Source organism: Pseudomonas sp. Larv2_ips, from assembly GCF_963879675.1.
Lineage (GTDB): Bacteria > Pseudomonadota > Gammaproteobacteria > Pseudomonadales > Pseudomonadaceae > Aquipseudomonas.
On sequence record NZ_CAWOAW010000013.1, the window covers coordinates 170,156 to 285,498 of the forward strand.

Consider the following 115,343-nt stretch of genomic DNA (forward strand, 5'->3'; position numbering starts at 1 on the left):
TCACCGGCGTGTTGACCGCCGACGAACAGCAAGTGCTGGCGCGCCTTCTGAAGTACGGCCCAAGCGTTCCCGTTCAAGAGCCTGACGGCCGCTTGTTCCTGGTTCTGCCGCGGTTCGGCACCATCTCGCCCTGGTCGAGCAAGGCCAGTGATATCGCCCGCAACTGTGGCCTGGAAAAAATCCAGCGCCTGGAGCGCGGTATCGCTTTCTATGTTGCCGGCCAGTTCAGCGATGCCGAAGCCGAGCTGATCGCCAGCAGCCTGCACGACCGCATGACGCAGATCATCGTCAGCCAGCTGGAACAGGCTGCCGGCCTGTTCAGCCACGCCGAACCCAAGCCGCTGACTGCGATTGACGTGCTCGGCGGTGGCCGCGCCGCCCTCGAGAAGGCCAACACCGAACTGGGCCTGGCCCTGGCCGAAGACGAGATCGACTACCTGGTCAACGCCTTCAACGGCTTGAAGCGCAACCCGCACGACATCGAGCTGATGATGTTTGCGCAGGCCAACTCCGAGCATTGCCGTCACAAGATCTTCAACGCCAGTTGGGACATCGACGGCCAAAGCCAGGAAAAAAGCCTGTTCGGCATGATCAAGAACACCTACGTGATGCACAGCGAAGGCGTTCTGTCGGCTTATAAGGACAACGCCTCGGTGATCGTCGGCTCGGTGGCCGGCCGTTTCTTCCCGGACCCTGAGACCCGCCAGTACGGCGCGGTGCAGGAGCCGGTGCACATCCTGATGAAGGTTGAGACCCACAACCACCCGACCGCAATTGCCCCGTTCCCGGGCGCAGCTACGGGTTCGGGCGGCGAAATCCGCGACGAAGGCGCCACCGGCCGTGGCGCCAAGCCAAAGGCGGGCCTGACCGGTTTCACCGTGTCCAACCTGCAGATCCCAGGTTTTGAACAGCCGTGGGAAGTGCCGTATGGCAAGCCTGAGCGCATCGTGACCGCGCTGGACATCATGATCGAAGGCCCGCTGGGCGGCGCCGCGTTCAACAACGAATTCGGGCGTCCGGCCCTGACCGGTTACTTCCGTACCTTTGAACAGTCCATCACCACCCCGCGTGGCGATGAAGTGCGCGGCTACCACAAGCCAATCATGTTGGCCGGCGGCATGGGCAACATCCGTGAAGAACACGTCAAGAAAGGCGAGATTCTGGTCGGCTCCAAGCTGATCGTACTCGGCGGCCCGGCCATGTTGATCGGCCTGGGCGGCGGCGCTGCTTCCTCCATGGCCACCGGCACCAGCTCGGCCGACCTGGATTTTGCTTCCGTACAGCGCGAAAACCCAGAGATGGAACGCCGCTGCCAGGAAGTCATCGACCGTTGCTGGCAGCTGGGTGACAAGAACCCGATCAGCTTCATCCACGACGTCGGCGCCGGCGGTTTGTCCAACGCCTTCCCGGAACTGGTCAACGATGGCGAGCGTGGCGGTCGTTTCGAACTGCGCAACATTCCAAACGACGAGCCGGGCATGGCCCCGCACGAAATCTGGAGTAACGAATCCCAGGAACGCTACGTACTGGCCGTCGGCCCTGAAGACTTCGCGCGCTTCCAGGCCATCTGCGAGCGTGAGCGTTGCCCGTTTGCCGTGGTCGGCGAAGCCACTGCCGAGCCGCAACTGACGGTCACCGACAGCCACTTCGGCAACAGCCCGGTCGACATGCCGCTGGAAGTGCTGCTGGGCAAAGCCCCGCGCATGCACCGTTCGGCGGTGCGTGAAGCCGAGCTGGGCGACGACTTCGACCCAAGCACTCTCGAACTGGCCGACAGCATCGAACGCGTGCTGCACCACCCGGCCGTGGCGAGCAAAAGCTTCCTGATCACCATCGGCGACCGCACCATCACCGGCCTCGTGGCCCGTGACCAAATGGTTGGCCCATGGCAAGTGCCGGTGGCCGACGTTGCCGTCACCGCCACCAGCTTCGACGTCTACACCGGTGAAGCCATGGCCATGGGCGAGCGCACGCCGTTGGCCCTGCTGGACGGCCCGGCGTCGGGCCGCATGGCCATTGGTGAAACCCTCACCAACATCGCCGCCTCCCGCATCGGCAAGCTGTCCGACATCAAACTCTCGGCCAACTGGATGTCCGCTGCCGGTCACCCAGGTGAAGACGCGCGCCTGTACGACACCGTCAAGGCTGTCGGCATGGAGCTGTGCCCTGAGCTGGGCATCACCATTCCGGTGGGCAAGGACTCGATGTCCATGGCCACCCGTTGGAACGAAGACGGCACCGACAAGAGCGTGACCTCGCCGCTGTCGTTGATCGTTACCGGTTTTGCACCGGTGACCGACATCCGCCAGACCCTGACCCCGCAACTGCGCATGGACAAGGGCACCACCGATCTGATCCTGATCGACCTGGGCCGTGGCCAGAACCGCATGGGCGCCTCGATCCTCGCGCAAACCCACGGCAAGCTCGGCAAGCACGCGCCGGATGTGGATGACGCCGAAGACCTGAAAGCCTTCTTCGCCGTGATCCAGGGCTTGAACGCCGACGGCCACCTGCTGGCTTACCACGACCGTTCCGACGGCGGCTTGCTGACCAGCGTTGTAGAAATGGCCTTCGCCGGTCACTGCGGCCTGAACATCGTGCTCGACAGCGTTGCCGAGGATGCGTCCGAAATCAACGGCATCCTGTTCAACGAAGAGTTGGGCGCCGTGATCCAGGTTCGCCAGGACGCCACGCCAGACGTGCTTGCACAATTCAGCGCCGCCGGCCTGGACGACTGCGTGGCAGTGATCGGTCAGCCGATCAACAACGGTGAGGTCAACATCTCCTTCAATGGCGACACTGTGTTTGCCGGCCAACGCCGTCTGCTGCAACGCCAGTGGGCCGAGACCAGCTACCAGATCCAACGCCTGCGTGACAACGCCGACTGCGCCGAGCAGGAATTCGACGTGATCCTGGAAGAAGACAACCCGGGCTTGAGCACCAAGCTCAGCTTCGACGTCAACCAGGACATCGCCGCGCCTTACATCAAAAAAGGCATTCGCCCACAAGTTGCGGTACTGCGTGAGCAGGGCGTCAACGGCCAGGTGGAAATGGCGGCTGCGTTCGACCGCGCCGGCTTCAATGCGATCGACGTGCACATGAGCGACATCCTCGCCGGTCGCGTTGACCTCAACGCGTTCAAAGGCCTCGTCGCCTGTGGCGGTTTCTCCTACGGCGACGTGCTGGGTGCCGGTGAAGGCTGGGCCAAGTCGGCCCTGTTCAACAGCCGTGCGCGTGATGCGTTCCAAGGCTTCTTCGAGCGCAACGACAGCTTCACCCTGGGTGTGTGCAACGGTTGCCAGATGATGTCCAACCTCAGCGAACTGATCCCGGGCAGCGAGTTCTGGCCGCACTTTGTGCGTAACCGTTCCGAGCAGTTCGAAGCCCGTGTGGCCATGGTGCAGGTGCAGGAATCCAACTCGATCTTCCTGCAAGGCATGGCCGGCTCGCGCATGCCAATCGCCATCGCCCACGGCGAAGGCCATGCCGAGTTCGAAAGCGAAGAAGCCCTGCTCGAAGCCGACCTGTCCGGCTGCGTGGCCATGCGCTTCGTCGATAACCACGGCAAGGTCACCGAAAGCTACCCGGCCAACCCGAACGGCTCGCCGCGCGGGATCACCGGCCTGACCAGCCGCGACGGTCGCGTGACCATCATGATGCCGCACCCGGAGCGTGTATTCCGCGCCGTGCAGAACTCGTGGCGCCCGGAAGAGTGGAACGAAGACGGCGCCTGGATGCGCATGTTCCGCAACGCCCGCGTGTGGGTGAACTAAGGCGGTGTACAAGCTCGCTTTCTTTGTGCCCGCAAGCCATGTGGAGACGGTGAAAACCGCCGTCTTCGCTGCTGGCGGCGGGCGCATAGGCAACTACGACAGCTGCGCCTGGCAAGTGCTGGGCCAGGGCCAATTCCGCGCGTTGGACGGCAGTCAGCCGTTTATCGGGCAGGTGGGCCAGGTTGAAGTGGTTGAAGAATGGAAGGTTGAGCTGGTGGTGGCGGATGAATTGATCGTGGCTGTAGTGGCTGCGCTCAAACTGAGTCACCCGTATGAGACACCGGCGTATGAGGTCTGGCAGCTGGCGGATTTTTGATGCGCTGGCTGTGAAAACAAGAAACCCGCTGGGCCAGTTTGGTCAGCGGGTTTTTTGTTGGCTGTGATGGCCTCTTCGCGAGCAAGCCCGCTCCCACATTTGACCGCATTGCCACGTCGGGCACCGATCAAACTGTGGGAGCGGGCTTGCTCGCGAAGGCGTCGGGACAGGCACCTCAGACCTTTCCCACATGCCTTTCAGGTTGTCCCTCGGAACTGGCCTCACTAATCTTCTCGGGTCGCTGCCAATGTGGCGACCAGGACTGCAAGCCTGAATTTCACCAGGAGCCTATTACGTCTGGAGCTTTATGATGATCAGCGAAAACTTGCGGTCTGGTTCAACCGTGTTTCAATCCGAATCCCAGCAGGTTGGTGATTCGCCCACCGATCAAATCTTCACCGTACTCCCCAACCTGAACAGCGAAACCCTCCTGGCCAATGCCTCCCAAGACCTGGCATCCGTGCAAGCACTGGCGGGCAATCTGGCGTTTGACATCGACGGCCCGCAGCGTGATGCGGTGCTGGGAATTCATCGGATGCTGGAGGGTATCCAGTTGATGGTGGATCGGGTGTTGGATTTAGTTGAGGTGCCTGAACCGAAGTAATCGGGCGCCTGTCGGGCCCAATCGCGGGCAAGCCCGCTCCCACATTTTTGAGCTGTGAATACAGTCAAATGTGGGAGCCGGGCTTGCCCGCGATGAGGCCAGAACAGCCGCTACAGCGCTAGACCCTGGCGCCGACCTCACGGCCACTGACCAACCGCTCCAGCGCCTCACTCAACCCTGAGGCCTTGTCACCAATCAACAAGTGCCAAACACCGCTATCCAACTGGCTCACGCCCTGGCAACCGAGCGCCGTCAGATCAGTCTCGGACAACACCGAATCATCCCCCAATTCCACCCGCAACCGGGTCATCGCCACGGCGTCCAGCTGGCGTACATTTTCGCGGCCACCCAAGGCCTTCAGCCATTTCTCGGCCTCCTGCACATTCACCGCAACCGGCTTATCCACAGGTGCAGCCGCCACGGGCGCATTGGCAACAAACGATGGCATGGCCAAGCGAATCTCGTCAGCGATGCTGTCGGCCATCGGCCCGACCACCACCTGCAAACTCCCGCCATTGCCCGGCCGAACCACGGCCATGGCGCCAAGTGCTTTCAAATCGGCGTCCACTGCTTTGTTGCGATCCACCATGTCCAACCGCAGGCGGGTGGTGCAGGCGCCGACACTCAGCAAATTCGCCGCACCGCCCAGCGCACGGATGTAGGCGCCGGCCCGTTGGTTATCACTCATCGCTTCGGCCTGCACCACCTGGATGTCTTCACGCCCCGGCGTCTTCAGGTTGAAGCGGCGAATGCAGTAGTTGAACACGCTGTAGTAGATCACCGCGTACGCCAGGCCGACCGGGAACACCAGCCAGCCGTTGGTGGACTTGCCCCAGCCCAGCACCATGTCGATAAACCCACCGGAGAAGGTAAAGCCGAGGTGGATATTCAGCATGTTGGTCACGGCCATCGACAGGCCGGTGAGTACCGCGTGAATCAGGTACAAAAACGGCGCGAGGAACATGAACGCGAACTCAATCGGCTCAGTCACGCCGGTCAAGAACGAGGTCAGCGCCATCGACAGGAAAATCCCGCCCATCACCTTGCGGCGCTCCGGCAGGGCGTTGCGGTACATCGCCAGGCACGCGGCGGGCAGGCCGAACAGCATCACCGGGAACATGCCGGTCATGAACTGGCCACCTTTGGGGTCGCCGGCAAAGTAGCGGGTCAGGTCGCCCGTGACGACGGCGCCGGTGGTCGGGTCGGTGAAGGTGCCGAACACGAACCACGCCATGTTGTTGAGGATATGGTGCAGGCCGGTGACGATCAGCAGGCGGTTGAACACGCCGAACACGAAGGCGCCAAAGCTGCCGCTTTCCATCAGCAGCACACCGAAACTGTTGATGCCGTGCTGGATCGGCGGCCAGATCAGGCCAAAGATCACGCCCAGGGCCACTGCCGAAAAGCCGGTGACAATCGGCACAAAACGTCGCCCGCCAAAGAAGGCCAGGTATTCGGGCAACTTGATGTCCTTGAAGCGGTTGTACAGCCCGCCCGCCATCAAGCCGCTGGCGATACCGGCGAGCATGCCCATGTTGATGGTGGTGTCCATCACCTTGAGCGTGGAAACCATCACCAGGTAACCAATCGCACCGGCCAGGCCCGCCGTGCCGTTATTGTCGCGGGCAAACCCCACAGCGATACCGATGGCGAAGATCAGCGCGAGGTTGGCGAAGATCGCCTGCCCGGCGTCGTGCATCACGGCGATGTTGAGCAGGTCGGTGTCGCCCAGGCGCAGCAAGAGGCCGGCGATCGGCAGGATCGCGATCGGCAGCATCAGCGCGCGGCCCAGGCGTTGTAAGCCTTCGATAAAATGTTGGTACATGGCGTGTCTCCCTTTTTCTTGTTGTTGTCAGCTCAGCGGCCAGTGGTGTTGGCAGGCTTGGCGAACCGCCTTGGCGCTGCTCAGGTCGAGCAGGCCAAGGCTCAGTTGCCGGCAGTGAGCCGCGTCCAGGTGACGGACGCGGTCCTTGATTTCTCCGATCTGTGGCGGGCTCACCGACAGCTCGCTGACGCCCAGGCCGACCAGCACTGGCGTGGCCAGCGGATCGGACGCGAGGGCACCGCAAACGCCGACCCAACGCCCATGCTTGGCGGCGCCCGCGCAGGTTTGCGCGATCAGGCGCAGCAGCGCCGGGTGCAAGGCATCGACCCGCGCGGCAAGGCCGGCGTGGTCGCGGTCCATGGCCAGGGTGTACTGGGACAGGTCATTGGTGCCGATGGAGAGGAAGTCGGCGTGCTGGGCCAACTGCTCGGCCATCAACGCGGCGGCGGGTACTTCGATCATCACGCCCAGCTCCGGGCGCTGAGTCAGCCCCAACTCGGCACACAACTCGTCCAGGCGCTGGCGGATCTGCAGCAGTTCATCCACTTCGCTGACCATCGGCAGCAGAATGCGGCACCGTGCCAGGGGGCTGACTTGCAGCAGCGCGCGCAGTTGCTGGTCGAGCAGTTCGGGCCGCACCTGGGCCATGCGGATACCGCGCAGGCCCAACACCGGGTTGGCCTCCACGGGCAGCGGCAGGTAGTCGAGCTGCTTGTCGCCGCCCACGTCGATGGTGCGGATGATCACCGACTTGTCGCCCATGGCATCCAGCACGGCTTGGTAGGCTTGGCGCTGCTCTTGTTCATCCGGCGCGGTGCGGCGATCGACGAAGAGGAATTCGGTGCGCAGCAGGCCGACGCCATCGGCGCCGTTTTCAAACGCCACGTGGGCCTCGGCGCTGGAGGCGACGTTGGCGGCCACTTCAATACACACGCCATCGCGGGTGTGCGCCGGTTCTTGTGCTTGTGTCTGTTGCTGCTGGCGGCGCAGTTTTTGCGCGTCGCGAATCTGGTGCACTTCAGCGTGACGCGCCTCGCTGGGCGTCAGTTCCAGGCGCCCATTGACCGCGTCGAGCACCACGCGTTGGCCTTGGGGCACATCAAGCACTGCTGCGCCCAGCGCCACCACGCAGGGCAAGCCTTTGCCGCGAGCCAAAATGGCCACGTGGGACGTAGCACCGCCTTCGGCCATGCAGATGCCGGCCGCGTGTTGCGCACTCAGTTGCAGCAGGTCGGACGGCGTCAGCTCGTGGGCGCTGACAATCGCCCCGGCAGGCAATTCGAAATGCCAGGTTTCGCCCAGCAGTGAACGCAGCACGCGTTGCTGCAAGTCGCGCAGGTCGTTGGCGCGCTCGGCGAACAGCGGTTTGCCCAACGCCAGCAACACCGCGCATTGCGCCTGGATTGCATCGCGCCAGGCGTGGGTGGCGGCGCTGCCTTGTTCGATGGCCGCGGTGGCCGCGTCCAGCAGGGCCGGGTCTTCCAGCAGGGCGAGGTGGGCGGCGAAGATCTCTTCTTCTTCGACGTTTTTGCGTTGGCGGGCGTGGTCCAGGGTCGTGCGGATCTCGCCACGCACTTGCTCAAGGGCCGTGTCCAAACGTTGCAGTTGTTCATCGGCCGAGTGATTGCCGGTGTCGGCCGGCAGTTCTATACCGGTGAGACGCAACAGCGGCCCGCAGACCAGGCCGGGTGCCGCGCACACGCCTTGCAACACACCGGCTTCGGTGTTCGCCTTGCGTGGGGCGACCGCCACGGGCGCGTGGTGTTCTTCGCTGACCGCCACCGACAGCGCCGCCACCAACGCCTGCAACGCCGCCTCGCAATCCTTGCCGCGGCAAGTGACGCGCACTTCGTCGCCTTCACCGATCCCCAGCCCCATCAAGCCAATCAGGCTGTCGCACGGCGCTGACTTGCCCGCGAAGTGCAAGTGCGCGTGGCTGCTGAAACCCTGTGCGGTTTTGCGGATCAATGCGGCAGGGCGCGCATGCAAACCGCCCCGGTGTGTAATGCGCACGCAGGCGCGGACTTCGGTGACCGAGTTATCCACAACCGCCTGCTGGGTGGTCGCTGAGCGCGTGACGATGTGCAGCAACGGCTCACCGACCTGGGTGATTTTTCCTGCCACCGGCCGCAGCTCAAAACGCTCGCCATTGGTCAGGATAATCAGGCTGACCAGGCTTTTGCACTGGCGCGCAATGCGGTCCAGATCAAACTGCACCAGCGCCTGGCCCTTGTTCACCCGTGCGCCTTCCTTGACCAGCAGCGCAAACCCTTCGCCATTGAGTTCCACCGTGTCGATGCCCACGTGCATCAGCACCTCGGCGCCGTTTTCGGCACGAATCGTCAGGGCATGCCCGGTGCGCGCGACATGGATGATCACCCCGTCACAGGGTGCGTGCAGGCAATCGTTCAGCGGGTCGATGGCGATACCGTCACCCATGGCACCACTGGCGAACACTTCGTCGGGCACCTCGCCCAGGGCGAGCACCGGGCCACTGAGTGGGGCGCTGAGGGTCAATTCATTATTGTTGTTGGACATGGGCACGGTACTCATCAGGAAAACACGACAATCGACTCAGTGAGTGCGGGTAACTTTGCTCAGGTGACGCGGCTGGTCGGGGTCCATGCCCCGGGCTTGCGCCAGGCCGGCGGCCATTACGTAGAAGCTTTGAATCGCCAGGATCGGGTCCAGGCTTGGGTGTTCGGCGCGGCTCAGGGTCAGGTCGCGCTCGGCGATATCGTCTGGCGCGGCCAGCAGCACGCGCGCGCCGCGCTGACGCATGTCGGCGGCCAGGCTCAGCAGCCCGGCCTGCTCGGCGCCACGTGGGGCGAATACCAGCAGTGGGTAGTTTTCGTCGATCAAGGCCATCGGCCCGTGGCGGACTTCAGCGCTGCTGAAGGCTTCGGCCTGGATCGCCGAGGTTTCCTTGAGCTTGAGCGCAGCTTCCTGGGCGATGGCAAAACCGGCGCCACGGCCGATCACCATCAATTGCTGGCAGCCACGCAGGGCCTCGATGGCGCTGCTCCAATCCTGTTTGGCCGCTGCACGCAGTTCATCGGGCAGCGCGCGGCAGGCTTGCAGCAAGGCGGCTTCCTGGTTCCAGTGGCCAATCAACTGCGCGCTGGCGCTGAGGGTGGCGATGAAGCTTTTGGTCGCGGCCACGCTGTGTTCCGGCCCGGCGCACAGCGGCAGGTGGAATTCGCAGGCGGCTTCCAGTGGCGAGTCTTCAGCGTTGACCAGCGAAATGCTCAGGGCACCGCGTTTGCGCAGCAGGCGCAGGCTGTTGACCAGGTCCGGGCTTTGCCCCGACTGCGAGAAACCGAATGCCACCTGACCGCTGACTTTCAATGGCGCCTGCAACAGGGTCACCACTGACATCGGCAGCGACGCCACCGGAATGCCCACATGCTGCATGGCCAGGTAGGCGAAGTAGCTCGCGGCGTGGTCCGAGCTGCCACGAGCAATGGTCATCGCCACTTGCGGCGGCTGGCGGCGCAGGCGACCGGCGATTTCCTCCAGCAGCGGGTCCAGGCGCTGCAGTTGCGCGGCCACGGCATCACAGGAGGCCAGGGCCTCTTCAAGCATTTTTGAAGTCAATGGTTTCTCCTTCGACCATTACGTCGGTGAGGTGCAGGGAGCGGTCCAGGCGTACGCAGTCGGCGAAGCTGCCGGGTTGCAGGCGGCCGCGTTCTTCCAGGCCCAGGTAATCCGCAGGAAATTGCGACAGGCGTTGTGAGGCTTCGCTGATGGGCAGGCCGATTTTCACCAGGTTGCGCAGCGCCTGGTCCATGGTCAGCGTGCTGCCGGCCAGGGTGCCGTCGGCCAGGCGCACGCCGCCCAGGCATTTGGTCACGGTGTGGCTGCCCAGCTTGTATTCGCCGTCGGGCATGCCGGCGGCGGCGGTGGAATCGGTGACGCAGTACAGGCACGGGATCGAGCGCAGGGCCACGCGCATGGCGCCGGGGTGTACGTGCAGCAGGTCGGGGATCAACTCGGCGTACTTGGCGTGGGCCAGGGCGGCGCCGACGATGCCCGGCTCGCGGTGGTGCAGCGGGCTCATGGCGTTGTACAAATGCGTGAAGCTGGTAGCGCCGGCGGCGAGGGCGGCGACGCCTTCTTCATAACTGCCCAATGTGTGGCCGATCTGCATGCGCACGCCGCGTTGGCTGAGGGCGCGGATCAGGCCGTCATGCCCGGCGATTTCCGGGGCGATGGTGATCACCCGGATCGGCGCCAGGCGCAGGTAGGCTTCCACTTCGGCCATCAGCGCGGTGTGGGCGAAGTTGGGTTGCGCGCCGAGTTTGCCCGGATTGATATAGGGGCCTTCCAGGTGCACCCCGAGTACGCGGGCGCTGCCGGTCGGGCGCTGCTCGCAGAAGCTGCCAAGCTCGCCGAGCACGCGGGAGATCTCGTTCACCGGCGCCGTCATGGTGGTGGCCAGCAGCGACGTCGTGCCAAAACGCACGTGGGTGCGGGTGATGGTCGCGAAGGCGTCTGCGCCTTCCATGATGTCTTTGCCGCCACCGCCGTGCACATGCAGGTCGATGAAACCCGGCAGCAAGTAGGGCAGGTCGTTGTCAGCCGGGTCGCACGGCGTGCCTTGGACGGCGACCACTTTGCCGTGTTCGTGCACCAGGCGGCCGCGAATCCAGCCGCTGGGCGTGAGGATGTTGTCTTCGGACATGGGCAGTTCTCTAAATGCGCAGTTCAGCGGAATAGTCATGGCGGCGCAGCTCTGCGACGAAGTCGTAGTAGTCGTTGCGGCAGTAGGTGTCGGTGATTTCAATCGGCGTGTTGTCGGCGGTGTAGCCGACCCGCGTCATCAGCAGCATGGCGGTGCCGGGGGCAATGCCCACCAGCTTGGCGAACTCATCCGAGGCGTTGATCGCCTGGATATGCTGCAAGGCGCGCACGATGGGCTTGCCGATGCTTTCCAGGTACTCGTACAGCGAATTGCCGATGGCCTGCGGATGCGGCAGCACCGAGGCGGGCATGGCGGTCATTTCAATTGCCATCACCGTGTCGTCGGCTTTACGCAGGCGTTTGAGGCGCGCGACTTTGTCGGTCGGCGACAGGCCCAGGCGGATCAGTTCTTCGTGGGTCGGCGGGGTGATGTCGCGTTCCAGCCACTGCGAAGTGGGTACAAAACCTTTCAGGCGCAGCATTTCGCTGAAGCCCGACAGGCGTGACAGCGGTTGTTCCAGACGCGGCGTGATAAAGGTGCCGGAGCCCTGGCTGCGACGGATCAGGCCTTGGGCAAACAACACTTCCAAGGCCTTGCGCGCGGTCACCCGCGAGATGCTCAGTTGCTCGCTGAGGGCGCGTTCCGACGGCAAGGCCTGCTCGGATTTCCACTGGCCGGCATGGATCGCCGCTTCAAGGTTACGGGCCAGTTGCAGGTACAGCGGCGTGGATTGTTTCTCGTCGGGGCGCAGCGTCTGGATGGGATTCATCTGTGAAGTTTCCGATGCGGTTATTGGAGTGTTGTCGCCCGGTAATGGCCGGAAATTAATACCACTTAAATACCATGTCAATGCAGTCAAAACGGTGCAGAACCCGGTTTCAGGGCGCTTTAAGGGTGCGTGGTATCAAGTGGTATTAGAGAGGTCTTTATCGCGCGCAGAACTGTGCAGCCCGGCGCGGTGAACTGGTATTCACCGGCAGGCGCTGCCAGGGGCAGGAATTATTTTCAGATTATTTTACGAACGGTACGAAATTACGGCCGAATCTCGATCATGGTGCCGTCTTTGACCAGGTTCCAGACTTCGCGCATGTCGACATTGCGCATGCCGATACAGCCATCGGTCCAGTCGAGGGTGTGGAACCATTGCTCCGGGTATTCTTCGGTGTCGGGCGTGCCGTGGATCATGATCATGCTGCCCGGTCTCACGCCTTCGCGGCGCGCGCGGGCAGAGTCGCTGATGTTCGGGTAGGAGATGTGCAGGGCCAGGTTGTAGCGGTCGCTGGTCTTGCGCCAGTCGATCCAGTAAAAACCTTCCGGCGTGCGGCGGTCACCCTCGAACTGCTTGGTGCCCTTGGGGTTTTTGCCCAGCGAGATACGGTAGGTTTTGAGCGGTTTGCCGTCGTTGATCAGTTGCAACTGGTGCGCGGACTTGAGCACCAGGATTTTCTCGACAGGTTTGCCGCCGAGGATTTCCACCGTGGAGGCCGAGGACAGGGTAGCGAACGACAGGCAGATGAAAGCGAGCAACCAACGCATTGAAACGGTTTCCCTTGTTAGACGGTGCTGCCTGAAGGTGTTATTTGGCCGGCCGCGTCATCGGCGGCACCGACTCGCTGCGTACCGGGAACCGTTGTTGCCGGCGGTCAGCGAAGAAGCATTCTAAGGTACGCCCGACCGTGCGGAAAGCCAGCTCTGACCAAGGGATATCGGCTTCATCGAACAGTTTCACCTCAAGGCTTTCGGGGCCTGCGGCAAAGTCCAGGTCGACCAGTTCGGCACGGTAGAAAATATGCACCTGGCTGATGTGCGGCACGTCGATCAGGGTGTAGATGCTCATGTTGCGCACGCGGGCGCAGGCTTCTTCCAGGGTTTCGCGCATGGCGGCCTGTTCCACGGTCTCGCCGTTTTCCATAAAGCCTGCGGGCAAGGTCCAGTAACCCAGGCGCGGCTCGATAGCGCGACGGCACAGCAGCACTTGATCGCCCCACACTGGCACGGTGCCGGCGACGATATTGGGGTTCTGGTAGTGAATGGTCGAGCAGTGATCACACACATAGCGCAGGCGTGTGTCGCCTTCGGGAATGCGCTGGGTAACCGGTTTACCGCACTGGCTGCAGAAGTTCATGCTGGGGTTCCTGGAGAGTGGGCCTATCTTGGCTTGGCGGGCAGGGCCCTGCAAGTTGTCGTTTCGCGACATGTGCCGGGTTTTGGGGTTGGGCACCCGCCCGCTTTGGTGCATGATGCAAGGTAGCCAACAGACCGAGATGACTCATGCTGGACGAGCTACTTCGCCGGGTAAGCAATCACACCCCTCACACACTGGAAACTGACGGGCGTTTCCCCGAGGCCGCCGTGTTGGTGCCGATTACCCGCAGTGACGAACCCGAGCTGATCCTGACCCTGCGCGCCAGCGGCCTGTCGACCCACGGCGGCGAAGTGGCGTTTCCGGGCGGGCGGCGTGACCCCGAAGACCCGGACCTGATCTTTACCGCGCTGCGCGAAGCCGAGGAAGAAATCGGCCTGCCGCCCGGCCTGGTGGAAGTCATCGGCCCGTTGAGCCCACTGATTTCCCTGCACGGTATCCGCGTGACGCCGTATGTCGGGGTTATTCCCGATTACGTTGAATACCTGGCCAATGATGCCGAGATCGCCGCCGTATTCAGCGTGCCTCTGGAGTTCTTCCGCCAGGACCCGCGCGAGCATACCCACCGTATCGATTATCAGGGCCGCAGTTGGTATGTGCCCAGCTATCGGTTTGGCGAATATAAAATCTGGGGGCTGACGGCAATCATGATTGTCGAGCTGATCAACCTGCTCTATGACGACGCGCAGATCAGCCTGCACCAGCCACCCAAGAGTTTCATCAATACCTGAGCCATCGCTTGAATGGCACCGCCGTGAGGACACACCATGAAATACCGCCTGGGCGACGCCCGCGTCGAGACTCATCCGCAAAGCTGGGTGGCGCCCAATGCCACGCTGGTCGGCAAGGTCAAGCTGGAGGAGGGCGCCAATGTGTGGTTCAACGCGGTGTTGCGTGGCGACAACGAACTGATCCTGATCGGCAAGAACAGCAACGTGCAGGACGGCAGCGTGATGCACACCGACATGGGCTACCCGCTGACCCTGGGCACCGGCGTGACCATCGGCCATAACGCCATGCTGCATGGCTGCACCGTCGGCGATTACAGCCTGATTGGCATCAACGCGGTGATCCTCAACGGCGCCAAAATCGGCAAGCATTGCATCATTGGCGCCAATTCGCTGATCGGCGAAGGCAAGGAAATTCCCGATGGCTCGCTGGTAATGGGCTCGCCGGGCAAAGTGGTGCGCGAGTTGACCGAAGCGCAGAAGCGCATGCTCGAAGCCAGCGCCGCGCACTATGTGCATAACGCGCAGCGCTATGCGCGGGACTTGGTTGAGCAGGAAGAATGAACCCGATTGAACGCCCTGTTGCCTCACCCTGCGTGAGCATTTGCGCGCTGGATGACGATGATATTTGCACAGGCTGCCAGCGCAACGTGGATGAGATTACGCGCTGGAGCCGCATGGACAATGCCGAACGCCGGGTGGTGTTGGGGTTGTGCCACGAGCGTGCGAAGGCGAGTGGGTTGGTGTGGATGATGCCGGGAAAATCCGGCGCCTGAGCCATCGCTATCGCAGGCAAGCCAGCTCCCACAATTGCTATGTGAATACTTTCAAAAATGTGGGAGCTGGCTTGCCTGCGATGAGGCCCTGCCAGACGACATCCCTGTAATTGTGTACCCTGTGCGGCATTACCCACAGGTCCATCTCCATGCTCTTCCTGATCGCCTACATCAGCAGCGTCGTGCTGATCAACTTCGCCTTTTCCACCGCTCCGCATCTGGACGTCATCTGGTCCGCCTGGGGCGGCCTGGTGTTTATCCTGCGCGACATGGTGCAAACCCGCTTCGGCCATGGCGCGATACTCGCCATGCTGGCGGCGCTGGTGCTGTCGTATATCACTTCCGACCCGTCCATCGCCCTGGCCAGCGCCACGGCATTTGCGGTGTCCGAATGCATTGACTGGCTGGTGTTCAGCATCACCAAGCGTCCACTGCACGATCGCCTGTGGATAAGTTCGGCGCTGAGTATTCCCCTCGATACCTTTATCTTCTTCGGCCTGATCGGCGCGCTGACGCCAGCGGTGGCGGGTACGGCGTTGGTGTCGAAATTCGCCGGAGTCACGGTGGTGTGGCTGATCATGGCCTGGCGCCTGCGCAAACGCGCCGTCGCCAACTGAGGCCAATTCTTGCAGTTCATGTAAAATGCCGGCCTTTCTCCCCATGATCCGCTTCCCTGAGGACCTGAGATGACCCGAATCGGAACTCCATTGTCGCCAACCGCGACCCGCGTTTTGCTGTGTGGCTGCGGTGAGCTGGGCAAGGAAGTGGTAATCGAACTGCAACGCCTGGGCGTTGAAGTGATTGCCGTGGATCGTTACGCCAACGCGCCGGCCATGCAGGTTGCGCACCGTAGCCACGTGATCAACATGCTCGACGGCGCCGCCCTGCGTGCCGTGATCGAAGCCGAGAAGCCGCACTTTATCGTGCCGGAAATCGAAGCCATCGCCACCGCCACGCTGGTAGAGCTTGAAGCCGAAGGCTTCACCGTGATTCCGACCGCGCGTGCCACCTCGCTGACCATGAACCGCGAAGGCATCCGTCGCCTGGCCGCCGAAGAGCTGGACCTGCCGACGTCGCCGTACCACTTTGCCGACACCTTCGAGGACTACAGCAAGGCCGTCCAGGACCTGGGCTTCCCGTGTGTGGTCAAGCCGGTGATGAGTTCTTCGGGCAAGGGCCAGAGCCTGCTGCGCAGCGCCGATGACGTGCGCAAAGCCTGGGATTACGCTCAGGAAGGCGGGCGTGCCGGTAAAGGCCGCGTGATCATCGAAGGCTTTATCGACTTCGATTACGAAATCACCCTGCTGACTGTGCGCCACATTGGCGGCACCACCTTCTGCGCGCCGGTCGGCCACCGTCAGGAGAAAGGCGACTACCAGGAATCCTGGCAGCCGCAAGCGATGAGCCCGATTGCCCTGGCAGAATCCGAGCGCGTCGCCAAAGCCGTGACCGAGGCGCTGGGTGGCCGTGGTCTGTTTGGCGTGGAATTGTTCATCAAGGGCGATCAAGTGTGGTTCAGCGAAGTGTCGCCGCGCCCGCATGACACCGGCTTGGTGACCTTGATTTCTCAGGACCTGTCGCAGTTCGCGCTGCACGCGCGTGCGATCCTGGGCCTGCCGATTCCGTTGATCCGCCAGTTCGGGCCTTCGGCCTCGGCGGTGATTCTGGTAGAAGGGCAGTCGACCCAGACCGCGTTCGCCAACCTCGGCGCGGCCTTGAGCGAGCCGGACACGGCGTTGCGTCTGTTTGGCAAGCCAGAAGTCAATGGTCAGCGCCGGATGGGTGTGGCGTTGGCGCGGGATGAGTCGATTGAGGCGGCGCGGGCCAAGGCGACTCGTGCTTCGAAGGCTGTTGTTGTAGAGCTGTAAAACCGCGTCGCGCCCATCGCAGGCAAGCCAGCGCCCACATTTGATTGGGTTCACATATTTTGAATTGTGAATGCCTTCAAATGTGGGAGCGGGCTTGCTCGCGAAAGCGGTCTATCAGACGACCTTGTTCAAATCATTATCCCGCGTCTCTTTCAAGCACAGCACAGCAATCAAGCTGAGCAACGCTGCCGCTGACACATACCCGCCCACATAACTCAGCCCGCCCATCGCCACCAGCTTGGTCGCGAAAAATGGTGCGGCCGACGCCCCGACAATCCCGCCCAGGTTATACGCCGCCGATGCGCCGGTGTAACGCACGCGGGTCGGGAACAGTTCCGGCAGCATCGCGCCCATTGGGGCGAAGGTCACGCCCATCAGAAACAATTCCAGTGCCAGGAACAGAGCGACGGCCCAAGTCGAGCCGTGGGTGAGCAGCGGCTCCATGGTGAAACCCGACAGAATCGCAAGAAGGGCGCCGACGATCAGCACCGGCTTGCGCCCGTACCGGTCGCTGGCCAAGGCCGCCAGCGGCGTAGCCAGGCCCATGAACAACACCGCGAAGCAGAGCAGGCCCAGGAACGTCTCGCGGCTGTAGCCCAGTGTTGAAACGCCGTAACTCAGCGAGAACGCGGTGGTGATGTAGAACAACGCATAGCACACCACCATCGATGCCGCGCCCAGCAGGACCGGCAGCCAATGCTGGCTGAACAACTCCACCAACGGCACTTTCACCGGCGCTTCTTTGGCGACGGCGTTGGCGAACACCGGGGTTTCATGCAGTTTGAGGCGTGCATACAGGCCAACCATCACCAGCGCTGCGCTGAGAATGAACGGGATGCGCCAGCCCCAACTGCGGAACTGCTCGTCGTTCAGGCTCATGGCCAGGATCAGGAACAAACCGTTGGCCGCCAGAAAGCCAATCGAAGGGCCCAATTGCGGGAACATGCCAAACCAGGCGCGCTTGCCCTTGGGGGCGTTCTCGGTGGCCAGCAATGCTGCGCCGCCCCATTCGCCGCCAAGCCCCAGGCCCTGGCCGAAGCGCAGCACACACAACAGGATCGGGGCCCACGCGCCAATGCTGTCGTAACCCGGCAGCAAACCGATCAGCGTGGTGCACACGCCCATCAGCAGCAACGACGCCACCAGGGTTGATTTGCGCCCGATACGGTCACCGAAGTGGCCGAACAGCGCCGAACCTAGCGGGCGAGCGATGAAGGCGATGCCAAAGGTCAGGAACGACGCCAGCATCTGCGCGGTGCCGGAAGTCTGCGGGAAGAACACCGGGCCGATCACCAGCGCAGCGGCCGTGGCGTAGATGTAAAAGTCGTAGAACTCGATGGCGGTGCCGACGATGCTCGCGGTGGCGACCCGTGCGGTCGAGTTGAGCGGGGCAGCGGTTGCAGCCTCGTTATAGGTGGTGCTCATTGAGGTATCCCTGACGGTCATTGCGCGTTTGGACGCGGATTATTATTGGTCAAACACCCATGGATCAGGGGTGTAAGCGGGGCGGCTCGGGATGGGAGCAAACACCGGTCAGACACGGTAACGCAGTGCCTGGACGCGCTGAGTGCGGGTAGCACGCGGTCGGGCGGGGCTCTGGTAAGCCGCACCGATTATAGGAAGGGGTTTGAACATACAACAAGAGGCTCAGTCACGATCTATCAAACGCTGCAAATCAACTGTGGGAGCGGGCTTGCTCGCGAAAGCGGTGGGTCAGTTAAAGATGGGCTGACTGATCCACCGCTTTCGCGAGCAAGCCCGCTCCCACATTGGAGTGCGCAGTGCCGAAAAGCTAGGCGGCGACAGGCACGCGGCTGGTGTGCCAGATCAGTACCTTGCTCACGCGGTTGTCCTCGGTCTCGAGGATTTCCAGGCGATAGCGGCCGATCTTCAGGCACACCGCGCAATCCGGAATGGTCTCCAGCGCTTCGGTCACCAGGCCGTTGAGGGTCTTGGGGCCGTCGCTGGGCAGGTGCCAGCCCAGGCTTTTATTCAGCTCGCGGATCGAAGCGGCGCCGTCGATGATGTAGCGGCCGTCGGGCTGCGCTTCGATATGCGGGTTGTCCGTTGCCTGATCACTTTCGAATTCGCCGACGATTTCTTCGAGGATATCTTCCAGGGTGACGATGCCCAGCACTTCGCCGTATTCGTCCACCACCATGCCCAGGCGTCGCTGCTGCTTGTGGAAGTTCAGCAATTGCAGTTGCAGGGGCGTGCTTTCGGGGACGAAATAGGGCTCGTGGCAGGCGGCGAGCAAGGCTTCTTTGGTCAGGCTGGCGTCGGGCAGCAGGTGTTGGATCTGCCGGGTATTGAGCACCGCTTCGACCTGATTGATGTCACTGTGGAACACCGGCAAACGGGTGCGCTGCGAGGTGCGCAGTTGCTCGATGATTTCCTCGACCGAGTCATCCAGGTTGATACCGTCCACTTCGCTGCGCGGCACCAGGATGTCGTTGACCGTGATGTTGTCCAACGCGTGAATGCCGGGCATGCCGGGCGTACGATTGTCGTCGGCCTCGGGCTCGGGTTCATCGTCGTGATCGGGCAATGGTTCGTCGCTCTTTTTCACCACGCCGGATTTGCGAGCGAACGGGCGCAGCAATAACAGGCTGATGCCATTGAGCAGCCAGGCCAGGGGGTAAAGGATTTTCAGCGGCACACCCAGCAGCGTATTGCCAAAGCCCAGTACGGCTTGCGGGTGGCGAACCGCCAGGGCGCGCGGCAGGTAGTCGGCGAGCACCAGCAGGATCGCGCAAGAGATCAGCCAGCCGAGCCACGGGCCGTTCTGCGCCCAGGCGTAGATTGCCAGCAGCGTGCAGAGAATCACCACGGCCGCGCGACACAGGCTGTTGCACAGAATCAGGCTGTTACGCGGGAAGTTCAGGCGGGCGGCAGCCTTGTCACCCTGGCGTGTACCGGGGCGCAGCGCCAGCACGTGTTGTTGTGCGGCTTCGATGGCGGTAAACAGCGCCGCCCATAACACCAGCAAGGCGATTACCGCGAGCATCGGCCCAAGGGGCAAGTTGTCCATGATCGCTGCCCGTCAGATATGCAGGATGTATTCGCGAACCAGCTTGCTGCCGAAATAGGCCAGCATCAGCAGGCAGAAACCGGCCAGGGTCCAGCGGATCGCCTTGTGCCCACGCCAGCCGAGGCGGTTGCGCCCCCACAGCAGCACGCTGAACACCACCCAGGCCAGGCACGCCAGCAGGGTTTTGTGCACCAGGTGTTGGGCGAACAGGTTTTCGACGAACAGCCAGCCGGAAATCAGCGACAGCGACAACAGCGTCCAGCCGGCCCACAGGAAGCCGAACAGCAGGCTTTCCATGGTTTGCAGCGGCGGGAAGTTCTTGATCAGCCCGGACGGGTGCTTGTTTTTAAGCTGGTGGTCCTGCAGCAGCAGGAGCAACGCCTGGAACACCGCAATCGTGAACATGCCGTAAGCCAGGATCGACAGCAGGATGTGGGCGAGAATGCCCGGCTCCTCGTCGATCACTTGCACGGTGCCGGTCGGGGTGAATTGCGCCAGCAGCACCGTCAGCATTCCCAGCGGGAATAGCAGCACCAGCAGGTTTTCCACAGGAATGCGGTAACAGGCCAGCAGCGTCAGGGCGATGACGGCCGCGGCGATCAGACTGGCGGCACTGAAAAAGTCCAGGCCCAGGCCGACCGGCGTCATCAAGTGAGTGAACAGGCTCGCGGCGTGGGCGAGCAGGGCGACGACGCCCAGGCCTACCAGCAGACGTTTATCCGCTTTTGTGCCTTGGGCCAGACGAGTGCCCTGATAGAGAGTCGCAGCGGCGTACAAAATGGCGGCGGCGAGGCTGGGTAGCAAACTGGGTGACAAGGGGACCATAAATCCTGATAGACAAGCCCGAAAGGCGCTGAGTTTGGCACACACCAACGCTGCACGAAAGACTCCCGGGCCAGACAGCGGGTGTGCACAGGCGCAGTCTTCGCTATAATCCGCGACCTGCCCACGCCGCAGGCTCGCCGAGCGCTGTTTTTAACAGCGATTTACCACAGCCTGGGCCGCCATTACCTCGGTCTACAAAGCATTTCGATGAATAGGGCCTGAAAGGATCGCGCATGTTTGAAAACTTGACTGACCGTCTCTCGCAGACGCTGCGCCACGTAACCGGCAAGGCCAAGCTGACCGAGGACAATATTAAAGACACCCTGCGTGAAGTACGCATGGCGTTGCTGGAAGCCGACGTGGCCTTGCCGGTGGTGAAGGACTTCGTCAACTCGGTCAAGGAGCGCGCGGTCGGCACCGAAGTGTCCCGCAGCCTGACCCCGGGCCAGGCCTTTGTGAAGATCGTGCAGGCCGAACTCGAAAGCCTGATGGGCGCGGCCAACGAAGACTTGAACCTCAGCGCCGTGCCACCGGCCGTCGTGCTGATGGCCGGTCTGCAAGGTGCGGGTAAGACCACCACCGCCGGCAAGCTGGCGCGCTTCCTTAAAGAGCGCAAGAAGAAGTCGGTAATGGTGGTGTCGGCCGACGTGTACCGTCCGGCGGCCATCAAGCAGCTGGAAATGCTCGCAGGCGAAGTGGGCGTGACCTTCTTCCCGTCCGACCTGAGCCAGAAGCCGGTCGACATTGCCAACGCGGCTATTAAAGAAGCCAAGCTCAAATTCATCGACGTGGTCATCGTCGATACCGCCGGTCGCCTGCACATCGATGAAGAGATGATGGGCGAGATCAAGGCGCTGCATGCCGCGATCAATCCTGTCGAGACGCTGTTCGTGGTCGACGCCATGACCGGCCAGGATGCGGCCAACACCGCCAAGGCCTTTGGTGATGCGCTGCCGTTAACCGGCGTGATCCTGACCAAGGTCGACGGTGATGCCCGTGGCGGTGCTGCGCTGTCGGTACGTGCAATCACCGGCAAGCCGATCAAGTTCATCGGTATGGGCGAGAAGAGCGACGCGCTCGAGCCGTTCCACCCTGAGCGTATCGCTTCGCGTATCCTCGGCATGGGCGACGTGCTCAGCCTGATCGAGCAGGCCGAAGCCACGCTCGACAAGGACAAGGCCGATAAGCTGGCCAAGAAGCTGAAGAAGGGCAAGGGCTTCGACCTCGAAGACTTCCGTGACCAGCTGCAACAAATGAAGAACATGGGCGGCCTCGGCGGCCTGATGGACAAACTGCCGAACATCGGCGGTGTGAACCTGGCGCAAATGGGCAATGCCCAAGGCGCGGCAGAGAAGCAGTTCAAGCAGATGGAAGCCATCATCAACTCCATGACCCCGGCCGAGCGCCGCGACCCTGAGCTGATCAGCGGTTCGCGCAAGCGTCGGATCGCCATGGGCTCCGGCACCCAGGTGCAGGACATCGGTCGCTTGATCAAGCAGCACAAGCAGATGCAGAAGATGATGAAGAAGTTCTCCGCAAAAGGCGGAATGGCCAAGATGATGCGCGGCATGGGCGGTATGTTGCCCGGCGGCGGCATGCCAAAAATGTAAAGAATTCGAGCGGAAGTTCACTTCTGCTCCGACCCACAGGGATGTGGGATCTCCAGCAAACCCGCGGTTAGCGGGAGCTGACTCGCCGTTTTAACCGACGGCTCTATAGCAGATCTGAGTGGCACGCTGATAGGCGCCAGAAAAAGACATTTGCAAAAGTCCGGATATTCCTTAGAATATGCGGCCTTTCGGGCACCTATGCCCGCTGTGCATTTAGATTTGCAGCACCGACTACAGGAACGATGTTCACATGCTAACAATCCGTCTTGCCCTTGGCGGCTCCAAAAAGCGCCCGTTTTACCACTTGACCGTAACCGACAGCCGCAACCCGCGCGACGGTTCGCACAAGGAACAGGTTGGTTTCTTCAACCCTGTTGCTCGTGGTCAAGAAGTTCGTCTGTCCGTGAACCAAGAGCGCGTAGCCTACTGGCTGAGCGTGGGTGCACAGCCATCCGAGCGCGTTGCAAAACTGTTGAAGGACTCGGCTAAGGCCGCAGCCTGAGCAATATGAACGCGACGCCAGCTGTTGCTGATGATTTGATCGTTATCGGCAAGATTTACTCTGTTCATGGCGTTCGCGGCGAAGTGAAGGTGTATTCCTTTACTGATCCGACTGAAAACCTGTTGCAGTACAAAACCTGGACGCTCAAGCGCGAAGGTAGTGTGAAACAGGTCGAGCTGGTCAGTGGACGCGGGAGCGATAAGTTCCTGGTCGCAAAGCTCAAGGGTCTTGATGATCGTGAAGAAGCTCGTCTTCTGGCCGGTTACGAGATCTGCGTGCCGCGCAACCTGTTCCCTGAATTGACCGACGGCGAGTACTACTGGTACCAGCTGGAAGGTCTGAAGGTTATTGATCAACTCGGGCAATTGCTCGGGAAAATCGACCATCTTCTGGAAACCGGCGCCAATGATGTAATGGTGGTCAAGCCTTGCGCTGGCAGCCTGGATGATCGCGAACGCCTGTTGCCGTATACCGAGCAATGCGTGTTGGCCGTCGACCTGGCAGCGGGCGAGATGAAGGTGGAATGGGACGCGGACTTCTAAGCGTGGCTAATTTGCGCATTGAAGTGATCAGTTTGTTTCCCGAGATGTTCTCCGCCATCAGCGAGTACGGCATCACCAGTCGGGCGGTGAAACAGGGGCTGTTGCAGCTTACCTGTTGGAACCCGCGAGACTACACGACAGATCGACATCACACTGTGGATGATCGCCCATTTGGCGGTGGTCCGGGCATGGTGATGAAGATCAAGCCCCTGGAAGACGCGTTGGTTGAGGCCAAGGCCGCCGCCGGGGAGAAGGCGAAGGTAATTTACCTGTCCCCTCAAGGCCGTCAGCTGAAACAGGCTGCGGTACGCGAACTGGCGAATGAGGAAGCACTGATCCTGATTGCCGGTCGCTATGAAGGCATTGACGAGCGGTTTATTGAAGCTCATGTCGATGAAGAGTGGTCGATTGGGGACTATGTCCTGTCTGGCGGCGAGCTGCCGGCGATGGTCCTGATAGATGCGGTTACACGACTGCTGCCTGGAGCTTTAGGGCATGCGGACTCCGCGGAGGAAGATTCCTTCACGGATGGTTTGCTGGATTGCCCGCACTACACCCGACCGGAGGTGTATGCGGATCAGCGTGTTCCCGACGTATTGCTAAGTGGCAATCACGCACACATCCGGCGTTGGCGTTTACAGCAGTCCCTTGGTCGGACCTATGAACGACGCGCCGATCTTCTGGAAAGCCGCTCGCTTTCTGGAGAAGAGAAGAAGCTGCTCGAGGAATACATCCTCGCGCGGGACGATAGTTAACAACGTATCGATGGTAGGTCCATTGACTTACCTTAGGAGCACAGCATGACTAACAAAATCATCCTTGCACTCGAAGCAGAGCAGATGACCAAAGAGATCCCTACCTTTGCCCCGGGCGACACTATTGTCGTTCAGGTGAAAGTGAAGGAAGGCGACCGTTCGCGTCTGCAAGCATTCGAAGGCGTGGTAATCGCCAAGCGTAACCGTGGTGTGAACAGTGCTTTCACTGTTCGTAAAATCTCCAACGGTGTTGGCGTAGAGCGTACTTTCCAGACCTACAGCCCGCAAATCGACAGCATGGCCGTTAAGCGTCGCGGTGACGTACGTAAAGCCAAGCTGTACTACCTGCGTGACCTGTCCGGTAAAGCAGCTCGCATCAAGGAAAAACTGGCTTAAGTCCAGCCTCCCGATGCAGAAAAAAGCAGCCTACGGGCTGCTTTTTTGTGCCTGAAATTTGTCCCTTGCCTGCCGGTACTTGCCCATGACCACCCGCCTCGAAGAAATCCAGCGCCGCACCGACCTGTCCGTGACCCACGTGACCAAGGCTGTGTTTCCGCCGACTACCAACCACCACAACACCCTGTTCGGCGGCACCGCCTTGGCCTGGATGGACGAAGTGTCGTTCATTACGGCCACGCGTTTTTGCCGCTTGCCGCTGGTGACGGTCTCCACCGACCGCATTGATTTCAATCACGCGATTCCGGCCGGTTCTATCGTTGAACTGATCGGCCATGTCATCAAGGTGGGCAACACCAGCCTCAAGGTCGAAGTCGAAGTGTTCGTCGAGAGCATGAGCGCCGATGGTCGCGAAAAGGCGATCCAAGGCGTGTTCAGCTTTGTCGCGATCGATGCCGACAAGCGTCCGGTGCCGGTGCTGCCAGGGTTTGTTGACTGATCCTGAACCGAGTCGCGGCCATCGCAGGCAAGCCAGCTTCCACATTCGATCGGTGTTGATGCCTGCTATCAGGCAAAACACAAAACCCATGTGGGAGCTGGCTTGCCTGCGATAGGATCTACCAGACACTCCAGTCATCAGCCTGAGCCCCTATGCCCGCCATTGACCACCCTCTGATCGACCGCTTTCTCGACGCCTTGTGGCTGGAAAAAGGCCTGTCGGACAACACCCGCCAGGCCTATCGCAGTGACCTCGCCTTGTTCAATGGTTGGCTGCAGGAAAAAAACCTCGAACTGATCAATGCCGGTCGCGAGCTGATCCTCGATCACCTGGCCTGGCGTCTTGAGCAGAACTACAAGCCGCGCTCCACTGCGCGATTTCTCTCCGGCGTGCGTGGCTTTTATCGCTACCTGCTGCGGGAAAAGCTCATCGCCACCGACCCGACGCTGCAAATCGACATGCCACAACTGGGCCGGCCATTGCCCAAATCCTTGTCGGAAGCCGACGTGGATGCCTTGCTCGCCGCGCCCGACCTCAGCGAAGCCATTGGCCAGCGCGATCGCGCCATGCTCGAAGTGCTCTACGCCTGCGGCCTGCGCGTGACCGAACTGATCAGCCTGACCCTTGAGCAGGTCAACCTGCGCCAGGGCGTGCTGCGGGTGATGGGCAAGGGCAGCAAGGAGCGCTTGGTGCCGATGGGCGAAGAAGCAATCGTGTGGGTCGAGCGCTACGTGCGTGATGCCCGCATCGAGTTGCTCGGTGGGCGGCCCAGCGATGTGCTGTTTCCCAGCCTGCGCGGCGAGCAGATGACCCGCCAGACCTTCTGGCACCGTATCAAGCACCAGGCCAAGGTGGCCGGGATCGGCAAGGCGCTGTCGCCGCACACGTTGCGCCATGCGTTCGCTACCCACTTGCTCAACCACGGTGCGGACCTGCGCGTGGTGCAAATGCTGCTGGGGCACAGTGACTTATCCACAACCCAGATCTATACGCATGTCGCGCGGGCACGCTTGCAGGATATGCACGCCAAGCACCACCCGCGCGGATGAAATTCCACCCGAAACGGCCCAATTTGCCCGCCGCAGTCTGCCCTCCGGCCCAACTGTGGTAGGCTTTGCCGGTTAGCAAAGGGGACGGTCAGACTTTTGTTTGCCTTGAGTGTATGACCCCGTATTTTCAGATCGGTGTTCCACACCCGTCCCTGCATCTGCCTTCAGGAGTTCCCATGCGCTTGACCCAGATTATTGCCGCCGCAGCGATTGCGTTGGTTTCCACTTTTGTTGTCGCCGACGACGCCGCCGAGCAAACGATTCGCAAGAGCCTGGCCAACCTGCAGCTCGACACGCCGATCGAAAGCATCAGCGCCAGCCCGATGGCCGGCCTGTATGAAGTCAAGCTCAAAGGCAGCCGCGTGCTGTACGCCAGTGCCGATGGCCAGTACATCGTTCAGGGCTACCTGTTCCAGTTGAAAGATGGCAAGCCGGTCAACCTGACCGAGAAGGCCGAGCGCCTGGGCGTGTCCAAGCTGATCAACGGCATCCCAGTGGCTGAAACCGTGGTGTACCCGGCCATCGGCGAGACCAAGACCCACATCACCGTGTTCACCGACACCACCTGCCCGTACTGCCACAAGCTGCACGCCGAAGTGCCTGCGCTGAACAAGCTCGGTGTGGAAGTGCGCTACGTAGCGTTCCCGCGCCAGGGCCTGGGCTCGCCGGGTGACGAGCAGTTGCAGGCGGTATGGTGCTCGACCGACAAGAAAGCCGCGATGGACAAAATGGTCGATGGCAAGGAAATCAAGGCGGCCAAATGCGCCAACCCGGTTTCCAAGCAGTTTGCCTTGGGTCAGTCGATTGGCGTGAACGGTACACCGGCCATCGTTTTGGCTGACGGCCAAGTCATTCCGGGCTACCAGCCGGCGCCACAAGTTGCCAAACTGGCATTGGGTGCGAGTAAGCAGTAATCGTCGAGCCTTTGGCGATCATGCTCCGCCGAACAGTCGGCGGGGCATTAATTGAGAGCCGCAGTTGTGCGGCTGTTTTCCACGGCCGACCTTGAGTCGGCCGTTTCATGGGGAGTTCTTCAGTGAAACCGGTCAAAGTAGGCATCTGTGGGTTAGGGACCGTCGGTGGCGGCACCTTCAACGTACTTCAGCGTAATGCTGAAGAAATTTCCCGCCGTGCAGGGCGTGGGATTGAAGTGGCACAAATTGCCACGCGTACGCCAAAGCCTCAGTTCCAAACGACCGGTATTGCGATTACCAACGATGTCTTCGCCGTGGCGACCAACCCTGAAATCGATATCGTCATCGAGCTGGTTGGTGGCTACACCGTGGCCCGCGAGCTGGTGCTCAAGGCCATTGAGAACGGTAAACACGTGGTCACCGCCAACAAGGCGCTGATTGCCGTGCATGGCAACGAGATCTTCGCCAAGGCGCGCGAGAAGGGCGTGATCGTGGCGTTCGAAGCGGCCGTGGCCGGTGGCATTCCGGTGATCAAGGCGATCCGTGAAGGCCTGTCCGCCAACCGCATCAACTGGGTGGCCGGGATCATCAACGGCACCGGTAACTTCATCCTCACCGAAATGCGCGAAAAGGGCCGTACCTTCGAAGACGTGCTGGCCGAAGCCCAGGCCCTGGGTTACGCCGAAGCCGACCCGACTTTCGACGTGGAAGGCATCGACGCCGCGCACAAGCTGACCATCCTGGCGTCCATCGCCTTTGGCGTCCCGCTGCAGTTCGACAAGGCCTACACCGAAGGCATCACCAAGCTGACCACTGCCGACGTGAATTACGCCGAAGCCTTGGGCTACCGCATCAAGCACTTGGGCGTAGCGCGCAGCACCCCGGCCGGTATCGAGCTGCGTGTACACCCGACGCTGATCCCGGCCGATCGTCTGATCGCCAACGTCAATGGCGTGATGAACGCGGTGATGGTCAACGGCGACGCGGCAGGTTCGACCCTGTTCTACGGCGCCGGCGCCGGCATGGAGCCGACCGCTTCGTCGGTGATCGCCGACCTGGTTGACGTGGTTCGCGCCATGACCAGCGACCCGGAGAACCGCGTGCCGCACCTGGCGTTCCAGCCGGACTCGCTGTCGGCCCACCCGATCCTGCCGATCGAAGCCTGCGAAAGCGCCTACTACCTGCGTATCCAGGCCCAGGATCATCCGGGCGTGTTGGCCCAGGTGGCGAGCATCCTGTCGGAGCGCGGCATCAACATCGAGTCGATCATGCAGAAGGAAGTCGAGGAGCAAAACGGCCAGGTGCCGATGATCCTGCTGACCCACCGCGTGCTCGAGCAGCACATGAACGATGCCATCCGGGCTCTCGAAGCTCTTCAGGGCGTGGTTGGGCCGGTCGTTCGTATTCGCGTCGAACATCTAAATTAATTCAGCTGCAAGCGCCAAGCTGCAAGCTGCAAGTAAAAGCAGATCCGCTGTTACTTGCAGCTTGTCACTTGAGGCTTGAAGCCCAAACCGAAGGTTTGCCCCTATGCGTTACATCAGCACCCGCGGCCAGGCACCGGCCCTGAATTTCGAAGACGTTTTGCTGGCAGGCCTTGCCACGGACGGCGGCCTGTATGTGCCGGAAAACCTGCCACGCTTTACCCAGGAAGAAATCGCTTCGTGGGCCGGCCTGCCGTACCACGAGCTGGCCTTCCGCGTGATGCGCCCGTTCGTGACCGGCAGCATTCCGGATGCAGACTTCAAGAAGATCCTGGAAGAAACCTACGGCGTGTTTTCCCACAGCGCCATCGCGCCATTGCGTCAGCTCAATGGCAACGAATGGGTACTTGAGCTGTTCCACGGCCCGACCCTGGCGTTCAAGGACTTCGCCCTGCAGCTGCTCGGTCGCTTGCTCGATTACGTGTTGGAAAAACGCGGCGAGCGCGTGGTGATCATTGGCGCGACCTCCGGTGATACCGGTTCGGCGGCCATCGAAGGCTGCAAGCACTGTGAAAACGTCGACATCTTCATCCTGCACCCGCACAAGCGCGTGTCGGAAGTGCAGCGTCGCCAGATGACCACCATTTTTGGTGAGAACATCCACAACATCGCCATTGAAGGCAACTTCGATGACTGCCAGGAAATGGTCAAGAACAGCTTCGCCGACCAGAGCTTCCTCAAGGGCACGCGCCTGGTCGCCGTGAACTCGATCAACTGGGCGCGGATCATGGCCCAGATCGTTTACTACTTCCACGCAGCCCTGCAGCTGGGCGGCCCGGCGCGTTCGGTATCGTTCTCGGTGCCGACCGGCAACTTCGGCGACATTTTCGCCGGTTACCTGGCGCGCAACATGGGCCTGCCGATCAACCAGTTGATCGTCGCCACCAACCGCAACGACATCCTGCACCGCTTCATGAGCGGCAACCAGTACGTCAAGGAAACCCTGCACGCGACGCTGTCGCCGTCGATGGACATCATGGTGTCGTCGAACTTCGAACGCCTGCTCTTCGACATGCACGGTCGCAATGGCGCCGCCCTGGCCGAGCTGATGAGCAGCTTCAAGAGCGGTGGCGGTTTCAGCGTCGACCAAGAGCGCTGGACCGAAACGCGCAAGCTGTTCGACTCCCTGGCGGTGGACGATGCACAGACCTGCGAAACCATCGCTGAAGTCTATGCCCAGACCGGCGAACTGCTGGACCCGCACACCGCTATCGGTGTGAAGGCTGCGCGCGAATGCCGTCGCAGCCTGGATATTCCGATGGTCATTCTGGGTACGGCTCACCCGGTCAAATTCCCGGAAGCGGTGGAGAAGGCGGGCGTAGGCAAGGCGCTGGAATTGCCCGAGCACTTGGCTGACCTGTTCGAGCGCGAAGAGCGTTGCACGGTGCTGGCCAATGACTTGAAGACTGTGCAGGCGTTTGTCAGCCAGCACGGGAACCGTGGCAAGCCGTTGTAAGGCGAACCGCGTAGGCAAAACGCCGCTTTCCCTTCCTCGGGTCAGCGGCGTTTTTTGTTTAAGGCAGGCCTGTTTGCTACGAGCGCTTACGCGAGCAGCTGCTGCGCAGGGGCTACGACGGTGCCCAATACCGTAAACATGGCCATGACGACACCCATTGGGTACCAGGCATTCTCTCGGGTGATCTTGTGAGCTTGCGCACTGCATGTGCGTTGTTCGGCATCGATGCGTAAGCAGGAATGTGCGCGCGTTTTTTGCCTGTCATGTTTCAAGTGCATGCTGGTTCACGTCACTCCCTGACGGCCCCATAAAGACGATAAAGCGAACTTTCCTACGTCATAACCAGTCACTTAGGATAGATGCAGCTCCCGTTGAAACGATTGTTCCCGAACTATTGAGTGGTGATCGAGATGGAAAGTATCAGCCTATTGCTCGAAGAAGCACTGAGCCCTTATCAGGTGACATTGACCACCGCTGGTGTGCAGGACGAATGCCTGGTGACCGTGAAGAACCCGGCCGGCGCCATCGTTGTCGAGCGTGAAGTTGACCGCGCGCAATTGACTGATAAACGCGTGTTGGTGGATGTGGTGGATTGCTTGCTGCGCGATCTGAAAATCGCCGAAGGGCGTCTGGAGCCGTCCGTCATCGCGGCCTTGCGCAGCGCTGCCCAGACCCGCAATGGCGCCCTTGCATGAAGAATTGTTTAACTAGGGAAACTTCCTACAGCATGGCCGGTCAGATTTTGTAACAGCAAGAGCAAACATTGTGCTCCGGTGTTTGTGGCTTGTTGTACTGGTCTTTGTAGGCCACGTTTAACCCCGAAGTGTCTCCCCACTCTTCGGGGTTTCTTTTTGCCTGCGATTTGTCCTGTGATCACTCAGGGTTCGGTGAATCCTGGAAAAAACCAGGGTTGTCGCGCAAGTATTGTTCTCGCGTGACCGGGTCCAGCCACGATGTGTAGGACTGCTGTAACTGCTCCTGCGGGATGTCGCGTAATACCTGGTCGATACGTGCCATGGCCAGGCGGCCTTGAGGCGTATCCGAGCAACCGATATGCGTACGCTGATAAGGCGCTGAGCCCTTGATGGGATAAAACACCAGGTCTCGTGCGGCGATGCCTTGTTGCGTGGCGTGATAGCGGATTTCCGGCCAGTAGCCCAGCACCGCTTCCAGCCGCCCAAGGCGTTGCATTTGCAGCAGGCTGCCAAGGGCGTCATTGCCGTAATGGAGCGCCAGAATGTGGGGATCGACGCCTTTTAGCTGTTCGTCGATGACGGGGCCGTAACTGCGTTCGGCGGTGGCGCCGATGCGTGCTTTGTGGGCGTCGAGGAAGGCTTGCAGGTCAAAGTGTTCGTCGACGATAAAGGACGTCATTGCCGCTTGCTGGTTTCGCCTTATGGCTACGCCGTTGCTCGCCACCGCAAATGCCTGGGCAGAGAACACGATGTACTTCGCGCGTTCCGGCGTCCACAGCAGCGACGGGTCGCAGGTCAGGGAGGCGGCGCGCAGCATCTGGATGCCGCGGGCGCGATTGACGTGCATCACGGTGTGCCGGTATTGCGGCAGACGCTCGCTGAGCACGGGCAGCAATTGATCCAATGCCCCTTGGCCTTTCTGTGGGCCCTCGAAGATGGTCAGCGGCGGCAGGTCGCGCAGCAACCAGATCATCGTGTCCTCGGCACGCACGGCGAGCGGCCATACGCCGAACATCGCGCCGATGAAGCACAAGGGAATGGACCAGCGTCTACACGGGCCAGCCATCAGATCGCGCCGCCCTCGCGCAAGCGGGTGATGGCCGCCGTGTCGTAGCCCAATTGGTTAAGTACCTCGCCGTTGTGCTCGCCCAGCTGCGGCCCGACCCATTCACAACTGCCGGGCGTGTCCGACAGCTTGGGCACGATCCCCGGCATCTTGAAGTCCTTGCCGCCCGGCAACTGAGCCTTGAGGAACATTTCCCGCGCCAGAAACTGCGGGTCACCGAGCATGTCCTCGGCGCTGTAGATGCGGCTGGCGGGCACTTGGGCCTGGTTGAGTTGCTCGACCACCTGGTCCAGTGGCAGCGAATTGACCCAGCGGTCGATCACGCCATACAGCTCGTCACGGCGGCTGTCGCGCCCATCATTGCTCGCCAATGTCGGATCGTTGGCCAGGTCCTCACGCCCAATGGCCGACATGAAGCGCTTGAAGATCGCGTCGCCATTGGCTCCAATCTGCACATGCTTGCCATCGGCGCTGGTATGGATCGAAGACGGCGTGATGCCGGGCATGATGTTGCCGGTACGTTCACGGATAAACCCGAACACATCAAACTCCGGAATCATGCTCTCCATCATCGCGAAGATAGCCTCATACAGCGCCACGTCCACCACCTGGCCAAGCCCGCCGTTGACTTCGCGATGACGCAACGCCATCAGCGCACCAATCACCGCCCACAAGGCGGCTATCGAATCGCCGATGGAAATTCCGGTGCGTACCGGCGGGCGATCTTCGAAACCGGTGATATAGCGCAAACCGCCCATGGATTCGCCCACCGCGCCGAACCCTGGCTGGTCCTTCATTGGGCCGGTCTGGCCAAAACCTGAAAGACGCACCATCACCAGCTTGGGGTTCAGGGCATGCAGGGTTTCCCAGCTCAAGCCGAGTTTTTCCAGTACGCCGGGGCGAAAGTTTTCGATCAGGATGTCGGCGTCTGCCAGCAACTGTTTGAGAATCGCCAGGCCATCCGGGTGCTTGAGATTGAGCGTCAGCGACTTCTTGTTACGCGCCTGCACAAACCACCACAGCGACGTGCCCTCATACAGCTTGCGCCATTTACGCAGCGGGTCGCCGCCATCAGGAGACTCGACCTTGATCACCTCGGCCCCGAATTCGGCACAGATACGTGACGCAAACGGTCCGGCGATCAGGGTGCCCAGTTCGATGACTTTCAGGCCGGCAAGCGGTTTGGCATTAAACGACATGAGGATCCTTAGCAAGCGCGGGACGGTGGTGTGATGCCTTTTAACATAGGCGAGCGGCCCAGGGATAAGGATGATGCAGCGCAGTATTCGTTGATTGACCTCACCATCGGTTAGACTGGCCGCCTTTCCCTGTCTCTAGAAGCCCGTTCATGGCCCAGCCGTCCACGACCTACAAATTCGAACTCAACCTCACCGACCTCGATCGCTCGGTGTATGAGAGCGTCAAACAGACCATCGCCCGCCATCCATCGGAAACCGAAGAGCGCATGACCGTGCGCCTGCTGGCCTACGCCCTCTGGTACAACGAGCAACTGGCGTTCGGTCGTGGCCTTTCAGATGTCGACGAACCAGCCTTGTGGGAAAAAAGCCTGGATGATCGGGTGCTGCACTGGATCGAAGTCGGCCAGCCTGACGCCGACCGCCTGACCTGGTGTTCGCGACGTACCGAGCGCACCAGTTTGCTCGCCTATGGCAGCTTGCGCGTGTGGGAAGGCAAAGTGGTGCCGGTAGCCAACAACCTGAAGAACGTGCACATCGCTGCCGTGCCGCAGGAAGTCCTCGAGACCCTGGCCAAGGACATGCCGCGCGTGATCAAGTGGGACGTGATGATCAGTGAAGGCACGATTTTTGTGACCGACGACCGTGGCCAACATGAAGTGCAATTGCAATGGCTGGTCGGCGAACGCGGCTGAAATTCTGGGAGCCGGGTTGTGTGGGCGCTGGCTTGCCTGCGATGCAGACACTTCGGTCTTTCAGCGATACCGAGGTGATGCATTCGCGAGCAAGCCCGCTCCCACGGGAGCCGGCTCCTACAGTTGATCCATGTTGCATTCAGCATTGTTGTTTAACCGTTGTACTAGAAGAGAAGTTTCCGTTACCCCATGCGTATCGATCCTCGCCCGTTGCCCGCTGTCCTGCCGTTTCTCGGTGAATTGCCACCGCTGTTGACCCGTCTTTACGCCGCACGCGGGGTGCAGTCCGAAGCTGAGCTGGACAAAAGCCTGGCGCGGTTGATTCCCTACCAGCAGCTCAAGGGCATCGACGCGGCGGTGGACCTGCTGGTGACGGCCTTGGAGCAGCGCCAGCGCATCCTCATCGTGGGTGACTTCGACGCCGATGGCGCCACTGCCAGCACGGTAGGCACTCTGGGCCTGCGTCTGCTCGGTGCGGCCCATGTCGACTACCTGGTGCCCAACCGCTTCGAATACGGCTATGGCCTGACGCCGGAAATCGTTGCGGTGGCGCTGCAGCGCGAACCGCAGTTGCTGATCACCGTGGACAACGGCATTTCCAGTGTCGAAGGCGTGGCGGCGGCCAAGGCGGCAGGGTTGAAGGTGTTGGTCACCGACCACCACTTGCCGGGTGATGAGTTGCCGGCAGCAGATGCCATCGTTAATCCGAACCAGCCCGGTTGTGAATTTCCCAGCAAGGCGCTGGCTGGCGTAGGCGTGATCTTTTATGTGCTGATGGCCTTGCGCGCGCGACTGCGCAGCCTGGGTTGGTACGCCAACAAGCCCCAGCCGAACATCGGCGAGTTGCTCGACCTGGTCGCCTTGGGCAGCGTCGCCGACGTGGTGCCTCTGGACGCCAACAATCGCATCCTGGTGCACCAGGGCCTGGAGCGTATTCGCGCCGGTCGCGCGCGGCCGGGCATCAAGGCGATTCTTGAAGTCGCCAAGCGCGACCACGCGCGCATCACCTCCACCGACCTCGGTTTTATCCTCGGGCCGCGTTTGAACGCCGCCGGGCGCCTGGACGATATGAGCCTGGGCATCGAATGCCTGCTCACCACTGACTTCGCCGCCGCGCGGGAAATGGCAGCGCAGCTGGACGGGATGAACCAGGACCGCAAATCCATCGAGCAGGGCATGCAGCGCGAAGCGCTCGCCCAGCTCAAGGACTTGCCGGTGGAATCGATGCCCTATGGTTTGTGCCTGTTCGACCCGGAATGGCACCAGGGCGTGATCGGCATTCTGGCGTCGCGAATGAAAGAGCGGTATTTCCGCCCGACCATCGCTTTCGCCGATGCCGGTGACGGCCTGCTCAAGGGCTCAGGGCGCTCTGTGCAGGGTTTTCACATCCGTGACGCGCTGGCGGTCGTCGCAAGCCAGCATCCCAGCCTGATCACCAAATACGGCGGCCACGCAATGGCGGCCGGTCTGACCTTGCCAGAGGCGAATTTCCCGCTGTTTGCCGAGGCCTTCGACGCTGAAGTCCGTCGGCAACTGCGAGAAGAAGACCTGACGGGCCGGTTGCTGTCGGATGGCACGCTGGCGGTGGAAGAGTTTCACCTGGAACTGGCGCGCGCATTACGGCATGCCGGGCCGTGGGGGCAGCACTTTCCCGAGCCGTTGTTCCACGGTGTGTTTCAGTTGGTCGAGCAGCGCGTGGTCGGTGAGCGGCACCTCAAAGTGGTGCTCAAGAGCGAATGCGGGTCGGTGAAGCTCGATGGCATTGCGTTTGGTGTGGACCGTGAGGTCTGGCCTAATCCGACGGTGCGTTGGGTCGAGTTGGCCTACAAGCTGGACGTGAACGAGTTTCGTGGGAATGAGACTGTGCAGTTGATGATTGCGCACATCGAACCGCGCTGAATCTAAACAACTGCAAAAACACATATGGGAGGGGGCTTGCCCCCGATAGCGGTACTTCAGTCAGCGTATCTGTAGCTGACCCACCGCCATCGGGGGCAAGCCCCCTCCCACATTTCAAGCCATGCAATACCCGAAATTACTCGGCTTTGTCCTTGGCCTGATGCTTGACGATGATATCCACCAGGCGCTGTGCCAGCGCTGGGTAGTTCTCGTCAAAGTGATGCCCGCCTGGCAGCTTCACGGCTTCGCCAACAGCGGTCTTGTCGGTGCAGCCACTCTCGTCGACTTCTTCGGCGCCGTAGATGCACACCACTTTGTCAGCCGGCAACTTGGCCATTTCCGGGCCGGTGGCGGCTTCTTTACCGGCGTTGCCCAACCAACCTTCCACTTCGATCTCAAAGCTGCCGGTGCGTGCAAATGCCAGCAGGATGATTGCGTCGACGCGCTGCTGTTCGTTTTCAGGCATGCGGTTGTAGATCGCCGGCAGTACGTCGGCGCCGAATGAATAACCGGTCAGCACGAAGCGTTTGGTGCCCCATTTCTGCCGGTAGTGCTGCATCAATTCGGTGAGGTCCTTGGCGCTTTGTTCAGGCGTTTTGTGCTGCCAGTAGTAGCGCAGGGTGTCGATGCCCACGACCGGGTAACCGATCTTGGCCATTTCACCGGCGACGTCACGGTCCAGGTCACGCCAGCCGCCATCACCGGAGAGGAACAGGGTGACGGTGTCCTTGGCTTGGCCGGCCGGTACTTCAACTACCGGAATCGCCAGGCCGCCGTTGTCCGAACCCACCAGCTGCTTGCGCAGTTCGTTGTTCAGCACTTGCGGGTAGTGGATGTCGTAGTCGCTGATGCTGGTAGTCGCGCGCGGGGTATCGCGTACGAAACTGGCACTTTCGTCGTCAGGGTTATCGTTCCACGCCACCAGCCAATTGCCATGGGCAGAGGTCTTCGGCAGTGGGTTCTTGCAACCTTCCTGCACCAGGGCGAAGCCGACGGAGATGGCGTTGGCCTTGTCGTCGTTCTGTGTGGCCAGCCAGCGCCAGGCGAGTGCTGCGCCAGGGCCGATGCCGCTGACCAGCGTTGCCGGGCCTTTGAGCTGTGCCAGGGCGCTTTGCAGCGCTTGTTCCTGCAGCTTGCAGTCATCCTTTGGCAGGATCACTTGAACGATTTGCGCAGAGCCGCCCTGGCTCAGAGCAATCAGTTGGCTATCGCTCAGGGTCTCATCGGCCATTACGGCCACGGCCACACGGGCTTTTGCCGAGCCGTTAGGCGTCACACGGGTCATCACCGAACCGTCGGCCTGGGGCAATTGTTCCAGGGTCGGTTGCGGGGCAGGGCGGTTCCAGTACCAGAAGCCACCCGCCGCGATCAGCGCGAGCAGCACTACAAAGGCCAATACATACCGCCAGGAGCGTCGAATCATCAGCGTTTCACCAATCCAGTCAAGCCGCCCGCAATCAGGGCGGCGGTATCGGCCAGTGCCACCAGCGGATCAAGTCCTGCGGGCACGGCCATATAACGGGGTTCCCAGTCAGGCTGGAACTTGTCTTTAAAGCGGCGCAAACCTTGGAAGTTATACAGTTGCTCGCCACGTCGGAACACCATCGAGCCCAGGCGTTGGGTCAGCGGTGCGCCACGGCGTGGTTGCAGGCCCGACAACGGCACCATGCCGAGGCTGAAGCGGGCGTAGTCGTGGTTCTTATAATGTTGAATCAGGCCAACCATCATGAATTCCATGGTCAGCTTCGGCGCGTCCGGGTGCGCACGCATCAGGTCGAGACTGGCCAGGTCATGGTTGTAAGTCTCGAGCAGGTTGGCGAAGGCCACCGGGCGCCCTTCGAAGCGAATGATCGCGATACGAAAGTGCTTGAGGTAGTCGTCGCTGAAACGGCCCAGGGAGAAGCCCTTTTCCCGCACGTTCTTGCCGGTCAGCCAGGCATCGGAGATGACCTTGAGTTCTTCCATCGGCGCCTGGCCCGGTTCGAAGATCTCCAGGGACAGGCCGTCCCGGGTGCCACGGTTCCAGGTGTAGCGCAGGTCCTTCATCTCTTTGCCCTTGGCTTCCAAGTCAAAGCGTTTCAGGTCGACCCGGGCTTCTTCGCCCAGCTTGATCGCGGTCAGGCCGATGTCCATGTAGTACGGCAGGTTCTCGGCGCGGACCTGATAAAACACCGGGCGCGCGTGATGGATGTCGCACAGGTCACGGAACTGCCAGATCATCTCGGCGCGCGGCTGGGTCGGGCCGATCGGGTCATACAAGGCCACCAGGCTGCGCCCGCGGCGGGCATACATCAGGAAGGCTTCATCGTTGGGGTGGAACAGCAGCGCCTTGTCGCCGGTCAGCGCCAGGCCACCGTCGGGCTGTGAGGAGGCCATCAGGATCTTGGTGGCGCGTTCCAGTTCGTCCGGGGTTGGCAGATGAATCACCGGGCGCGCGGTGCGCAGCAGCCAGGTCAGCGAGACGATCACCAACAGCACCGCTGCACCCAGCAGCGAGCGCAGGCCGCGTGGGGCGTTGGCGTCCAGGGTGAACTGCCACCACAGCTGGTGGCTGTACGGCACGTCTTGATAGGCAAACAGCAGCAACCAGATCGAGGCGCCCAACACACAGACGCTGGCCACCAAATACAGCGGCGAGAACGGCAGTTCGGTCAGGCGGCTGGCGCGGTAGAACGAGCGCCGGAAGATCGCCAGCAGCACGGCGGTCATGATCATCAGGCTGGCTTCTTCCCAATCGAAGCCTTTAAGCAGTGAGAGCAGGGCGCCGGTGAGCAGCAACACCATGGTCAGCATCCAGGCGGCCGACAAACGCCGACGCAAGCCCTGGGCCAGCAACAGGCACAGCACGCCGATCAAGCTGGCACCGAAGTGCGAGGCGTCAATCAGGCGGTGGGGAATCAGGAAGCCGATGTTTTCCAGGCGTGAGTCGATTTCCGGCGTTGCGCCGGAAAACAGCAGGACCACGCCTGACAAAAAAACCAGTACGGCCAACACCGGCGCGGCCAGGCCGGAGGCGACCCGCAGGCTTTGCTGGGTCTGGAACAGGCGCTGGGCTTCGTTGACCAGCAGGAACACGCAGGCGATCAGCAGCGGCAGCACCACATAAATCATGCGGTAGAGCAGCAGGGCAGCAGCCAGTGGCGCGGCGCCAAGCTTGTCGGCGAATGCCGCGAGCAGAATCGCCTCGAACACGCCAACACCGCCTGGCACGTGGCTGAGTACACCGGCGGCCAGGGCCAGCAGGTACACCAGCAGGAAGGGGCCGAACGGCGGCGCTTCCGGCAGCAGCATATAAAGGACGGTGGCGGCAGCGGCAACGTCCAGCGCGGTGATGATCAGTTGCAGGAACGTCAGGCGCCGGCCCGGCAGGCGCAGGGTACGACGCCCCGCCTTGACCAGCAGGTTGTCCGAATAAGGTTGCTCCGGCAGGCGACGGCGGTAAATGCCGATGCACAGCGCGGCGGACAGCAGCAGCACTGCACCGGCAATACCGCCGAGCACGCCTTGCGACAGGTGCAGGTAGGTCGAAGCCGCCGGCAGGTTGCTCAGTGTGGCCAGTGCTGCCAGTGGCGGCAGCGCCGTACCAAGGGCCAGGCTGGCGAACACGGTCATGTGCGCCACTTCCGAAGCCCCGATACCGTGGCGTGCGTATAAACGGTAGCGCACGGACCCGCCGGAGAGCATCGACAAGCCAATGGCGTTGCCGATGGCAAAGGCGGTGAAGCCGCCCAGCGCCAGGGTCTTGGCCGGCAGTTTTACGCCGGCATAGCGTGCGCCGGAGAATTCATAACCCAGCAGAATGATGAAACCGGCGACGGCCGCCGCGAACGCACCCAGCAGGGCGGGTCTGGGCACTTCCAGAATCGAGTCGTGGAGCGCATACAGGTCCAGTTCCAGCAGTAAGTGTCGGCAGGCGATCAGGGCGATTGCGAACAGCAACAGAGTAACGGCCAGCCCGATCGGCTGACGGTATTTGCTCAACAGATCCAGCCAACGCAAGCGGGTGGGTGTGATCGGTTGTGTCGCTGTGACGGTGTCTTGTGGTTCAGACGAGTTGGCGCGCATCAATCACCTCGTGGATTGTGCGCGACAGGATGGAGGTATCCAGCCAAGTTACCAATCCCTATGGACAAAATAATTACAAATATTAACGCGTATCGCCGGGTGCGGCGACTGCGGCCATTGGTCGTAGAGGGTAATGCTTGAGCATTCAGCATAGCTTGCAATGAGATGGACTCTACAAACCGTGTACGGTTTCATGAAAGATGCCATGCCATTGTTTCAGAAGAACTTTTTCGCCAGATACAAAAAAGGCCACTCTTTCGAGTAGCCTTTTTTGATGTTTGGTTGCGGGAGCCGGATTTGAACCGACGACCTTCGGGTTATGAGCCCGACGAGCTACCAGACTGCTCCATCCCGCGTCTGTGTGTCGGCATTCTACAGAGGAACGCGAGTGTGTCAACCCGTGAATAGAAGAAAAGCGCTTGTGGTTCAATCGGTTAGCTCTCCAAGGCAACCCGTGGAAGGGCGCGGGGCCAGTGTGGCCGAGGGTTTCAGCTCTATCGGCAGGCGAATTTCGATTGAGAAAATAAATTCATCAGTGAAATTTCCTACCGCTGAAGCGGAAGATTCAAACTACTGGTGCTATATACAGGGGTGAGTGCGATACTGGCCACCCGTTGGATTACACCCTCTGTTTATATGACGCAACGCAAAATCATCCACGTCGACTGTGATTGCTTCTACGCCGCCATCGAGATGCGCGACGATCCGAGCCTGGCACAAAAGCCCCTCGCGGTTGGCGGCTCGGCGGACAGAAGGGGGGTGATCGCCACCTGTAATTATGAGGCGCGGGCTTATGGGGTGCGTTCGGCCATGTCTTCCCGCCACGCCTTGAAACTGTGCCCGGACCTGACCATCGTCAAGCCGCGCATGGATGCCTATAAGGAAGCGTCGAAGGAAATCCAGACGATCTTTCGCGATTACACCGACCTGATCGAGCCACTGTCGCTGGACGAAGCCTACCTGGACGTCTCTGACAGCCCGCACTTTGGCGGCAGTGCCACGCGCATCGCTCAAGACATTCGCCGCCGAGTCTCCAACCAGCTGCACATCACCGTGTCCGCCGGCGTTGCGCCGAACAAATTTCTGGCCAAGATCGCCAGCGACTGGAAAAAACCCAACGGCCTGTTTGTGATCACCCCGGATCAGATCGAAGACTTCGTCTCCCAGTTGCCGGTGAACAAGTTGCACGGCGTTGGCAAGGTGACCGCCGATAAGCTGGCGCGCCTGGGGATTGCAGACTGTCTGCAATTGCGTGAGTGGAACAAGCTGGCGCTGGTGCGTGAATTCGGCAGTTTTGGCGAGCGTCTGTGGAGTCTGGCTCGTGGGATTGATGACCGCGTGGTGCAGAACGACAGCCGTCGGCAATCCATCAGTGTGGAAAATACCTACGACGTGGACTTGCCGGATCTCTCAAGTTGCTTGGCGAAACTGCCCGAGCTGATGGAAACCCTGGCCGGACGCATGGCGCGCATCGACAGCAGCTATCGCGCGGGCAAGCCGTTCGTCAAAGTGAAGTTTCACGACTTTACTCAAACCACCTTGGAGCAGGCAGGGGCGGGGCGTGATCTGGAGAGTTATCAACAGCTGTTGACCCAGGCGTTCAATCGCGGCGGCAAACCGGTGCGGTTATTGGGGATCGGGGTGCGGTTGCTGGATCTGAGCAGCGGGAACGAACAGCTGCAGTTCCCCTGGTAGAAGCCGGAAGCCAAATGCGGGAGCGGGCTTGCTCGCGAAGGCGCCGTGTCAGTGGATACATTCATCACTGATACGCCGCTTTCGCGAGCAAGCCCGCGCGCACATTTAGCTCTTTACCTGTCTTGAGGTCCTAGCGTGCCCCAGGGTCCGCCACCAACCGTCCCGCATCCTTGGTCAGCGCCTGCACAAACTCCTGCTGCAACTCGGGATCGTTGCGGGTCAGTTCGATCAGGCTTTGTTCCAGCTCACTGGCTTCTTCCTCAAGGCCCAACTCCGACAGGCGCTTGACCCGGTGCACCCACTGGTTGACTTCGTCGTCTTCGAGGTCGTCGTAGATCAGGCCATGGGCTTCCAGCAACTTGCCGCGCAGGGTATTGCTGATCGCCAGGGTGGAGTCCGAGTGCACGTCGTCCTGGCCATCTTCCACGCTGATCTTCAAGGTGGTGACGCGGTTCAGGTCCTGCTCGGCAAACGGGCTGTCCAACAGGTTCAGGCGCAGTACGCCGTCGCGGTCGGTGGTCAGCTCGTGGGTCTGCTTGCCGGCGGTGACCTGTACCGGACGCTCGCTCCAGGGCAGGCTCGAATACTCCGTGCGCTTGTCACGCTGGACTTCATCGATACCGGCCAGGTTCTGTTGCGCACGGCCGTGGGATTGCACGTTCATGAACGGGTTGATGCCGTCCACGCCGTAGCTCAGCCAGTCGCGCGTCATGCTGGTCGGCAGGTTGCCGAGGGCGAAGATGTTCGCCACGTTGGCCCCCGCTCCGGCCACCAGGGCGACCGCGCCCAAGGGCATCTCGTAGAGTTTGCGCCAGGGCTGGTAGGGGGTGTAGCGATCGTAACGGCGGGTGACTTCGAATTCGGTGACCTCAAAGGTCTTTTGCTCGTGAATGCGAACCCGGCGTTGCGGCAGTTCCAGCACTTTGGGTTCACCTACATCGATCTGCAGGCTGTGGTCGAGCAATTTGCGCTCGACCCGCTCCTCGTGCTCACTGCGTTGCGACATCTGGTTGGCGCAGCCGCTGACCAGCAGGGCGCCGCACAAGGCGGCGCCCCCCAGGGCTCTGGTGTTTCGCTTGAACATGACTTCTCTTGATCTGGTTTTCAGCGACGAATACGCGCCTGAAGGAAAGACAGCACGTCAGCCACCGGCAACGGTTGGGCTTCGGCTTCGGTCCGGCTCTTGTATTCCAGATTGCCATCGGCCAGGCCGCGGTCACTGACCACGATTCGGTGCGGGATGCCAATCAGTTCCATGTCAGCAAACTTGATGCCGGGGCTGGTTTTCTTGTCGCGGTCATCCAGCAACACTTCAAAACCGGCGGCCGTCAGTTCGGCATACAGTTTGTCGGTGGCTTCGCGTACTTGCTCGGTTTCGTAGCGCAGCGGCACCAGAGCGACCTGAAACGGCGCCAGGGCGTCACTCCAGATGATGCCTTTCTCGTCGTTGTTCTGTTCGATGGCCGCTGCCACCACACGGGAAACACCAATGCCGTAGCAGCCCATGTCGAGGGTGATCGGCTTGCCGTTCTCGCCCAGTACTTCGCACTTCATCGCCTTGCTGTACTTGTTGCCCAGCTGGAAGATGTGCCCGACTTCGATGCCGCGTTTGATTTCCAGGGTGCCCTTGCCATCCGGGCTTGGGTCGCCGGCAACAACGTTACGCAGGTCGGCCACGGTTGGAACTGGCAGGTCACGCTCCCAGTTCACGCCGAAGTAGTGCTTGTCGTCGATGTTCGCGCCAATGCCGAAGTCGCTCATCAGCTCGACCGAACGGTCGATGATGATCGGCAGCGGCAGGTTCAGCGGGCCGAGCGAACCGGCACCGGCGCCAATTGCGTCGCGCAGTTCTGCGTCTGTGGCCATGACCAGCGGGCTGGCCACGCCAGGTTGCTGGGCAGCCTTGATTTCGTTGAGTTCGTGGTCGCCACGGATGACCAGGGCGATCAGCTTGCCTTCTTCTTCGGCGCGCACGATCAGGGTCTTGATGGTCTTTTCAATCGGCAGATTGAATTTTTCCACCAGCGCCGCGATGGTCTTGGTCTCTGGGGTGTCCACCAGGCGCAGCTCTTCGCTTGGCGCCGGGCGGGACGTTTCCCGTGGCACGGCTTCGGCTTTCTCGATGTTCGCCGCGTAGTCGGAACCGTTGCTGAAGACGATATCGTCTTCACCGGACTCGGCCAGCACGTGGAACTCGTGGGAGCCGGCGCCGCCGATGGAGCCGTTGTCCGCTTCAACCGGGCGGAATTTCAGGCCCAGGCGCGTGAACACATTGCAGTAAGCCTGGTGCATGCGGTCGTAGGTGACCTGCAAGGAGGCCTGGTCAGCGTGGAAGGAGTAGGCGTCCTTCATGATGAATTCGCGGCCGCGCATCAAACCGAAGCGTGGGCGGATTTCGTCACGGAATTTGGTCTGGATCTGATACAGGTTCAGCGGCAGCTGCTTGTAGCTGCTCAGCTCATTGCGCATCAGGTCGGTGATCACTTCTTCATGGGTCGGGCCGGCGCAGAAGTCGCGGCCATGACGGTCCTTGAAGCGCAGCAACTCAGGGCCATACTCTTCCCAGCGCCCGGATTCCTGCCACAACTCAGCCGGTTGCGTGCTCGGCATCAACACTTCAAGAGAGCCGGCGGCGTTCATTTCTTCGCGAACGATGGCTTCGACCTTGCGCATCACCTTCAAGCCCATGGGCAGCCAGGTGTACAGGCCGGAGGCCAGTTTGCGGATCATGCCGGCGCGCAGCATCAGCTGATGGCTGATCACAACCGCGTCGGAAGGCGTTTCTTTCTGTGTGGCGAGCAAATATTGACTGGTACGCATGGTAGGCCGTTGTCGGTTGCTTGGACTTGAAATGACTTGGGATTGTACGGGCGCAAACTGCTGGAGTACAGGTATCAGAATGCAGAGGCGGTGTGGGAGCGGGCTTGCTCCCACATTGACAGAGGTGTGTCAGTCTTCGGTGGGCGGGCTCAACCGAATCCGTCGATTTTCCTGAAACCAGTGCAGGGCAATCAGGAACAGCGTCGGTACGCCCAGCAGGCAGGTGATCAGGAAGAAGTTGTGATAGCCGAACTTCTCCACCATCACCCCTGAATAGCCGCCAATCAGGCGCGGCAGCAACAGCATGATCGAGCTGAGCAACGCGTATTGGGTAGCGGAGAACTTGAGGTTGGTCAGGCTCGACAGGTAGGCGACAAACGCCGAGGTGGCAAGGCCGGAGCTGAAGTTGTCCAGCGAAATGGTGAAGATCAGCATCTGCAGGTCGGGGCCCATGTCCGCCAGCATCACGAACAACAGGTTGGTGCCGGCCGAGGCCACGCCGCCGATAAACAGGATCGGCAGGATCCCGAAGCGCACGATCAGCAAGCCGCCCATGCCGGCGCCAAGCAGGGTCATGATCAGGCCGAAAATCTTGCTCACTCCGGCAATCTGGTCCTTGGTGAAGCCCTGGTCGATGTAGAACACGTTGGCCATCACGCCCATCACCGTGTCCGACATGCGATAGGTGGCGATCAGCCCGAGCAGCAGCAAGGCCTGCCAGCGGTAGCGCAGGATAAAGTCGTTGACCGGCGTCAGTACCGGCGCCAGGCCGCGTCGGCCCATGGCCGACAGGCACAGCGTGGTCAGGATGATATAGAGGATGGCGCGCAGGAAGGCGCGGTCCTCCATCAACAGTTCCCACAGGCTGACGCCGTGGAACAGGACGCTGGCGAAATCGGTGTTGTAGAGCTGGGTGAACATCGCCGGGACGGACACCAGCAACACGATCAGTACAAACACCGAGACCAGCTGATGCACGAAGCTGTAGCGGCCGGCCTGCAACTGCGTGCGCAGTGGCACATTGGGTTCGCGCATGAACAGGGTGGTCAGCAGCGCCGGAATCATCAGCAGGCCGAACAGCACGTAAGTGCCGGTCCACGCCGAGTGCTTATAGTTGAAACCGGTCGAGCCGAAGCCTTCGGCAAAGAACAGTGCGCCGGCGGTGGCCAGCAGGGCGGCGATGCGATAACCGGACATGTAGCTGGCAGCGAGGGCGGCCTGGCGGCTGTCGTCGGCGATTTCCAGGCGATAGGCGTCTACCGCGATGTCTTGGGTGGCCGAGGCGAAGGCGACGATCACAGCAATAGCAATCAGCCACGACAAGTGCTTTTGCGGGTCGCAAAAGCCCATGCCGATCAACCCGAGGATCACCAGCGTCTGGGCCAGCACCAGCCAGGAGCGACGTCGTCCGAGTTTACCGAGCAGCGGCAAACGCCATTGGTCGAGCAGCGGTGACCAGACCCATTTGAAGGCATAGGCCAAGCCGATCAGGCTCGCATAACCGATGGTCTCGCGGGCCACACCGGCCTCGCGCAACCACACTGAAAGCGTCGAGAACACCAACATGTAAGGCAAGCCGGCGGCGAAACCGAGCAACAACAGCACTAACGTCGAGGGGCTGGCATAGGCGGCGAGCGCGGCGCGCCAGGTTTTACGGGGCATGGGCTGGAGTCTGCCTCAGATTTGCGGAAACAAAGCGCGCACTCTAACCGCTGTGCTCTACCGGGCGCCAGCCATGACGCTGAATATCAACGCGATTGTTCAGGATACTGACACCTTCGCTGCGTAAACGCGCACGTTGCTCGTCACCTGAGGCACTGCCCACTGGCAGACTTATCCGACCACCGGCGCCCAGCACCCGGTGCCAGGGCAGCCGGCTGTCCCCCGGCAACTGGCTCAGCGTGCGCCCGACCCAGCGGGCCGCCCGGCCCAGCCCGGCCAGCTGCGCCAATTCGCCGTAACTCACCACGCAGCCTTCGGGCACCTGCGCCAACGTCAGGTACAACGCCGTACGGCGCATTTCTGCCGGGCTTTGGGGGGGATCGGCGGGTTCAATCACTGTGGGCATCGTCAGGGTCTTTGTAAGAAACGTCTGTAATCATGGTGTTGAGAATTGAACTCAATATAAATACTTGAGTCAGTCCTAGCTATCTAACACGATAACGCCCCTTTTTCGCCAACCCTGAGCCCCGAATACGCTTATGTTGTCCAGAACCTTGCTGTGCCTCGCTGTTATCAGCGCCTCCACGCCCCTGCTCGCCGACACCGTGTGGTTAAAGAACGGTGACCGCCTGACCGGCAAGATCAAAGTCTTCGACGGTGGCAAGTTGCTGATTCAGACCAGCTACGCAGGGGCCATCCCGGTGGATTGGAAGCAGGTGAAAACCCTGGAAAGTGACCAGGAGTTGCTGGTCAAGCAGGACGCGTACAGCGGTGAGAAGGCCAAATCCCTGAAAGCTGCGGATGACGGCAAGGTGGTGCTGGCCAATGGCGAGGCGCCCAAAACCGTGGAGCTGGCCAGCATCCAGCAAATCCTCAAGCCCAAGCCGGTCATCGAAGACCTGGTGTGGAAGGGCAACGTCGACCTGGCGCTGGACTACAAGCGCGCCGACAAAGACACCAATGATTACGATGTGGACTTCAAGACCACGGCCCGTCACGGCCAGTGGCGCCATACCGCACAGGGCGAATACAACCGCGAGTTCCAGGATGACGTCACCACCACCGACAACTGGGCGCTGGAATATGACCTGGACCGTTTCATCACCGAGCATTGGTTCTGGCAAGGGCGCCTGACCTACAAGCGCGACAAGGTGGAAGACTTGTCCCGCCAGCGCACGGTCGGTACCGGCCCTGGCTACCAGTTCTGGGACGATGAGCTGGGCGCGTTCTCCCTCGGTTCGCTGGTGAACCGCACCGATTACGAATATGCCGACGGCGGCAAATCCAATTTCTACTCGCTGGCCATGAAGTGGAACTACAACCGCTACCTGGTGGGCAAGACTGTGGAATTCTTCACCAACGGCGAAGTGGGCAAGCCGCTCGCCGGGCCGTCCGATTACTCCCTCGATGCGGAAATGGGCCTGCGTTACAAGGTCACCGAATGGGCGTCCCTCAACCTCAAGGCTGAACGCGACATCATCAGTGGCGAATCGCAAAGCAGCTTGAGCAAGACCCGTTACACCGCAGGGTTCGGCGTGGCCTGGTAAGTGCACTCTGGCAACCTGCGCGGATATTGATTACCTTGTGTTGAGATCCATTCCCATATGCTGTGGGCGGCGGAATACCCGAGGAGTCATACGTTGAGCGCGCACGTTGCCAAGAACGCCCGAGAGCTGTTGCTCAAGGAATACCGTGGGGCTCTCTCCACATTGTCCAAAGCCATGCCCGGGTTTCCCTTCGGCTCGGTCGTGCCGTATTGCCTCGACGAGCAGGGCCGCCCGCTGATCCTGATCAGCCGTATCGCCCAGCACACCCATAACCTGCAGAAAGACCCCAAGTGTTCGCTGCTGGTGGGTGAGCGCGGGGCCGATGACGTGCAGGCAGTGGGGCGCCTGACCTACCTGGCTGAAGCCGAGAAACTCGAAGATGCCACTGCCATTGAAGCGGCTGCCGAGCGTTATTACCGTTACTTCCCCGATTCGGCCAACTACCACAAGGCCCACGATTTCGACTTCTGGGTACTCAAGCCGGTGCGTCACCGCTATATAGGCGGGTTTGGCGCGATTCACTGGGTCGACCACCTGACACTGGCCAACCCATTTGCAGGCAAGGCCGAGCGCAGCATGGTCGAGCACATGAACGCCGACCACACCAAGGCCATCGCCCATTACGTCGCGCTGACCGGCTTGCCGACCTTTGAACCTGCGCAATTGGCCGGCGTCGACAGCGAAGGCATGCACCTGCGCATTGGCCAGTCGCTGCATTGGTTGCCGTTCGCGACGCCTTGCAACACTCCGACACAAGTACGCGAAGCCCTGGTTTCATTGGCCCACGCTGAGGTTTGGCCGAAAAAAGAGCCTGCCAACGCTTGAATTCACGAAATGGCGACGTCATCTAAGGTGGACTGGCAAGGCATTCTTGCGTTGAGGAACCATTTGATGCGCCCTTTTTTATTGCTCTTTCTGCTGTTCCCGGTGCTGGAGCTGTTCGTATTCGTTCAAGTCAGCAGTGCGATCGGGTTTTTCCCGGCCCTGTTATTGATCATTCTCGGCTCGATGCTCGGCGTTCTGGTGCTGCGCGTCGCCGGCTTGGCCACAGCGTTGCGTGCGCGTGAAAGCCTGAACCGCGGCGAGCTGCCCGCGCAAACCATGCTGGAAGGCCTGATGATGGCCCTGGCCGGTGGCCTGTTGATCCTGCCGGGTTTCATCAGCGATGTGGTCGGCCTGGTCATGTTGCTGCCGGTCACTCGCAAGCTGCTGGCTGGCAAGATGCGTCAGCGCGCCGAAGAAGCGGCGATTCGCCAGCGTGCGTTCGCCGATGACCTGCAACCCCGTGGTGGCCCGGCTCCGCGCCAGCCGTTGGGACGCGAGGGCGATGTGATCGAAGGCGAATTCGAACACCGCGACAGCAAATAACCGCTTTATTGGCACGGCACCTTCGGGTGCCGTGTTGCTTTTGTGCGTCGGCAAACATAAAAAATTTCCGCCGCGGCCCCTTGTAATAAGCTTATGCGCCCTTATGTAACGGTCACCGCAAGGTTTCTGGTGGCGACACCAGACAGACTTCCGCGTCTTGCTTGGCGAGGCGCGACCGGCACAGCCGGAATACAACCCGCCGGTACCGATACCGGCCGATGAAAAACACAATTAGGAGAGATCGACAATGAGCAAGCTTCGTCCTCTGCACGACCGCGTCGTTATCCGTCGCAGCGAAGAAGAAAAGAAAACCGCTGGCGGTATCGTTCTGCCAGGTTCGGCTGCTGAAAAAGCCAACCACGGTGTGATCGTCGCTGCAGGCCCAGGCAAGACTCTGGAAAACGGTGAAGTGCGTGCGCTGGCCGTTAAAGTCGGTGACAAGGTTGTTTTCGGCCCTTACTCCGGCAGCAACACTGTGAAAGTTGACGGCGAAGACCTGCTGGTAATGGCTGAGAACGAAATTCTCGCTGTACTGGAAGGCTGATTTTCCCGCTCATTTTTCCGTTACTCCAAAGAATTTAAGGAATATCGATCATGGCTGCTAAAGAAGTTAAATTCGGCGATTCCGCCCGTAAAAAAATGCTCACCGGTGTCAACGTCCTGGCTGACGCAGTAAAAGCGACTCTGGGCCCTAAAGGCCGTAACGTGATCATCGAGAAGAGCTTCGGCGCTCCGACCATCACCAAGGACGGCGTTTCGGTAGCAAAAGAAATCGAACTGGAAGACCGTTTCGAGAACATGGGCGCGCAGCTGGTCAAAGACGTTGCCTCCCGTGCCAACGATGACGCAGGCGACGGCACCACCACCGCTACCGTTCTGGCTCAAGCTATCGTCAACGAAGGCTACAAAGCCGTTGCTGCCGGCATGAACCCGATGGACCTCAAGCGCGGCATCGACAAGGCGACCATCGCTGTTGTTGCTGAGCTGAAAAACCTGTCCAAGCCATGCGCTGACACCAAGGCTATCGCTCAGGTCGGTACCATCTCCGCCAACTCCGACAGCTCCATCGGCGACATCATTGCCGAAGCCATGGAAAAAGTCGGTAAAGAAGGCGTGATCACCGTTGAAGAAGGCACTGGCCTGGAAAACGAACTGTCGGTTGTAGAAGGCATGCAGTTCGACCGTGGCTATCTGTCCCCGTACTTCGTCAACAAGCCAGAAACCATGGTTGCCGAGCTGGACAGCCCGCTGATCCTGCTGGTCGACAAAAAGATCTCCAACATCCGCGAAATGCTGCCAGTGCTGGAAGCCGTTGCCAAAGCCGGCCGCCCACTGCTGATCGTTTCCGAAGACGTTGAAGGCGAAGCCCTGGCGACGCTGGTTGTGAACAACATGCGTGGCATCGTTAAAGTCGCAGCCGTCAAGGCTCCAGGCTTCGGCGACCGTCGCAAGGCCATGCTGCAGGACATCGCTGTGCTGACTGGCGGTACCGTTATCTCCGAAGAGATCGGCCTGAGCCTGGAAAGCGCCACCCTGGAAAACCTGGGCAGCGCCAAGCGTGTGACCATCTCCAAGGAAAACACCATCATCGTTGACGGTGCTGGCGTAGACCAGGACATCCAGGCTCGCATCACTCAGATCCGTGCCCAGGTTGCCGAAACTTCCTCGGACTACGACCGTGAAAAACTGCAAGAGCGTCTGGCCAAGCTGTCCGGCGGCGTTGCAGTGATCAAGGTTGGCGCTGGTTCCGAAGTTGAAATGAAAGAGAAGAAAGCCCGCGTTGAAGACGCTCTGCACGCAACTCGTGCAGCCGTTGAAGAAGGCGTGGTACCTGGCGGTGGCGTTGCGCTGATCCGTGCTCTGGAAGCGCTGGTTGACCTCAAAGGCGACAACGCAGACCAGAACGTGGGTATCGCTGTACTGCGTCGTGCCGTTGAAGCTCCACTGCGTCAGATCGCTGCCAACTCCGGCGACGAGCCGAGCGTTGTGGTCAACGAAGTCAAGAACGGCAAAGGTAACTACGGTTACAACGCTGCAACTGGCGTCTACGGCGACATGATCGAAATGGGCATCCTGGACCCTACCAAGGTGACCCGTTCGGCATTGCAGGCAGCGGCCTCCATCGGCGGTCTGATCCTGACCACCGAAGCTGCGATCGCTGATGCACCGAAGAAAGAAGGCTCGGCTGGCGGCGGTATGCCAGACATGGGCGGCATGGGTGGCATGGGCGGCATGATGTAAGCCAGCCTTACCCGGCACCTGAAAAACCCCGCCTGCAGTGATGCAGGCGGGGTTTTTTTATGCGCGGTATTTGCCGCAGGCACGCGGGTCAGCGCGTGCTCACCTGCGGGATGACTTCCTTGGGTGCCTTCCAGCTCAGCAATTGTTGCTTGAAGCCGTAGCTCGCGCCCTGGTAGTAGGCGATTGCGCGCTGGATCAACGGGTCGTCACTGCCCACACGCAACTCCTGGCTCTCACCCAGCGCCTGGTCATGGCGACGCAGGGCCTGGCGCGGGCTGAGGATCGCCAGGTCATTGCCGTCAAACAGCCCAAGGTGCTGGTAGTTGCCGATGACGACGCGTGGGGGCAGCGGATTGTCCTGCAACAGGTTGCGGCCGAAGAAGGTCGACTCGTAGCTCAGGTTGATCAGGCCCAGCAAGGTGGGCGCCAGGTCGATCTGGCTGGCCAGTTGCGCTGTTTCACGCGCTTCGATGAGCTTGGGTGCATAGATGAACAGCGGGATCTGGTAGTTGGCGACAGGCAAGTCCTCTTTGCCTGCGCTGCCGGCGGTGTGGTCGGCGACAAACACAAAGATCGTGTTATCGAACCAGGGTTTCTGGCGTGCCGCATTGAGGAACTCGCCGATGGCGTAGTCGGTGTATTTCACCGCGCCGTCACGGCCATTGCCGGACTTGATATCAATGCGGCCTTCCGGATAGGTGTAGGGGCGATGATTGGAGGTGGTCATCAGTTGCAGCAAGAAGGGTTGCTGTTTGGCGTAATCGGCGTCGGCCAGCTTCAGGGTTTGCCGGTAGAGGTCTTCGTCGGCCATGCCCCACGCGTTTTTGAACGAGATTTCTGATTCGGCCACGCTGCTCTGGTCCACCACCCGGTAACCGTTGCCGCTGAAAAACGCGTTCATATTGTCGAAATAACCGCGCCCGCCGTAGACGAATACGCTGTCGTAGCCGATGGCACCGAGGTGCTGGCCGAGGCTGGCGAAACCGCTTTCACGCCCGATACGTTTGACAATCGATCGGCCTGGCGTGGGGGGAATCGCCAGCGTGATCGCTTCCAGGCCACGGTCCGTACGGGTGCCGGTGGCATAAAAATTACTGAAGTACAGGCTTTGTTTGCGCAAGGCATCCAGATTGGGCGTGAGGTTGCGCCCATCGCCGTTGCTGCCCATGTACTTGGCACTGAAGCTTTCGATGGTCACCAGCACAATATTGGGTTTGCGCAACGTGCCGGGGTTGGTGATTGCCCGGCGTATGTCCAGCGGGTCAGTGCCGACGAAGCGCGCATTGGGCTCACTGAGCTCGGCGCGCAATTGCCTGGCAACCACGTCGTCAGGCAGGCTTTTGTAGAACTGCGTGTAATCGAGCTCGTTGTTTCGGAACGCGGCGAAAAACTGATACGGGCCATTACTGGCCAATTCATTGTTGTACGCGTTACCGCCTTGGGCGCGTGGGCTGTCCTGGCTGATCAATTGCAGGCTGAGCCCGGCGACGATCAATAAGCCCAGCGCATTCAGCAGCCGGCCACGCATGGGCGGCAGCGGCGCGCGCATCGCCGCGTTGAAGGGCTTGCGCAGGGCCAGGCTCAACACAATCGCCAACATCGCCAGCAAGCTGAGCAGCTTGCCGATCGGGTACGACTCCAACAGGTTGTTCAATACTTCATTGGAGTACACCAAGTAATCGACGGCGATAAAGTTGAAACGCACGCCAAACTCATCCCAGAACAGCCACTCCGCAACCGAGGTGAACAGCATCGCGAACAGGCTGACCGTCAGCACGGCCTGCAGGAACCAGCGATGGCCGCGGCGACGCCACAGCGCGGGCGGGCACAGCAGCAAATACAGCCCCAGCGGCAGGGCGGCGTAGGTGAGAAAGCCCAGGTCGTAGAGCAAGCCGACGCCAAACACCGGCAGCAGGTTGCCACCGACTTCGTCCAGGTGCGTGAAGAGCAGCACACTGCGCGTGAGCAGGAAAATAACCAGCCACGTGCCGGTTACGAGCAGCAGAAAGCGCATAGGCGCTGTTTTGAGAAACCCCATGTCTATGTTCCTTATATCGATGGGCGGTGATCTTCGGCCTGACACTGTAGTCAGTTTGTGAAGCTATAGTGAAAAACTTGTTGGTTTATCTTATTGGTTGAAAACCTTTATCGCTAAGGCTCTGAGGTCTATCCCTGAGCCACACTTGGCCTTAAGCTGCGCGAGCCAACACGGCCGTTACCGCGTACGGAGACACTGCCCATGCGAATTTTATTGGTTGAAGACAACCGCGATATTCTGGCCAACCTGGCCGATTACCTGGGGCTAAAGGGCTACACCGTGGACTGTGCGCAGGACGGTTTGTCGGGCCTGCACCTGGCCGCTACCGAGCATTACGACCTGATCGTGCTCGACATCATGCTGCCTGGCATCGATGGCTACACCTTGTGCAAACGCCTGCGTGAAGACGCGCGCCGCGACACGCCGGTGATCATGCTCACCGCCCGTGACCAGTTGGATGACCGGCTGCAGGGCTTCAAGTCCGGCGCCGATGATTACTTGCTCAAGCCGTTCGCGCTGTCGGAGTTGGCCGCCCGCATTGAAGCCGTGCTGCGCCGTGCCCAGGGTGGCGGCCGCCGCGCCCTGCAAGTCGGCGACTTGAGCTACGACCTCGATACCCTGGAAGTCACCCGCGAAGGGCGCCTGCTCAAACTCAACCCTGTGGGCCTGAAGTTGCTTGCGGTGTTGATGCAAAAAAGCCCACATGTGCTGCGTCGCGAAATTCTCGAGGAGGCCTTGTGGGGCGATGACTGCCCCGACAGCGACAGCCTGCGCAGCCACGTCCACCAATTGCGCCAAGTGATCGATAAACCCTTCGCCAAGCCGCTGTTGCAAACCGTGCACGGTGTGGGTTATCGCCTGGCCGAGGGTCGTGATGGAGTTTAAGCAAAGCCTTGCCCAGCGGATCATCATCGCCTTTGCCTTGATGAGTGCGTTGGTGGCGGGGGCGTTCGCCATGGGCATCGTTGCGACTGTCCACCTGGTAGAAGAAAAACTGATTTCGGCAGGCTTGGGCGGCGACTTGCAACGGCTGCTGTTGATGGACAGCGTCGAGGACTGGAGCCACCGGCCAGAGCCCGACCAACTGTTCTATTTCAGTGGCGGGCGTGGTGATTTCGAGCTGCCCAAGGATTTGCGGCACCTGGAACCCGGCTTTCATGAGGTGTTCCGCGAGGCGCTGTCTTACCACGCCATGGTCGAAGTGGTGGATGGCCGTCGGTATGTCCTGCTGCAGGACCAAAGCGATTTCGAGGAACGCGAGCGGGTTCTATTCGCCGTGGTGCTGGTGGGCTTCGTGCTCAGCCTGGCGCTGGCGGTGTTCCTCGGTTGGGTGCTGGCGCGCAAAGTGATGGCGCCGGTGGTGCGGCTCGCTCGGCAGGTGCGTCATCGCGACCAGTTGCTGGGCCTGGCGCCACCGCTGGCACCCGATTATGCGGCGGATGAAGTCGGCGAACTGGCCGTGGCCTTCGATGCCACACTGGGGCGTCTGCGACAGGCGTTATCACGCGAGCAATTGTTCACCAGTGACGTCAGCCATGAATTGCGCACCCCTTTGATGGTGCTGGCCAGTTCCTGCGAACTGCTGCTGGAAAATCCGGCGATCGATCAGCGCGGCCGCAATCAGGTTGAGCGTATCGCGCGTGCCTGCGAAGAAATGCGTGAGCTGGTGCAGACCTTCCTGATGCTGGCCCGTGCCGAACACGATGAAGCGGCCATGTCGCCGCAGGTAACGCTGCCGCAGGTGGCGGACGATTTGCTCGGCATCTGGCGCGAGCCGATCGAGCGCAAGGGCCTGGCGTTGATCTACCAGCCAGGCAACCCTTCGGACGCGCGCTATAACACCACTTTTCTCCACGCCGTTATGGGCAACCTGTTGCGCAATGCCCTGCATTACACCGAACAGGGCTTCATCCGCCTGACCCTCGAACCCAATGGTTTTGTGGTGGAGGACACCGGTGTAGGGATTCCCGAAGACAAGCGTGAGGCGATGTTCGAGCCGTTCGTGCGTGGCAGCGAAAAGCGCGGCGAAGGGCTTGGCCTGGGATTATCGCTGGTGCAGCGTATTTGTGAAAACCAGGGTTGGACGGTCAGTCTCAGCACGATGGAACCCAACGGCTGTCGTTTCCACGTGCAGTTGAGTCAGGTCAATCCCTGACACTCACCCTTGCCGTTATCCTGCCAGACATCACCGTAAATCGGCGAAGATGGCCCCATGCTATTGCTTGTGTCTGTAAAGTCTTGAAATGTATGAGATTGGACAGGACAAGTTTTTCACAACGGGTTGACCTGTTGATCACAGTTCGCTGCATAAGGTTGTAGGCATCAGCTACTGGAGATCCGTTGATGTCTACCCCGATCAAGCTCGATTTTTCTGAAAAGTACGACGATCAGCACGCGCAAAATTATTTGTTCAAGCATCAGGACAATCTGGCTCGCCGGTTGTCCCACAAACGCGACGAGCAATTGGCGCGGGGTGCGCTGGCCATGGCCGGCGAACCTGGCCTGGTGTTGGACCTGCCGTGCGGCGCCGGGCGCTTCTGGCCGCTGTTGGCTGAGAAACCCAACCGTGTGATTATCGGCGCCGATAATTCAGCGTCGATGCTCAAGGTTGCGACCGTTGCTCAGCCAGCGGACGTGGTGAAACGGGTACGACCTTTGCAGACTTCTGCCTTTGATATCGATTTGCCGGATAACTCGGTCGACAGTATTTTCTGCATGCGCTTGATGCACCACATTGGTGATCCGGCGCACAGGATGACAATACTGCGAGAATTTCAGCGGGTTACCCGCGACAGCGTGATTATTTCGCTGTGGGTGGATGGCAATTTCAAGGCCTGGAAACGCAAACGCGCCGAAGTGAAACGTCGCAACAGAGGTGAGCAGGAAGGTTACCAAAACCGGTTTGTGTTACCGGCTGCTACTGTCGAGGCAGAGTTTGAGCAGGCCGGTTTCCGTGTTCAGGAATCCCTGGACTTCATACCGCTCTACGCCATGTGGCGAGTATATGTATTGCGTAAGAGGTAACAGGATGGCAGTTGAGTGCGTAGTAGGCAGTCATGTAGCTCCCGAGGAACGATTCGATTTTTTCTGGCGCCTGCAGGGCGAGTGGGTTGAAGAACCCAATCGCCGACGTGGCGGTGAAAGTGGTGTGCAACGCGTGATGAGCCCCAACGGCCGCTTGCTTTACAGCAAACGCCAGACCGGTCACATCTATCGCAGCTGGCTTCACCCGTTTGGGCGCCCCACCGTACTGCGTGAGCGTGATGCCCTGAGGGGGTTGCGTTCATTGAACGTACGCGTGCCGGAGCTGGTGTTCTGCGAGGCACGTCGCGACCCTGAGCATCAATGGAAAGCGTTGTTGGTGACGGCGTCCCTCGACGGTTTCGACGAAATCGAAAACTGGTACGCCGCCGGTGGTCGTGAGCAATACGGTGAGGCGGTGCATGAGCGCCTGCTCAAGGAATTGGCGGGCACCCTGGCACGTATGCACAAGGGCCGCTGGCAGCATGGCTGCCTGTACATCAAGCACGTGTTCGTACGCGTAACCGGGGAAGGCGATTCGGCCAAAGTAGAAGTGGCGTTGCTGGATTTTGAAAAATGCCGGCAGCGTTTGACCGCTTATCGGGCGGCGTCCCATGACATGCTGCAACTGCGGCGCCATTCGTCGTGGAACGATACCGACTGGAAAAAACTCAGCTACTTTTACGAGACGGCGTTTGGCAGCGCTATCAAGGGTTTAACCAGATGAAGCTAGAAATAGCACGAGGTTTGTTCCTGGTCGGCGCGTTGGGCATTTCAGCCCTGGCGCTGGCTGCCTGGGAGCTGCCTCGGACACAAGTGCTCAGTGCGGTGCAAGGGGGCGGGCAGTGCCCGTTACCGCGCATCGCCAAGGCGAGTGTGGCGGTCAAGCCTGATCATGAGTTGTTGTTGTTCATGTTCGGGATGTCTCAGGGCATGAGGCCGCAGAGCTGAATAAAGCGTTGAATAGATTCAAACCCCCAAAAAAGGGCCTTGCGATGCGAGGCCTTTTTTTTGCCTGTTGATTTGGGCCGCAGCACCTGTCCGTCACCGCAGTCACGCACAGGCGTCGATTTCAAATCACCTGCAGATGGTTATCCCAAAACCCTGACGGCAGCTCCAACGGTTTAGCCACCAACTGCTTCTGGCGACAGTCGTAGAAGCGGCAGCGTCCCTGGCCTGAAGTCACCACAAACCCGTCCGCTACCGCACCCACGCCGGCACAGTCGGGCAAAGGCCCATCCAGATGCAGCTCGCCGCTGTCCATGTTCCAGATAAAAAAGCGATTGCCGCGCGGCGCCGTCAGCGCCACCAGGCGTAACTCACTGTGCACGGCGACGCTGGCGGTGTAATGCCCCATCGCCTGCAGTTGCTCATCCGCCACCGGGAACGCCACAAATGGCTGCCCCGGTCGCTTGATCGCCAGCAACTCGGACCGCTCCTGAGACGGCCCCATGAACTGCTGCCCCGTGAGAATAGTGCCGTCGTCGGCAATCCCCATATGACGCACGCTGTTCATCTGCTGGCCCAGGGTTTCCTTGCTGATCAACCGGCCATCGCGGTGCATCAATACCAGGCTCGGCTCCATCGCATTGAGGTTCATCTCAACCCGGCTTTCCGCCTCGGTACGGATCCCGCCGTTGGCCACCACCAGGGTTTCCCCGTCGGGCATCCACGACACTTGGTGCGGCCCGATACCGTGGGTCGACATCTCGCCGCTGTGCACCAGCCGTTCGCCCTCGAACTTATACACACCCAGCAACCCACGGCCCGGGTCGGACGTGTCGTTCTCGGTGGCATACAACCAGTCGCCGCTCTTGTGAATCACCGCATGCCCATAGAAATGGCGATTGGCATTCGACGTGATGGTCTGCAGCAACGCGCCATCACGCAGGTTGATCAGGTAACTCTCAGTGCCCGGGCGACGGGCGACAAACAGCGCAATTGGCAGCGTCGGGTGGTTGATGATGTCGTGGCAGCGCTGACCGACCTGGGTGGCAAACACCTGCTTGCCGTCCAGGTGATAGCCCACGGCGTAGTGCTTGCCATCGGCATCATCACGCGCCGAGAGCAGCAACGGGCTTTTCAAGCCCTTCTGCTTGAACAGCGTCCAACCGCCCAACGTGAGTGCGCTGAGCAGCACACTGCCCACCGCCAAAGCCTGTCGCCTGAGCATCATCAGTCACCGTCGTTGGCGTTAAAGCCCAGTTGGATGCCCAGCGCTTTGGCCAACTCGCCTTCGTGCAGGCGGTGGACCACGTTGAGGCTGTCATAAATGTCGTTGAGTTGCTGGCGGCCGGCGTCGTCGGCCAACAGTTCGTTGAGCGTGCGCTGATTGCTGGCGAACAGCTTCAAAGACGCGGCGTAGGCGGCATCGATCTTGTCGGCCAACGGCTTCTGCTCTGACGGCAACAAGCCACGCAGGCCTTTGTTGTCGACGCCGGCCCACACGGTCTGGGCCGCAGCCAGGCTGGCTTCCAGGCTTTGCAGGGACGACTGGCTGCGCCACGCATCGGCCTGGAACGGTTGCGGGATGCCCTTGGTCTGGCGACCCATCGGCGTGCCGAGTTTTTTCTTCAGCGTGTCCAGTGCAGTGACTTGCACGCGCAGCAGATCAGCGATGGCTTCGTGGGAATCGGCGTAGCGCTGGTTGGGAAACTTGGTCATCTGCGCGAGCATGCCGTCGGTGCTGTTCCAGCTTGCCAGGATCTCTTCAGCCAAGGCTTTCTGGCGCTCGCCGATGGCGACCAGCAGCGGGCAGTAGCGGGCTTTCTGGGCTTCGTCGGCGACGTCGGTCTTGGCGTCGTAGAGGATGTATTCGTAGGCCGACAGGCCTTGTACCACCACGCTGGACTTGGCCAGGGCCGCGCCATCGATCTGCGGCTGGGCGGTGACCAGTTGTTCGACTTGGCGGCCGACCAGGTTTTTCTTGTCCGGCCAGAACTGCACTTGCCACGAACGGTTGCCCTCGGCCAGCGGGCCGATCAGCAGCGGTTGCAACTCGGCCCAGGCTTTTTGCGCGTGGAGAAAGTCGGCGCGGGCGGTCTCCAGGCTTTCTTTGCCCTGGCAGTAGGCGAGGGCACTGACGGCCAGTTGGCGGTCGGCTTCAACCCAACGGCTGTAGGTCGGCAGGATCACTTGCTTGGCGATAGCCGCCGAGGTCACCGCTTGCGGGTCCTGCGGCGAGCAGGCGCCGAGGGCGAGGGCGGCCAGGCTGGTGAACAACAACTTGGGACGAAACATGTCGAGCTCCCTTCTGTAAGTGCGGCAAAGCTTATAAAGAATTCAGGAACGCCAGCAACGCGGCACGCTGCTCGGCATTAAAGGACAGCACATGCTGCTGCGCCGCTTGTGCTTCACCGCCATGCCACAGCACGGCTTCGAGCAGATTGCGGGCGCGGCCATCATGTAAAAACTGGGTGTGGCCACTGACGGTCTGCGTCAGGCCAATGCCCCACAACGGCGGGGTGCGCCAGTCGCGGCCACCGGCCTTGAACTCGCTGCGGTTGTCGGCCAGGCCTGCGCCCATGTCGTGCAACAGCAGGTCGCTGTAGGGGCGAATCACCTGGTTGGCCAGTTCGGGTTCGGCGGCGCCTGCGGCCGTGGTGAACGTGGGTTTGTGGCAGCCCTGGCAACCGGCCTGGTAGAACAGGTTCTTCCCGGCCAGTATCTGCGGCGTGTTGACGCCACGGCGCACCGGCACGGCGAGGTTGCGGGTGTAGAACAGCACCAGGCGCAGGATGTTATCGCTGACTTCCGGCTCGCCATCGGGGCCATTGCCGTTGGGGGCCTGTTTGCAGGCGACTTGGGCGTCGGTGCAGTCATCAAAGGGTCTCAGGGACGTGGTGAGGCCCATATCACCAGAAAACGCGTGAACATTTTGTTGATTGAGGTTGGGTTGCCCGGCTTTCCAGCCAAAGCGCCCGAGCACGGTTTTTTGCCGGGCGTCATCCCACACCCAATTGGCGCGGCCGACGAGGGCTTCTTTGTCGGCCGTTTTCGGGTCGGTGTTGCGCAACACATCGGCGTCGCTGATGGCTTCGAGCAAGCCCAGGCCGATCATGGGCGGGGCGATGCGCGCCGAGAAAAGTGTATCCGGATGCATCGGGCCGTAGCCGAGCTGGGTGATGTGCAGGTCGGGCTTGCGCAGCTCGACCACGGTGCCGTCCTTGAACGTCACGTTGACCGGTGTGTAATCCACGCGCACCTTGCCTTCCGGCGCCACGCCCGGCACGGCCATGTCCTGCAATTGCCCGCCGTAGACCGGCTCGGGCACTACGCCGAGCTGCTCGATGAGTTTGGCGTAGGGCGCAGGCGCTGTCATCGGCACGGGAATCGACAGGCGCACCAGCATCGACACCGCATTGGGCGCGTCGGGCAGCGGTGGGTGACCCCGGCCGTCCTTGATGTGGCAGTTCTGGCAGGCGTTGGTGTTGAACAACGGGCCCAAGCCGTCGCGCGCGGTGGTGGTGGACGGCGCGATCACCCACGGGCTGCGGAAAAAGCTGTTGCCGACGCTGAAGTCCAGGCGGCGGGTCGGTGCCAGGTTGGCCGAGGGCAGGGAAAAGGCGTTCTGGTCGCGCTTGTTCACCGTCGTCGCGCCGCCGGCTCGCGCTTCACCGGGCTCGGCCTTGGTGAAACGTGGGGCGTCATCGCAGGCTGTCAGGCTCAAGGCCATCAACGCTGCGGACAGGCGAAAAAGCGAACCGAACATCAAGTTTCCTGAAGCGATGGCCAAAATTAGGCCGCAAAGTCTAACAGGGCGGGGCTCAATGAATAAGAGTAATTATCGTTTGGTCGAATCCGATTCATTCCCGCTAGAATGGCCGCACATTTTTCTCTGGAGGTGGCCAATGCAGGCTCTCGACGCTTTGCTCAACCGTGTTTCCGTGCCGCGTTTGCTGGAACCGGCACCGACCCAGGAGCAGCGCGATGTGCTGTTCGCCGCCGCCATGCGTGCACCGGACCACGGCCAGTTGCGCCCATGGCGTTTTCTCACCGTCGAAGGCGCGGCCCGCGAGCAGATGGGCACGCTGCTGGCCGAAGCGGCGCGCCTGCAAGACGCCGACGCCCCGCAAGCCGCCATCGACAAGGCCCAGAATGGCCCGCTGCGCGCGCCGCTGGTGGTGGTGGTGATTGCCCGCCTGCAAGAACACTTCAAGGTGCCAAAGTCCGAGCAACTGCTGGCGGCCGCGTGCGCGGCCCACGGTATTCTGCTGGCGGCTTATGCACAGGGGATCGGCGCGGTGTGGCGCACGGGCGAGCTGTCCTACTCGGCGCACGTGGCCAAGGGCCTGGGGCTGACGGCGGATGAGGAAGTGATTGGCTTCCTTTATCTGGGCACGCCGCAGAACCCGCCGCGCACTGCGCAGAAAGAAGATGTGGCGGCGTTTGTTCAGGCGTGGCCTGGCCTGTAGGCCAACGGTGATCTAAATGTGGGAGCGGGCTTGCTCGCGAATGCGGTGTGACAGTCACTGGATGTATTGACTGATCCATCGCATTCGCGAGCAAGCCCGCTCCCACATTTGCTCCTCATTGGCTTTAGATTCGGTGTTACACCTTGAACTGATCCATCAGCTTCATCTGCTGGCTGGCCAAGGCATTCAGTTGGCTGCTGATGGCCGCCGACTCGGTGGCCTGGCCGGTGAGGGTTTCAGTCACGGTACGAATTGCCGAGACATTGCGATTGACCTCTTCGGCCACGGCGCTCTGCTGCTCGGCGGCGCTGGCGATTTGCAGGTTCATGTCGCTGATGACTGTGACCGCGTCGCTGATCTTGCCCAGCGCTTGCACGGCCTGATGGATCTGCCCGGCATTGCTTTGGGCCTGGTGCTGGCTGGAATGCATGGTGGCCACCACGCCACGGGTGCCGCTCTGGATGCGCTCGATCACCAGGCGAATTTCTTCCACCGAATCCTGTGTGCGTTTGGCCAGGTTGCGCACTTCGTCGGCCACCACCGCAAACCCACGTCCGCTTTCCCCGGCGCGTGCCGCTTCGATGGCGGCGTTGAGGGCCAGCAGGTTGGTCTGCTCGGCAATGCTGCGGATCACTTCCAGCACCGAACCGATCTGCTCGCTGTTCACCGCCAAGGCCTCGACCTCGCTCACTGCCTTGCTGACTTCTTCGGCGAGGGTGGTGATGTCGCGGGTGCTCTGCTCAATGATCGACATGCCCTCGCGCGCCGACTGGTCAGCCCCGCGTGCCGCGCTGGCAGCGTTGGACGCGCTGTTGGCCACGTCGTGGGCGGTGGCGCTCATTTCATTGGACGCCGTGGCAACCTGGTCGATTTCGCGGAACTGCACCTGCATGCCTTCGCTGGTCTGGCGCGCGATGGCTGATGACTGATCAGCCGTGCCGCGTGCTTCGGTGATGCTTTGTTTGATCTGCGCGATGGTCGGTTGCAGCTTGTCGAGAAAGCGGTTGAACCAGTTCGCCAGCTCGCCCAGTTCGTCTTTCTTGGCGTAAGTCAGACGCTGGGTAAGATCGCCTTCGCCACTGGCGATGTTCTTGAGCATCGCGGCCACGGTGTTGATCGGGCGGGTTACGCCGGTGGCGGTCAGCCAGATCAGCACCAGGCCCAGCAATGCGGCGGCGGCACCGACCAGCAAGGCCTTGAGCGTGCCGGCTTGCTGGGCGTTGTCGAGGACGCCTTGCAGTTTCAGGGTGTCCGCCAGCATCACGTTCTTGGGCAGTTTGATCACGATGCCCCAGGACTTGGCGTCGGCAATCGGTTTGACCGGGTACACGGCGCGGATCGTGTCGTCTTGCTCGCGGAGAGTGCGCGTGTCGTTGGCCAGCAATTGCACAATCTCTTTGCCCTCGGCGCCCAGGGTGTCGATCAGGTTTTTGCCGACCCGCGCCGGCTCGCCGCTGTAGGCCGCGATCAAGCCAGTGCTGGAGAGAATTTCCAGGTGCGCGGCGCCGTCGAAGAGTTCTTTTTGTGCTGCGTCGGTCACCGCCTGCAGGGTGTTGAGGGCCAGGTCCACGCCAACCACGCCGATGACCTTGCCGTCGACGATCAACGGCAGCGAGAGGGTGGTCATCAGCACCTGCTTGCCGGCCACGTCGTCGGAGTACGGGTCAAGCAGGCAAACAGTGCGCGTGTCCCGTGGGCAGGTGTACCAAATGTTGTAGGGCGTGCCGCTGAGATTCGGGGTGGTCTTGGTCAGGTCGTCCTCGACCATCACCGTGTTCAGGCCTTCACCGGCGGCGCGGCTCCAGTAGCTGGAAAAGCGACCTTTTTCATTCGAGACGCGGGCCTTGTCGTCGACAAACTCGCTGTCCTTGCCATCCAGGCCATTGGGTTCGAACGACAGCCAGATTCCCAGCACCTTGGTGTTGCGCTCAAAGGCGGTCTTGAGGCTCTGGTTGAGTTCTTCACGCAGTGCACCCGCCTCCAGCCCGCGCTTGGCGGCGGTGGTGCGCAGGCCCTTGATCTGGTCGGCCAGTGCGGTGACCACCACCAGACTTTCGCCAAAGGTTTTCTGCAGCTGTACCGCCTGTTCGCCGGCCTTGGCTTGCAACAGGTTCTGCACACTCTGGGTGAGCATTCGCGAGCTTGAATCGCTGACCAGTCGGTTGTTCTGATCGGCCTCGTAAAGGTTGACGCCGACGACCAGTGCAATCACCCCCAACAGGCAGAGGCCGGACAGCAGCACGATTTTCAAGCGGATAGAGAGGGTGTCGAACATAGGTTCACTCGCGATTGGACTTGTTGACCTGCAAGCAGGGCGAGCCAAGTCCATTCGGCGCTATGTCCGAAACATCGGCGTAACGAGTTGTTTCATGAGAGAAAGACGATGAGCGGTAGGAAAAAGACTACACGCCGCGCCCTACGGGCGCTGCAAGCCGTTCCGGGCGTGACCAGATCCACAGGTTGCCCAGGCTCATGCCGGCGATCGCCAGGTAGATCGGCCAGCCATGATCGAGCATCACCAGCATCAAACCGGCGCACAGCAGCATGCTGACAGTGGCGCTGACTTTGGCACGGCGGGCGATGATCTTGCCGTTGCGCCAATTGAACAGGATCGGCCCGAACAGCCGGTGGTTTTCCAGCCAGGCACTCAGGCGCGGCGAGCTTTTGGTCGCGGCCCAGGCGGCGAGCAGGATGAATTCGGTGGTGGGCAAACCCGGTATAACAATCGCCACCAACCCAATGCCCAGGCTGACGTAGGCCAGCAGGCCGAAGAGGATCTGCGCGATTTTTGAGGTGGATTGGGTTTTGCCGGTCATAGGTTGGGTGATCACAAAAAATCAGTTTGAAATGAGATACAACTGTGGGAGCGGGCTTGCTCGCGAAGGCGGTGGTTCAGTCATGTATATGTCGACTGACACACCGCTTTCGCGAGCAAGCCCGCTCCCACATGTTTAATCGCATTCCAGCAGTCAGGCCAATTCAGGGGCGCTAGCGTACGCCTGTTCCAGCAGCACGGTGAAGCGTACAAACGCGTCGATCGCACCTTTTTCTACCGCCGCTTCTTCTTCAGCGCTGAATGCCAGGCCGTCGAGGGTGCGGGTAAAGCGCTTCCAGCCCTCGGCGCGACCACCGGCCGGCTCGCCGAGGTGACGGGCTCCGAAGGTTTCGCTCAGGCCCAGGCCCACGGCGCGTTTGATCAGAAACGCGGCGCCCAGCTTGGAGCCCTCGGAGACGAACAGCCAGCCCAGGGCTTCGGCCTTGCTCGGGTTCTTAACAGCGCCGGCGACCGGTGCAGGCACTTCGGTGTCCAGGTCGCCGAGGTCCAGCTTGGCGGCTTCGGCGCGGCAGCGTTCAGCCAGGTCAGGGACGATCTTGATCAGCTCAGGGTCGTTGTACAGCGCCACCAGTTCCGATTGGAACAGGTACTGCGCGACCACGAAGCGGGCGAAGTTGGCTTGGGTTTCGAATGGGGCGTGGGCTTTGACCAGCGCATCGAGCTTGGTGTGGGGCTCGTTGGTGATCTGGTTCAGGCGCTGGGAGCGCAGGCTTGGGCGTTCTGCGGTAGGGGAAGCGGTCATCGAAAAAAGTCCTTGAGAAGAGTAGCGCCTGGGTGCCCTAAAGAGAGCTGTTATCAACTAGACGAACAAGAAGACGCGGCACAGTAAAAAATCCTCACCTCGCCGGTGAAATTCCGGCGAGGTGAGGAGACGGTATTTGGGATAAGTGCTGTCAGATGTCCCAGATCAGGTTGATCGCGAAGTTGCGGCCGGGCTGGGTCAGGCGGTCGAGGTTGGCGGGCGCTGTCACGCCGGCTTCGCCGACGCCGTCGTAGCTGCGCACGTCATCCCAGTTCCAGTACTTCTTGTCGGTGAGGTTGTAGAGGCCGCCGTTGATGGTCACATCGTGGGTGACTTTGTAGTAACCGGTCAGGTCGACGATGCCGAAGCCTGGCGTTTTGAACGGCGCACTGGTGCTGCCATCCGGTGCGTGGAAGGTGGTGCTGTCGACGCGGTTCTGTTTCTTCACCAGCGTCCAGCTGACGAGCGCGCCGTATTGCTCTTGCTCGTAGCCCAGGCCGAACACGCCCTTAAGCGGGTTGACGCTGTTGAGCGGCTCGCCGTTGTCGTCGTTGCGGCCGTAGGTGTAACCGACCGAGCCCTGGGTGTAGAGGCCTTGCGGTGCGCCGAACGCGTCGAGGTTCAGGCGGCCCTTGGCTTCAACCCCTTTGATGGTGGCGTGCTTGATGTTGTTGGCTTCGAAGGTTTGTATGTCGCCGCCGGCGACCGAGGCGTCTTCGTCGATAAAGTCGCGGTACTTGTTGTAGAACACCGCGATGTCGAAAGAGCCCTCGTCGAAATGACCGCGAATCCCGGTTTCGATGCCCTTGCTGGTTTCCGGCTTGAGGTTTGGGTTTGGCTCGACGGTGTAGCCCAGGTTGAGGTTTTCAAAGCGACCATAGAGCGCCTTGGCCGATGGCGTGCGGAAGCCCTCGGCGTATTGACCGAACCAGGTGTATTGATCGGTCAGCGCATAGGTCAGGCCGAACTTGGGCGTTACACGGTGCCAGGTTTTTTCTTTGTCGCTGACCGGGTAGGTGCCGGTCGGGTTTACGGTGTTGAGGAATTCCTGGGTCAGCTTGGGTTTGAGCTGGGTGTAGTCATAGCGCACTGCCGGCAGGAAGGTCCATTTGTCCCAGGTGATCTGGTCCTGGGCGAACAGCGAGTAGGTGTTGATGGTCGGGTCCGGGAAGTCGCTGGATTTTTTCACGCTGTCGCTGGCTTGCGGGCTGGGGGCGCCGATGGCCGTGCAACCCGAGCCGACGGCGAGGCAGGAGGCCGAGCCTTCGCGCGAGCCGGTGACTTTCTGCTGTTTGAGTGTGGTGCCATAGGTCACTTGGTGATCGGTTTCACCGATGTTGAAAGCCTTGTCCAGTTGGGCGTCGAAAACCCACTGTTTTTCTTCGTATAGCGTGTCACGGGTGCGTAATACGCGACGACCCGCCTGGTAGATTTCGGCGGTGGTCTGGTCGGTCTTGGCGATCTGGTAGTTCAGGCTGGTCTTGATGCGATCGGCAATCGGCGACTCCAGGGCAACGGTGTTTTCCAGGCCGAAGCGCTCGCGAGTGATGGTGTCGTTGCCCGAGCGGGCACGGTACAAATTCATTCCTCGACCACCGATGAACGGGCCGCCCACGGCGTTTTTCAGGTTAACGTCGCGGTCATCCTTGAACTTCTCGTAGGTCAGGCCCAGACGGTTGTCATCGCCATAGTTCCAGCCCAATTTGGCCAGGATATTGGTGGTGCGCGCGTCTTCCGGGTTGGCGCCAGTGCGGGCCAGGCCGGTGGCGTTGTTGCCGTCGTAGGATTCCATTTCATGGCCATTGCGCTGGCTCAAGTGCAGCAAACCGTCGAAGTCCTGCACGCGGCCGGCAACGGTGCCGGAGGTCAGCCAGCTGTCGTCGGCGGAGCTGTAACCGGTTTTCAAACGGGCGCCGACGTCCTGGCCGGGCTTGATGATGTCGTCCGGGTCGAGGGTGAAGTAGCTCACCGCGCCGCCGATGGCGCTGCTGCCGTACAAGGCCGAGGCCGGGCCACGCAAGATTTCCACGCGCTTGACGATTTCCGGGTCGACGTAGTTGCGGCGCGTCTTGGCGTAGGGGCCGTTGAAGAAGTTGTCCGGCACTTCGACGCCGTCGACTTGAGTGAGGATGCGGTCGCCGTCGATGCCGCGAATGTTGTAGCCCGCGTTGCTGGCGCGGGTGCCTGCGCCACCGACTGACACGTTGGGCTCGTAGCGCACCAGTTCACGGATGGTGTTGACGTTCTGGCGGTCCAGTTCCTGTCGATCATGCACAGTGACCGTGCTGGGCACGCTGGTGACGTCCTGTTCGTTGCGCGTGGCGCTGATGGTCACCTGTTGCAGGTTGAGCACGCTGCCGGCCGCGCGTTTTTCCAGCACGATGTTGTTGGTGCCCAGTTTGCGATAGCTCAGGTTGGTCCCCACCAACAACCGGTCCAGGGCTTTTTCGGGTGACAGCGGGCCGCGTGCGCCAGGGGACGACACACCTTGGCCCAGCTCTGCCGGCAGGCCGACTTGCCAGCCGGTCACGGCGGTAAACGCGTTCAGCGCCGAGACCAATGGCTGCTGCTCGATGCTGAAATTGTAGTTGCCGTGGCTGCGGGCGACCGGCTCGGCGGCAGTGGCGGCCATGACTGGCGCGCTGGCCATCAGAAGGGCAGCGGTCAGCAACGACAGGACGGGCGAAGAAGACCGGCGGTTGAAACGAGAGGACATCGAGAGCGCTCCGGAGTACGAATCTTATAGTTGCGAACCGAATCAAATAGGAATCAGTTGCATTGGCTATAACGAGACGTACCGCCGGTTAACATCGAGTAAAAATAATTCTCATTTAGTTCAGAATGACCAGCGCCGGGTATTCCGAGAGTGTGGCCGAGGTGATGTGGGCCAGCGAGCGCACCACGTCCAGCGGCTGGTCGAGGCGGTAATTGCCGGTGACAGCTGTGCTGGCGAGCTTGTCGTTGGTGTTGACGATCCAGCCCGGGTAATAGCGGCGCAGCTCTGCCAGCACGTCGCTCATCGGGCAGTTTTCAAACACCAGCCGACCCTGGACCCAGGCCAGGTCCTTGCTCACATCCAGCTTGGCGGGCTGGCCAAAGCCTTTGGGGCCGATACGGATACTCTCACCGGCGCGCAGGCGCACGCGGGCGTCGTCGAAGGTGTTGCTCAGGTCGACGTCACCGCGCTGCACCTGCACCTGCGCTTCGCCATTGAGGTAGCGCACGGCGAAGTCGGTGTCGCGCACGCTGGCGCGCACCGGCCCGGCGTCAATCTCCAGGGGCAGGCCACGGTTGGGCGCAACTTCGAAAAACGCCTCGCCTTGGTACAGGCGCGCGATGCGCTGGTGGTCTTTGATGCGGCTGGAAAACGCCGAGTTGGTGTTCAGCAGTACTTTGGAGCCGTCGTCCAACTGCACGCGCTGGCGTTCACCGACCACGGTGAGGTGGTCGGCTTGCAGGCGCACGGGCAGGTTGCTGAAGCTGAACAGGCCGATCAACAGCACGGCGGCGGTGGCCAAGGGTTTCCAATGCGGTTTTACCCGGCGCCAGGCGCTCGGTTTGCGCGGCGCTGCCAGGGCCACGGCGGCGCTGTGTACCGGCGCGCCGCCCCAGGCGGTCCGGGCTTTGTTGAACGCGTGTGCGTGTGCCGGGTCACTGGCCAGCCAGGCATCGAACTGCGCTTGCTGCCCGGGTTGCGGGCACTGCAAGACGATCAGCCAGTCAAGGGCCTGGTCCATAGCAGTGTCTTGCAACACCTCATGAGCCAGCTCATGGGGGCGCAGTTTATTCGGGTCGGTCACGGTGTTCCTCGGGTCTTCGCCACGTTCTATTCATCTTTCCTACAGACTGGATCGCCACATCTGTCGGCTGAAGCTTAAGGCTGATCCAGCCGTTCAGCCACTCCTACACAGATGGCCATGATCAATTTCAGTTCCTTTTGCACGGTGCTCAAGGACACTTGCAACTGATCGGCAATCTCTTGGTAGCTGCAACCGTGCAGGCGGCTGAGGATGAATATCTGCTGTTGCCGAGCGCTCAGCTGGCCGAGGCTGACACTCAGGTGTTCGAGCAATTGCTCGGCCTGGGTCGCGTCTTCGGGCGTGCTGATGGGCGCCGCGACGCTTTGCAGCACGTCCAGCGGGACGTCTTCCTGCAGCGTACGGGCTTGAATGCGGCGCGAACGCAGGTGGTCCAGCGCCAGGTTGCGTGCAGTCTGGTAGACGAAGGGTTCGAGGTGATCGATCGGCCGCTCGCTGAGGGCCCGGGTGACGCGCAGGTAGGTTTCCTGCAACAGGTCCTCGGCGGTGCTGTGGTTGTTCACCATCCGCTGCAAGGTGCGAAGCAGAATCACCCGTTGAGTGATAAAGACTTGGTTGAAGCGGGATTGGCTCACAGTGCTACCAGATCGATTTGCAGTTAATGATAATGCTTATCATCAACGGAAATGGCAAGTGGCTATTGCTGTGGGCCTACCACGGGCTGGTTAGTGCACAAAACTCATGTGGGAGCGGGCTTGCTCGCGAATGCGCAGTGTCAGTCAATGGATCGGGCGACTGATTCACCGCGTTCGCGAGCAAGCCCGCTCCCACACAAGCCCGCTCACACAGAGCGCTTCGTGCCTGTTTACTCGGCGTTGCAGAGCGCCAGGCAGTTATCCAGCATCCGGTTGGAGAAACCCCACTCGTTGTCGTACCAGGCCAGCACTTTGAGCAATTTACCGCTGACCTTGGTGTGATTGGCATCGAAGATCGACGACAGCGGGTTATGGTTGAAGTCACTGGAAACCAGCGGCAGGGAGTTGTAGCCGAGGATTTTCGAGTGCTGGCTGGCTTCTTTGAGCAGCGCGTTGACTTGCTCGGCGGTGGCTTCTTTCTTCAGCTCCACAGTGAGGTCGACCAGCGACACGTTGATCACCGGTACCCGCACCGCCATGCCAGTCAGCTTGCCCGCCAGTTCCGGCAGCACCAGGCCCACCGCTTCAGCGGCGCCGGTCTTGCTTGGGATCATGTTCTGGGTGGCCGAGCGCGCGCGGTACGGGTCGGTGTGGTAGACGTCGGTCAGGTTCTGGTCGTTGGTGTAGGCGTGAATGGTGGTCATCAAGCCGTTTTCGATGCCCAGCTCGCGGTGCAGCACCTGAGCCACAGGCGCCAGGCAGTTGGTGGTGCAGGAAGCGTTGGAGATGATCTGGTGGGATTGGCGCAAGATGTCATGGTTCACCCCGTACACCACCGTGGCGTCTGCGCCTTTGGCGGGGGCCGAGATGATTACCTTGCGCGCGCCGGCGGTAATATGAGCGGCCGCCTTGTCACGGTCGGTGAACAGACCGGTGCATTCGAACACCACGTCGATCTTGTGCGCCGCCCACGGCAACTCGGCGGGGTTGCGAATGGCACTGACGGCAATCCGGTCACCATTGACGGTCAGGCTTTCCTGATCGTGGGCAACCTCTGCTTCGAAAGTACCGTGTACGGTGTCGTATTTGAGCAGGTGGGCATTGATCGAACTGTCGCCCAAATCATTGATGGCGACGATCTGCAAATCCTGGCGGTAGCCTTGGGTATACAGTGCGCGCAGGACATTACGGCCGATACGGCCAAAACCATTGATTGCGATACGAAGAGTCATTGGAAAGTGCCTGTCGTCGATTTGTTGTAAGAATTACAAGATTATTCGCATAAAAATAGAAAACAAGCCTTTTTAGTGGCAATATTTTGTTCAATCTACAACGAGTGACCTGAATCAACTGGTCCGATGATACAAACGACACCCTGCCATCCCATGAGCTGCGGGCGTTTGATCAGCATAGACACTCAGGTCGCCACATCCGTTAGCCTGGAGTTCTACACATGCATCCCCGCGTTATTGAGGTCACCGAACGGCTTATCGCCCGCAGTCGTGCAACCCGCGAGGCTTACCTTGCGCTCATTCGCGGCGCCGCCAGCGACGGCCCGATGCGCGGTAAGCTGCAATGCGCCAACTTCGCCCACGGCGTGGCGGGCTGCGGCACTGAAGATAAAAATAGCCTGCGCATGATGAACGCCGCCAACGTGGCAATTGTTTCCTCATATAACGACATGCTCTCGGCGCACCAGCCGTACGAACATTTCCCTGAACAGATCAAAAAAGCCCTGCGCGAAGTCGGGTCGGTCGGCCAGTTCGCCGGCGGCACGCCTGCCATGTGCGATGGCGTAACCCAAGGCGAACCCGGCATGGAGCTGAGCCTGCTCAGCCGTGAAGTCATTGCCATGTCCACGGCGGTAGCGCTGTCCCACAACATGTTCGACGCCGCGCTGATGCTGGGCATCTGCGACAAGATCGTCCCCGGCCTGATGATGGGCGCGCTGCGCTACGGCCACCTGCCGATGATCTTTGTGCCGGGCGGCCCGATGCCCTCGGGCATCTCCAACAAGCAGAAGGCCGACGTGCGCCAGCGCTACGCCGAAGGCAAGGCCACCCGCGAAGAGCTGCTGGAATCGGAGATGAAGTCCTACCACAGCCCCGGCACCTGCACCTTCTACGGCACCGCCAACACCAACCAGCTGCTGATGGAAGTGATGGGCCTGCACTTGCCGGGCGCCTCGTTCGTCAACCCGTACACGCCGCTGCGTGATGCGCTGACCCGCGAAGCCGCGCACCAGGTCACGCGCCTGACCAAAGCCAGTGGCGACTTCACGCCGATCGGCGAGATCGTCGACGAAAAATCCATCGTCAACTCCATCGTCGCGCTCAACGCCACCGGCGGTTCCACCAACCACACCCTGCACATGCCGGCCATCGCCATGTCGGCGGGCATCATCCTCACCTGGCAGGACATGGCCGACCTCTCCGAGGTGGTGCCGACCCTGTCCCACGTGTATCCAAACGGCAAGGCCGACATCAACCACTTCCAGGCGGCGGGCGGCATGTCGTTCCTGATCCGCGAACTGCTCGAAGCCGGCCTGCTCCACGAAGACGTCAACACCGTGGCCGGCAAGGGCCTGAGCCGCTACACCCAGGAGCCGTTCCTGGTCGACGGCGAGCTGATCTGGCGCGACGGCCCGATCGAGAGCCTCGACGAAACCATCCTGCGCCCCGTGGCCCGTGCGTTCTCGCCCGAAGGCGGCTTGCGCGTGATGGAAGGCAACCTCGGCCGTGGCGTGATGAAAGTCTCTGCCGTTGCCCCGGAGCACCAGATCGTCGAAGCGCCGGCCGTGGTGTTCCAGGATCAACAGGACCTGGCCGACGCCTTCAAGGCCGGTGAGTTGGAAAAAGACTTTGTCGCGGTGATGCGCTTCCAAGGCCCGCGGTCCAACGGCATGCCGGAATTGCACAAAATGACGCCGTTCCTGGGTGTATTGCAGGACCGTGGCTTCAAGGTGGCGTTGGTGACAGACGGGCGTATGTCCGGCGCGTCGGGTAAGATCCCTGCCGCGATTCACGTCAACCCCGAAGCCCAAAGCGGCGGGCCACTGGCGCGGGTCAAAGATGGCGATATCATTCGCGTGGATGGCGTGAAAGGCACCTTGGAGCTTAAGGTGGACGCCGAAGAATTCGCAGCGCGCGCGCCTGCCACGGGCCTGTTGGGCAACAACGTGGGGGCGGGGCGTGAGCTGTTTGCATTTATGCGCTTGGCCGCAAGCTCCGCAGAGCAGGGCGCCAGCGCCTTTACCTCTGCCTTGGAGACGCTTAAGTGAAGCTTGCGCTGGTCGGTGACATCGGTGGTACCAACGCCCGTTTTGCGTTGTGGCGGGATCAGGAGCTGCACTCGATCCGCGTGCATGCCACCGCGGACCACCACAGCCCTGAGGAGGCTATCAAGGTCTACCTCAAGGAAGAAGGCCTGGAAATCGGGGACATCGGCGCGGTATGCCTGTCGGTCGCGGGGCCAGTGAGTGGCGATGAATTTAAATTCACCAACAATCACTGGCGCCTGAGCAAAACTGCATTCTGTAAGACCTTGCAGGTGGATGAGCTGCTGTTGGTCAATGACTTCACTGCCATGGCCCTGGGCATGACTCGCCTCAAGCCCGACGAATTTCGCGTGGTCTGCGAAGGCACGCCGGAACCGCTGCGCCCGGCGGTGGTGATCGGGCCGGGTACCGGCCTTGGCGTCGGCACCTTGCTGGACCTGGGCGAAGGCCGATATGCGGCGCTGCCGGGGGAGGGCGGCCACGTCGACCTGCCGCTGAGCAGCCCGCGTGAAACCCAGCTGTGGCAGCACATCTACACCGAAATCGGGCACGTCAGTGCCGAAACCGCCTTGAGCGGCGGCGGCCTGCCACGGGTGTACCGCGCGATTTGCGCGGTCGACGGGCACACGCCGGTGCTGGACACGCCCGAAGCCATTACGGCAGCCGGCCTGGCAGGAGACCCGGTGGCGATCGAAGTGTTGAACCAGTTCAGCATCTGGCTGGGCCGCGTGGCCGGCAACAACGTGCTGACCACCGGTGGACGCGGTGGCGTGTATATCGTGGGCGGGGTTATTCCACGCTTTGCCGACTTCTTTATCAACAGCGGTTTTGCCAAGAGCTTCAGCGACAAAGGCTGCATGAGCGATTATTTCAAAGGCATTCCGGTGTGGTTGGTGACCGCGCCGTATTCCGGGTTGACCGGGGCGGGTGTGGCACTTGAGCAGGCTTTTGCGTAGGCAGTGATGGCCTTTTCGCGAGCAAGCCCGCTCCCACATTCAACCGCATTTATCCAGTTGGAATGAGTTTAAATGTGGGAGCGGGCTTGCTCGCGAAGGGGTCCTTGAAAGCAACACATGACTCAGGTTTGGCCATAACAACAAGGAGGACCCCGTGAGCGCAATCAGTAAATCGATTCTCCTCGTCGACGACGACCAGGAAATCCGCGAATTGCTGCAGACCTACCTCAGCCGCGCCGGCTTCCAGGTGCGTGGCGTGCCGGATGGTGCAGGGTTTCGCCAGGCGATGAACGAGGCGCCGTGCGATCTGGTCATCCTCGATGTGATGCTGCCCGACGAAGACGGTTTCAGCCTTTGCCGCTGGATTCGCCAGCACCCGCGCCAGGCGCAGGTGCCGATCATCATGCTCACTGCCAGTTCCGATGAAACCGACCGCGTGATCGGTCTGGAGCTGGGCGCCGACGACTACATCGGCAAGCCGTTCAGCCCGCGCGAGCTGCAAGCGCGCATCAAAGCCTTGCTGCGCCGCGCCCAGTTCGGCCAGGAACGCAGCAGCGGCGGCGACGTGTGGGTGTTCGATGAATGGCGACTGGACATGATCAGCCATCGCCTGTTTCACGTGGACGGTGAAGAGGTGATTCTTTCCGGCGCCGACTTTGCCCTGCTCAAACTGTTTCTCGATCACCCGCAACAAATTCTCGACCGCGACACCATCGGCAACGCCACCCGTGGCCGCGACCTGATGCCGCTGGACCGTATCGTCGACATGGCCGTGAGCCGCTTGCGCCAACGCCTGCGCGATACCGAAAAACCCCCACGGCTGATCCGCACCGTGCGCGGCAGCGGTTATCAACTGGCAGCCAGCGTGGTTGCCGGCAATGCCCACTGAGCATTTAAGCGAACGCCGTCGCCGTTTCCCGGTGCCGCGCTCGCTGCTGGGGCGGATGTTGCTGCTGACCTTGCTCGCAGTGCTGTTCGCCCAGGCGCTGTCCAGCGTGATCTGGGTCTCGCAATTGCGCGCCACTCAACTTGAAGGCCTGGTCACCAGCGCCCGCAGCCTGGCGCACTCGATGACGGCCAGCGTGAGTTATTTCCGCTCGTTGCCGGTGGCCTATCGCCCGTTAGTGCTTGATCAACTGCGCAGCATGGGTGGCACCCGCTTTGTGGTGACGCTCAACGATCGCCCGCTGGATATGCAGATATTGCCGCAGACCCCGCGCAAGCAGGCGGTGTTGCAAGCGGTGGACGAAGTCTTGCGCCAGACCCTGGGCGGCGACGTGCACATCTCGGTGGAGTTCGTCAGTGCCGAAGACCTGCGCATTTTCAACGCTGGCCTGAAGCTCGATGAACTGCCGCGGTCCTGGGCGCATTACGCGTTGACCCTGGAGCCGGTGAATCCGCCGGTGCTGGTCACGCAGATCCAGCTGGCGCCGGGCGAATGGCTGTACATCGCTTCGTTGTTGCCCGAGCCCTACACCAGCCTTGAAGAACAGGGCCTGCCGTCGCAGCAGGTGTGGTTTATCGTGCTCACCAGCGGTTTTCTATTGTTGTTTATCGGCCTGTTGGTGCACTGGCAAAGCCGACCGCTCAAGCGTCTGGCGCGGGCGGCGCGGGACATGTCCCTGGGGGCTGACGTGGAGCCGGTGGCCGAAGGCGGCGGCAGCGAAGTGGTGGAAGTGGGCCGTGCGTTCAACGCCATGCGCGAACGCATCAGCCGTTACCTGACCGAGCGTAGCCAATTGTTCAGCGCGATTTCTCACGATTTGCGCACGCCGATCACCCGCTTGCGCCTGCGCGTGGAGCTGCTCGAAGACGAAAACCTGCAAGCCAAGTTCGGTCGCGACCTGGATGAATTGGAGTTGCTGGTGAAGGGCGCGCTGCAATGCGTGAAGGACACTGACATCCACGAAAACATCGAGCCGGTCGACCTCAATCACGTACTCGATTGCCTGGTGGAGCCGTACCTGGCGCCCAACGGCAATGGCCGCATCACGCAGGATGGCCGCGCCCTGGCGCCGTATGCAGGCAAGCCGCTGGCGCTCAAGCGCTGCATCGGTAACCTGATCGACAACGCGTTGAAGTACGGGCAGAACGCGCATTTGCACATCGAAGACGATGGCGCGGAATTTGTCCTGCACGTCGACGACGAAGGCCCTGGCGTGCCGGAGCAGCGGCTGGAGCAAGTGTTTGAACCGCACTTTCGCTTGGCCGGGCAGCAGCAGGGCTATGGATTGGGGTTGGGCATCGCGCGCAACATTGCCCATAGCCATGGCGGTGAAGTGAGTTTGCAGAACCTGCGCGAGGGTGGTTTGCGAGTCACCTTACAGCTCCCGCGAACCCTGGACTAAAGCACACAGAGGATCAAATGTGGGAGCGGGCTTGCTCGCGAATGCAGAGTGTCAGTCACCGAAAATCTTGACTGATCCACCGCTTTCGCGAGCAAGCCCGCTCCCACATTTTGAACGCCTTTGGGTCAGATGCTCTGGCGCAACCGGGCCAAATCTCTCAGCGGCGGCGCCCCAAACAACCGGCTGTACTCGCGGCTGAACTGCGAGGGGCTTTCATACCCCACCCGATACCCCGCCGCCGAAGCTTCCAGCCCTTCGGCAATCATCAAACGCCGCGCTTCCTGCAGGCGCAACTGCTTCTGGTATTGCAGCGGGCTCATCGCGGTGATCGCCTTGAAGCGGTGGTGCAACGTCGAGACGCTGAGGTTCACTTCACGGGCCAGGTCATCAATACGCAGCGGCTGTTCGTAGTTGCCGTTCAGCCACTTGATGGCCTGGCTCACACGATGGCTCTGACTGTTGGCCACGGCGATTTCATACAGCCTGTAACCCTGCGGCCCACGCAGCAAACGGTAAAGAATTTCGCGGTTGATCAATGGCGCCAGCATCGCGATATCTTTGGGCGTATCCAGCAGGCGCGCCAGGCGCAGCACGGCGTCGAGCAATTGGGTGTCGATGCGGTCGACGTACATGCCGCGCGAAGTCGGACGCGACGGCACGCCCATTGGCCCGGCCTCGGCGATCAGCGCCGTGAGTTGCGCCGGGTCGATATTGATGCGCACCGACAGGTTGGGATCTTCCGGCGTGGCATCGATGATCCGCCCGGCCACCGGCATCGCCACGGAGAACACCAGATAGTTGAGCGGGTCGTAGGCGAAGATTTCGTCAGCCAGGCGTACTTCCTTGCTGCCGCTGGCGAGGATGCACAGCGCAGGTTCCACCAGCACCGGCATGAAGTCGCGCGGCGTGTTGTGGCGGTTGAGGTACAACGAGGTGATCGCCGTGCCGTAGGAGCCATCTTCCCAGGTATGCCGGTGCACGATGCTGGCGAGTTCGGCGCGCTGTTTTTCCGTCTCGGCATCGAGGGGAGTGGACTTATGTTCCGACGACGACATGACGTGTCCTCTACAAGCTTTTTGATGGGATCAGCTTAGTGGCGGTCTTTGAGAAAGTGTTACGTCGATCCTGCACAATCCTTGCCTGATCCTGCGATAAGTCGCGAATCAGGCAAGTGCAGTGCCTGTCATCTGCCTGAAACACTGAACATGGCCATGGAATAAACCCGCGGGGCCAAACGTCTTATCTACGCTTCTGGCAGGATTGTGCAATAAGCCGGCAGGAATTGACTAACCGCGCCCGCACCCGCGCCGTTATCTTTGATCCTGTGGCAGCACGCCCTCACAGTGCTTGCCGAGCATCACTTCTCAACGGGAGAGTCGAACATGTCCACCCCCATTCCCGCGAGCCATATGGCCTTTATCCGTGCCCGTAACGGGTGCAGCACCGAACTCGGTGCACGCTTGAGCAGTTTGATTGAACCGGGCCGTCAGGCTCAGGGTTGCCTGCAATTCTCGTTGCAGCATTCCCAAGTGGATCCCGATGTGTGGCTGATCTGCGGCTTCTGGAGCAGCGAGCAGGCGATGAGCGCCTACTTCAATTCGCCCGCCTTGATGATCTTTACCGAGCTGTTGAACGACATGGTGGTGCGCAGCATGGACTTCCAGACCTTTACCGATGCATCCGCTGCGCATGCCTACGGCGAGTACCTGCAACTGGCCGGTTGAGAAGGTTAGAATGGCCGACTTTCCCATTGGCCAGGACCTGCAACATGGCACGTAAAGAGTTTGCCTACCACGAAGCCGTTTCCGCCTTGGTGCGTGAAGAAGAGGGTGGCTACAGCGCTGCCATTGCCGTCAAGGCACTGGATGGCATGGGCGCCCCCAGGTTTCACAAGATCCTTGAAGGACACACGTTCAAGACCGCTGACGACGCCGACGATGCGGCTGCCGCGCAATTGCAGCGGTTGGTCGACGTGGACGAAGAAGGGCAATTGACCTGGTCACCTGCCGCTGACTAAGCAACCCCACCGATGCAAAGGTGGGAGCGGGCTTGCTCGCGAATGCACCGTGTCAGTCACTGAAACATTGACTGATCCACCGCCTTCGCGAGCAAGCCTGCTCCCACTTTTTTTTGCCTTTCACTCAGCGCTGAGTGGCGCCTGGGCGATACATCTTGAACAACGCCTGCGGCTCTATCTGGAAGTAATCCGCCGGGCCACCACCGCGCAAGATCGGCTCGGCGGCGGCCGTGTCGTAGATCCCATCCTTGAGCAGCCACTTGGCAATGTGCACCGCGACCACCTCGCCAAGCACCAGCCAGCTCGGCACCAACTCTTTGTCGGCGCGCTGCAGCTGAATAATCTGCGTCACCTTGCATTCGAACGATACCGGGCTTTCGCCCACGCGCGGCACGCCGACGATTTTCGAGGCGACCGGCGTCAGGCCGGACAGCTCGAACTCGTTGACCTCTGGCGATACCGCCGCGCAACTCTGGTTCATCTGTTCGGCCAACGGGCGAGTGGCCAGGTTCCACACGAATTCGCCGGTCTGTTCGATGTTGTTCAGGCTGTCTTTGCGCCCGACGCTGGAAAACCCAATGATCGGCGGAATGTAATTGAACGCATTGAAGAAGCTGTAGGGCGCCAGATTCAGGCGGCCTTCGCGGTCGTGGGAGGAAATCCAGCCAATCGGCCGTGGCCCGACGATGGCATTGAACGGGTCATGAGGCAGGCCGTGGCCATTGGCGGGTTCGTAGAAATGGATATCGTCAGACATGGGCCGTGGTTCCTGCTGCGGGGGGCTGTGAGGTAGCCATAGTGCAATCCATGACGGCGAATTTCCATTGGCCGGATGGAATTTTCATTGATTGCCCACCTATTTTTCACAGCGTGCCGTTCAGTCTGCGCGCCAGGTCGACACTCCCCATGATTCGGCCCCCTGCATGACTGAGCTTCGGAGCCTTGCGCACAATGAACAAACTTCCTCAGATAACCCTGGCGTTCTGGGTCATGAAAATCTGCGCAACCACCCTGGGCGAAACCGCCGGGGATTTGTTGTCGATGACCCTGAATGTCGGCTACGCCATCAGTTCGATGATCTTGATCAGCGTATTTCTCGTCACCCTGATGACGCAGCTCTGGTCGAAAACCTACAACCCGGTGTTGTACTGGATCGTGATTCTGTCCACGAGTACCGCCGGCACCACGATGTCGGATTTTATGGACCGCACCTTGGGCCTCGGGTACGCCACCGGCTCGATGATCCTGATCGTGATCCTGATGATCATCTTCGCGTTGTGGCACCTCAGTGGTGATTCGCTGAACGTGAACAAGGTCCAGACCTTTCGAGGCGAGCTGTTTTACTGGATGGCGATCCTGTTCTCCAATACCTTGGGCACCGCGCTGGGCGACTTCCTAGCGGACGACTCCGGGTTGGGTTTTGCCGGCGGCGCCTTGCTGATCGGCTCGGCCATTGCGGCGGTGGTAGCACTCAAATACTTCACCCAGATTTCTTCGGTGCTGTTGTTCTGGGTGGCGTTTGTGCTGACTCGGCCATTTGGCGCGACCCTGGGCGACTTCCTCACCAAGCCCCATGAAAAGGGCGGGCTGGATTTCGGCACCATGGGTTCATCGGCGGTGTTGGCGGCGGTGCTGGTGGTGATGATTGCCGGGGCGTCGTATGCGCAGCGCCGGTATGGGCGCCGGCAGCCCGTAGAGCTGACCTGACGCTGTTTATGAAACGCTGAAGAACAACATGTGGGAGCGGGCTTGCTCGCGAATGCGCCGTGTCAGTCGACGTTGCTCTGACTGATCACCGCGTTCGCGAGCAAGCCCGCTCCCACACTGTTTAGTCCGTGGTAATGCGCGAATGTTTGCGGGTGTCTTTCATGGTCACGTAGACCACCAGCGACACCGCAATGCAGGCCGTCACATACCAGTAGTAACCGGTTTCCATGCCAATGCTCTTGAACCACAGTGCGATGTATTCAGCCGTACCGCCGAAGATCGACACGGTCAGCGCATACGGCAGGCCCACGCCCAAGGCACGAATTTCCGTAGGGAACAGCTCGGCCTTCACCACCGCGTTGATCGAGGTATAGCCGCTGACGATGATCAGTGCCGCCATGATCAGGAAAAACGCGCCCCACCAGGTCTGGATGGTGTGCAGGGTGGTGAGGATCGGCACGGTAAACAAGGTGCCGAGGATGCCGAAGGCGATCAGGATCGGCCGGCGGCCAACCTTGTCCGACAGCCCGCCGACAATGGGTTGCAGGCACATGAACAGAAACAGCGTGGCCGCCGAAATGGTGGTGGAGTCGGAAATGCTCATGCCCACCGTGTTCACCAGGTATTTCTGCATGTAGGTGGTGTAGGTGTAGAACGCCAGGGTGCCGCCCATGGTCAGGCCGACCACGGTCATCAGTTCCTTGGGGTGGCGCATCAAGGTGCGCATGGCGCTTTCCTTGGCCTTTGCCTTTTTGGTGAACGACTCGGTTTCTTCCATGCCACGACGCAGGTACAGCGCGACCACTGCGCACAGGGCGCCGATGGCGAACGGGATGCGCCAGCCCCAGTCGTACAGTTGTTCGGTGGTGAGCACCTGTTGCAGCACAATCAATACTGCCAGCGCGATGAGTTGGCCGGAAATCAGCGTCACGTATTGGAAGCTGGAGAAGAAGCCGCGACGTTCCTTGGTCGCCATTTCACTCAAGTAAGTGGCCGAGGTACCGTACTCGCCACCCACCGACAGACCTTGCAGCAGGCGGGCGAACACCAGCAGGATCGGCGCGCCGACACCGATGGTTTCATAACCCGGGCTCAGGGCGATGATCAGTGAGCCGAAGCACATCAACAGCACCGAAGCCATCAAGGCCGCTTTGCGACCGGCACGGTCGGCGTACAGCCCCATCAGCCAGCCACCGATCGGGCGCATCAGGAAGCCCACGGCGAAGATCGCGGCGGTGTTCAGCAGTTGGGCGGTAGTGTCGCCTTTCGGAAAGAAGGCTTTGGCGAAGTACAGCGAGAAGGCGGCGTAGACGTACCAGTCGTACCACTCGACCATGTTGCCGACCGAGCCGCTGAAAATCGATTTGATCCGGCTGGAAGTACTGCGTTCTTTTGCCGGCGCAGCCGCCGACCCCAGAGGCAGGGAGTTGGAGTTATCCATTGAAGGATCCTTCATCTAGTTGTTTTTATGGAGCCGCACGAGCGCAGCCTGTTCGGGCTATAGCAGGAGCTGTGCCAGTTAGATCAAGGCCCGGTTTAGAAGGGTTTCAGAATGTTTTTGAGCGGAAAATTGCTGATGATTTTAGGGTGATGAGCGGAAATCCGCTTATGGCTGCTGGCCTCTTCGCGGCAAGCCAGCGCCCACCGTTCGATGTGTGAACACATTCAAATGTGGGCGCTGGCTTGCCTGCGATGGCGTCTTGGCAAACACCACAGAAAATGGCCTACAGAAACATCTCCCGCACCAACCCATGCCGCTGCATCTTTTCATTGAAGGTGCGACGCGGCAGCTGCAGCTCCGCCAATACTGCCTTGATATCGCCCTTGTGCCTCACCAGCGCTGCTTTCAGGCAATGCGCTTCGAAGGCTTCCTGTTGCGCCGCCAGGGATTGCCCGGCCTCGATACCTTCCGGCTCCGGTTCACCCAGGCCCAGCACTTGGCGCTCGGCGACGTTGGCCAGTTCACGCACATTACCCGGCCAATCATGGCTGAGCAGCCGCCCCAGTTGCGCGCCGTTCAAGGGTTCGGCGCTGCGGCCCAGGCGCTCGGCGGCGCTGTGGGCAAAGTGGTCGAACAGTAGCGGAATGTCTTCACGACGCTCGCGCAGAGGTGGCAGGCGCAGCTGTGCGACGTTCAGTCGGTAGGCTAAATCTTCGCGAAAACGCCCTGCGCGTGCCTCTTCCAGCAGGTCCGGCTTGGTGGCGGCAATGATGCGCAAGTCCACGTGAATGCTTTGGTTGGAGCCCAGTCGCTCAAGCTTTTGTTCCTGCAATACGCGCAGCAACTTAACCTGTTGGGCCAGCGGCATGCTTTCGATTTCATCCAGGAACAGCGTGCCGCCATGGGCATATTCCAGCTTGCCGATACGCTTGCCTTGGGCGCCGGTGAACGCGCCACTTTCGTGACCGAACAATTCGGCCTCAAACAGCTGCTCGGGGATGGCGGCGCAGTTGAGCGCTACAAACGGCTTTTTTGCACGCGGGCCAAAATCGTGCAAGCAGCGCGCGACCAGCTCTTTACCGCTGCCGGTCTCGCCACGGATCAACACATTGACCGGCAGGTTCGCCAGGTCGAGCACCTGGCGTCGCAGGTTCTGCAAGCCTCGGGACACGCCCAGCAGGCTCGATTCGAGCTGCGCGCGGTGATCGGCCTGTTGATGCAGACGTCGGTTCTCCAGGATCAGTCCGCGTTTGTCCAGGGCGCGGCGCAGGCTGTTGAGCAAGGCGTCGGGGCTGAAGGGTTTTTCCAGAAAGTCATAGGCACCGTCGCGCATCGCTTCCACCGCCATCGGCACATCGCCGTGGCCGGTGAGCAGAATCACCGGCAAATCGGCATCCCGGCGTTGCACTTCGGCCAGCAGTTCAAGGCCGCTGAGCCCGGGCATGCGCACATCGCTCAGGATCACCCCGGCAAAGTCCCTGGGCAGGTGCGCCAGGCATTCCTCGGCGCGGCTGAACAACTGCACATCAAACCCTGACAGGCTCAACCATTGTTCGACGGCCGTGCGAATGCTGGCTTCGTCATCGACCACAATCACGGCGTTCAACATAGGTCGGGTGTCTCCAGCGCAATCGGTAAGGTCAAGGTAAAAACCGCGCCGTCGCCACGGTTGCCGGCGAGCAGGCGCCCGCCCAGTTCATGCACGATAGCGTAGGACACCGCCAGCCCGAGGCCGAGGCCGTCTCCTACGGGTTTGGTGGTAAAGAACGGGTCGAACACGCTGTTCAAGTGTTCTTCTGCAATGCCGCCGCCGCTGTCGCTGACGGTCAGTCGCCACAACTGCTGGTCGGCGTGCAGGCGGATCTCCAGGCGTTTGCGTGGCGTGTCGGCCATCGCATCCAAGGCGTTGCGCAGCAGGTTGATCAACACCTGTTCCAGGCGGATGGCATCACCGCGCACCCACGCGGGGCGGGTCAGGTCCAGCACCACGCCGATGGCTTCGTCGCGCAGGCGCGCGTCGAGCAAGTGCAGGGATTGGTCGACGACGGTGGCCAGGTCGAGCTTTTCGCGCAAGCCGCTGGGGCTTTTGCGCGCGAAGGTCTTGAGGTGGCCGGTGAGTGCGGCCATGCGCGTGAGCATGTCGTCCAGCGGTGTGAGCGCCTGGTAGGCATCGTCCACGCGGCCGTGGTCCAGCAGCAGGCGCAGGGTCGCCAACTGCATGCGTTGGGCGGTCAGCGGCTGGTTGATTTCATGGGCGAGTGCGGCGGACATCTGGCCCAGTGCCGCCAGTTTGGCCGATTGCACCAAGCCATCCTGGGCCGTGCGCAGCGCCTGGGTGCGCTCCTCCACAAGCTGTTCCAACTCTTCGCGGCTGCGCTGGCGCAGGCGGGCCAGGCGCCAGCGCTGGGTCAGGAACAGCACCAGAAACACCAGCGCCAGCCACGAGCCTGCAGCGGCGAGGCCGGCGTTGCGCTGATCCTCAAAGGCGAACTGCGGTTTGCGCAGCAGGTGCAGGGTCCAGCCTTCGGCCTTCAGTGGCAGGGATTCCCAGATGTAGTTGGCATTGCCTTCAGGGCCGCTGACGCGCATCAAATGGCTGTTTTCATCGAAGCGCTGCAGCGTCTGGGTTTGCAGCGGCTGCAATTGCTTTTTATCGTATTGGCGCGTGGCCTTGAGTTCGGCAAGGTCACTGGCTGACAGCGGCCGCAGGTTGCGGTAACGCCAGCCCGGCTGGTTGGCGATAAACACGATGCCGCGCGCGTCGCTGACCAGCAGCAGGTCATTGCCCTGGGCCCACTCACGTTCAAGTTCGGGGAATTCGAGCTTCACGACCATGGCGCCGAGAAACTGCTCATGCTCATCGACCACCGCGCTGGAGAGGAAGTAACCCGGAATGCCGGTGGTGACTCCGACCGCATAAAAACGCCCGGTGCCTTGGCTCAAGGTCTGGCTGAAATAGGGGCGAAACGCGTAGTTGTGGCCGACATAACTGCTCGGCAAGTTCCAGTTACTGGCGGCCACGGCCAGGCCGTTGCGGTCCATCAGTTCCAGGGTTGAGGACTGTGCTGCGCCGTTGATGCGCTCCAGTTTGCGGTTGAGCAGGTCCTGGGTGGTGGCGTCGAGCGGGCCTTTCAAGGCGCTGATCATTTCCGAATCCAGCGCCAGTACGGCGGGCAGGGCGCGGTAGCGTTCGATCAGGGTGTGCAGGGAATTGCCATAGAGCGTGAGCTGTTGATGGGCGCGGGCGGCGTCATCCACCAAGGCTTGGCGTTCGGCATGGCGAGTGGCCAAGGCAGCGGCCAGCACCGCACCGGCGATGATCAACAGGGAATAGAAGGTCAGGCGCAGGGGGCGTGGGATCACGATCATACGGTGATGGGCAGGCACAGTAAGGGATGAGCACCATAGCATGGGCTGCTTGGATCTTGTGGCATGCAGGCTTGTGTGGGAGCTGGCTTGCCTGCGATGGCATCACCTCGGGGTCACTGAAAAACCGATGTGCCTGCATCGCAGGCAAGCCAGCTCCCACATGATCGTGTTTGTCATTGCAACATTGCCAGTCATAAAAAAGGCGACTGGGCCATGGGCCGCAGTCGCCTTTATCCGTGCAGTGAAGTGCTTACTGCACTTCTACCGCCAGGCTTTCACTGATCTTTTTCTGCCAGATGGCAGGACCGGTGATGTGGACGGATTCACCCTTGCTGTCCACCGCAACGGTGACCGGCATGTCCTTCACGTCGAACTCGTAGATCGCTTCCATCCCCAGTTCGGCGAACGCGACTACGCGCGACTTCTTGATGGCTTGCGCCACCAGGTACGCCGCACCGCCCACAGCCATCAAGTACACGGCTTTGTGGTCCTTGATCGCTTCGATGGCGGTTGGGCCGCGCTCGGATTTGCCGATCATGCCCAGCAGGCCGGTCTGCTCGAGGATCTGACGGGTGAACTTGTCCATCCGCGTGGCGGTGGTCGGGCCAGCCGGGCCAACCACTTCTTCGCGCACCGGATCAACCGGGCCGACGTAGTAGATGAAGCGGCCCTTGAGGTCTACCGGCAGGGTTTCGCCCTTGTTCAGCATCTCGACCATGCGCTTGTGCGCCGCGTCGCGACCAGTGAGCATCTTGCCGTTGAGCAATACGGTTTCGCCCGGTTTCCAGCTTTGCACTTCTTCCGGGGTCAGCGTGTCGAGGTTGACACGGCGGGCCGATGGGCCGGCTTCCCAGACGATTTTCGGGTAGGCGTCCAGCGATGGCGCTTCCAGCGACGCCGGGCCCGAACCGTCGAGCACGAAGTGCGCGTGACGGGTGGCGGCGCAGTTGGGGATCATGCACACCGGCAGCGAGGCGGCGTGGGTCGGGTAGTCCATGATTTTCACGTCGAGCACGGTGGTCAGGCCACCCAGGCCCTGGGCGCCGATGCCCAGTTGGTTGACCTTCTCGAACAGCTCCAGGCGCATCTCTTCGATACGGTTCTGCGGGCCGCGCTTTTTCAGCTCGTGGATGTCGATGGACTCCATCAACACTTCCTTGGCCATTACCGCAGCTTTCTCGGCGGTGCCGCCGATGCCGATGCCCAGCATGCCCGGTGGGCACCAGCCGGCGCCCATGGTCGGAACGGTCTTGAGCACCCAGTCGACGATCGAGTCGGACGGGTTGAGCATGGCCATTTTCGACTTGTTCTCGGAGCCACCGCCTTTGGCGGCCACGTCCACTTCCACGGTGTTACCCGGGACGATGGAGTAGTGGATCACGGCCGGGGTGTTGTCCTTGGTGTTTTTACGCGCACCTGCCGGGTCGGCGAGGATCGAGGCACGCAGGACGTTTTCCGGCAGGTTGTAGGCGCGACGCACGCCCTCGTTGATCATGTCGTCCAGGCCCATGGTGGCGCCATCCCAACGTACGTCCATGCCCACGCGCACGAACACGGTAACAATACCGGTGTCCTGGCAGATCGGGCGATGGCCGGTGGCGCACATGCGCGAGTTGATCAGGATCTGCGCGATGGAGTCACGGGCTGCCGGCGATTCTTCGCGCAGGTAGGCTTCGTGCATCGCCTGGATGAAGTCAACGGGGTGGTAGTAGGAAATGAATTGCAGGGCGTCGGCAACGCTCTGAATCAGGTCGTCTTGCTTGATCACGGTCATGAGTCGCGCTCCTCTATAAGACGGGAACATTCAATAAAGGTGGCTCAGTTGGGTGCATCGGTCGGCTGAGTCCACCTTTCCAAGGCACGCCGTAGGTGCAGGCGCGACGCTAAAAAGGCGCGGCAGTATAACCCGGCGCGGTGGCCGATACACCCGACTATGGTCAAACTCTGTCAGGCATGATTCCCTGTACGCAGCCCTTCTGATTGAGACCTTATATGCCTGAACTGCACGTCGGCGAACGCCACTGGTCGGTAGCCACCGGCAGCAACTTGCTGGATGCCCTGAATCTGGCGGGGGTGGCCGTGCCTTACAGTTGCCGGGCGGGCAGTTGCCATGCGTGCCTGGTGCGTTGCCAGGGTGAGGTCGAGGACAAACAACCCGACGCCTTGAGCCCGGCACAACGTCAGGACGGGTGGCGCCTGGCGTGCCAATGCCAGGTTGTCGGGGACGTGCAAGTTGAAACGTTCGACCCGCTGCGTGACGGTTTACCCGCCCGGGTGGTGGGCGTCGACTGGTTGAATGCGAGTGTGCTGCGCCTGCGCTTGCAACCGGAACGTGGCCTGCGTTATCGCGCCGGGCAGCATCTGGTGGTGTGGGCCGGACAGGTGGCGCGGCCCTATTCCCTGGCGAGCTTGCCCCAGGAAGATCCGTTCCTGGAGTTTCACCTCGATTGCCGTCAGCCCGGTGAATTCATAAGCATCGCCCGCCAGTTGCAACTGGGAGACGACCTGCGCCTGGGCGAGTTGAGAGGCGGGGCGCTGCAATACGACCCTGACTGGCATTCGCGGCCGCTATGGCTGCTGGCCGCCGGCACGGGGCTTGGGCCGTTATGGGGCGTGCTGCGCGAGGCGTTGCGCCAGGATCATCAGGGCGCCATCCGTGTGATTCACCTGGCTCATGATGCCGACGCGCATTACCTGGCCGAGCCCCTGGCGCAGTTGGCTTTGCAGCACCCAAACGTCACCGTGGAGCTGTGGACTGCGGCTGAGTTGACCCAGGCATTGGCGCAACTGCGGCTTGTTTCGCGGCAAACTCTGGCCTTACTCTGCGGGCATCCTGTCAGCGTCGAGGCGTTTTCCAAGCGCTTGTTCCTGGCCGGTCTGCCGCGCAATCAACTGCTGGCCGATGTGTTTGTGCCCCGTGGTTGAGCGCTGACTTCTACAGCTGCGAGATCCACCATGACCGACGCCATCCTGCTGCAACGCGAACGCGGGCTGCTGACCTTGCAGCTCAACCGGCCGGACAAGAAAAACGCCCTGACCCGCGCCATGTACACGCAATTGGCCCACGCGTTGGAGCAGGCCGATGCGGACCCAGACATCCGTGCCGTGCTGATTCAGGGCAGCCGTGAGTGTTTTACCGCCGGTAATGACATCGGCGATTTCCTCGAACAGCCGCCCAGCGACCTCGACAGCCCGCCGTTTCACTTTATGAAAAGCCTGCTCAATTGCCGCAAACCAGTGATTGCCGCTGTGGCCGGCGCGGCGGTGGGCATTGGTACGACTCTGTTGCTGCATTGCGACCTGGTGTATATCAGCCGCGATGCGCGCTTGCGCATGCCGTTCGTCAACCTTGGGTTGTGTCCGGAGTTCGGCTCAAGCCTGATCCTGCCGCGATTGCTCGGGCATGCCAAGGCGGCTGAGCTGTTGCTGCTGGGCGAGGGATTCACCGGTGAGCAGGCGGCAGCGTGGGGCATTGCCACGCAGGCGTTGAGCAGCGGTGAAGCGGCGCTGGCCAAGGCGCGGGAAGTGGCTGAACGCTTTGAGATGCTGGCGCCGGGTGCGGTGCAGGTCAGCAAACACTTGATGAAAAGTGTGGATCGCGAGCAGTTGCGTCACGTGATTGAAGAGGAGGGGGCGTTGTTTACGCAGCGGTTGAAATCGCCGGAGGCGATTGCGGCGTTGTCGGCTTTTGTCACCAGGCGGTGAATTAGCGTCAAGTGGTCGGACGTCTTCGCGAGCAAGCCCGCTCCCACATTCGAGCGTGTTTCTTCAGGGGGTGTGCGGTCAAATGTGGGAGCGGGCTTGCTCGCGAAGAGGCCAGTGACGCCAACACCACCACCAGCCTCAAATGCAAAAAGCCCCGCCATTCTCATGGCGGGGCTTTTGTTTTTCAGCCTGTCACTCAGACCATTGGATCGCCAACGTGCAGGATCTTCATGCCGTTGGTGCCACCGATGGTGTGGTAGCTGTCGCCCTTGGTCAGGATGACCCAGTCGCCTTTCTCCACAACGCCGCGCTTGATCAGCTCGTCGATGGCAGCCTGGCTGACTTCATGCGGCGGCAACGAGGCCGGGTCGAACGGCACGGTGTACACGCCACGGAACATGGCCGCGCGAGCCTGGGTTTCGCGGTGCGGGGAGAACGCGTAGATCGGCACCGAGGAACGGATGCGCGACATGATCAACGGCGTGTAGCCACTTTCGGTCAAGGCGATGATCGCTTTAACGCCCGGGAAGTGGTTGGCGGTGTACATGGCTGCCAGCGCGATGCTCTGGTCGCAGCTTTCGAACACTTTGCCGATGCGGTGGCTGGAGGTCTTGCTGGTCGGGTGCTTTTCGGCACCGACGCAGATCCGCGCCATGGCCTGTACGGCTTCCAGCGGGTACGGGCCGGCAGCACTTTCAGCCGAGAGCATCACGGCGTCGGTGTAGTCGAGCACGGCGTTGGCTACGTCGGACACTTCGGCGCGGGTTGGCATCGGGTTCTGGATCATCGACTCCATCATCTGGGTCGCCACGATCACCGCTTTGTTATGGCGGCGTGCGTGCAGGATGATTTTTTTCTGGATACCGATCAGCTCGGCGTCACCGATTTCCACGCCCAGGTCGCCACGCGCAACCATCACAGCGTCGGAAGCCTTGATCAGGCCGTCGAGGGTTTCGTCATCGGCAACGGCTTCGGCGCGTTCGATCTTCGCTACCAGCCAGGCAGTACCGCCGGCTTCGTCGCGCAGTTTACGTGCGTATTCCATGTCGGCAGCATCGCGCGGGAAGGACACGGCGAGGTAGTCCACTTCCATTTCGGCGGCGAGCTTGATGTCGGCCTTGTCTTTTTCAGTCAGCGCCGGCGCCGTCAGGCCACCGCCGCGACGGTTGATGCCTTTATGGTCGGACAGCGGGCCACCGATGATCACGGTACAGTGCAGTTCGGTCGGGGTAGCGGTGTCGACGCGCATGACCACGCGGCCATCGTCCAGCAGCAGCTCGTCACCGACGCCGCAGTCCTTGACCAGATCCGGGTAGTCGATACCCACGACTTGCTGGTTGCCTTCGGTCAGCGGATGGCTGGTGGAGAAGGTGAACTTGTCACCGATCTTCAGCTCGATACGCTTGTTGGCGAATTTGGCGATACGAATTTTCGGGCCTTGCAGGTCACCCAGCAGCGCCACGAAGCGGCCGTGCTTGGCGGCCAGGTCACGCACCAGCTTGGCGCGAGCCTTGTGCTCGTCCGGGGTGCCGTGGGAGAAGTTCAGACGGGCAACGTCCAAACCAGCCAGAATCAGCTGTTCGAGGACTTCCGGCGAGTTACTGGCCGGGCCAAGGGTGGCGACGATTTTGGTACGACGGACGGACATGCACAGACTCCTGAGTTCAAGCGCTGGAGAAGGCTACTATGCTCTTTCGTTGTAGTCATTGTTCGTTTGCACTACTTATCGACGATTGGCTTGTTTTTGCAGCGGTTGAATAGACGAACATCCTTGAAGATTTTCGACGAGGGGTCGATACACTGCTCAAGACAGGAGAACCCCCATGCGAATTTTGCTCGTTGCTGCCCTGGCCGTCAGTGTTGTCGGCTGTACCCGCTGGTCGATGGACCACCATTTGAACAACGCTTACCGTGCCTATGGGGTGGGTGATTGCGAGCGCGTCACGCTGGAATTGTCCCAGGTTGACCGCGAGAGCCGCACCCGTCGCTACGTGCAACCGGAGGTCTCGATGTTGCGCGGCCAATGCCTGGAGCGACAGAAATTGTTCGTGGATGCAGTCCAGACCTATCAATTCATCATCAGCCAGTACCCGACAAGTGAATACGCCTACCGTGCGCGAGCCAGGCTCGACACGCTGCAGCAGTTGGGGCATTACCCCGGCGCCAGTGCGGCACAGACGCGGCCGGCGTCTTTGTAATGATATTTGTCATTCTATAGCTGGCCCGTCGCCAGTCTTGAGCTATCCTTTGGGTGTTCGTTTGTACAAGTTTCTATTCGAACGAATGCGAGGCCCGGATTCGGCAGTTGTTTAGTGACCATAGCGACGTCTGTTGGCACACCGAGATCCAGGGAGAGCGAGCCATTGGCTCGTTCCGAATCACTGGACCGGCCAGGGCATGGCCATTGGATGGCGATCTCACATGTTTACCCACCGACGGATCGAGCGGCACCAGTTACATTGCTTCCTGCAGGTATTCAACCGAGTTACCGATAAACCTATCGGTTTTCTGGGCAACGTTTCTGAAAGTGGGCTGATGTTGATCAGCCAGTTGCCCATGATGGTCGATGTGGATTTCGAGTTGCGTCTGAAAATTCCTGGCCCGACCGGCGAGTGCCAGGCAATCGACCTGACCGCGACCTGCCTGTGGAGCCATGAAGACATCAACCCGCAGCATTACGACTCGGGGTTCAGTGTGATTGAAGCGGGCGAAGAGTACAGCCAGTTGATCAGCGCCTTGTTGAATTACTTCAGCTTCGATCCGCTTCAGGCATCCGCTTAGGCATTGAACGTGTTGACCCGGGTTGGGAGGGTTAGCCCGGCCTTGGCAACGTGTCTGTGTCAGCGCGCTTTCAGAACACTCCGGCTTTTTTCCAACCCAGATAACGCGTGACGAGCGCGGCTCCCATCCCTGATGGGGGGGTGTCCAGTACGGATAACCCATGGGCGCTCAACCGGTCATGGAGTTCGTTTCGTGTATTGAGGTAGTCGACCGTCCCGCAATAAGCCAATGCTTCGGGCAGGGTTTGCACGGGGGCCTGGCGCAAATCATCGAGTACTTCCTCCCTCAAGCTGGCCACCAGTACCCGATGTTGTCGGCTGATACGCTTGACCGCTGTCAGCAATGCTTCATCGTCCTCATCGCGCAGATTGGTGACCACGATCACCAGCGCCCGGCGTTTTTGCCGAGCCAGCAGTTGGCTGGCCGCAGCTTGATAGTCGGCCGTCCGGCGGGTGGTATCCAGGTCGTATACCGCATTGAGCAGCAGGTTCAGTTGGCCGCTGCCCTTGACCGGCGCCAGGTAACGCGGCTGGTCACTGGCAAAGGTGCTCAGCCCCACGGCATCGCCCTGACGCAGCGCAACATAACTGAGCAATAGGCAAGCGTTGAGTGCATGGTCGAAATGTGACAACTCGCCGTCCTGACTGCGCATGCGTCGACCGCAATCGAGCATGAACACAATCTGCTGGTCGCGCTCATCCTGGTATTCACGGGCGATGGGTGTGCGTTGTCGTGCGGTAGCCTTCCAATCGATCTGACGCAGGCTGTCGCCCTCGCGAAATTCGCGCAGTTGGTGAAACTCCAGGCCCAAGCCCCTTCGCTGGCGTTGGCGTACGCCGAGTTGGCTGAGCCAGTTATCCACACCGAGTAACTGTGCGCTGTATAAATGGGCGAAATCCGGGTAGACGCGAGTGGCATCGCTGACCTCGGCAAATTGCCGTGCCGACCATAGCCCAATGGGGCTGGGCAGGTGAATTTCACAGCGGCTGAAGCTGAAGTGTCCACGGCGCAGAGGCCGCAGTCGGTAGCCCAGTTCGCTGCGCTCACCAGGGCGCAGTTCGATGCTTTGGGGCAGGTTTTCCATGCTCAAGCCGTCAGGAACATGATCGAACACCTTCACTGTGATTGGTCGCGAGTAATCGTGCGCCAGGGTCAGGCGCACTTCACCCCAGCGTCCGAGTGCCAGGCTGCCCGGCATTTGCCGCTGTATTTGCACACCGGGGCGACGCCGCAGGCGCACGGCATCCAGCAGCGCCAGCAGCAACAGCGCCAGTAACAAGCCCCAGGCTATCGAGTGCAGCGTGTCGGGCACCTTGAGCTGCAGCGCCGCTGCGGCGCCGAGCAGGATGTTGAGGCCCAACAGCACACTCAGCCAGCTCAGCAACAGGCGGGTCGGCTTCATGGGCGAGTCACTGCCGGGGCGCCGGGATCTGGTCCAGCAGTTGCTTGAGCACTTGGTCTACCTCCAGCCCGTCGATGTCCAGTTCCGGCGCAATGCGCACCCGATGACGCAATACTGCCAGCGCGCACCCCTTGATATCGTCAGGGGTGACGAATTCACCGCCACGCAACAACGCGCGTGCCCGGGCTCCGCGAACCAGGGCGATGGAGGCCCGAGGGCCGGCGCCGATGGTCAGCCCAGGCCACGTGCGGGTGGCTCGCGCCAAGCGCACGGCGTAGTCGAGGACTTGCTCATCCAGCGCCAGTTCGCTCGCGACCTGCTGTAGGTTCAACACATCATGGGCCTGCAGCACCGTACGTAGCGGGTGCACATCGAGCATGTCTGCCCGGGACGAGCGAGTGACTTCGCGCACCATCTCCAGTTCTTGCTGAGCATCGGGGTAATCCATGCGCACCTTGAGCATGAAACGGTCGAGTTCGGCTTCGGGCAGGGGGTAAGTACCTTCCTGTTCGATAGGGTTCTGGGTCGCCAGTACCATGAAGGGCTGACCGATAGGCAGCGCCTCGCCTTCGAGAGTGACTTGGCGCTCCTGCATGGCTTCAAGCAAGGCGGCTTGAGTCTTGGCCGGAGCGCGGTTGATTTCATCGGCCAGCAGCAAGTGAGTGAACAGCGGGCCCTTGCGCAGTTTGAACTGCTCGGTATGCAGGTCATACACAGCGTGGCCGGTGACATCGCTGGGCATCAGGTCCGGTGTGAACTGGATTCGCGCGAAATCGCCACCAAAGCAACGCGCCAGGGCACGCACCAGCAACGTTTTGCCCAGGCCGGGGACGCCTTCGAGCAGTACATGACCGCCAGCGATCAGCGCGGTAAGTACGTCGTCAATCACCTGATCCTGGCCAATCACCGCCTTGCGCAATTCAACGCGCAGGGCCTGTGCCTGCTGGCTGGCGTGTTGAAGGCTTTCGGCGGTAGGGGCAGTGGCTGCAGGGAGTTCGCTCATAGGGCATTCCTGAGAGTTTGCAGGCATGCCACCTGACGGCTGAAATCGGCGCTGGTGAGCCGCTTTGCCGGGAGTGGGCCAAGGGCCTGACTGATGATGTGGGAGGGTTGGCGCGTCAGGCGTTCAAGTACCTGCCACTGTTCAGCGGTGTCGAGGTGTTCGAAGCCAGGGTGACGTCGGCGGGCAGCGCGCTGGATGTCGCGCTGCAGGGCGTGCAAGAGGGTGCCATGGCCGGTGCGACGCAGCAGGAAATCGGCGCTGGCTTTCAAGTGTTCCTGCAACTGCCGACGTGCCCTGGGCGCAGGCGCCTGGATCGGGCCCTGGCGCATGCCGGTCCGCCAGAGTGCCAGAGCAATCAACGCCAGGAGTGCCACCAAGGCTTGAGGGAAATAGCGCATCAACAGGGTCAACAGACTGTCTACATCGCTGTTGAACAACAAGGTCACGCCAGTGCCTTGGTTGAGGTACCACAGCAGCCAGGCGTTATCGTGTTGGCCGATGCCCGGGGTTTTCCACAGCTCGCTGTCGGTTACCACGGTGACGGTGCCATGCCCGAGATTGCGTTGCATGAGATGGCTGGATTTGGCGCTGTTGGCTGAAAACTGTGCCAGGTGTTTGGGATCGGTAAGGTTGAAGTCGGTATCGAAACTGAAGTACGCCGGGGCGGTTTCATTGTCGACATAGAGTTTGGTCAGATCCGGCGTTTTCTTTTTGCGCGCCGAGGCTGGCTCATCGAAGGTTTCGCTCAAGGTCTGGTGGATGTCCAACCGATCAAGCAGCAGGTCGCCGCTTTTACCTGTCTCTTCATCCCACAGCGCTTCGGCGACCACCAGCAAATGGCCACCGGACTTTGCCCAATCGAGCAGTTCATCCACCTGGCGTGGTGTCATGTTGCCGCGATCACCCAACAGCAGAAGGCTGTTGCCTTTCGGCTGGAGGTGAGCGAGGCGTTCGAGGCTCTTGGCATGCTCGACGCTCAGGCCTTGCTGGCGCAGAAAGTACTCGGCCGCCAGATAGGGATTTTCCCGTGCTTGGGGCGATGGGCCGCGATCAACCACTTCGTCATAAGGGATCGCTTTGTGCCAGGCATAAAATGCACCAGCCCCCAACAGGCACGCCAGCAGTAGACCTGCCCACAGTAATGGGCGGTTCATTGCGCGGCGTCCGAATTGAACAACGCGCGCCATTCGCTGCAGAGCTTTTGCTGGGCGGCGAGCGGAGGCAGTCGATGGCCGTAGGCCAGGTTTTGCCAGTGGCGTGTCAGCTCATTACTGAACACCAGCAGCTGCGGTTGTTGTAATTGGTGAACACGCTCCAGGACCTGGCCTTCGGTGTCGGCGGTTTTCAGTGCAATGTTGTAGTCGTGCAACAGGTGGCTGAGCAGGCCTCGGTACAAAAGGCTGAGGGCTTGCCGTGGTTGTGTGGGCCATAATTGTTCGGCAGCACTGGCGATGTCTGCGGGCAAGGTTTCTATGCCCAACTCCAGGCCGAATAACTGCGTCGGAGCGGGTTTGGTGACCCTGGATTGACTGATTGCGCGCCGACTGACAAAAGCGTGCAACCCGTCGCGGTAGTGCCAACCGAGCAATGCGAGGCCTCCAATCAACAGGCTCCACAGGAGTATTTCCAATCCCTGGCCTACGTGTTTGAAGGTGGTGCTGTTGAGGTGATCGAGCAGTGCCTGTAACCATCCGGGTAATTTGCCGTCACCGTGCGCGGTGCCTTTGGCCGCAGGCTGGTCTTCGCCGAAGCGATAGCGGGTGACGGTTTCCGGGTTTTTGAACGGGGGGAGGGCCAGCAGAGTCTTGATGGATTGACTCGCAGCCGGGGTGCTCAGTTGCGGTTGGCTACTGGACTCATCCGCCATGACCTGTGGACTGGCCTGCAGCATCAGCCCGACCGCCAAAAGCAGTAGCGTCGCCACGCTGCCCAGGCGCTGGCGTAAACGCCGGAATACCAGTTCCAGGTCCCAGGCTTCCAGTACGGTACGGCGGTTGAGGTACAGGCTGAAACCGCACGCAACGTAGATAGGCTCCCAGAACACCAATATCAACGCATAGAACGCGTTGCCCAGATGCCCCAGCCATAGCCATTGCGAACTGGTGGCGAGCGCCAACCGTTGCCAGTCCCAATCGCGTTCAACCTGCTCAGGAATGAAGAGATAGAACAGCGCCATGCAGCCAAGCCACAGGCCGATTTCCAGGTGCATGCCAATGATTGTCAGCCAGCGCGCTGCCCCTGCGTTGCGTTGTAACAGCACGCCGAGGCGGCGTTGGCGCGCCTGGCCACCCAGTCCTTCGAGTTGGCTCACTGGCAGCACGAAACTGCGGCTCAGGCTGAGACGCCGCCAGGTCAGGCTGACCAGCAACTGGCTTTTTAACAGTCGCGGCCAATGGCGCACGGCTTGTTTGACGCTGGGTGTTTCACCAAACAGTGCCTTGGAGAGGATGTACAACGGCAACCGATCGAACGCCGGCTTGAGCCACCAGAACAGCAAAACGGCGGCCAGTGGAGACTCCCATAACAACACGGTGAGCAAGGCAAATACTGGCAAGCTCACCAGCGCCCAACTGCTCATCAACAGCCAGCGATGCTCCCTGGCCATCAACACACCAAGGTCCATGGCTTCCCAGGCAGTACGGGGGCGAATTGCCACGCTGGCGTCACTCAGGCGCATGGTGAACCCGCCCGGCGAGAATCAAGTAAGCGGCCACCAGTAGCCAAAGCGCGGCGCCCACGAGGTATTTGATCCAAGGCGTGATAGCGGTGGTGGAAGACCAATAGGCCTCAATCAACGCAGCGATCAGCAGAAACGCCATCACCCCGCAGAGCATCTGCACGCTTTTGCGCGCCGCCAAACGCAAGGATTCGCTGCGAGCGAGCGACCCCGGAGCGATAAGTGACCACCCCAGTTGCAAACCCGCTGCGCCGGCCAGGGCGATAGCGGTCAGTTCGAATGCACCGTGGCCGATGACAAACGACCAGAAGGTCTGGCCATAGCCAATTTCGGTCAGATGACCGCAGATTGCGCCGATGATCAAGCCGTTGAAAATCAGAAAGAACACGCTACCCAGGCCAAACAGCAACCCGGCTGCAAAGGTCTGGAAGGCGATGCCGCTGTTGTGCATCACGTAGTAGCCGAACATCATCCAGTTTTCGCTGGAGGCTCGCTCGGCGGCGCGCCCAAGGCGGCTGGCATCGGGGTCGTACATGCTTTGCATGTCGGCGACCTGCTGGGCGCTGACGATGCTGTAGATCAGGTCGGGAAACAGGTAAACCAGCAGGGCTATTCCCAGCAGGCTGCCGAAAAATAACAGGCCGGCGATTAACACGAAGCGCCATTGCTCACGTACCAGGCGTGGGAAGTCGGCCAGGACGAAACTCAGGACCTTTGCTCCCAATTGACTGCGATGGCGATAGAGCTGCTGGTGGCCGCGCAGGGCCAATTGCTGCAGCGGATCTACCAGATAACTGCTGTAGCCACGCTCTTGTGCCAGCGCGAGGTGCTGGCACAGGCGTCGATAGTGATGGGGGAAGTCCGCCACGTCGCGGGCCTTGGCCTTGCCTTGCTCCAACTGTGTCAGTTGCGCTGCAAAGGCTTGCCATTGGGGCTGGTGACGGCTTTCGAACAGGCTCTGCTTCATGTCGGCCCCAACAAGCCACGGGCCACACCATTGAGTTGCTCTACGGCGCGTGCAGGAGGCACTTGCAGAGGAACCGCGAGGATGGACGCAAGTTCATGCACCCGTTCGGCAGAGAGGTCGCCCTGGCGTTCGGCGAAGGCGAGAATGGCGCGCTGTTCGCTCAGGTCAAGGGCGAAGGGCAGGCGCAACGCAGCCGCTTGAGGTAACCGGGGGCGGGCCAGTGATTGTTCGCGGTAGATCACCAGGGTACCGGCGGCGAGGTCGCCGAGCCGTTTGAAATGAGGATGTTGCAGACAACTGATGGCGCCGAGGAAGTAGCCGAAGGGCAGCATGTCGACAAAGCGCAGCAGGTTGCGGATCAACGAAGCGGACCAGCCGACAGGCGTGCCATCGTCCTGTACGACCCGCAGGCCCATGACCTGCTTGCCTGGAGAGCAGCCTTGATTGAGCACTTCGAACAAGACCATGTACCACCAGCTGACCAGAAACAGCAGCAATGCACCCAGGCCAATACCAATATTGCCCAACAGGGCCAGGGGCACGAGCAGGATGCCCATGACCAAGCCACGCAAGCCCAGGTCGAAAGCAAAGGCCAGTACCCGCGGCGGCAGGCCTGCCGGGCGCAAGGGCAGATCTATCCCCTCAGGGGTCTCGATCTGGTAGCGGGTATCCAAAGGGTTTTTCGGCATTGCGATCCCTGGCAGTGCGAAGCGGCTGAGAGACACGGATGCTAGCAGTGTCGACGGTGGAAGCAACCATTCAAGGTTTTGCTGGATATTTGTACAGCCAAGGTATCGCTGGCCCCGGACGGCCAACAGCGCCTAGACTTTGCCGGTCTTCAGCACAGGAATAGCCCGTGACCTCCATTTTTTGGTACGACTATGAAACCACCGGCATCAACCCGCGCAGCGATCGCCCGCTTCAGGTTGCCGGTATTCGTACCGACCTCGAACTCAACGAGATCGGCCCGCCGGTCAACCTTTATTGCCAGCTCAGCGACGATATCCTGCCTCATCCGGCCGCCTGCGCGATCACCGGCATCACCCCTGACGTCCTGGCGGAAAAAGGCCTGGCCGAAGCCGACTTCATGACCCGAGTGCATGCCGAACTGGCCGCACCGGGCACCTGCGGCGCCGGTTACAACACTTTGCGTTTTGACGATGAAATGACGCGCTACAGTTTGTATCGCAACTTTTTCGACCCTTACGCCCGTGAATGGCAGGGCGGCAACAGTCGCTGGGATTTGATCGATGTGGTGCGCACGGCCTACGCACTTCGCCCGGAAGGGATTGTCTGGCCAGAGCAGGATGGGCGCGTCACCCTCAAGCTTGAGCGTTTGACCGCAGCCAACGGGATCGACCATGGCCAGGCCCACGACGCCTTGTCGGACGTGCGAGCAACGATCGCCCTGGCGCGCCTGGTCCGCGAGAAACAGCCCAAGTTGTATGAGTGGCTGTTTCAATTGCGCAGCAAGCAGCGGGTGATGGATCAGGTACGCCTGTTGCAACCGATGGTACATATATCCGGACGCTTTTCCGCCGAGCGTCACTATTTGGGCGTGGTGCTGCCGCTGGCCTGGCACCCGCGCAATCGCAATGCATTGATCGTCTGTGACCTTGGGCTGGACCCGCAGGGGTTACTGGATCTGGACGCCGATACCTTGCGCCAGCGTCTCTACACGCGCCGTGGCGACCTGGCGGAAGGCGAACTGCCCGTGCCGCTCAAGTTAGTGCATATCAACCGCTGCCCGGTCGTTGCCCCGTTGAATGTGCTGCGGGCGCAGGATCGCGAGCGACTTCAATTGGATATGGACACGTACCAGGCACGTGCGCTGCGACTAACTGACGCACACGAAGTTTGGCGCGATAAGTTGGCGGCTATTTATGCCGAGGAAGATTTTGCGCCGAGTGCGGATCCCGAGCAGCAGCTCTATGACGGTTTTATTGGTGATCGCGATCGTCGTTTATGTGAACAAGTCCGGGCTGCCGAGCCTTTACATCTGGCGCATCAGCAGTGGCCATTTGATGATCATCGTTTGCCGGAATTATTATTCCGCTACCGCGCGCGTAACTTTCCTGACACCTTGAACAACGAGGAGCAAAAGCGCTGGAAACTTTTCTGTCAGCAACGGTTGTCGAGTTCGGAATGGGGCGCGCCGACTACCCTGTTGGCATTTAAGCAGGCGCGCGAGGAGTTGGCCGTTAGTGCTACATCGTTTCAGTGTCAGGTGCTGGATCAATGGCAGGAGTATGCCGACTCTTTAGCCGCCCGGCTGAATCTGTAGTCAGGCATTGGAGAATATTCTGACAATAAAAAACGCCAGCAAGCTGGCGTTTTTATTTTGTTGCTTATCAGGCGAAAGCCCGACCAGGCTTAGCCCAGCAGGGTAGCCCAGCCTTCAACCACGTCGCCGCCCCACTTGGCTTTCCACTCTTTCAGCGTCTTGTGGTTGCCACCTTTGGTTTCAATCACTTCACCGTTGTGTGGGTTCTTGTATTGCTTGACCTTGCGAGCACGCTTGGTGCCGGTAGTTTTCACAGCGCCGCGGGGTGCTTTAACTTTCGACTCTGGATCCAGCAGCGCGATGATGTCACGCAGGGATTTGGAGTATTCACCCATCAGGGTGCGCAGTTTGCCTTCGAATTCCAGCTCGGTTTGCAGCTTGTCGTCTTGGGACAGGTTCTTCAAACGGGCTTGCAGCTCTTTGATAGCTTCTTCGGTGGCACGGTATTCGTTGATCAGAGACATGTGGACTACCTTATGTAGAGCGCTGATTGGCAGGAGAGTGGCCTAATAATAGTCAGGCACTAACCCCAAGTAAACATTTAAGGATGCATTTATGTGAATTACGTTGAATGTTTGTAGCCCTGCTACGCAATCGAGTTAATTAGTAGGTGGTAGACGTAAAGATAATCTCGTTTATTTTCCGACAATTGCCCGTGCATCACGTTGTACACGCATATAGCGTTGGTAAAACCTTACGCTATTAAGGGCTGTAGGCAGAGGTTGGGGACAGAATAAGCCGTAAGGAATACTGCAGTTTTTCTGCGCAATCGCTAGAATGGCCGCCTTTGCGAAGTTCTGGAGTTTCCCCCTAATGCGCACTTTTAGGCTGGTGATTGCTTGCCCGGACCGGGTTGGCATCGTTGCCAAAGTCAGTAACTTTCTGGCCTCCCACAACGGCTGGATCACCGAGGCGAGCCATCACTCGGACGATCTCAGCGGTTGGTTTTTCATGCGTCACGAAATTCGTGCCGACACGCTGCCCTTTGGTCTTGAAGCTTTTCGTGAGGCGTTTGCGCCGATCGCCGAAGAGTTTTCGATGACCTGGCATATCACCGACACCGAGCAGAAAAAACGTGTCGTGCTGATGGCCAGCCGCGAGTCCCATTGCCTGGCCGACCTGCTGCACCGCTGGCACAGCGATGAGCTGGATTGCGAGATCGCTTGCGTAATCTCCAACCATGACGACCTGCGCAGCATGGTCGAATGGCATGGCATCCCGTATTACCACGTGCCGGTCAACCCGCAGGACAAGGAGCCGGCCTTTGCCGAAGTCTCCCGCCTGGTTAAGCAGCACGAAGCGGATGTGGTGGTGCTGGCGCGCTACATGCAGATTCTGCCGCCGGAACTGTGCCGCGAATACGCCGGCAAGGTGATCAACATTCACCACAGCTTCCTGCCGTCGTTTGTGGGCGCCAAACCCTACCACCAGGCCTCCCTGCGTGGCGTGAAGCTGATTGGCGCAACGTGCCACTACGTCACCGAAGAGCTGGACGCCGGCCCGATCATCGAGCAGGACGTGGTGCGCGTCAGCCACAGCGACAGCATTGAAGACATGGTGCGTTTCGGCCGTGACGTCGAGAAGATGGTGCTGGCCCGTGGCCTGCGTTATCACTTGGAAGATCGCGTGCTCGTGCATGGCAACAAGACTGTAGTGTTCTGATACAGGTCTTGAAGAAGCACAGGCCTGGGCGTTAAATCGTCCCAGGCCTTTTTTTTTCCTGCTGTTGGGATTGATCAATGAGCGATCTACTGGACAAAGCCACCTCCCAAGCCCCGGCGACGCTGGGGGAGGGGTGTTTAAGTCGATATGACCCGGATGACCTGGACGCTGAGGACGGCACCGAGTTTCCCGGTGCCGCTGAGTTGTGGGAGCACGAACAGGCCAAATCCGAGCGCTCGGAAAAATAACGGCCCGCCGCTCTGAAAAGCGGCGGGCACTGGGCTCAGATGCGGAAACTGCCCACCAACTGTTTCAAGCGTGCGGCCTGTTGTTCCAGGTCGGTGCAGGCGCGCAGGGTGGATTGCAGGTTTTCCACGCCTTCCTGGTTGAGGGTATTGATCTCGGTAATGTCCATGTTGATCGACTCCACCACCGAGGTTTGCTCCTCGGTAGCGGTGGCCACTGACTGGTTCATGCCGTCGATCTCACCAATGCGCTGGGTCACGCTGTTCAAGCGCTCGCCGGCCAGGTTGGCGATTTCCACGCTGTCCTGGCTGTGGCGCTGGCTTTCACTCATGGTGCTGACCGAGTCGCGCGCACCGACTTGCAGCTCCTCAATCATCTTCTGCACTTGCTGCGCCGACTCTTGAGTGCGATGCGCCAGGTTGCGCACCTCATCGGCCACGACCGCAAACCCGCGCCCGGCTTCCCCGGCACGCGCCGCTTCGATGGCGGCGTTCAGTGCCAGCAGGTTGGTTTGCTGGGAGATGCTGGTGATCACCTCCAGAATTTGCCCGATGTTCACAGTCTTGCTGTTCAGCGCTTCTATATTGCTGCTGGACGCACTGATCATCGCTGACAGTTGGGTCATTGCCTTGATATTGCGATCTACCACCTGCTGGCCGTCTTCGGCCAAGTGCCGCGCATCGCTGGCCTGGCTGGAGGCTTGTGCGGCGTTGCGCGCGATTTCCTGGGCGGCGGCGCCCAGTTCGTTGATGGCGGCGGCGACGCTGTTGGTGCGGTTGGCCTGCTCGTCGGAGTTGACCATCGAGGAATTGGAGGCACTGACCACGCGCAACGCCACTTCGTTGACCTGTTCGGTGGCCGAGGACACCTCGCGGATCGAGGTATGAATCCGCTCCACGAAGCGGTTGAAGGCATTGCCCAGCGTACCGAACTCATCGTTGTTCTGGATGGTCAGGCGGCGAGTCAAGTCGCCCTCGCCATCGGCGATGTCCTGCATTGCGCGGGTCATTACGTGCAGCGGTTGCAGCAGCACGCGGATGAGCATGCCCAGCAGCGCAATGATGATCACCACAGCGATGATCGTGGCGATGACCGCCGAATTGCGGAACTCGCTGAGCATGGCGAACGACTTGTCTTTATCCACCGAAATACCCAGGTACCAGTTCACCGAGGGCAAGCCCTTGATCGGTGTAAAGGTCACGATGTTGTCTTTACCGTTGGCTTGAACTTCACTGAAGTCAGCACTGATCTTGGGCGTGTGATTGGGGTACACGTCGGCCAGGGTCTTCATCACCAGGTTTTTGTCCGGGTGCACGAGCACTTTGCCATCGGCACTGACCAGGAAGGCATAACCCATGCCGCCGAAGTTCAGCGCGCCAATGTTATCCACCAGCGTTTGCAGGCTCAGGTCGCCGCCTACCACGCCGATGCTCTGGCCAGTTGTGGTGGTGCTGGGGGTGGCGACCGAAATGATCAATTTTCCGGTGGCGGCATCAATGTAGGGTTCAGTCAGGGTTGAGCCATTGCTGGACTGGGCGCCCTTGTACCAGGGGCGAACCCTTGGGTCGAAGCCATCGGGCATCTTGGTGTCGGGGCGGATGGTGAAGGCGCCTTTGCTGTCGCCCACGTAGGTGGCCATGAACGAGGACGTCAGGGCTTTCTGTTCCAGCAGGCCGGCGACGGCGGCGGGTTCAGGGTTGATGGCAATGTTCTGTGCTGCGTTTTCCACCAGCGCTATGCGCCCGGTGAGCCAGGTCTGAATATTGCTGGCGGTGACGTCGCCCATTTCATGCAGGTAATTATTGAGGTCGTCGCGAATCGCGTTGCGTTGCAGGTAGTCGTTGTAGAGGGTAAACAATGCGAAGGCGGCGATCACGATAAGAGCGGCTGCAAGCAGGATTTTGTGGCTGAAGCGCAGGTTTTTATTCATGGCTTGAAGGGTCCGCTAAGGTCTTGATATCCGAAGCGCGTCCTCATGGGATGCGCAAAATGGCAGCGTCAAAAAAGGTGTGGTACTTCTGGTGATAGCTCTGTAAGTCCCTTTAGGAGCCATCCGATCTGTTTTTAGACTTTGTGGGTCTTACAATTATCTGTATCGACCTGGCGGCACTAAAGATTAACCAAAGGTGACGAAATGCCTGACTCCTCGCAACTCCTTATTGGCGCCGGTCCGGACGGCCAACCTGTCGCCCAGGCCATGCGCCTGGCCAACCGTCACGGGCTGATTGCTGGCGCCACGGGCACCGGCAAGACCGTCACTCTGCAGCGCCTGGCAGAGGCGTTCAGTGATGCGGGTGTGGCCGTGTTCGCCGCTGATATCAAAGGCGATCTGTGTGGTCTGGGGGCTGCCGCGAACCCTCAAGGAAAAGTGGCTGAGCGCATCGCCGGCATGCCCTTCCTTAATTACACGGCGAAGGCTTATCCGGTAACGCTGTGGGATATCCACGGGCAGTCGGGTCATCCGCTTCGCACGACCATCAGCGAAATGGGACCTCTATTGCTCGGCAGCCTGTTGGAACTCACCGACAGCCAGCAGTCGGCACTCTATGCCACCTTCAAAGTGGCGGACCGCGAAGGCCTGCTGCTGCTCGACCTCAAAGACCTCAAGGCATTGCTCAACCATCTGCGCTATCACCCGCAACTGCTGGGTGACGATGCCGCGTTGATGACCACCGGCTCCAGCCAGGCGCTGTTGCGGCGCTTGGCGGTGCTTGAACAACAGGGCGCAGAAGCCTTGTTTGGTGAGCCGGCCCTGCAGCTTGAAGATATTTTGCAGCCAGCCAGCGACGGCCGCGGGCGTATCCATCTGCTCGACGCCAGTCGGCTGGTACACGAGGCGCCCAAGGTGTACGCGACGTTCCTGCTGTGGCTGCTGGCCGAACTGTTCGAGCAGTTGCCGGAGCGCGGGGATGCCGACAAACCGTTGCTCGCGCTGTTTTTCGATGAGGCGCATTTATTGTTTGCCGACACGCCCAAGGCTTTGCAGGATCGACTGGAGCAAGTGGTGCGTCTGATCCGCTCCAAAGGTGTCGGCGTGTACTTTGTCACTCAATCCCCCGGTGATTTGCCTGACACGGTCTTGGCGCAACTCGGTCTGCGTATTCAGCACGGCTTGCGGGCGTTCACCACGAAAGAGCAGAAATCCCTGCGCGCGGTGGCGGATGGCTTTCGGGCCAACCCGGCGTTCGACACCTTGTCGGTGCTCACAGAGCTGGGCACCGGTGAGGCATTGGTGGGCACCTTGCAGGAAAAGGGCACGCCGCAAGTGGTCCAACGCGTGCTGGTCGCGCCGCCGCAATCGCGCATCGGGCCGCTCAGCGAAGCCGAACGCGCCGCGCTGATTGCCAGCTCGCCGTTGCTGGGGCGGTATGACAAGCCGATTGACCGGGAGTCGGCCTATGAAGTGTTGATGGCGCGCAAGGAGCTCGGGCCGACTGAGGCAGCCACGCCTGCTGCCGAAGAACCAAGCTTTACCGACAAGGCCGGAGCATTTTTGGGCACCACGGCCGGCAAGGCACTCAAATCAGCCATGCAACAGGCCGCCAATCAGATGGGGCGGCAGTTGGTGCGGGGTTTGTTGGGCTCGTTGCTGGGCGGCAGCAAGCGTAAGTAGCTATTCAGATTTGGGCTTGGCGTGCGCGGCCAATCGTTCCAGTGCCGCGCGCAAGCCCGGATCGCTGATTCCGTCGGCCGTTGCCTGAATGGTTTCGGCCGCATTCACCGAAAGGTTGATGGTGTGCCCCACCGCGCCCTGCTGCACGGTAGGCGGCTGCACCTTGAACTGGATACGGGTCAAACTGGCAAATTCATCAAAGGCCATCAATTGTCGCTGCAGACGTTTTTGCTGATAGCGCAAACGGGTCGCCCAATGACCGTCGGTGACAATTAACAGCAAATTTCCTTCGCGCCAGGACGCCACATGGCAATGTTCACGTGCGGCAGGTTGTAGCTGGCTTTCTACCAGGCGTTGCAAATGGCCCAAGCGTTGCGCATGGCCGAAGATGGCTTTCAACGGCTTGGCTTCGCGGAGCAACACGCTGGGCGCGCGGGCTGTAAGAGGGCGAAATGCCATGTTTAGACACCTTAAGTAACAGAGCCGCCATCTTAGCAGAAAGCGCCTGTGTGCCCCCCAGCCAATGCGTCACCCAGCGCTTTGCTCGTAAAATCAATAGGTAACTTCTGTGCCTGATGGGTTGAAGTTCCAGCAAAAGCCCTTATTTTAAACAGGCCCTCTCACAGCGCCATGCCAGCATCGGGGAATAACGCCACTTTCCTCACCCACGATTCCGGGTAGAATGCGCGTTCGCATGCGGCCGTGAGGGCTGCTCGGGCCACTCACGGTGCGCCCTCCATCCCTATGTGTGGAAGAACCTGCCGATATGTTTGCGCCTTTGTTAAAGAAACTTTTTGGAAGCAAGAATGAGCGCGAAGTTAAACGCATGCTCAAGACGGTGCAGCTGGTCAATGCCTTCGAAGAGCAGATGGTTGCCCTTTCGGACGAGCAATTGCGCGCCAAGACCCAAGAGTTCAAGGCCCGCATAGCCAAAGGTGAAACCCTCGACAAGCTGCTTCCCGAAGCCTTTGCGGTCGCCCGTGAAGCCGGCAAGCGTGTCATGGGCATGCGCCACTTCGACGTGCAGTTGATCGGCGGCATGACCTTGCATGAAGGCATGATTGCCGAAATGCGCACCGGTGAAGGCAAGACCCTGGTGGCAACCCTGGGTGTTTACCTCAACGCACTGTCCGGCAAGGGCGTGCACGTTGTGACGGTGAACGACTACCTGGCTCGCCGGGATGCCAACTGGATGCGCCCGCTGTATGAATTCCTCGGCCTGACCGTCGGCGTGGTAACGCCGTTCCAGCCGCCGGAAGAGAAACGCGCCGCTTACGCTGCCGACATCACGTACGGCACCAACAACGAATTCGGTTTCGACTACCTGCGCGACAACATGGCGTTCAGCATGGAAGAAAAATTCCAGCGCGAACTCAACTTTGCCGTGATCGACGAAGTCGACTCCATCCTCATCGACGAAGCCCGTACCCCGCTGATCATCTCCGGCCAGGCCGAAGACAGCTCGCGCCTGTACACCGAGATCAACAAGTTGATCCCGCGTCTGGAGCAGCACATCGAAGAAGTGGAAGGCGTGGTGACCAAAGAAGGTCACTTCTCCATCGATGAGAAGACCCGTCAGGTCGAGCTCAACGAAGCCGGTCACCAGTTTGTCGAAGAGATGCTGACCCAGATCGGCGAACTGGCCGAGGGCGAAAGCCTGTACTCGGCCCACAACCTGGGCCTGTTGACCCACGTGTATGCCGGCCTGCGCGCCCACAAGCTGTTCCATCGCAACGTCGAATACATCGTCCAGGACGGCCAGGTCGTGCTGGTTGACGAACACACCGGCCGTACCATGCCGGGTCGTCGTCTGTCCGAAGGCCTGCACCAGGCCATCGAAGCCAAGGAAGGGCTCAACATCCAGGCTGAAAGCCAGACGTTGGCGTCTACCACTTTCCAGAACTACTTCCGTCTGTACAACAAGCTGTCCGGCATGACCGGTACGGCCGACACCGAAGCGTTCGAGTTCCACCAGATCTACAACCTGGCCGTGATGGTGATTCCACCGAACAAGCCGCTGGCGCGTAAAGACTACAACGACTTGGTGTTCCTGACGGCCGAAGAGAAGTACGCGGCAATCATCAACGACATCAAGGACGGCATGGCCCAGGGCCGTCCGATCCTGGTGGGTACTGCCACCATCGAGACTTCCGAGCACGTGTCCAACTTGCTCAACAAGGAAGGCATCGAGCACAAGGTTCTCAACGCCAAGTTCCACGAAAAAGAAGCCGAGATCATCGCTCAGGCCGGTCGCCCAGGCGCACTGACCATTGCCACCAACATGGCCGGTCGTGGTACCGACATCCTGTTGGGCGGTAACTGGGAAGTGGAAGTCGCGGCGCTGGAAAACCCGAGCCCTGAGCAGATCGCTCAGATCAAGGCCGACTGGCAAAAACGTCACCAGGCCGTGCTGGAATCCGGCGGCCTGCAGGTGATCGCCTCCGAGCGTCACGAATCGCGCCGTATCGACAACCAGCTGCGTGGTCGTGCCGGTCGTCAGGGTGACGCCGGTTCGAGCCGTTTCTACCTGTCGCTGGAAGACAGCCTGATGCGCATCTTCGCCTCCGATCGGGTGAAGAACTTCATGAAGGCACTGGGCATGCAGTCCGGTGAAGCGATCGAGCACCGCATGGTGACCAACGCCATCGAGAAGGCCCAGCGCAAGGTAGAAGGCCGTAACTTCGACATTCGTAAGCAACTGCTCGAGTTCGATGACGTCAACAACGAACAGCGTAAAGTGATTTATCACATGCGTAACACGTTGCTGGCCGCCGACAACATTGGCGAGACCATTGCCGATTTCCGTCAGGACGTGCTCAACGCCACCGTCAGCGCGCATATCCCGCCACAGTCCCTGCCTGAGCAGTGGGATGTTGCCGGTCTGGAAGCGGCGTTGAAGAGCGACTTCGGTGTCGACTTGCCGGTCCAGCAGTGGCTGGACGAAGACGACCACCTGTATGAAGAAACCCTGCGCGAGAAGCTGATGACCGAGCTGCTGGCCGCGTACAACGAGAAAGAAGAGCAAGCGAGCGCCGAAGCGCTGCGCACCTTCGAGAAACAAATCGTACTGCGTGTGCTGGACGACCTGTGGAAAGACCACCTGTCGACCATGGACCACTTGCGTCACGGTATCCACTTGCGTGGTTATGCCCAGAAGAACCCGAAGCAAGAGTACAAGCGCGAGTCGTTCACGCTGTTCTCCGAGCTGCTGGATTCGATCAAGCGCGATTCGATTCGCGTGCTGTCCCACGTTCAGGTGCGTCGCGAAGATCCGATCGAGGAAGAAGCTCGCCTGCGCCAGGAAGCCGAAGCATTGGCTGCGCGCATGCAGTTCCAGCACGACGAAGCACCGGGTCTGGAAGCGCCTGAGGTGTTGGGCGAAGAGGTCGATGTGGCCTTGGCGCAAACCCCGGTTCGCAATGATCAGAAGCTGGGCCGCAACGAACTGTGCTGGTGTGGTTCGGGCAAGAAGTTCAAACACTGCCACGGCGAAATCAACTAAGATTTTTGCCTGACGCTGCAACACCCCGCGCCGCGACCGGCATCAGCCGTCGCGGCGTTTTGCCATTACTTCCCACCGTCGATAGCGACGGCACAGACATCACCTATTTTTAAGGAGCGCATTCATGGCTGTTGGTCTTGGTCCTTTGCCCACATTGCACCCGGTTGCCGGTTTTGAACTCGGTATCGCTTCGGCCGGCATCAAGCGCCCGGGGCGCAAGGATGTGGTGGTGATGCGCTGTGCCGAAGGTTCGACCGTCGCCGGTGTGTTCACCCTTAATGCCTTCTGCGCCGCGCCGGTAATCCTGGCCAAACAACGCGTGGCCGGTTCGATTCGCTACCTGCTGACCAACACCGGTAACGCCAATGCCGGCACAGGCGAGCCTGGCCTGGTGGCCGCTGCCCGCACCTGCGCCAAGCTGGCCCAGTTGACTGGCGTAGACGCCAGCCAAGTGCTGCCTTACTCCACCGGCGTAATCGGTGAGCCATTGCCGGTAGAAAAAATCGAAGGCGCCCTGCAAGCCGCGCTGGATGACTTGTCTGTGGATAACTGGGCTGCCGCTGCCACAGGCATCATGACCACCGACACACTGCCAAAAGGCGCGAGCCGTCAGTTCGTGCACGACGGCGTGACCATCACCGTGACCGGCATCAGCAAAGGCGCGGGCATGATTCGCCCGAACATGGCCACCATGCTCGGCTACATCGCCACCGACGCCAAAGTCTCCCGCGATGTGCTACAACGCTTGATGCTGGACGGCGCCAACAAGTCGTTCAACCGCATCACCATCGATGGCGATACCTCGACTAACGACTGCTGCATGTTGATCGCCACCGGCCAGGCCAACCTGCCGGAAATCACCTCCACCGAAGGCCCGCTGTTCGCCGCGTTGAAGCAGGCGGTGTTCGAGGTGTGCATGGACGTGGCTCAGGCCATCGTCCGTGACGGCGAAGGCGCGACCAAGTTCGTGACCGTTGAAGTCAATGGCGGCGGCAACCACCAGGAATGCCTGGATGTTGGCTACACCGTGGCGCATTCGCCGCTGATCAAGACTGCCTTGTTTGCCTCTGACCCGAACTGGGGCCGCATCCTCGCCGCCGTTGGCCGTGCCGGCGTGCCTGACCTGGACGTGAGCAAGATCGACGTGTTCCTTGGCGAGGTGTGCATTGCCAGCCGTGGCGCCCGCGCCGAAACCTACACCGAAGCCCAGGGCTCGGCAGTGATGCAGCAGGAAGAAATCACCATCCGCATCGAACTGGGTCGCGGTGAGTGCAGCGAAACGATCTGGACCACTGACCTGTCCCACGAGTACGTGAAGATCAATGCGGAATACCGCACCTGACAGCCAAGAGGATAAGCGCGGTGAAACGAGTGCATGTAGCAGCAGCGGTGATCCGCGGTGTCGATGGCAGGATCCTGCTGGCGCGCCGTGCCGATACCCAGCATCAAGGCGGCCTCTGGGAATTTCCCGGTGGCAAGGTGGAGGCCGATGAGTCGGTTGCTGCCGCCTTGTCCCGCGAATTGCAGGAAGAACTGGGCATCCAGGTCACCACGGCACGCCCGCTGATCAAGGTGCAGCATGACTACCCGGACAAGCAGGTGTTGCTGGATGTCTGGGAAGTCTCGGCCTTTACCGGCGAGCCCCATGGTGCCGAAGGGCAGCCGTTGGAATGGGTGGCCCCGCGAGACTTGATCAACTATGCGTTCCCCGCAGCGAATGCCCCGATCGTGGCGGCGGCGCGGCTGCCGGCTGAGTACCTGATTACCCCGGGCGAGCTGGAAACCCCGACGTTGCTGCGCGGTATTCAGAAGGCGATTGCCGGGGGCATCAAGCTGGTTCAGCTGCGTGCGCCCAATGGTTACGACCCTAAGTACCGTGACCTGGCGGTGGACGCCGTTGGCCTGTGTGCCGGCAAGGCGCAATTGATGCTCAAGGGCCCGTTTGAGTGGTTGGGGGATTTCCCGGCGGCCGGCTGGCACATGACGTCGGCGCAGTTGCGTAAATACGCGAGCAAGGGACGCCCGCTGCCGAAGGATCGCTGGTTGGCGGCTTCCTGCCATAACGCTGAAGAACTGGCGCTGGCGCAAATGATGGACGTGGATTTTGTCACGCTGTCACCGGTGCAGCCGACACAGACGCATCCGGATGCTCAGCCATTGGGTTGGGAGCAGGCGGCCGAGTTGATCCGTGGGTTCAGCAAGCCGGTGTTTTTGCTCGGCGGCGTAGGGCCGGCTGAGCGGGAACAGGCTTGGGCCGCTGGGGCTCAGGGTGTGGCAGGTATTCGGGCGTTTTGGCCGCAGGTTTGATGGTGTTCTGACGGGCCTGTTCGCGGGCAAGCCCGCTCCCACAGTCGACCGGGTTCCAGCGTTGGAAAGCAGTCAAATGTGGGAGCGGGCTTGCTCGCGAAGGGGCCAGATCAGTCACCGCAAAACTCAGTGTGGCTTAGCCGCCGCCTGCCACAACACCTCCGCAACCCCCTGGCGCTTGGCAATCACCCGTGCCGCCACAAACAACAAGTCCGACAACCGATTGATGTACGCCAACCCCACGCCTTCCAACGGTTCAATCGCATTCAACTGCTGACACCGCCGCTCCGCACTGCGCGCCAGGCTGCGGCACACGTGCGCTTGGGCGATCAGCGCTGAACCACCGGGCAAGATGAAGTTTTCCAGTGGCCCGACTTCCTCGTTCCAGCGATCAATCGCCGCTTCCAGCCGATCAACTTCGGCCGCATTCAATGCCTTGTACACCGGCATCGCCAGCTCACCGCCCAAATCGAACAACCGATGCTGGCAAGGGGTAAGCACCTCAATCACATCGTCCAGTTGCGGATGCTTGCCGCTCTGCTCTTCAAGGCTGGCCAGCAGTAAACCCAACTGGCTGTTGAGCGTGTCCACCTCGCCGATGGCTTCCACGCGCGGGTGGTCCTTGGGCACGCGGCGGCCGTCGCCCAGGCCGGTCTCGCCTGTGTCGCCGGTACGGGTGTAGATCTTCGACAGGCGAAAGCCCATGGTTATTGCTCCAGTTGAGTCAGGTCAAAGGTTGGCATTTGGCTGCCGGCCAACGGCAGGCGCAGGGTGAAGCAGGTACCTTGGCCGAGGGTGGAATGCACTTCCATCTGGCCCTTGTGGTTATTGGTGATGATGAAATACGACACCGACAGCCCCAGCCCGGTGCCTTGGCCGATTTCCTTGGTGGTGAAGAACGGCTCGAAAGTGCGTTTGCGCACGTTTTCGCTCATGCCGATGCCATTGTCTTCCACCTGGATCTCCGCCCAGGGCGGGTTGAGGCGGGTACGCAAAATAATGCGCCCGGGCTCGCGGTCGTCTTCACGCAGGTGAATGGCCTGGGCGGCGTTTTTCAACAGGTTGAGCAGTACCTGTTCCAGTTCGTTGGCGGTGCCGGGCACCGGGCCTAGCTGCGGGTCGAACTGGCGGATGATTGCCTGGCCCTTGAAGTCGAAGCCGATCGTCAGGTCGAAGTCATTACCGGCAATTTCCACTGCCTGGTCGATCAGTGCCGGCAAATCGCAAGGCGCCATTTGGCGATTGCTGCGGCGGCTGAAGCTGAGCATATGCGTGACGATCTTCGCCGCGCGTGCGCCGGCTTGCTGGATGCCATCGAGCAATTGCGGGACTTCGCGGCCCTGCAGGTAGCGGTTGACCACCTCCAGTTCGATGCCCGCCTGTTCCGCGTGTTCCAGGTTTTTCGGCAGGTCGGGAGACAGGCGGCGGCGGATGTTCTGCACGTTGTGCAGGATTGCCCCGAGCGGGTTGTTGATTTCGTGGGCCATGCCCGCGGCCAGGCCGCCGACGGAGAGCATTTTTTCCGACTGCACCATCATTTCTTCCAGGGACAAGCGCTGGGTGATGTCGTCGATACGGATCACCACCCCGCGCCCGGCGCCGCCCATCAAGGGGTAGAAGGTCAGGGCGTAATGCTTGGCCTCGTCATCCTTTATCCAGGTGACGCGCTCAATGCGTTCAACCGTGTGTTGCTCAACCGTGGCCTTGATTTGCGGCAGGTAGGGCTTGAGTGGCTGGAACGCGAGGAAGATCGGCTGGTTCAGCGCTTCGTCCAGGCGCGTGCCGGAAAGCGCAGTGGCTTCCTGATTCCACTGGGTGACGTAGAGTTGTTCGTCCAGGGCGATCAGCGCAGAAGGCATCGAGTCGATAATGCTGTTGAGGTAATTCTGGAAGCCCGTAAGTTTTTTCTCGATCTTGCTGCGAACCTGCACCTCGAGTTCCAGCTTGCGGTTGGTGTGGCGCGTCTCTTCGGCCAGGCCCTGGGCTTGTGCGTAGGCGGCCTGGGAGTCGTCCCGCGCTCGCTTGAGCTGATGCTCGCGGGCTTCGATACGCGACAGCATGGTGTTGAACGCTTCGGCCAGGCTGCCGATTTCATCATGGTTGCCGCGCCCGGCACGCAGGGCGTAGTTTTCTTCGCGGGTCACCTGGCGCGACAGTTCTTCGAGTTCGTGAATCGGGCGGGTGATCAAGCGTTTGATCTGCCGGGCGATGACCAGCCAGAGCAATACGCTGAAAATCAGGATGCCGAGGCTGGCTGTCAGCGTGCCGGTGTAGAACGCCACGGGTAGCTCGCTGCTGGCGACCAACAGTAAATGCCCCGGAGGCTGGCCGGCGCGGGGCAGGGTGATGACCTGGTTGCTGCGAAATTCGGTGACTCGCCAGGCCTCGATATGCCGGTAGTTGTCCGGCAGGTGCAGGCGGTTGCCATGTTGCATTTGGGCCAGGCGGGTGCCTTCGCCGTCATACAACGCGGCGGCGCGTAATGGTGAGTAACTGGTCAACTCGCTGAGCAGGGCGTCGGCCTTGGCCGGGGATTCGAGGGCTTCGGCGGCGAGGGCGGGGTTGGACACCAGGCGACCGATGGCCTGCAACGCCTGCGGGGCCATGCTTTCCTGGGAGATCCAGTAGGCGGCGCTGATAAACGTCAGGTTGGCCACTAACAATACGGTGGTCAACAACACCAGCAGGGCGGCCAGCAGTTTCTGCCCTACCGGTAGATTTTCAAGACGCTGGCGCAATGGCATCAGGGTTTTCCCAGGTGATAGACAGGTAGGCAGGGTAGCGCGTGCCTCAGTCGGTGGCTAATCCGCGTGTGCGTAAGTGGTCGATCAGCCGCGCTTGCACCTGTTGCAGATGCGGCAGGACCAACTGATGGCGGGCCGCCGCCTGGCAAGCGTAGCCCAGCAGGTAGCTGATTTCGGTGCGCCGGGCGTTGGCCACGTCTTGATACATGGAGGAGTAGTTGGCCGCCGTTGCGTGGATGACCCGCTCTACTTCGCTGTGTAACGCCTCGGCGGCGGCCGGTTGACCGCAGCATTCGAGCAACTCGGTCAACTCGGCGCACAAGGTCGCCACTTCGCATTGGTGGTCGTGCAGGCCGCCGTTGCGGCACTGGTAGAGCACGGTCAACGGGTTGATCGCGCAATTGAGCGCCAGCTTGCGCCACAGGCGGGTGAGAATATCGGTGCTCCATTCGTGGGGAATGCCGGCGGCGTGCAGGTCGTCCAGCCACAGCGGTGGCGTCGGGTGGCCCGCGTCCCCCAGCCAGGTGTAGCCATGGCCGGCAAAGACCACGCGCCAATCGCCGTCGCGGAATGCGCCTTCGGTGCTGGAGGCGAAGATGCAGCGGGCCCGCGGCAGCTGCGCGGCCACGGCATCCTGGCTGCCCAGGCCGTTTTGCAACAGGATCAGTTCGGCGTCCGGTACCAGCCGGTGTTGCAGCTGTGCGATGGCGGTTTCGGCGTCGTAGGCTTTGCACGCCACCAGCAGACGATGAATGGGTTCTTGGTTGTGGGGCGTTTCGCCGATCACTGGGTAGGTGTGTGCTACGCCATGCTCTACCAGCGTCAGGCCTTTTGCCTGCCGGTAGCTGGACAGGCGGGCCTCATCCCGCAGGATCAGCCGCACGGGTACGCCCGCGCGCGACAGGCGTGTGGCCCACAGTGTGCCCAGGCTGCCGGCGCCGAGAATGTGCCAGGTAGTCGACATGAGTTTTTGCTCCGTAGGGTCGCTCACAGTGAACAGCGCGAAAGAACCGCTATAATGCCTCGGCATTTTAGCTTGGGCGCGCTCCATCTCTACTGAGCCCGCCCCTTATATTGGAGAAATGACATGCCTTCGTTCGACGTGGTATCCGAACTGGACAAACACGAAGTCACCAACGCCGTCGAGAACGCCGTCAAGGAATTGGACCGCCGCTATGACTTGAAAGGCAAGGGCAGCTTCGAGTTCAAGGAAAAGGAACTGACCGTCAACCTGACCGCTGAAGCCGATTTCCAGCTGGAAGCGATGATCGAGATTCTCAAGCTGGCCCTGGTCAAGCGCAAGATCGACGTGCAGTGCCTTGAAGTCAAGGACGCCTACGCCTCCGGCAAGCTGATGAAGCAGGAAGCCGTGCTCAAGGAAGGCATCGACAAAGAGCTGGCGAAGAAGATCGTCGCGCATATCAAGGATGCCAAGCTGAAAGTCCAGGCCGCCATCCAGGGTGAACAGGTTCGCGTGACCGGCAAGAAGCGTGACGATCTGCAAGAGGCAATCGCGGCCCTGCGCGCCAAGACTTTCGACATGCCGCTGCAGTTCAATAACTTCCGCGACTGATGGCACTTTGCGGAACCTGCGGGTGTTTTTGACGTCCCACGCCCCAGAGTCTGTGCCTACACTTGAGCCCCACGGGGCTCATTTGCGTTTTATGGCAGTCAATCAAGCCGCACATCCGCGCAACAGGAGAAGATAGATGGATTTGAACGCTGAAGTGGATCACCTGATCAAGACCTCGCAGTCCTGGATCCCGATGATTATGGAATACGGCAGCCGGGTGTTGCTGGCAGTGATAACCCTGGCCATCGGCTGGTGGCTGATCAACGTATTTACCCACCGCGTAGGGCGCTTGCTGGCCATTCGCAATGCGGACCTGGCGCTGCAGCACTTCATCACCAGCCTTGCCAACATCGCATTGAAAGTCATGCTGATTGTCAGCGTGGCCTCGATGATCGGCGTGGCAACCACCTCGTTCGTCGCCGCCATCGGTGCGGCCACCCTGGCCATCGGCCTGGCGTTGCAAGGCAGCCTGGCCAACTTCGCCGGCGGCGTGCTGATTCTGCTGTTTCGCCCGTTTCGCATCGGCGACTGGATCGAGGCTCAAGGCACGTCCGGGACGGTCGACAGTATTCAGATCTTCCACACCGTG

At 60.7% G+C, this 115,343-nt stretch carries 101 protein-coding genes, 1 tRNA gene and 2 pseudogenes (2 of these 104 running past the window's edge); 53 read left to right on the forward strand and 51 right to left on the reverse strand.

Annotated features, from left to right (window positions below):
• The 3 genes from purL to AACV02_RS05265 all read left to right on the forward strand — a co-directional run.
• A protein-coding gene (gene purL, locus AACV02_RS05255) for a phosphoribosylformylglycinamidine synthase (RefSeq protein WP_106578294.1) crosses the window boundary here: on the forward strand, positions 1–3,773 show its 3' portion. 124 nt of this gene lie to the left of the window's left edge; 3,773 of the gene's 3,897 nt are visible here — the last part of the coding sequence; its start codon lies off the left edge, out of view; the stop codon is at positions 3,771–3,773.
• A gap of 4 nt (positions 3,774–3,777) precedes the next feature.
• Positions 3,778–4,089, forward strand: coding sequence for an NGG1p interacting factor NIF3 (locus tag AACV02_RS05260; RefSeq protein WP_106578295.1), 312 nt, complete (start codon positions 3,778–3,780; stop codon positions 4,087–4,089).
• Positions 4,090–4,399: 310 nt separating this feature from the next.
• Positions 4,400–4,693: a DUF6124 family protein gene (locus tag AACV02_RS05265; RefSeq protein WP_250212170.1), complete on the forward strand. Its 294-nt coding sequence runs from the start codon at positions 4,400–4,402 to the stop codon at positions 4,691–4,693.
• 118 nt (positions 4,694–4,811) lie between these two features.
• Here AACV02_RS05265 and nagE read toward each other — a convergent pair whose 3' ends face one another.
• The 7 genes from nagE to AACV02_RS05300 all read right to left on the reverse strand — a co-directional run bounded on the left by nagE (position 4,812) and on the right by AACV02_RS05300 (position 13,327).
• On the reverse strand, positions 4,812–6,518 hold the full coding sequence (gene nagE / locus AACV02_RS05270) for an N-acetylglucosamine-specific PTS transporter subunit IIBC (RefSeq protein ID WP_106578297.1): 1,707 nt from the start codon (positions 6,516–6,518) through the stop codon (positions 4,812–4,814).
• Positions 6,519–6,545: 27 nt separating this feature from the next.
• Positions 6,546–9,056 (reverse strand): phosphoenolpyruvate--protein phosphotransferase, encoded by a 2,511-nt coding sequence (gene ptsP / locus AACV02_RS05275; RefSeq protein ID WP_119736855.1) that lies wholly within the window; start codon positions 9,054–9,056, stop codon positions 6,546–6,548.
• Positions 9,057–9,092: 36 nt separating this feature from the next.
• Complete coding sequence (locus AACV02_RS05280; protein WP_119736857.1) at positions 9,093–10,115, reverse strand: SIS domain-containing protein; 1,023 nt, start codon at positions 10,113–10,115, stop codon at positions 9,093–9,095.
• Positions 10,096–11,202 (reverse strand): N-acetylglucosamine-6-phosphate deacetylase, encoded by a 1,107-nt coding sequence (gene nagA, locus AACV02_RS05285; protein WP_106578300.1) that lies wholly within the window; start codon positions 11,200–11,202, stop codon positions 10,096–10,098. The genes AACV02_RS05280 and nagA overlap by 20 nt, the downstream gene beginning before the upstream one ends.
• A gap of 10 nt (positions 11,203–11,212) precedes the next feature.
• Complete coding sequence (locus AACV02_RS05290; RefSeq protein ID WP_106578301.1) at positions 11,213–11,971, reverse strand: GntR family transcriptional regulator; 759 nt, start codon at positions 11,969–11,971, stop codon at positions 11,213–11,215.
• A gap of 263 nt (positions 11,972–12,234) precedes the next feature.
• Positions 12,235–12,738 (reverse strand): L,D-transpeptidase family protein, encoded by a 504-nt coding sequence (locus tag AACV02_RS05295; protein WP_106578302.1) that lies wholly within the window; start codon positions 12,736–12,738, stop codon positions 12,235–12,237.
• 40 nt (positions 12,739–12,778) lie between these two features.
• Positions 12,779–13,327: an NUDIX hydrolase gene (locus AACV02_RS05300; protein WP_106578303.1), complete on the reverse strand. Its 549-nt coding sequence runs from the start codon at positions 13,325–13,327 to the stop codon at positions 12,779–12,781.
• Positions 13,328–13,473: 146 nt separating this feature from the next.
• Here AACV02_RS05300 and AACV02_RS05305 point away from each other — a divergent pair, with 146 nt between their 5' ends.
• The 5 genes from AACV02_RS05305 to purT all read left to right on the forward strand — a co-directional run bounded on the left by AACV02_RS05305 (position 13,474) and on the right by purT (position 16,717).
• Complete coding sequence (locus AACV02_RS05305) at positions 13,474–14,076, forward strand: CoA pyrophosphatase (protein ID WP_060754282.1); 603 nt, start codon at positions 13,474–13,476, stop codon at positions 14,074–14,076.
• 36 nt (positions 14,077–14,112) lie between these two features.
• Positions 14,113–14,637 (forward strand): gamma carbonic anhydrase family protein, encoded by a 525-nt coding sequence (locus AACV02_RS05310; protein ID WP_106578304.1) that lies wholly within the window; start codon positions 14,113–14,115, stop codon positions 14,635–14,637.
• The gene (locus AACV02_RS05315; RefSeq protein ID WP_119736859.1) at positions 14,634–14,849 is read left to right on the forward strand and encodes a DUF1289 domain-containing protein; all 216 of its coding nucleotides are present in this window, start codon (positions 14,634–14,636) and stop codon (positions 14,847–14,849) included. Before AACV02_RS05310 ends, AACV02_RS05315 begins: the two co-directional genes overlap by 4 nt.
• A gap of 149 nt (positions 14,850–14,998) precedes the next feature.
• Positions 14,999–15,466 carry a VUT family protein gene (locus AACV02_RS05320; protein WP_106578306.1) on the forward strand — a complete coding sequence of 156 codons (468 nt, stop codon included), beginning with the start codon at positions 14,999–15,001 and terminating at the stop codon, positions 15,464–15,466.
• Positions 15,467–15,535: 69 nt separating this feature from the next.
• Positions 15,536–16,717, forward strand: a complete 1,182-nt coding sequence (gene purT, locus AACV02_RS05325; protein ID WP_094951941.1) for a formate-dependent phosphoribosylglycinamide formyltransferase — start codon at positions 15,536–15,538, stop codon at positions 16,715–16,717.
• Positions 16,718–16,831: 114 nt separating this feature from the next.
• Here the strand turns inward: purT and AACV02_RS05330 are convergent, their stop codons facing one another.
• The 3 genes from AACV02_RS05330 to AACV02_RS05340 form a co-directional block, all read right to left on the reverse strand.
• Entirely contained in the window at positions 16,832–18,142 is a 1,311-nt protein-coding gene (locus tag AACV02_RS05330; protein ID WP_119736861.1) for an MFS transporter, read from the reverse strand.
• A 367-nt stretch (positions 18,143–18,509) separates the two neighbouring features.
• Positions 18,510–19,748: a transporter associated domain-containing protein gene (locus AACV02_RS05335; RefSeq protein ID WP_119736865.1), complete on the reverse strand. Its 1,239-nt coding sequence runs from the start codon at positions 19,746–19,748 to the stop codon at positions 18,510–18,512.
• A 12-nt stretch (positions 19,749–19,760) separates the two neighbouring features.
• Positions 19,761–20,573, reverse strand: coding sequence for a cytochrome C assembly family protein (locus AACV02_RS05340; RefSeq protein ID WP_106578310.1), 813 nt, complete (start codon positions 20,571–20,573; stop codon positions 19,761–19,763).
• A 233-nt stretch (positions 20,574–20,806) separates the two neighbouring features.
• Between AACV02_RS05340 and ffh the strand changes: the two genes are divergently transcribed.
• From ffh to AACV02_RS05395, 11 genes are all read left to right on the forward strand, one after another.
• Positions 20,807–22,183: a signal recognition particle protein gene (gene ffh / locus AACV02_RS05345; RefSeq protein ID WP_010207982.1), complete on the forward strand. Its 1,377-nt coding sequence runs from the start codon at positions 20,807–20,809 to the stop codon at positions 22,181–22,183.
• A gap of 250 nt (positions 22,184–22,433) precedes the next feature.
• Positions 22,434–22,685 (forward strand): 30S ribosomal protein S16, encoded by a 252-nt coding sequence (gene rpsP / locus AACV02_RS05350; protein ID WP_003175899.1) that lies wholly within the window; start codon positions 22,434–22,436, stop codon positions 22,683–22,685.
• A 5-nt stretch (positions 22,686–22,690) separates the two neighbouring features.
• Positions 22,691–23,227, forward strand: a complete 537-nt coding sequence (gene rimM / locus AACV02_RS05355) for a ribosome maturation factor RimM (RefSeq protein ID WP_003175898.1) — start codon at positions 22,691–22,693, stop codon at positions 23,225–23,227.
• Positions 23,209–23,982, forward strand: a complete 774-nt coding sequence (trmD, locus tag AACV02_RS05360; RefSeq protein ID WP_177343966.1) for a tRNA (guanosine(37)-N1)-methyltransferase TrmD — start codon at positions 23,209–23,211, stop codon at positions 23,980–23,982. Before rimM ends, trmD begins: the two co-directional genes overlap by 19 nt.
• A 45-nt stretch (positions 23,983–24,027) precedes the next feature.
• A complete protein-coding gene (gene rplS, locus AACV02_RS05365) occupies positions 24,028–24,378 on the forward strand; it encodes a 50S ribosomal protein L19 (protein ID WP_003175895.1) in 351 nt (116 codons plus the stop codon).
• Between the two features lie 85 nt (positions 24,379–24,463).
• Positions 24,464–24,877, forward strand: a complete 414-nt coding sequence (locus AACV02_RS05370; protein ID WP_119736866.1) for an acyl-CoA thioesterase — start codon at positions 24,464–24,466, stop codon at positions 24,875–24,877.
• Positions 24,878–25,029: 152 nt separating this feature from the next.
• The gene (gene xerD / locus AACV02_RS05375; RefSeq protein WP_119736868.1) at positions 25,030–25,926 is read left to right on the forward strand and encodes a site-specific tyrosine recombinase XerD; all 897 of its coding nucleotides are present in this window, start codon (positions 25,030–25,032) and stop codon (positions 25,924–25,926) included.
• A 176-nt stretch (positions 25,927–26,102) separates the two neighbouring features.
• Entirely contained in the window at positions 26,103–26,840 is a 738-nt protein-coding gene (locus AACV02_RS05380) for a thioredoxin fold domain-containing protein (protein ID WP_106578312.1), read from the forward strand.
• Between the two features lie 122 nt (positions 26,841–26,962).
• A complete protein-coding gene (locus AACV02_RS05385) occupies positions 26,963–28,267 on the forward strand; it encodes a homoserine dehydrogenase (RefSeq protein ID WP_119736870.1) in 1,305 nt (434 codons plus the stop codon).
• A gap of 103 nt (positions 28,268–28,370) precedes the next feature.
• Positions 28,371–29,780: a threonine synthase gene (gene thrC, locus AACV02_RS05390; RefSeq protein ID WP_119736873.1), complete on the forward strand. Its 1,410-nt coding sequence runs from the start codon at positions 28,371–28,373 to the stop codon at positions 29,778–29,780.
• A gap of 410 nt (positions 29,781–30,190) precedes the next feature.
• Complete coding sequence (locus AACV02_RS05395; protein WP_106578316.1) at positions 30,191–30,475, forward strand: DUF3509 domain-containing protein; 285 nt, start codon at positions 30,191–30,193, stop codon at positions 30,473–30,475.
• Positions 30,476–30,653: 178 nt separating this feature from the next.
• On the opposite strand, the gene AACV02_RS05400 is transcribed toward AACV02_RS05395, so the two are convergent.
• Both AACV02_RS05400 and AACV02_RS05405 read right to left on the reverse strand, forming a co-directional pair.
• Positions 30,654–31,541, reverse strand: a complete 888-nt coding sequence (locus AACV02_RS05400) for a TIGR02285 family protein (RefSeq protein ID WP_119736878.1) — start codon at positions 31,539–31,541, stop codon at positions 30,654–30,656.
• Complete coding sequence (locus AACV02_RS05405) at positions 31,541–32,740, reverse strand: CaiB/BaiF CoA transferase family protein (protein ID WP_106578318.1); 1,200 nt, start codon at positions 32,738–32,740, stop codon at positions 31,541–31,543. The genes AACV02_RS05400 and AACV02_RS05405 overlap by 1 nt, the downstream gene beginning before the upstream one ends.
• A gap of 149 nt (positions 32,741–32,889) precedes the next feature.
• On the opposite strand from AACV02_RS05405, the gene AACV02_RS05410 reads away from it, so the two are divergent.
• Positions 32,890–33,432, forward strand: a complete 543-nt coding sequence (locus tag AACV02_RS05410) for a YaeQ family protein (protein WP_003193952.1) — start codon at positions 32,890–32,892, stop codon at positions 33,430–33,432.
• Positions 33,433–33,621: 189 nt separating this feature from the next.
• Positions 33,622–35,331, forward strand: a complete 1,710-nt coding sequence (recJ, locus tag AACV02_RS05415; protein WP_106578319.1) for a single-stranded-DNA-specific exonuclease RecJ — start codon at positions 33,622–33,624, stop codon at positions 35,329–35,331.
• 136 nt (positions 35,332–35,467) lie between these two features.
• Here the strand turns inward: recJ and AACV02_RS05420 are convergent, their stop codons facing one another.
• From AACV02_RS05420 to AACV02_RS05430, 3 genes are all read right to left on the reverse strand, one after another.
• A complete protein-coding gene (locus tag AACV02_RS05420; RefSeq protein ID WP_119736880.1) occupies positions 35,468–36,754 on the reverse strand; it encodes a virulence factor family protein in 1,287 nt (428 codons plus the stop codon).
• Positions 36,754–39,396 carry a bifunctional lysylphosphatidylglycerol flippase/synthetase MprF gene (gene mprF / locus AACV02_RS05425; RefSeq protein ID WP_119736883.1) on the reverse strand — a complete coding sequence of 881 codons (2,643 nt, stop codon included), beginning with the start codon at positions 39,394–39,396 and terminating at the stop codon, positions 36,754–36,756. Before mprF ends, AACV02_RS05420 begins: the two co-directional genes overlap by 1 nt.
• Positions 39,397–39,675: 279 nt before the next feature.
• Positions 39,676–39,752: transfer RNA gene (locus AACV02_RS05430), tRNA-Met, on the reverse strand.
• Positions 39,753–40,032: 280 nt separating this feature from the next.
• On the opposite strand from AACV02_RS05430, the gene dinB reads away from it, so the two are divergent.
• Positions 40,033–41,091: a DNA polymerase IV gene (gene dinB, locus AACV02_RS05435; RefSeq protein ID WP_119736885.1), complete on the forward strand. Its 1,059-nt coding sequence runs from the start codon at positions 40,033–40,035 to the stop codon at positions 41,089–41,091.
• Positions 41,092–41,221: 130 nt separating this feature from the next.
• On the opposite strand, the gene AACV02_RS05440 is transcribed toward dinB, so the two are convergent.
• From AACV02_RS05440 to AACV02_RS05455, 4 genes are all read right to left on the reverse strand, one after another.
• Positions 41,222–42,175, reverse strand: coding sequence for a hypothetical protein (locus AACV02_RS05440; protein WP_106578323.1), 954 nt, complete (start codon positions 42,173–42,175; stop codon positions 41,222–41,224).
• Between the two features lie 20 nt (positions 42,176–42,195).
• A complete protein-coding gene (locus AACV02_RS05445) occupies positions 42,196–43,911 on the reverse strand; it encodes a proline--tRNA ligase (protein WP_106578324.1) in 1,716 nt (571 codons plus the stop codon).
• A 129-nt stretch (positions 43,912–44,040) separates the two neighbouring features.
• Positions 44,041–45,573, reverse strand: coding sequence for an AmpG family muropeptide MFS transporter (locus AACV02_RS05450; RefSeq protein ID WP_106578325.1), 1,533 nt, complete (start codon positions 45,571–45,573; stop codon positions 44,041–44,043).
• Between the two features lie 43 nt (positions 45,574–45,616).
• Entirely contained in the window at positions 45,617–45,979 is a 363-nt protein-coding gene (locus tag AACV02_RS05455) for an MGMT family protein (RefSeq protein WP_119736887.1), read from the reverse strand.
• A 133-nt stretch (positions 45,980–46,112) separates the two neighbouring features.
• Between AACV02_RS05455 and AACV02_RS05460 the strand changes: the two genes are divergently transcribed.
• From AACV02_RS05460 to groL, 5 genes are all read left to right on the forward strand, one after another.
• A complete protein-coding gene (locus AACV02_RS05460; RefSeq protein ID WP_106578327.1) occupies positions 46,113–47,120 on the forward strand; it encodes a DUF481 domain-containing protein in 1,008 nt (335 codons plus the stop codon).
• A gap of 93 nt (positions 47,121–47,213) precedes the next feature.
• Entirely contained in the window at positions 47,214–47,945 is a 732-nt protein-coding gene (locus tag AACV02_RS05465; protein WP_119736890.1) for a HugZ family pyridoxamine 5'-phosphate oxidase, read from the forward strand.
• Between the two features lie 66 nt (positions 47,946–48,011).
• Positions 48,012–48,488, forward strand: a complete 477-nt coding sequence (locus AACV02_RS05470; protein ID WP_016971150.1) for an FxsA family protein — start codon at positions 48,012–48,014, stop codon at positions 48,486–48,488.
• Positions 48,489–48,735: 247 nt separating this feature from the next.
• On the forward strand, positions 48,736–49,032 hold the full coding sequence (locus tag AACV02_RS05475) for a co-chaperone GroES (RefSeq protein WP_017846112.1): 297 nt from the start codon (positions 48,736–48,738) through the stop codon (positions 49,030–49,032).
• A gap of 50 nt (positions 49,033–49,082) precedes the next feature.
• Positions 49,083–50,729 carry a chaperonin GroEL gene (gene groL / locus AACV02_RS05480; RefSeq protein WP_106578329.1) on the forward strand — a complete coding sequence of 549 codons (1,647 nt, stop codon included), beginning with the start codon at positions 49,083–49,085 and terminating at the stop codon, positions 50,727–50,729.
• A gap of 88 nt (positions 50,730–50,817) precedes the next feature.
• On the opposite strand, the gene AACV02_RS05485 is transcribed toward groL, so the two are convergent.
• Positions 50,818–52,767: an LTA synthase family protein gene (locus AACV02_RS05485; protein WP_119736892.1), complete on the reverse strand. Its 1,950-nt coding sequence runs from the start codon at positions 52,765–52,767 to the stop codon at positions 50,818–50,820.
• 201 nt (positions 52,768–52,968) lie between these two features.
• Between AACV02_RS05485 and colR the strand changes: the two genes are divergently transcribed.
• The 5 genes from colR to AACV02_RS05510 all read left to right on the forward strand — a co-directional run bounded on the left by colR (position 52,969) and on the right by AACV02_RS05510 (position 56,739).
• Positions 52,969–53,652: a two-component system response regulator ColR gene (colR, locus tag AACV02_RS05490; protein ID WP_003175870.1), complete on the forward strand. Its 684-nt coding sequence runs from the start codon at positions 52,969–52,971 to the stop codon at positions 53,650–53,652.
• Complete coding sequence (locus AACV02_RS05495; RefSeq protein ID WP_106578331.1) at positions 53,642–54,922, forward strand: sensor histidine kinase; 1,281 nt, start codon at positions 53,642–53,644, stop codon at positions 54,920–54,922. The genes colR and AACV02_RS05495 overlap by 11 nt, the downstream gene beginning before the upstream one ends.
• 188 nt (positions 54,923–55,110) lie before the next feature.
• Complete coding sequence (locus AACV02_RS05500; protein WP_119736895.1) at positions 55,111–55,791, forward strand: class I SAM-dependent methyltransferase; 681 nt, start codon at positions 55,111–55,113, stop codon at positions 55,789–55,791.
• 4 nt (positions 55,792–55,795) lie between these two features.
• Positions 55,796–56,515, forward strand: coding sequence for a lipopolysaccharide kinase InaA family protein (locus AACV02_RS05505; protein WP_119736897.1), 720 nt, complete (start codon positions 55,796–55,798; stop codon positions 56,513–56,515).
• A complete protein-coding gene (locus tag AACV02_RS05510) occupies positions 56,512–56,739 on the forward strand; it encodes a hypothetical protein (protein WP_119736900.1) in 228 nt (75 codons plus the stop codon). The genes AACV02_RS05505 and AACV02_RS05510 overlap by 4 nt, the downstream gene beginning before the upstream one ends.
• A 121-nt stretch (positions 56,740–56,860) precedes the next feature.
• On the opposite strand, the gene AACV02_RS05515 is transcribed toward AACV02_RS05510, so the two are convergent.
• From AACV02_RS05515 to AACV02_RS05525, 3 genes are read right to left on the reverse strand one after another with little or no spacing between them, the layout of a single operon-like run.
• Positions 56,861–57,961, reverse strand: coding sequence for a DUF1513 domain-containing protein (locus AACV02_RS05515; RefSeq protein WP_119736902.1), 1,101 nt, complete (start codon positions 57,959–57,961; stop codon positions 56,861–56,863).
• A gap of 2 nt (positions 57,962–57,963) precedes the next feature.
• Positions 57,964–59,028, reverse strand: a complete 1,065-nt coding sequence (locus tag AACV02_RS05520; protein WP_119736904.1) for an imelysin family protein — start codon at positions 59,026–59,028, stop codon at positions 57,964–57,966.
• Positions 59,029–59,059: 31 nt separating this feature from the next.
• Entirely contained in the window at positions 59,060–60,499 is a 1,440-nt protein-coding gene (locus tag AACV02_RS05525; RefSeq protein ID WP_119736907.1) for a di-heme oxidoreductase family protein, read from the reverse strand.
• A 139-nt stretch (positions 60,500–60,638) separates the two neighbouring features.
• On the opposite strand from AACV02_RS05525, the gene AACV02_RS05530 reads away from it, so the two are divergent.
• Positions 60,639–61,202, forward strand: a complete 564-nt coding sequence (locus tag AACV02_RS05530) for an NAD(P)H nitroreductase (protein WP_106578338.1) — start codon at positions 60,639–60,641, stop codon at positions 61,200–61,202.
• Positions 61,203–61,338: 136 nt separating this feature from the next.
• Here AACV02_RS05530 and AACV02_RS30860 read toward each other — a convergent pair whose 3' ends face one another.
• From AACV02_RS30860 to gap, 8 genes and pseudogenes are all read right to left on the reverse strand, one after another.
• The gene (locus AACV02_RS30860) at positions 61,339–62,094 is read right to left on the reverse strand and encodes a methyl-accepting chemotaxis protein (protein ID WP_370004810.1); all 756 of its coding nucleotides are present in this window, start codon (positions 62,092–62,094) and stop codon (positions 61,339–61,341) included.
• Positions 62,095–62,196: 102 nt separating this feature from the next.
• Positions 62,197–63,531: pseudogene (locus AACV02_RS30865) on the reverse strand (PDC sensor domain-containing protein); the annotation flags it as partial.
• Positions 63,532–63,604: 73 nt separating this feature from the next.
• Entirely contained in the window at positions 63,605–64,018 is a 414-nt protein-coding gene (locus AACV02_RS05540) for a YbaN family protein (protein ID WP_106578340.1), read from the reverse strand.
• 153 nt (positions 64,019–64,171) lie between these two features.
• Entirely contained in the window at positions 64,172–64,780 is a 609-nt protein-coding gene (locus AACV02_RS05545) for a biliverdin-producing heme oxygenase (RefSeq protein WP_106578341.1), read from the reverse strand.
• 151 nt (positions 64,781–64,931) lie between these two features.
• Positions 64,932–67,496 carry a TonB-dependent receptor gene (locus tag AACV02_RS05550; RefSeq protein WP_119736909.1) on the reverse strand — a complete coding sequence of 855 codons (2,565 nt, stop codon included), beginning with the start codon at positions 67,494–67,496 and terminating at the stop codon, positions 64,932–64,934.
• A gap of 115 nt (positions 67,497–67,611) precedes the next feature.
• Positions 67,612–68,580: a FecR family protein gene (locus AACV02_RS05555; RefSeq protein WP_119736911.1), complete on the reverse strand. Its 969-nt coding sequence runs from the start codon at positions 68,578–68,580 to the stop codon at positions 67,612–67,614.
• A 74-nt stretch (positions 68,581–68,654) separates the two neighbouring features.
• The gene (locus AACV02_RS05560) at positions 68,655–69,173 is read right to left on the reverse strand and encodes an RNA polymerase sigma factor (protein WP_106578344.1); all 519 of its coding nucleotides are present in this window, start codon (positions 69,171–69,173) and stop codon (positions 68,655–68,657) included.
• Positions 69,174–69,403: 230 nt separating this feature from the next.
• Entirely contained in the window at positions 69,404–70,405 is a 1,002-nt protein-coding gene (gap, locus tag AACV02_RS05565; RefSeq protein WP_106578345.1) for a type I glyceraldehyde-3-phosphate dehydrogenase, read from the reverse strand.
• 221 nt (positions 70,406–70,626) lie between these two features.
• Between gap and edd the strand changes: the two genes are divergently transcribed.
• From edd to AACV02_RS05585, 4 genes are all read left to right on the forward strand, one after another.
• Positions 70,627–72,453, forward strand: a complete 1,827-nt coding sequence (gene edd / locus AACV02_RS05570; protein WP_119736915.1) for a phosphogluconate dehydratase — start codon at positions 70,627–70,629, stop codon at positions 72,451–72,453.
• Complete coding sequence (locus AACV02_RS05575) at positions 72,450–73,406, forward strand: glucokinase (RefSeq protein ID WP_106578347.1); 957 nt, start codon at positions 72,450–72,452, stop codon at positions 73,404–73,406. Before edd ends, AACV02_RS05575 begins: the two co-directional genes overlap by 4 nt.
• Before the next feature lie 154 nt (positions 73,407–73,560).
• Positions 73,561–74,295 carry a response regulator gene (locus AACV02_RS05580; protein WP_106578348.1) on the forward strand — a complete coding sequence of 245 codons (735 nt, stop codon included), beginning with the start codon at positions 73,561–73,563 and terminating at the stop codon, positions 74,293–74,295.
• A gap of 31 nt (positions 74,296–74,326) precedes the next feature.
• Positions 74,327–75,754, forward strand: coding sequence for an ATP-binding protein (locus AACV02_RS05585; protein WP_371924153.1), 1,428 nt, complete (start codon positions 74,327–74,329; stop codon positions 75,752–75,754).
• Positions 75,755–75,879: 125 nt separating this feature from the next.
• On the opposite strand, the gene AACV02_RS05590 is transcribed toward AACV02_RS05585, so the two are convergent.
• Positions 75,880–76,809: an AraC family transcriptional regulator gene (locus AACV02_RS05590; protein WP_119736919.1), complete on the reverse strand. Its 930-nt coding sequence runs from the start codon at positions 76,807–76,809 to the stop codon at positions 75,880–75,882.
• A gap of 327 nt (positions 76,810–77,136) precedes the next feature.
• Here AACV02_RS05590 and AACV02_RS05595 point away from each other — a divergent pair, with 327 nt between their 5' ends.
• Together AACV02_RS05595 and AACV02_RS05600 are read left to right on the forward strand one after the other, a co-directional pair.
• Complete coding sequence (locus tag AACV02_RS05595; protein ID WP_106578352.1) at positions 77,137–77,478, forward strand: antibiotic biosynthesis monooxygenase family protein; 342 nt, start codon at positions 77,137–77,139, stop codon at positions 77,476–77,478.
• A gap of 44 nt (positions 77,479–77,522) precedes the next feature.
• The gene (locus tag AACV02_RS05600; RefSeq protein WP_119736921.1) at positions 77,523–77,771 is read left to right on the forward strand and encodes a hypothetical protein; all 249 of its coding nucleotides are present in this window, start codon (positions 77,523–77,525) and stop codon (positions 77,769–77,771) included.
• A gap of 124 nt (positions 77,772–77,895) precedes the next feature.
• Here the strand turns inward: AACV02_RS05600 and AACV02_RS05605 are convergent, their stop codons facing one another.
• The gene (locus AACV02_RS05605; RefSeq protein WP_119736923.1) at positions 77,896–78,528 is read right to left on the reverse strand and encodes a flavin reductase family protein; all 633 of its coding nucleotides are present in this window, start codon (positions 78,526–78,528) and stop codon (positions 77,896–77,898) included.
• A 194-nt stretch (positions 78,529–78,722) separates the two neighbouring features.
• Here AACV02_RS05605 and AACV02_RS05610 point away from each other — a divergent pair, with 194 nt between their 5' ends.
• A complete protein-coding gene (locus AACV02_RS05610) occupies positions 78,723–79,478 on the forward strand; it encodes a COG4705 family protein (protein WP_119736926.1) in 756 nt (251 codons plus the stop codon).
• Positions 79,479–79,599: 121 nt separating this feature from the next.
• On the opposite strand, the gene AACV02_RS05615 is transcribed toward AACV02_RS05610, so the two are convergent.
• The 4 genes from AACV02_RS05615 to AACV02_RS05630 all read right to left on the reverse strand — a co-directional run bounded on the left by AACV02_RS05615 (position 79,600) and on the right by AACV02_RS05630 (position 86,062).
• Entirely contained in the window at positions 79,600–80,919 is a 1,320-nt protein-coding gene (locus AACV02_RS05615; protein ID WP_106578356.1) for an MFS transporter, read from the reverse strand.
• Between the two features lie 283 nt (positions 80,920–81,202).
• On the reverse strand, positions 81,203–82,528 hold the full coding sequence (locus AACV02_RS05620) for a sigma-54-dependent transcriptional regulator (protein ID WP_119736928.1): 1,326 nt from the start codon (positions 82,526–82,528) through the stop codon (positions 81,203–81,205).
• Complete coding sequence (locus AACV02_RS05625; RefSeq protein ID WP_119736930.1) at positions 82,522–84,288, reverse strand: ATP-binding protein; 1,767 nt, start codon at positions 84,286–84,288, stop codon at positions 82,522–82,524. The genes AACV02_RS05620 and AACV02_RS05625 overlap by 7 nt, the downstream gene beginning before the upstream one ends.
• 250 nt (positions 84,289–84,538) lie before the next feature.
• Entirely contained in the window at positions 84,539–86,062 is a 1,524-nt protein-coding gene (locus AACV02_RS05630; RefSeq protein ID WP_119736934.1) for a fumarate hydratase, read from the reverse strand.
• A 218-nt stretch (positions 86,063–86,280) separates the two neighbouring features.
• On the opposite strand from AACV02_RS05630, the gene AACV02_RS05635 reads away from it, so the two are divergent.
• Together AACV02_RS05635 and AACV02_RS05640 are read left to right on the forward strand one after the other, a co-directional pair.
• On the forward strand, positions 86,281–87,213 hold the full coding sequence (locus AACV02_RS05635; RefSeq protein ID WP_119736937.1) for an iron-sulfur-binding ferredoxin reductase: 933 nt from the start codon (positions 86,281–86,283) through the stop codon (positions 87,211–87,213).
• A gap of 30 nt (positions 87,214–87,243) precedes the next feature.
• Positions 87,244–87,993 carry an enoyl-CoA hydratase-related protein gene (locus AACV02_RS05640; RefSeq protein WP_119736939.1) on the forward strand — a complete coding sequence of 250 codons (750 nt, stop codon included), beginning with the start codon at positions 87,244–87,246 and terminating at the stop codon, positions 87,991–87,993.
• A 196-nt stretch (positions 87,994–88,189) separates the two neighbouring features.
• Here the strand turns inward: AACV02_RS05640 and pyk are convergent, their stop codons facing one another.
• Complete coding sequence (pyk, locus tag AACV02_RS05645) at positions 88,190–89,641, reverse strand: pyruvate kinase (protein WP_106578361.1); 1,452 nt, start codon at positions 89,639–89,641, stop codon at positions 88,190–88,192.
• 175 nt (positions 89,642–89,816) lie between these two features.
• Between pyk and AACV02_RS05650 the strand changes: the two genes are divergently transcribed.
• Both AACV02_RS05650 and AACV02_RS05655 read left to right on the forward strand, forming a co-directional pair.
• A complete protein-coding gene (locus AACV02_RS05650) occupies positions 89,817–90,191 on the forward strand; it encodes a tetratricopeptide repeat protein (protein WP_106578362.1) in 375 nt (124 codons plus the stop codon).
• 223 nt (positions 90,192–90,414) lie between these two features.
• Positions 90,415–90,774 (forward strand): PilZ domain-containing protein, encoded by a 360-nt coding sequence (locus AACV02_RS05655; RefSeq protein ID WP_106578363.1) that lies wholly within the window; start codon positions 90,415–90,417, stop codon positions 90,772–90,774.
• Positions 90,775–90,844: 70 nt separating this feature from the next.
• Here AACV02_RS05655 and AACV02_RS05660 read toward each other — a convergent pair whose 3' ends face one another.
• Genes AACV02_RS05660 through AACV02_RS05685 form a run of 6 tightly spaced genes read right to left on the reverse strand, consistent with a single transcriptional unit; the run spans position 90,845 to position 97,512 of the window.
• The gene (locus AACV02_RS05660) at positions 90,845–92,176 is read right to left on the reverse strand and encodes a DUF58 domain-containing protein (RefSeq protein ID WP_119736943.1); all 1,332 of its coding nucleotides are present in this window, start codon (positions 92,174–92,176) and stop codon (positions 90,845–90,847) included.
• Between the two features lie 7 nt (positions 92,177–92,183).
• On the reverse strand, positions 92,184–93,179 hold the full coding sequence (locus AACV02_RS05665) for an AAA family ATPase (protein ID WP_119736945.1): 996 nt from the start codon (positions 93,177–93,179) through the stop codon (positions 92,184–92,186).
• Entirely contained in the window at positions 93,176–94,333 is a 1,158-nt protein-coding gene (locus AACV02_RS05670) for a DUF4350 domain-containing protein (RefSeq protein WP_119736947.1), read from the reverse strand. Before AACV02_RS05670 ends, AACV02_RS05665 begins: the two co-directional genes overlap by 4 nt.
• Positions 94,330–95,856, reverse strand: coding sequence for a DUF4129 domain-containing protein (locus AACV02_RS05675; RefSeq protein ID WP_119736949.1), 1,527 nt, complete (start codon positions 95,854–95,856; stop codon positions 94,330–94,332). The genes AACV02_RS05670 and AACV02_RS05675 overlap by 4 nt, the downstream gene beginning before the upstream one ends.
• Positions 95,843–96,823, reverse strand: a complete 981-nt coding sequence (locus AACV02_RS05680; RefSeq protein ID WP_119736951.1) for a stage II sporulation protein M — start codon at positions 96,821–96,823, stop codon at positions 95,843–95,845. The genes AACV02_RS05675 and AACV02_RS05680 overlap by 14 nt, the downstream gene beginning before the upstream one ends.
• Positions 96,820–97,512, reverse strand: coding sequence for an RDD family protein (locus AACV02_RS05685; RefSeq protein WP_119736954.1), 693 nt, complete (start codon positions 97,510–97,512; stop codon positions 96,820–96,822). The genes AACV02_RS05680 and AACV02_RS05685 overlap by 4 nt, the downstream gene beginning before the upstream one ends.
• 167 nt (positions 97,513–97,679) lie before the next feature.
• Between AACV02_RS05685 and sbcB the strand changes: the two genes are divergently transcribed.
• The gene (sbcB, locus tag AACV02_RS05690; protein WP_119736956.1) at positions 97,680–99,107 is read left to right on the forward strand and encodes an exodeoxyribonuclease I; all 1,428 of its coding nucleotides are present in this window, start codon (positions 97,680–97,682) and stop codon (positions 99,105–99,107) included.
• An 89-nt stretch (positions 99,108–99,196) separates the two neighbouring features.
• Here the strand turns inward: sbcB and mvaT are convergent, their stop codons facing one another.
• Positions 99,197–99,571: a histone-like nucleoid-structuring protein MvaT gene (gene mvaT, locus AACV02_RS05695; RefSeq protein ID WP_005790963.1), complete on the reverse strand. Its 375-nt coding sequence runs from the start codon at positions 99,569–99,571 to the stop codon at positions 99,197–99,199.
• 349 nt (positions 99,572–99,920) lie between these two features.
• Here mvaT and purU point away from each other — a divergent pair, with 349 nt between their 5' ends.
• Positions 99,921–100,769: a formyltetrahydrofolate deformylase gene (gene purU / locus AACV02_RS05700; protein WP_005790961.1), complete on the forward strand. Its 849-nt coding sequence runs from the start codon at positions 99,921–99,923 to the stop codon at positions 100,767–100,769.
• A 77-nt stretch (positions 100,770–100,846) separates the two neighbouring features.
• Entirely contained in the window at positions 100,847–101,017 is a 171-nt protein-coding gene (locus AACV02_RS05705) for a hypothetical protein (protein WP_177413675.1), read from the forward strand.
• A 35-nt stretch (positions 101,018–101,052) separates the two neighbouring features.
• Here AACV02_RS05705 and AACV02_RS30870 read toward each other — a convergent pair whose 3' ends face one another.
• Complete coding sequence (locus AACV02_RS30870) at positions 101,053–101,817, reverse strand: methyl-accepting chemotaxis protein (RefSeq protein ID WP_370004806.1); 765 nt, start codon at positions 101,815–101,817, stop codon at positions 101,053–101,055.
• Positions 101,818–101,910: 93 nt separating this feature from the next.
• Positions 101,911–102,945: pseudogene (locus tag AACV02_RS30875) on the reverse strand (HAMP domain-containing protein); the annotation flags it as partial.
• Positions 102,946–103,149: 204 nt separating this feature from the next.
• Between AACV02_RS30875 and AACV02_RS05715 the strand changes: the two are divergent.
• Entirely contained in the window at positions 103,150–104,628 is a 1,479-nt protein-coding gene (locus tag AACV02_RS05715; RefSeq protein ID WP_106578373.1) for a helicase HerA-like domain-containing protein, read from the forward strand.
• On the opposite strand, the gene AACV02_RS05720 is transcribed toward AACV02_RS05715, so the two are convergent.
• Entirely contained in the window at positions 104,629–105,087 is a 459-nt protein-coding gene (locus AACV02_RS05720) for a DUF721 domain-containing protein (RefSeq protein ID WP_106578374.1), read from the reverse strand. It lies immediately after the preceding gene.
• Between the two features lie 307 nt (positions 105,088–105,394).
• Between AACV02_RS05720 and secA the strand changes: the two genes are divergently transcribed.
• The 3 genes from secA (at position 105,395) to AACV02_RS05735 (ending at position 110,437) form a co-directional block, all read left to right on the forward strand.
• Entirely contained in the window at positions 105,395–108,130 is a 2,736-nt protein-coding gene (gene secA, locus AACV02_RS05725; RefSeq protein ID WP_106578375.1) for a preprotein translocase subunit SecA, read from the forward strand.
• 124 nt (positions 108,131–108,254) lie between these two features.
• Positions 108,255–109,472: a bifunctional glutamate N-acetyltransferase/amino-acid acetyltransferase ArgJ gene (gene argJ / locus AACV02_RS05730; RefSeq protein ID WP_106578376.1), complete on the forward strand. Its 1,218-nt coding sequence runs from the start codon at positions 108,255–108,257 to the stop codon at positions 109,470–109,472.
• 20 nt (positions 109,473–109,492) lie between these two features.
• The gene (locus AACV02_RS05735; RefSeq protein WP_119736958.1) at positions 109,493–110,437 is read left to right on the forward strand and encodes a Nudix family hydrolase; all 945 of its coding nucleotides are present in this window, start codon (positions 109,493–109,495) and stop codon (positions 110,435–110,437) included.
• A gap of 126 nt (positions 110,438–110,563) precedes the next feature.
• Here the strand turns inward: AACV02_RS05735 and AACV02_RS05740 are convergent, their stop codons facing one another.
• From AACV02_RS05740 to AACV02_RS05750, 3 genes are read right to left on the reverse strand one after another with little or no spacing between them, the layout of a single operon-like run.
• Entirely contained in the window at positions 110,564–111,142 is a 579-nt protein-coding gene (locus AACV02_RS05740) for a cob(I)yrinic acid a,c-diamide adenosyltransferase (protein ID WP_106578378.1), read from the reverse strand.
• 2 nt (positions 111,143–111,144) lie between these two features.
• On the reverse strand, positions 111,145–113,181 hold the full coding sequence (locus AACV02_RS05745) for a sensor histidine kinase (protein ID WP_106578379.1): 2,037 nt from the start codon (positions 113,179–113,181) through the stop codon (positions 111,145–111,147).
• A gap of 46 nt (positions 113,182–113,227) precedes the next feature.
• A complete protein-coding gene (locus AACV02_RS05750) occupies positions 113,228–114,145 on the reverse strand; it encodes a putative 2-dehydropantoate 2-reductase (RefSeq protein ID WP_119736962.1) in 918 nt (305 codons plus the stop codon).
• Between the two features lie 123 nt (positions 114,146–114,268).
• On the opposite strand from AACV02_RS05750, the gene AACV02_RS05755 reads away from it, so the two are divergent.
• Together AACV02_RS05755 and AACV02_RS05760 are read left to right on the forward strand one after the other, a co-directional pair.
• Positions 114,269–114,754 carry a YajQ family cyclic di-GMP-binding protein gene (locus tag AACV02_RS05755; RefSeq protein ID WP_003193880.1) on the forward strand — a complete coding sequence of 162 codons (486 nt, stop codon included), beginning with the start codon at positions 114,269–114,271 and terminating at the stop codon, positions 114,752–114,754.
• Between the two features lie 136 nt (positions 114,755–114,890).
• Positions 114,891–115,343, forward strand: partial view of a mechanosensitive ion channel family protein gene (locus tag AACV02_RS05760; RefSeq protein ID WP_119736964.1) — the 5' portion only. 390 nt of this gene lie beyond the right edge of the window; 453 of the gene's 843 nt are visible here — the first part of the coding sequence; its start codon is at positions 114,891–114,893; its stop codon lies off the right edge, out of view.

Coding starts and splice junctions, on each gene's coding strand:
- AACV02_RS05595 (WP_106578352.1), top strand. CDS start 77,137: ATGTCCACCCCCATTCCCGCGAGCCATATGGCCTTTATCCGTGCCCGT.
- mprF (WP_119736883.1), bottom strand. CDS start 39,396: ATGCGCGCCAACTCGTCTGAACCACAAGACACCGTCACAGCGACACAA.
- AACV02_RS05310 (WP_106578304.1), top strand. CDS start 14,113: ATGAAATACCGCCTGGGCGACGCCCGCGTCGAGACTCATCCGCAAAGC.
- AACV02_RS05455 (WP_119736887.1), bottom strand. CDS start 45,979: ATGCCCACAGTGATTGAACCCGCCGATCCCCCCCAAAGCCCGGCAGAA.
- colR (WP_003175870.1), top strand. CDS start 52,969: ATGCGAATTTTATTGGTTGAAGACAACCGCGATATTCTGGCCAACCTG.
- ffh (WP_010207982.1), top strand. CDS start 20,807: ATGTTTGAAAACTTGACTGACCGTCTCTCGCAGACGCTGCGCCACGTA.
- AACV02_RS05420 (WP_119736880.1), bottom strand. CDS start 36,754: ATGATTCGACGCTCCTGGCGGTATGTATTGGCCTTTGTAGTGCTGCTC.
- AACV02_RS05665 (WP_119736945.1), bottom strand. CDS start 93,179: ATGAGCGAACTCCCTGCAGCCACTGCCCCTACCGCCGAAAGCCTTCAA.
- AACV02_RS05755 (WP_003193880.1), top strand. CDS start 114,269: ATGCCTTCGTTCGACGTGGTATCCGAACTGGACAAACACGAAGTCACC.
- gap (WP_106578345.1), bottom strand. CDS start 70,405: ATGACTCTTCGTATCGCAATCAATGGTTTTGGCCGTATCGGCCGTAAT.
- AACV02_RS05545 (WP_106578341.1), bottom strand. CDS start 64,780: ATGACCGCTTCCCCTACCGCAGAACGCCCAAGCCTGCGCTCCCAGCGC.
- AACV02_RS05525 (WP_119736907.1), bottom strand. CDS start 60,499: ATGTTCGGTTCGCTTTTTCGCCTGTCCGCAGCGTTGATGGCCTTGAGC.
- AACV02_RS05305 (WP_060754282.1), top strand. CDS start 13,474: ATGCTGGACGAGCTACTTCGCCGGGTAAGCAATCACACCCCTCACACA.
- AACV02_RS30870 (WP_370004806.1), bottom strand. CDS start 101,817: ATGGTCAACTCCGACGAGCAGGCCAACCGCACCAACAGCGTCGCCGCC.
- AACV02_RS05660 (WP_119736943.1), bottom strand. CDS start 92,176: ATGAAGCCGACCCGCCTGTTGCTGAGCTGGCTGAGTGTGCTGTTGGGC.
- AACV02_RS05635 (WP_119736937.1), top strand. CDS start 86,281: ATGCCTGAACTGCACGTCGGCGAACGCCACTGGTCGGTAGCCACCGGC.
- AACV02_RS05340 (WP_106578310.1), bottom strand. CDS start 20,573: ATGGTCCCCTTGTCACCCAGTTTGCTACCCAGCCTCGCCGCCGCCATT.
- AACV02_RS05655 (WP_106578363.1), top strand. CDS start 90,415: ATGTTTACCCACCGACGGATCGAGCGGCACCAGTTACATTGCTTCCTG.
- rplS (WP_003175895.1), top strand. CDS start 24,028: ATGACTAACAAAATCATCCTTGCACTCGAAGCAGAGCAGATGACCAAA.
- AACV02_RS05330 (WP_119736861.1), bottom strand. CDS start 18,142: ATGAGCACCACCTATAACGAGGCTGCAACCGCTGCCCCGCTCAACTCG.
- secA (WP_106578375.1), top strand. CDS start 105,395: ATGTTTGCGCCTTTGTTAAAGAAACTTTTTGGAAGCAAGAATGAGCGC.
- AACV02_RS05265 (WP_250212170.1), top strand. CDS start 4,400: ATGATCAGCGAAAACTTGCGGTCTGGTTCAACCGTGTTTCAATCCGAA.
- AACV02_RS05750 (WP_119736962.1), bottom strand. CDS start 114,145: ATGTCGACTACCTGGCACATTCTCGGCGCCGGCAGCCTGGGCACACTG.
- edd (WP_119736915.1), top strand. CDS start 70,627: ATGCATCCCCGCGTTATTGAGGTCACCGAACGGCTTATCGCCCGCAGT.
- argJ (WP_106578376.1), top strand. CDS start 108,255: ATGGCTGTTGGTCTTGGTCCTTTGCCCACATTGCACCCGGTTGCCGGT.
- AACV02_RS05380 (WP_106578312.1), top strand. CDS start 26,103: ATGCGCTTGACCCAGATTATTGCCGCCGCAGCGATTGCGTTGGTTTCC.
- AACV02_RS05300 (WP_106578303.1), bottom strand. CDS start 13,327: ATGAACTTCTGCAGCCAGTGCGGTAAACCGGTTACCCAGCGCATTCCC.
- AACV02_RS05715 (WP_106578373.1), top strand. CDS start 103,150: ATGCCTGACTCCTCGCAACTCCTTATTGGCGCCGGTCCGGACGGCCAA.
- AACV02_RS05540 (WP_106578340.1), bottom strand. CDS start 64,018: ATGACCGGCAAAACCCAATCCACCTCAAAAATCGCGCAGATCCTCTTC.
- AACV02_RS05460 (WP_106578327.1), top strand. CDS start 46,113: ATGTTGTCCAGAACCTTGCTGTGCCTCGCTGTTATCAGCGCCTCCACG.
- AACV02_RS05740 (WP_106578378.1), bottom strand. CDS start 111,142: ATGGGCTTTCGCCTGTCGAAGATCTACACCCGTACCGGCGACACAGGC.
- AACV02_RS05400 (WP_119736878.1), bottom strand. CDS start 31,541: ATGGCTGGCCCGTGTAGACGCTGGTCCATTCCCTTGTGCTTCATCGGC.
- thrC (WP_119736873.1), top strand. CDS start 28,371: ATGCGTTACATCAGCACCCGCGGCCAGGCACCGGCCCTGAATTTCGAA.
- groL (WP_106578329.1), top strand. CDS start 49,083: ATGGCTGCTAAAGAAGTTAAATTCGGCGATTCCGCCCGTAAAAAAATG.
- AACV02_RS05590 (WP_119736919.1), bottom strand. CDS start 76,809: ATGTCGTCGTCGGAACATAAGTCCACTCCCCTCGATGCCGAGACGGAA.
- rpsP (WP_003175899.1), top strand. CDS start 22,434: ATGCTAACAATCCGTCTTGCCCTTGGCGGCTCCAAAAAGCGCCCGTTT.
- purU (WP_005790961.1), top strand. CDS start 99,921: ATGCGCACTTTTAGGCTGGTGATTGCTTGCCCGGACCGGGTTGGCATC.
- AACV02_RS05720 (WP_106578374.1), bottom strand. CDS start 105,087: ATGGCATTTCGCCCTCTTACAGCCCGCGCGCCCAGCGTGTTGCTCCGC.
- AACV02_RS05680 (WP_119736951.1), bottom strand. CDS start 96,823: ATGAAGCAGAGCCTGTTCGAAAGCCGTCACCAGCCCCAATGGCAAGCC.
- AACV02_RS05530 (WP_106578338.1), top strand. CDS start 60,639: ATGCAGGCTCTCGACGCTTTGCTCAACCGTGTTTCCGTGCCGCGTTTG.
- rimM (WP_003175898.1), top strand. CDS start 22,691: ATGAACGCGACGCCAGCTGTTGCTGATGATTTGATCGTTATCGGCAAG.
- AACV02_RS05440 (WP_106578323.1), bottom strand. CDS start 42,175: ATGTTCAAGCGAAACACCAGAGCCCTGGGGGGCGCCGCCTTGTGCGGC.
- AACV02_RS05520 (WP_119736904.1), bottom strand. CDS start 59,028: ATGTTTCGTCCCAAGTTGTTGTTCACCAGCCTGGCCGCCCTCGCCCTC.
- AACV02_RS05670 (WP_119736947.1), bottom strand. CDS start 94,333: ATGAACCGCCCATTACTGTGGGCAGGTCTACTGCTGGCGTGCCTGTTG.
- mvaT (WP_005790963.1), bottom strand. CDS start 99,571: ATGTCTCTGATCAACGAATACCGTGCCACCGAAGAAGCTATCAAAGAG.
- AACV02_RS05605 (WP_119736923.1), bottom strand. CDS start 78,528: ATGTCTGACGATATCCATTTCTACGAACCCGCCAATGGCCACGGCCTG.
- AACV02_RS05405 (WP_106578318.1), bottom strand. CDS start 32,740: ATGTCGTTTAATGCCAAACCGCTTGCCGGCCTGAAAGTCATCGAACTG.
- AACV02_RS05410 (WP_003193952.1), top strand. CDS start 32,890: ATGGCCCAGCCGTCCACGACCTACAAATTCGAACTCAACCTCACCGAC.
- AACV02_RS05610 (WP_119736926.1), top strand. CDS start 78,723: ATGAACAAACTTCCTCAGATAACCCTGGCGTTCTGGGTCATGAAAATC.
- AACV02_RS05315 (WP_119736859.1), top strand. CDS start 14,634: ATGAACCCGATTGAACGCCCTGTTGCCTCACCCTGCGTGAGCATTTGC.
- AACV02_RS05705 (WP_177413675.1), top strand. CDS start 100,847: ATGAGCGATCTACTGGACAAAGCCACCTCCCAAGCCCCGGCGACGCTG.
- AACV02_RS05295 (WP_106578302.1), bottom strand. CDS start 12,738: ATGCGTTGGTTGCTCGCTTTCATCTGCCTGTCGTTCGCTACCCTGTCC.
- AACV02_RS05625 (WP_119736930.1), bottom strand. CDS start 84,288: ATGATCGTGATCCCACGCCCCCTGCGCCTGACCTTCTATTCCCTGTTG.
- AACV02_RS05510 (WP_119736900.1), top strand. CDS start 56,512: ATGAAGCTAGAAATAGCACGAGGTTTGTTCCTGGTCGGCGCGTTGGGC.
- AACV02_RS05745 (WP_106578379.1), bottom strand. CDS start 113,181: ATGCCATTGCGCCAGCGTCTTGAAAATCTACCGGTAGGGCAGAAACTG.
- AACV02_RS05550 (WP_119736909.1), bottom strand. CDS start 67,496: ATGTCCTCTCGTTTCAACCGCCGGTCTTCTTCGCCCGTCCTGTCGTTG.
- AACV02_RS05505 (WP_119736897.1), top strand. CDS start 55,796: ATGGCAGTTGAGTGCGTAGTAGGCAGTCATGTAGCTCCCGAGGAACGA.
- AACV02_RS05475 (WP_017846112.1), top strand. CDS start 48,736: ATGAGCAAGCTTCGTCCTCTGCACGACCGCGTCGTTATCCGTCGCAGC.
- AACV02_RS05620 (WP_119736928.1), bottom strand. CDS start 82,528: ATGTTGAACGCCGTGATTGTGGTCGATGACGAAGCCAGCATTCGCACG.
- AACV02_RS05685 (WP_119736954.1), bottom strand. CDS start 97,512: ATGCCGAAAAACCCTTTGGATACCCGCTACCAGATCGAGACCCCTGAG.
- AACV02_RS05515 (WP_119736902.1), bottom strand. CDS start 57,961: ATGCTCAGGCGACAGGCTTTGGCGGTGGGCAGTGTGCTGCTCAGCGCA.
- AACV02_RS05495 (WP_106578331.1), top strand. CDS start 53,642: ATGGAGTTTAAGCAAAGCCTTGCCCAGCGGATCATCATCGCCTTTGCC.
- xerD (WP_119736868.1), top strand. CDS start 25,030: ATGCCCGCCATTGACCACCCTCTGATCGACCGCTTTCTCGACGCCTTG.
- AACV02_RS05450 (WP_106578325.1), bottom strand. CDS start 45,573: ATGCCCCGTAAAACCTGGCGCGCCGCGCTCGCCGCCTATGCCAGCCCC.
- AACV02_RS05630 (WP_119736934.1), bottom strand. CDS start 86,062: ATGACCGTGATCAAGCAAGACGACCTGATTCAGAGCGTTGCCGACGCC.
- AACV02_RS05470 (WP_016971150.1), top strand. CDS start 48,012: ATGCGCCCTTTTTTATTGCTCTTTCTGCTGTTCCCGGTGCTGGAGCTG.
- nagA (WP_106578300.1), bottom strand. CDS start 11,202: ATGTCCGAAGACAACATCCTCACGCCCAGCGGCTGGATTCGCGGCCGC.
- AACV02_RS05640 (WP_119736939.1), top strand. CDS start 87,244: ATGACCGACGCCATCCTGCTGCAACGCGAACGCGGGCTGCTGACCTTG.
- AACV02_RS05675 (WP_119736949.1), bottom strand. CDS start 95,856: ATGCGCCTGAGTGACGCCAGCGTGGCAATTCGCCCCCGTACTGCCTGG.
- ptsP (WP_119736855.1), bottom strand. CDS start 9,056: ATGTCCAACAACAATAATGAATTGACCCTCAGCGCCCCACTCAGTGGC.
- recJ (WP_106578319.1), top strand. CDS start 33,622: ATGCGTATCGATCCTCGCCCGTTGCCCGCTGTCCTGCCGTTTCTCGGT.
- dinB (WP_119736885.1), top strand. CDS start 40,033: ATGACGCAACGCAAAATCATCCACGTCGACTGTGATTGCTTCTACGCC.
- nagE (WP_106578297.1), bottom strand. CDS start 6,518: ATGTACCAACATTTTATCGAAGGCTTACAACGCCTGGGCCGCGCGCTG.
- purT (WP_094951941.1), top strand. CDS start 15,536: ATGACCCGAATCGGAACTCCATTGTCGCCAACCGCGACCCGCGTTTTG.
- AACV02_RS05650 (WP_106578362.1), top strand. CDS start 89,817: ATGCGAATTTTGCTCGTTGCTGCCCTGGCCGTCAGTGTTGTCGGCTGT.
- AACV02_RS05395 (WP_106578316.1), top strand. CDS start 30,191: ATGGAAAGTATCAGCCTATTGCTCGAAGAAGCACTGAGCCCTTATCAG.
- AACV02_RS05370 (WP_119736866.1), top strand. CDS start 24,464: ATGACCACCCGCCTCGAAGAAATCCAGCGCCGCACCGACCTGTCCGTG.
- AACV02_RS30860 (WP_370004810.1), bottom strand. CDS start 62,094: ATGCAGGTGCAGTTCCGCGAAATCGACCAGGTTGCCACGGCGTCCAAT.
- AACV02_RS05320 (WP_106578306.1), top strand. CDS start 14,999: ATGCTCTTCCTGATCGCCTACATCAGCAGCGTCGTGCTGATCAACTTC.
- AACV02_RS05335 (WP_119736865.1), bottom strand. CDS start 19,748: ATGGACAACTTGCCCCTTGGGCCGATGCTCGCGGTAATCGCCTTGCTG.
- AACV02_RS05600 (WP_119736921.1), top strand. CDS start 77,523: ATGGCACGTAAAGAGTTTGCCTACCACGAAGCCGTTTCCGCCTTGGTG.
- AACV02_RS05615 (WP_106578356.1), bottom strand. CDS start 80,919: ATGGATAACTCCAACTCCCTGCCTCTGGGGTCGGCGGCTGCGCCGGCA.
- trmD (WP_177343966.1), top strand. CDS start 23,209: ATGGGACGCGGACTTCTAAGCGTGGCTAATTTGCGCATTGAAGTGATC.
- AACV02_RS05500 (WP_119736895.1), top strand. CDS start 55,111: ATGTCTACCCCGATCAAGCTCGATTTTTCTGAAAAGTACGACGATCAG.
- pyk (WP_106578361.1), bottom strand. CDS start 89,641: ATGTCCGTCCGTCGTACCAAAATCGTCGCCACCCTTGGCCCGGCCAGT.
- AACV02_RS05445 (WP_106578324.1), bottom strand. CDS start 43,911: ATGCGTACCAGTCAATATTTGCTCGCCACACAGAAAGAAACGCCTTCC.
- AACV02_RS05290 (WP_106578301.1), bottom strand. CDS start 11,971: ATGAATCCCATCCAGACGCTGCGCCCCGACGAGAAACAATCCACGCCG.
- AACV02_RS05485 (WP_119736892.1), bottom strand. CDS start 52,767: ATGGGGTTTCTCAAAACAGCGCCTATGCGCTTTCTGCTGCTCGTAACC.